Here is a 115,343-nt window from a genome sequence, read left to right as displayed (position 1 = left end):
ACTGTGTAAAAGTGTGAAAAAAGTTTGTGGATATAAAAAACGTGAAAAAACATTTATCCACAAGGAAATATAGATGCTGTGAAAAAGTATGTGAATAGGTTCAAAATGAATATTTGATGAAAATTTCTAGAACCATTGACATTTTCCTAGTTGATTAACTATAATTTATAGGACTGTCTTTAACAGATATTCCTCAGGGAGGTGTCATATAATGAAAAGAACTTACCAACCAAATAAACGTAAGCGCAGCAAAGTACATGGTTTCCGCAGCCGTATGAGCACAGCGAACGGACGTAAAGTGCTAGCAGCTCGTCGTCGTAAAGGAAGAAAAGTATTATCTGCGTAGACCACTGATCGTTCAGTGGTCTTTTTTTCTAATAATAGTGAATTTCCGCTGATGAAATACAGGAGTGTCAATTGATATGAAGAAAAAACATCGTATAAAGAAGAATGATGAATTCCAGGCGGTTTTTCAAAAAGGAAAATCAAATGCGAATCGTCAGTTTGTTGTATACCAATTAGATAAAGAAGAACAGCCAAACTTTCGCATCGGCCTTTCTGTTAGCAAGAAAATAGGAAATGCAGTAGTTCGTAATCGAATTAAGCGCATGGTCCGTCAGGCTATTACAGAGTTAAAAGATGAGATAGATTCTGGAAAAGATTTTGTTATAATAGCAAGGAAGCCTTGTGCAGAGATGACATATGAAGAAGTAAAGAAAAGCTTAATTCATGTCTTTAAACGCTCTGGTATGAAAAGAATAAAAAAGTAGCGTAAGGAAATGAATTACACTATATACATACCGATACAAGGAGGAGTAGGCTTTGAAAAAGAAATTAGGTTTACTAGCCATGGTCGTTGCATTAATGGCGATTGCCACCGGTTGTAGTGAAACGGGTCAGCCGATTACATCGAAAAGTACTGGGATTTGGAATGAATATTTCGTATATCCGCTTTCTCAGTTAATCACGTATTTTGCCGACTTATTTAACAGTAATTACGGTTTAGCAATTGTTATTACAACTCTTATCATTCGTTTTGCATTATTACCATTAATGATTAAACAAACAAAGAGTACAAAGGCAATGCAAGCGTTACAACCAGAAATGGTGAAGTTAAAAGAGAAATATAGTTCTAAAGATCAAGCAACACAGCAAAAACTACAACAAGAAATGATGCAGTTATATCAAAAGAATGGTGTAAATCCATTGGCAGGATGTTTACCGATATTTGTTCAGATGCCTATTTTATTCGCGTTTTATCATGCGATTATGAGAACAACAGCAATTAGTGAACATACATTTTTATGGTTTGATTTAGGACAGGCAGATCCGTTCTATATCTTACCGGTTGTTGCAGCAATTACGACATTTATTCAGCAAAAGCTTGCAATGGCAGGAACAGCTGGTCAAAATCCGCAAATGGCAATGATGCTTTGGCTTATGCCGATTATGATTTTAATCTTTGCAATTAACTTCCCAGCTGCATTATCACTTTACTGGGTTGTTGGTAATATCTTTGGTATTGCTCAAATGTACTTTATCAAAGGGCCAGAGATTAAGGCTAGCAAAGCTGGAGGCTCAAGCAAGTGAGTATAATTACTGCTAAAGGACAAACAGTCGAGCTGGCAGTAGAGGATGCTTTAAGGCAATTAAATACATCAAAAGATCGAGTAGATATAAATATTGTCGATGAGGGTAAAAGAGGGTTCTTAGGTTTATTTGGGAATCGTCCTGCAGTAGTAGAAGTTGTATTGAAGAAAGATCCAATTCAGGAATGTGAAGAATATTTAAGAAATGTTATTCACAATATGGGTGTGGAAGTTGAAATTAGTAAAGTTGTAAAAGGACGCGAGATCGAATTTACAATTTCTGGTGATGATGTAGGAGTTTTAATTGGAAAAAGAGGTAATACATTAAACTCTTTACAGTATTTAACAAAACTTGTTGCAAATCGTAACACGAAGCAGTATATCGGTATTACACTAGATGCTGAAAATTATCGTAGTAAAAGAAAAAGTACGCTAGAATCACTTTCTTATCGATTAGCGAAACAAGTATCTAATACGAAAAAAAGAGTTATTTTAGAACCGATGCCATCTTTTGAACGAAAAATTATTCATCAGGCATTATCAAATCATCAAGGTATCAAAACAACTTCTGAAGGAAATGAACCACATCGGCATGTTGTAATATCTCCTAAATGACCGGTTGCTCAAATGAGTGCCGGTTTTTTTGAGCGAAAAATAGATGTGGATAACTAAAAAACACTAAACTTATCCACTGTGAATAAGTTTAGTGTTTTTTACATGGGGATATAATAAAATGAGTTATTCTTCTTTTGTAGATAGGTTCGTTATGGTATCCTAATAATTTAGTGAAAGAAATAATCATGTTGAAATAGAGATAAATAAGCAAGTGAGGTGAAAGGACATGGAATTTGATACAATTGCTGCGATTTCCACAGCGCTTGGAGAGGGTGCAATTGCCATTGTTCGAGTAAGTGGGGATGATGCGGTTGAGAAAGTTGACCGTATTTTTAAAGGGAAGGATTTAACAGAGGTTCCTTCTCACACTATTCATTATGGTCATATCGTTGATTTAGATACAAATCAAGTTATTGAAGAAGTTATGGTGTCTATTATGCGCGCACCAAGGACTTTTACACGTGAAAATATAGTGGAAATTAACTGTCATGGCGGACTTGTTTCAGTAAATAAAGTATTGCAACTTATTCTAGCGCAAGGAGTACGATTGGCAGAACCGGGCGAATTTACAAAACGTGCTTTTTTAAATGGACGTATCGATTTATCACAAGCAGAAGCTGTTATGGATTTGATTCGAGCAAAAACAGATCGTGCGATGAATGTAGCAATTAATCAAATGGAAGGGCGATTATCTAAATTAATTGGTCTTTTGCGTCAAGAAATATTAGAAACATTAGCTCATGTTGAGGTAAATATAGATTATCCAGAATACGATGATGTAGAAGAGATGACACATAATATTTTAATTGAGAAAGCGACGCATGTTCGTTCGGAAATCGAAAAAATATTAGAAACATCAAAACAAGGGAAAATTTTACGTGAAGGTATTGCTACAGCAATTATCGGTAGACCTAATGTTGGGAAATCATCGTTATTAAATAGTCTTGTTCAGGAGAAAAAAGCAATTGTAACTGATATTGCAGGAACAACTCGTGATGTTATTGAAGAGTACGTTAATGTGCGTGGTGTACCTCTTAAACTTATAGATACAGCCGGTATTCGTGAGACAGAAGATGTTGTTGAACGAATTGGTGTGGAGCGTTCAAAAGAAATGATGAGCCAAGCAGATTTAGTATTAGTTGTTGTCAACTATAGCGAGGCTTTAACAAATGAGGATGAAGATCTATTCCATGCGGTACAAGGAAAAGACTTTATTGTTATTGTGAATAAGACTGATTTACCGCAAGCGATTGATATGGAACGTGTTACAGAGTTAGCCGCGGGAAATCGTGTTATTACAACATCCTTAATTGAGGAACAAGGAATAGATGAACTCGAAAAGGCAATAGCTGATTTATTCTTTGAAGGAACAATCGATTCTGCAGATATGACATATGTTTCTAATGCGAGACATATTGGATTATTAACACAAGCGGGACAAACAATCGGTGATGCAATTGAGGCAATAGAAAATGGTGTACCAATTGATATGGTGCAAATTGATTTAACAAGAACGTGGGAAATACTTGGTGAAATTACTGGTGACACAGTCCATGAAAGCCTAATTGACCAGTTATTCTCTCAATTTTGTTTAGGAAAATAATATAGTGATGTTTTAGAAAGATAGAGATTATTAGGAGGAATAAACAATGGGATACAATGCCGGTTCATACGATGTCATAGTAATCGGTGCAGGTCATGCAGGATGTGAAGCTGGTCTTGCGGCAGCACGAATGGGCTCAAAAACATTAATGTTAACAATTAACTTAGATATGGTAGCATTCATGCCATGTAACCCTTCTGTTGGTGGACCAGCAAAAGGGATTGTTGTTCGTGAAATTGATGCATTAGGCGGAGAAATGGGACGTAATATTGATAAAACTCATATTCAAATGCGTATGCTAAATACAGGTAAGGGGCCAGCTGTACGTGCACTTCGAGCGCAAGCTGATAAATTCTCTTACCAACATGAATTGAAGAAAACAATTGAAGAAACACCAAACTTAACGTTATTCCAAGGAATGGTAGAGCGTTTAATCGTTGAAGATGGTATATGTAAAGGGGTAGTTACACAAGCTGGTGCAGAATATACAGCAAAAACCGTTGTAATTACGACTGGAACATTTTTACGTGGCGAGATTATCATGGGCGACTTAAAATATTCAAGCGGTCCAAATAATCAACAACCGTCTATTACATTATCTGAGCATTTAGAGGAGCTTGGGTTTGATCTAGTTAGATTTAAAACAGGGACACCTCCGCGTGTAAACAGTAATACAATTGACTACAGTAAAACAGAAATTCAACCAGGTGATGATAAGCCACGTTCGTTCTCTTTTGAAACAACGAAATTTATTATGGATCAAATTCCATGTTGGTTGACATATACAAGTACAGAAACACACCGTTTAATAGATGAAAATTTACATCGTTCAGCTATGTATTCTGGTATGATTAAAGGAACAGGCCCTAGATACTGTCCTTCTATTGAAGACAAAGTAGTAAGATTTAATGATAAACCACGTCATCAAATTTTCTTAGAGCCAGAAGGGCGTAATACACAAGAAGTATATGTACAAGGTTTATCCACAAGCCTACCAGAAGATGTACAACGTGACATGCTTAGAACAATTCCAGGCCTAGAAAATGTTGAAATGATGCGCACAGGTTATGCAATTGAATATGATGCGATTGTGCCAACACAACTATGGCCAACACTTGAAACGAAAAAGATTAAAAATTTATATACAGCAGGACAAATTAATGGAACTTCTGGTTACGAAGAGGCGGCAGGACAAGGGCTTATGGCTGGGATTAATGCAGCATGCCGTTCTTTAGGTAAAAAAGAAGTTGTTTTAGGTCGTGAGGATGCTTATATTGGTGTCTTAATTGATGATCTTGTAACGAAAGGTACAAATGAACCATATCGTTTATTAACATCTCGTGCAGAATACCGTCTATTATTACGCCACGATAATGCTGATCTTCGTTTAACTGAAGTTGGTCGTGAAATTGGATTAATTAAAGAAGAGCGCTATGAGCGATTTACAAATAAAAAATTACAAATTGAACAGGAAAAGGAACGTTTAAGCAGCATTATTATTAAACCACGTCCTGAAGTTCAAGAATTAATTCGCAATATTGGTGGAAGTGAATTGAAAGATGGAATACGTGCAAGTGACTTATTACGTCGTCCAGAGATGACATATGAGCATATTCATCTTTTAGTACCAAGTGAAGTAGAATTAAGTGATGAAGTTACAGAACAAGTTGAAATTCAGATTAAGTACGAAGGATACATTGAAAAATCTTTACAGCAAGTAGAGCGTATGAAGAAAATGGAGAGTAAAAAAATACCTGTAGATATTGATTATGATGCGATTTCTAGCCTTGCCTCAGAAGCTAGACAGAAATTGAAAGATGTTCGTCCACTTTCAATGGGGCAGGCTTCACGTATTTCTGGCGTAAATCCAGCGGATATTTCCATTTTACTTGTTTATATAGAACAAGGAAAAATTGCGCGCGTATTGAACCAATAAATAGTAAGGAGATATTGCTAGATGAACATAGAACAATTTCAATCTATGCTAGAAGAGAAGGGAATCCCCCTCTCTTCTAGACAGTTAGAGCAGTTCAAAATCTACTTTGAAACATTAGTAGAGTGGAATGAGAAAATGAACTTAACGGCTATTACAGAAAAAGAAGAAGTATACTTAAAACACTTTTTTGATTCTATTACAGCTGCTTTTTATTATGATTTTTCAAAACCGTTCTCAATTTGTGATGTTGGTGCAGGGGCTGGATTCCCAAGTATTCCTTTAAAAATCTGTTTCCCGCACTTAAAAGTAACAATTGTAGATTCATTGCAAAAACGTATTAATTTCTTAAATCACTTAGCACAAAAGTTAGAATTAAGTGATGTTGCATTTTGTCATGATCGTGCTGAAACATTTGGGAAAAAAGAAGGTGTACGTGAATCATACGATATTGTAATGGCACGTGCAGTTGCACGTCTTTCTGTATTAAGTGAGCTATGTTTACCACTTGTAAAAGTTGGAGGAACATTCATTGCAATGAAAGGTGCAGCAGCAAACGAAGAAATCGAAAATGGTAAGTATGCTTTAGAGGTGCTAGGCGGAGAGTTAAAAGAGATGTCTACGTTCCAATTACCGTTTGAAGAGAGTGAACGTAATATTTTATTAATCGAGAAAAAGCGCAAGACACCAAAGAAATATCCACGCAAACCGGGAACGCCCAATAAATTACCTATTGAAAAATAAATCTTATTAGACGTAAGATTAAATTATATAAATGAAAACGTAAATGTTTCATAGGAAACATTTTATGGAGAATAGTCAATAGGCCTAAAAGGTGGTGGAATATGTATGAAAAATACGTTTTCTCGTTTATTTGGCTTTGGAGATAAAGAGAGCGAATTCGAATTACAAGACGAAAGCCATGAAGAAATAGATAAAAAGGTATATGAAGAAATACAAGAAATTCCGATAGTAAATATTACCCCTAACCGTTATCAACCAAGAACAGTTTTTGATGATGCGCGTATTGATGAGCTAGCATTAACGATTCGTACACATGGACTTATTCAACCGATTGTTGTAAGGCAATATGAGGATGATAAGTACGAGATTATTGCTGGAGAAAGACGCTTTCGCGCAGCAACAAAGTTAGGTTGGGAAAAGGTTCCTGCAATTATAAAGAACTTAAATGATACAGAGACAGCTTCTGTAGCTTTAATTGAAAACTTGCAACGTGAGGAACTAACGGCAATCGAGGAAGCTGTGGCATATCAAAAGCTGATTGAGTTACATAATTTAACACAAGAAGCATTGGCACAACGACTTGGAAAAGGACAATCTACAATCGCAAATAAGTTACGATTGTTAAAGTTGCCTGAAGAAATAAAAAGTGCATTATTAGAGAAAAGCATTACAGAACGTCACGCCCGCGCTCTCATTCCTTTAAAAAATGAGGAATTACAACTGAAGGTTTTACAGGAAATTGTGGAGAAACAACTGAATGTAAAGCAAACAGAAGAACGAATTGCGAAGTTACTAGAGGAAGCAAAACCGAAGCGTAAGGCAAAGCAAAAAGCAGTAAGTCGAGATACGAGGATTGCTATGAATACAATTAGACAATCTTTACAAATGGTTACTGAAAGTGGTTTGAATGTTAATTCTGAGGAAGAAGAATTTGATGAGTACTATCAAATTACAATTAAAATTCCAAAGAAAAAATAATAATGACGTGTTAGAGACCTTATCCTATTGGAGAGGTCTCTTTTACTATATTTTCTTGTTAAATGAAGAAGGAGTTTAGAAATAAATTTTGAAGTTTAATAAAGGACGTAAAAGAAAAAGTTTTATTTCATGTTACAATAAACGTAATTGTTACTAGAATAAGATAGAAAGGTTGAAAGTAGGTGACATCATGGGAAAAATCATTGCTATTGCTAATCAAAAAGGCGGTGTTGGAAAAACCACAACATCTGTTAATTTAGGGGCTGGATTGGCGCAAGTAGGTAAAAAAGTCCTTCTTGTAGATATTGATGCTCAAGGAAATGCAACGACTGGTGTGGGAATTGAAAAATCTGAATTAGATCAATGTATTTACAACGTTCTTGTGGAAGATGCAGATGTTCAAGGGGTTATACAGAAAACCGCAACGGAAAACTTAGATGTTCTACCCGCTACAATTCAATTGGCTGGTGCTGAAATTGAATTGGTACCGACTATTTCCCGGGAAGTACGTTTACAAAGAGCATTACAGCCAGTCCGTGATGAATATGATTATATTATTATCGACTGTCCCCCGTCTTTAGGGTTATTAACGATTAATGCATTAACAGCAGCAGATTCTGTTATTATTCCTGTACAGTGTGAATATTACGCACTAGAAGGGTTAAGTCAGCTATTAAATACAGTTCGACTTGTACAAAAACATTTAAATAAAAATTTAGCAATTCAAGGTGTATTGTTAACGATGTTGGATGCCCGTACAAATTTAGGGATCCAAGTTATAGATGAAGTGAAAAAGTATTTTAGGGATAAAGTATATCGCTCGATTATTCCGCGTAATGTACGCTTGAGCGAGGCTCCAAGTCATGGGAAACCTATTATGCAGTATGACGCTAAATCAAGAGGAGCAGAAGTATATATAGATTTAGCAGAGGAAGTGATTGCAGGTGGCTAAAGGATTAGGAAGAGGAATTAATGTGTTTTTTCCTGATTTAGATGTGAAAGAAGAGGAAACAATTCAGGAGATTCTTGTAACTGAATTAAGGCCGAATCCATATCAACCGCGTAAACACTTTAATAAAGAGGCGATTCAGGAATTAGCAATTTCGATTAAGGAACACGGTATTCTACAACCATTAATTGCTAGGAAGAGTATTAAAGGATATGAAATTGTTGCAGGTGAAAGACGATTTCGTGCTGCAAAAGAGGCTGGTTTAGAAAAAGTACCTGCGGTTGTAAGACAATTAACTGAACAGCAAATGATGGAATTTGCTTTGTTAGAAAACTTACAACGAGAAGATTTAAATCCTATGGAAGAGGCAATGGCATACCAGATGTTAATGAATGAGCTAAATGTAACGCAAGAACAATTAGCGAAACGTCTTGGTAAAAGCAGACCTTACATTGCAAATTATACTAGGTTATTAAGCCTACCTTCTTTCGTACAAGATATGATTGCAAATGGTCAACTTTCAATGGCTCACGGGAGAACTTTACTTACGATAAAAGATGAAGAACAATTGAAGTCCTTATTGAAACGCATTGAAAAAGAAGGATTAAATGTTCGTCAATTAGAGAAAATCGTCCAAGAGATTAATCAACACGTTTCACGTGAAACAAAAAAAGTGAAAAAAGAGCGAAATATATTTTTCGTAGAACGTGAAACGTTCTTAAGAGAAAAGTTTGGCACAGATGTGAAAATTAAAGAGACGAAAAAAGAAAAAGGTAAAATCGAAATTGAATTTTTTAACAAAGAAGATTTAAATCGTATTTTAGAACTATTAGCACAGAAAAATTAAAGAGCAAACCATCTTATTATTTATAGATGGTTTGCTTTTTTTAATGCGGATAATTTTTGATCCGTCTCTTTTATACTTTGTGCGATTACATCAGCCATTTTCATGACTAAACTTAATCTTGTATTTTGAAGAACGAAAAACTCCATAAACCCATTTAGATTGACGATACCGTGTATGTGCAAATCACCAACTGCAGGTAATTTCTTATTCATAGCAGCTCCAGGTTTACTAGGTCCCTTTCCAGTAGTGATTGATCCGATATTTTGGGACTTTCCTAAACATGCATCAACAGCAATTATAAATGCAGTAGGATGTTCTTTCTGTATATTCCGAATTTTCTCTTCTAAATTTAGCGCATGTACTGGCTCATCTAGTGTACCGAATACTTGGAGGTTTTGGATGTCTATTTGTTCAAGTTTTGTACCAACTAACGGGCCGAGTGCGTCACCTGTAGAGCGATCTGTTCCGATACAAACGAGAATGAGTGGTATATTAGTTTTAATAGGAATATGGGTAAGTAAGAAATTACTGATTATCTCAGAGGCTTCTAGATCTTGGTGCATAACGTTTTGAGTTTCTTTCTCAAAAAATGGTAAGCGAAAACTTCCAATATTCATGAAGCACCCATCCTTTTAATAAATTTTCAATATATGTTATATGGTGAGGAAAATGGAAAGTTATAAGTGCGTAATTTTTGCAAAATGTGAATGAAAACGGAAATAATAGTACTAGTATATATATATTCGTTCCATTTTATACCTGGATGTCGGGGATAAAATAGGATTAAAATCATAAAATTTTTTCAGCAATTAGGGGACTTCTGATACAATAATAAGGGTAACTAAAAAGAAATTTTAGCTAGAGAGGTAGAGGTACATGGATTTATTAGCGAAGTGGTTTAATTCTATGAAACAGTATTTATTAGATGCTGATCGTTGGGCTCATATTGGAGTTGCGACATTAAAAATATGTATTATTTTAACAATTGGTGCAGTTGTTGTGCGAATTGCAAGGGCGGTTGTACGAAATGCGTTTCGCATGGGGAGTCGTTCTCCAATTCAAATTTCAGAACGTCGTACAGTTACAGTAGCGAAATTACTTGAAAATATTGTAGCGTACGTTGTTATGTTCATTATGCTAATTGCGATTTTAGGTGTGTTTGATATTAATGCATCAGGTTTATTAGCGGGTGCTGGGGTAATTGGTTTAGCAGTCGGATTTGGTGCTCAAAGTTTAGTGAAAGACGTTATTACAGGTTTATTTATTTTGTTAGAAGATCAGTTTTCAGTTGGCGATTATGTTAAAATCGGTCAATTTGAAGGAGTCGTTTTAGAAATTGGACTTCGTACAACGAAAGTAAAGAGTTGGACAGGTGAAATTCATACTTTACCAAACGGAAGTATTATTCAAGTTACTAACTACTCAGTTAGTAATAGTGTAGCGTTTGTTGATGTATCTATTTCATATGAGGCTGATATTGCGAAAGCAGAGCAGGTTATTGAAGATTTATTAGTAGAGTTACCTTCAAAGTACGAAAAAATGGTAACAACACCTCAATTATTAGGTGTGCAAACGTTAGCTGCATCAGAAGTTATATTACGTGTTATTGCTGAAGTAGAGCCGATGCAACATGCAGTTATTGCAAGAGCACTTCGTAAAGAGATTAAAAATCGTCTTGATTTACATGGAATTGAAATTCCATATCCACGTATGGTTTTATATAATCGTGAAGAATTGGTTAGTGGAAAAGCAATTTAGTATGGAGAGGAGGAGTTTGAAGAGTGGAGCAAAAGGAATATAACTTGTACGATGTTGTGGAAATGAAGAAAGCACATCCGTGTGGCGAGAATCGTTGGAAAATTATTCGTATGGGAATGGATATCCGCATTAAGTGCGAGGGATGTGACCATTCAGTAATGATTACTCGAAGAGAGTTTGATCGTAAGGTAAAAAAAATACTTGTGAAGCACGAAGAATAGAGGGAGAGTAACAGTTACAGTAGGTAACTGTTACTTTTTTTCGTTTGGCGGAAACTTGTCATTTTTTTCGTTACTATCTATAATGATGAAAGATTGAGACATAGGAGTGAAAAATATGGGATTAACGGCTGGGATTGTTGGATTACCTAACGTAGGGAAGTCCACTTTATTTAATGCAATTACACAAGCAGGAGCAGAATCTGCGAACTATCCATTCTGTACAATTGATCCAAACGTAGGGATTGTAGAAGTACCAGATGAGCGTTTAAATAAATTAACGGAATTAGTAGAACCGAAAAAGACTGTTCCGACTGTATTCGAGTTTACTGATATTGCAGGTATCGTAAAAGGTGCTAGTAAAGGTGAAGGTTTAGGAAATAAATTCTTATCTCACATTCGTCAAGTAGATGCAATTTGCCAAGTTGTTCGTTGTTTTGAAGACGAAAATATTACGCACGTTTCAGGGAAAGTAGATCCAATTGATGATATCGAAACAATCAACTTAGAGCTAATTTTAGCGGACTTAGAGTCTGTTGATAAGCGTATCGAGCGTGTTGCGAAATTAGCAAGACAAAAAGATAAAGAAGCTGTATATGAGCATGAAATTTTAGTTCGTTTAAAAGAGGCTTTTGAAGAGGGGAAACCGGCTCGTACTGTTGAATTTACAGAAGAGCAGATGAAGATTGTTAAAGGCCTTCATTTACTTACAACAAAAGAAATGTTATACGTAGCGAACGTAAGTGAAGACGATATTATCGATCCTTCGGAAAATAAATACGTACAAATGGTAAAAGAATTTGCAGAAAATGAAAATTCTCAAGTAATCGTTGTATGTGCAAAAATCGAATCAGAAATCGCTGAATTAGACGAGGAAGAGAAAAAAGTATTCCTTGAGGAACTAGGTATTGAAGAGTCTGGTTTAGATCAATTAATTCGTGCAGCATATGACCTATTAGGACTTGCTACTTACTTCACAGCAGGTGTGCAAGAAGTGCGTGCATGGACGTTTAAACAAGGTATGAAAGCACCACAATGTGCTGGTGTTATTCATACAGACTTTGAGCGTGGATTTATTCGTGCAGAAACAGTTTCTTACGATGACTTAATGACAAACGGTTCTATGACAGCTGCAAAAGAAGCTGGAAAAGTACGTTTAGAAGGAAAAGAGTATATCGTAAAAGATGGAGATGTTATGCACTTCCGTTTTAACGTTTAATTTAATATTTCCTAGGAAAAATAAAGATATGAGCTTGGCGAATATATTATATGTTTGCCAAGTTTTTTATGTATTGGTGAGTTGATTCATATAACTTACTATGATATAATCTAAACTCGTGAGTAATTACTATAAATTAATTGCTCCTTGCCCATTATGGGCCGTTTAGACCAAAAGGAGGTGAAAGTGTAATGAGAAAGTACGAAATTATGTACATCATTCGTCCTGGCGTTGAAGAAGAAGCTCAAAAAGCTTTAGTTGAACGTTTTGCAGGTGTTTTAACAAACAATGGTGCAGAAATCATTAACACGAAAGAGTGGGGTAAGCGTCGTTTAGCTTACGAAATCAACGACTTACGTGAAGGTTTCTACATGATCTTAAACGTGAACTCTAACGCAGAAGCGATTAACGAATTCGACCGTTTAGCTAAGATCAACGAAGACATCCTTCGTCATATCGTTGTTAAAGAAGAAGAAAAATAATTGATATATAAGGGAGAGTGGTTCGATTGATGAATCGTGTTATCCTCGTTGGTCGTTTAACTAAGGACCCTGACTTACGTTACACGCCCAATGGTGTTGCAGTAGCTACTTTTACGTTAGCTGTGAATCGCGCATTTGCGAATCAACAAGGTGAGCGTGAAGCTGACTTTATTAATTGTGTAATATGGCGTAAACAAGCAGAAAACGTAGCAAATTATTTGAAAAAAGGAAGCTTAGCAGGCGTAGATGGACGTCTTCAAACTCGTAATTACGATGGACAAGACGGTAAACGTGTGTATGTAACAGAAGTTCTTGCGGAAAGCGTACAATTTTTAGAGCCGCGTAATGGCGGTGGGGAGCAACGTGGTTCATTCAATCAGCAACCATCAGGAGCTGGTTTCGGTAACCAAAGCTCTAACCCATTTGGTCAATCTAGTAATTCAGGTAACCAAGGTAATCAAGGGAACTCTGGATTTACGAAGAATGACGATCCATTTTCAAATGTAGGTCAACCGATCGACATTTCCGACGACGATTTACCGTTCTAATACAGTAAATTTGTTAGTTTTAACAAAGAATGGAGGGAAATAGACATGGCAGGACGCAAAGGTGGACGTGCGAAACGTCGTAAGGTGTGTTTCTTCACAGCTAACGGCATCACTCGCATTGACTATAAAGATGTTGATTTATTAAAACGTTTCGTTTCTGAGCGTGGTAAAATTTTACCTCGTCGTGTAACAGGGACAAGCGCAAAATACCAACGCAAACTTACAGTTGCAATTAAACGTGCTCGTCAAATGGCACTTTTACCATATGTTGGTGAATAATAGCGTATGAAATGCACAGTAGAGTCGGACTCTACTGTGCATTTTGCTATGCTTTTCTTTTTTGAAAGAGAGGTTAAAATGTGAAACAAACAAAGTTTATTACAGAAGGTGCAGCGTTATTAGCTATATATGTAATTTTATTGCTTATATCTATGTATGTTCCGATTTTGGGTACTGTTGTAACTTTTGCGTTGCCGTTACCATTTATACTATTAACGATAAGGCATAAACTATCTAATGTGCTCATGATTTTTGTAGCGGCACTTTTTGTTACTATTATTGTGAGTCAACCCATGAATTTAGTGAAGACAATTATGTTTGGATTGATAGGGATTGTTTTAGGATATATGTATAAAACAAGAAAAAAGCCAGTAGAAATCTTAATAGCGGGGACGCTTGCATACTTAATTGGTTTTGTACTTATTTATGTTGCGAGTATAAAGTTTTTCAACATAGATATAATGAAGCAAATGCAAAGTATGTTTAGTGAAAGTATGGTGCAAAGTGAAAAGATAGTAAGTGCTACAGGTATGCGGATTAGTAAGGAACAAAAAGAGTTACTTACACAAATGAATGATATATTACAATCGTTATTTCCGAGTATACTTGTTCTAGTTTCAGTATGTTTTTCTTGGATTACAGTGATAATATCAGGTAGTGTTTTGAAAAAGTTAAAACATGACATTATATCTTGGCCTAAATTTAAAGATATACAATTACCAAAGAGTATTGTTTGGTATTACGTTATATTTATTTTGTTAGCAACTTTTATAAAAGTAGAACCAACATCATATTTACATATGGTATTTTCTAACCTATATGTCATATTTGCACTATTGCTTGTACTGCAAGGTCTGACATTCATTTCCTTTTTAGCGTATAGAAAAGGTTTTACTAAAGGGGTTCCTATTATTAGTTTTATTGTATGCATGTTTATTCCGATGCTGTTTCCTCTTGTGACAATCTTAGGTATAATTGACTTAGGGATTTCATTGCGTTCTAAAATAGGGGAATAAAATAATATTCCTTATACTATTTTAATCTGTTTAACTAACTGGAAGGTGAGTTAGTTTTACTTTATAGGAGTTGTATACATGCCTGAATTTGATAAGAAACAGTGGTTTTTATATCCTGTTTATGTATTGGCATTTTTTGTGTTTGTGCTCATTTTAATTCTCTGTTATTTTCATTTAATTATGGGGATAGCTGCTTTTGTCATTTTTTGTATCGTATTCTTTATCGTTATACGATTTGAACTTAATTTTCAAAGGAATTTCGAAAAGCATACGACAGATATGATTACGAGGGTAAAGAAAGTAAGTAATGAAGCATTTAACCAAATGCCGATTGGTATTTTGTTATACAATAAGGATTATGGGATTGATTGGGCAAATCCTTATTTATCTTCATGTCTGGGACAGCATGCATTAGCTGGATGGCACCTTTACGATGTATCAGAAACATTACTTCTTTTCATTAAAGGAGAAACTTCTGATGATATAGTCTCTTTAAATAATCGAAAGTTTCGCGTTTTTGTAAGGAAAGAAGAAAAGTTAATTTATTTCTTTGATGTAACGGAACAAACAGAAATCGAAAAGATGTATGAGGATCAACGCACTGTTTTAGCTGTAATTTATTTGGATAATTATGATGAAGTTACACAAGGATTAGATGATCAATTACGTACGAATATAACAAGTCTTGTGACATCGCGACTAAATGAATGGGCACTTAAGTATGGTGCGTATTTAAAACGTGCATCTTCAGAAAGATTCTTCGTTGTGCTAAATGAAAGTATTCTGACGCAAATGGAGAAAGGGAAATTTAGTATTTTAGATCAGGTGCGTGAAGAAACATCTAAAAGGAATATACCACTTACATTAAGTGTAGGTGTCGGATCAGGTGATTTACCTTTGTCAGAGCTTGGGGCAATGGCTCAATCTGGTTTAGACCTTGCGCTTGGGCGCGGGGGAGACCAAGTAGCTATTAAACAAGCGACAGGTAAAGTTAAGTTCTATGGAGGCAAGACAAATCCGGTTGAAAAGCGTACCCGTGTACGTGCTAGAGTCATTTCGCATGCGTTAAAGGATTTAGTATTAGAAAGTAGTAATGTCATTATCATGGGGCATAGGGCTCCTGATATGGACGCAATTGGTGCTGCGATTGGTATTTTAAAAGTGGCTCAATTAAACGAGCGTAAAGGATATATTGTATTAGATGAAAATGATTCTGATAAGGGAATTAAACGCTTGATGGACAAAGTGAAACAAAATGAGGAATTATGGTCTCACTTTATTACTCCAGAGCAAGCGATGGAATTTGCGAATGATGAGTCATTACTTGTTGTTGTCGATACACATAAACCTTCTATGGTGATGGAACAAAAATTGTTACATAAAATTGAAAATGTAGTAGTTATCGATCATCATCGCCGTGGAGAAGATTTTATTGAAGATCCATTGCTAGTTTATATGGAACCATATGCTTCTTCAACGGCAGAACTGGTTACAGAATTGCTTGAGTATCAACCGAAAAATTTAAAGATGACAATGTTAGAAGCAACGGCATTGTTAGCGGGGATTATTGTCGACACGAAAAGTTTCACATTCCGGACGGGGGCTCGTACGTTTGATGCTGCTTCCTATTTACGCTCACATGGTGCAGATACTGTACTTGTACAAGAACTTTTAAAGGAAGATATGGATCAGTATTTACGGGTTGCAAAAGCTATAAAAAATGCGTACATTTATAAAAATGGAATTGCGATTGCTAAAGTTGATAGTGATGATTACTACGATCAAGTGCTTATTGCGCAATCAGCTGACACGTTATTAACAATGACAGGAATTATTGCATCATTTGTTGTTGCGAAACGTGGCGAGAATCTCATTGGAATTAGCAGCAGGTCTTTAGGTGAAGTGAATGTGCAGCTAATTATGGAAAACTTAGGTGGTGGCGGGCATTTGACGAATGCAGCCACACAAATGAAAAATGTTACAGTAGATGAAGCTGAGGAGAAGCTTCGATTTGTTATTGATGACTATTTACAGGGAGGCACACAATCATGAAAGTAATTTTTCTAAAAGACGTAAAAGGTAAAGGTAAAAAAGGAGAAGTAAAAAACGTACCAGATGGCTATGCAAATAACTTCTTACTAAAACAGGGATTGGCTGCTGAAGCAACAAATAGCAGTATGAAAACTTTAGAAGCTCAAAAGCGTAAAGAAGAAAAAGATGCAGCAGCAGAAGTTGAGAATGCAAAAGAGCTGAAAGAAACATTAGAGAAATTAACTGTAGAAGTAAAAGCGAAATCTGGAGAAGGTGGCCGTTTATTCGGTTCTATTACGAGCAAACAAATCGTAGATGCGATGCAAAAATCACATAAAATTAAACTTGATAAACGTAAATTTGAAATGGATGATGCAATCCGTGCATTAGGCTACACAAATGTAACAGTGAAATTGCATCCGCAAGTAACAGCGACAGTAAAAGTTCATGTTAGTGAACAATAAAAATAAATTAAGCAAGGAGGATTGCGTATGAGTGATGTACTTGCTGATCGTACCCCTCCGCATAATATAGAAGCCGAGCAGGCGGTTTTAGGGGCCATATTAATTGATCAAGATGCGTTAACATCAGCATCAGAGTTATTGGTACCTGACTCATTCTATCGAACGAAACATCAAAAGATTTTTGAGGTAATGCTTGGGTTATCTGATAAAGGAGAACCGATCGATTTAGTAATAATGACATCAGCGATGGCTGATCAAGGATTACTAGAAGAAGTTGGTGGAGTGTCTTATCTAGCAGAGTTAGCAGAAGTTGTTCCAACAGCTGCTAACGTTGAATATTATGCACGTATCATCGCTGAAAAGGCACTTTTACGTCGTTTAATTCGAACAGCGACTCATATTGTGTCGGATGGATACGAGAGAGAAGATGACGTAGACGGCCTTTTAAATGAGGCCGAGAAAAAAATATTAGAAGTATCCCATCAAACGAATGCAAAAGCATTTCAAAATATTAAAGATGTTCTTGTAGATGCTTATGATAAAATTGAACTTTTGCATAATCAAAAAGGTGAAGTTACTGGGATACCAACTGGATTTACTGAATTAGATAAGATGACGGCAGGTTTCCAGCGAAATGATTTAATCATCGTAGCAGCACGTCCGTCAGTAGGGAAAACTGCATTTTCATTAAATATCGCACAAAACGTAGCGACGAAAACGGATGAAAATGTAGCGATTTTTAGTTTGGAGATGGGCTCCGATCAGCTTGTTATGCGTATGCTTTGTGCAGAAGGAAATATCGATGCGCAAAGACTTCGTACCGGGTCATTAACTTCTGATGATTGGGCGAAATTAACAATGGCGATGGGTAGTCTTTCAAATGCCGGTATATATATTGATGATACACCAGGAATTAAGGTAAATGAGATTCGAGCAAAATGTCGTAGACTAAAGCAAGAACAAGGTCTTGGTATGGTTTTAATTGACTACTTACAGCTTATTCAAGGAAGTGGGAAATCAGGTGAGAACCGTCAGCAGGAGGTATCTGAGATTTCTCGTACTTTAAAAGGGATTGCGCGTGAATTGCAAGTGCCTGTTATTGCCTTATCACAGTTATCTCGTGGTGTAGAATCTCGTCAGGATAAACGCCCGATGATGTCTGATATTCGTGAATCTGGTAGTATTGAGCAGGATGCTGATATTGTAGCTTTCCTATATCGTGAAGATTACTATGACCGTGAAACGGAAAATAAAAATACGATTGAAATTATCATTGCAAAACAACGTAATGGTCCGGTAGGTTCAGTAGAGCTTGCGTTTGTTAAAGAATTTAATAAATTCGTTAATTTAGAACGACGCTTTGAGGATGGGGCATAAAGGCAGTATAAAAAAGAAACACATTTCTTATAATAAGATGTGTTTCTTTTTTTATGGGATAAAGATAAGGCTTTCATAAGGTGAAAATATAATTCTTACGAACGAAAATGATTTTTAATAAAAAAATGTTCGCTTTTTGGTTGACTTCTTTTTCGGTTTTGGTACAATTATATTGTTTGAATAGATCGTTTGAAAATTGCGGAGGTGCTTTAATAATGTCTTCAGTAGTAGTTGTAGGAACACAATGGGGCGACGAAGGAAAAGGTAAAATCACTGATTTTCTTTCTGAGCATGCGGAAGTAGTTGCAAGATATCAAGGTGGAAATAACGCGGGACATACAATTGTTTTCGGCGGAGTTAAATATAAGTTACACTTAATTCCATCTGGTATTTTCTATAAAGAGAAAATTTGTGTAATCGGAAATGGCTTAGTAGTAGATCCGAAAGCATTACTTGAAGAGTTAAAATACTTACACGACCGTGGTGTAAGTACTGATAATTTACGTGTAAGTAACCGTGCACACGTTATTTTACCTTATCACTTAAAACAAGATGAGTTAGAAGAGGCTAGTAAAGGTGATAACAAAATCGGTACAACGAAAAAAGGTATCGGTCCTGCATATATGGATAAAGCTGCTCGTATTGGTATCCGTATGGCTGATCTTTTAGACCGTGAAGCATTTAAAGAGAAGCTTGAGCGCAATTTAGTAGAGAAAAATCGTTTGTTTGAAAAAATGTACGATACAGAAGGTTTCAGCGTAGAGGAAATCTTTGAAGAGTACTTCGAATATGGACAACAAATCGCACAATATGTATGCGACACATCTGTTGTATTAAATGATGCACTAGATAACAATCACCGTGTATTATTTGAAGGTGCACAAGGTGTTATGCTTGATATTGACCACGGTACGTACCCGTTCGTTACATCTTCTAACCCGATTGCGGGTGGTGTAACAGTTGGAACTGGAGTTGGCCCTGCGAAAGTTACTCGCGTTGTAGGTGTATGTAAAGCATATACAAGCCGTGTTGGTGACGGTCCATTCCCTACTGAACTTAATGATGAAATTGGTCATCAAATTCGTGAAGTTGGTCGTGAGTACGGAACAACAACTGGTCGTCCGCGCCGCGTAGGTTGGTTCGATAGCGTTGTTGTAAGACATGCGCGTCGTGTTAGTGGTTTAACGGATCTATCATTAAATTCTATCGACGTTCTAACAGATATTCCAACTCTTAAAATTTGTGTTGCTTACAAATACAATGGCGAAGTTATCGATGAAGTTCCAGCAAACTTAAACATTTTAGCGAAATGTGAGCCTGTATATGAAGAGCTTCCAGGTTGGACAGAAGATATTACTGGTGTAAAATCATTAGACGAGCTTCCTGAAAATGCAAGAAAATACGTAGAACGTGTTTCTGAGTTAACAGGAATTCAATTATCTATGTTCTCAGTTGGACCAGATCGTAACCAAACGAATATTGTTCGTAATGTATACGAAGCTTAATTGATATTTTTAGAAAAAACTCATGTCCGCATGAGTTTTTTCTTATCTTTTATAAAAAAATGAAAAAAAGTATTGCGAAGAATACAGAATACATGTTATGATACATTTTGTCGTCACGAAAATATGACGTTGGTGAGTATGAGCCATTAGCTCAGTTGGTAGAGCATCTGACTTTTAATCAGAGGGTCGAAGGTTCGAATCCTTCATGGCTCACCATTTTATTTTTCGTGGCCCGTTGGTCAAGTGGTTAAGACACCGCCCTTTCACGGCGGTAACACGGGTTCGAATCCCGTACGGGTCATGTTTTTTTTATGCTTATTTTTGGTCCCGTGGTGTAGTGGTTAACATGCCTGCCTGTCACGCAGGAGATCGCCGGTTCGACCCCGGTCGGGACCGCCACTTTTGTTTATACCACCATTAGTGGTTTTATATATAGTTTTGGCTCGGTAGCTCAGTCGGTAGAGCAGAGGACTGAAAATCCTCGTGTCGGCGGTTCGATTCCGTCCCGAGCCACTCTCAGGATATTAAGTGGGCCCACTTAATATCCTTTTTATTTATGTAATTTTACAAAACTGAGTAGTTATTTTAAAATAGAACGAGGAGCCTCTAGCAGTTGAAGCTAGAGGTTTTTCTATAGATCGTATAGGATTCCGTGTAAAAGTGGATCATACATGAGTCTATGAGAATAGAGGAGAAAATACTTAAACAAAGGATGCGGTCATATAGGACATACTATGTAAACATCAATATGTTTAGGGATTATTGACCATATTTTTATAAGGAGGAAATAGACGATGATGGGAAAGAAAATTTTAGTAGTTGATGATGAAAAGCCGATTGCAGATATTTTGAAGTTTAACCTAGAAAAAGAAGGTTTTGAAATAGTAATGGCGCATGATGGTGATGAAGCAATTGAAAAAGCTAATGAAGAACAACCAGATATGGTTTTATTAGATATTATGCTACCAGGTAAAGATGGATTAGAGGTTTGCCGTGAAATACGTAAAAGTTCAGAAATGCCGATTATTATGCTTACAGCAAAGGACTCTGAGATTGATAAAGTATTAGGGCTTGAGCTTGGGGCAGATGATTATGTAACGAAGCCATTTAGTACGAGGGAATTACTTGCTCGTGTGAAGGCGAATTTACGCCGTCATCAACAAGGTGGTTCTGCAGAAAAAGATGAAAATACAGAAATGGTTATTGGACCAATTGTTATTAATCCAAATGCATATAGTGTAACGAAGCGCGAGGAAAATATCGAGCTTACACATCGTGAATTTGAGTTGCTACATTATTTAGCGAAACATTTAGGACAAGTTATGACACGCGAACATTTATTACAAACAGTTTGGGGTTATGACTATTTTGGAGATGTGCGCACAGTAGACGTAACAGTACGTCGTTTGCGTGAAAAAATTGAAGATAATCCAAGCCATCCTACTTTAATTGTAACTAGACGTGGAGTAGGGTATTACTTGCGTGACCCAGAGCAGGAATAGTATATGAAGAAAGTTGGTTTTTTTCAATCTATTCATTTAAAATTTGTGCTTATATATATGCTATTAATATTAATAGCGATGCAAGTTATTGGGGTATATTTCGTAAGGGAATTAGAGAAGAGCCTAGTACAAGGTTTTAGGGATTCTTTAACGCAGCAAACAAACTTATTATCATATAACTTGAAACAAGAGTTTAAAAAAAGTTATACAAAAGCAGAAACAGAGTCAACAGATGAAACCATTAAAACTTCTATTCGAAAATTTGCCTCTGATCAAAAAAAAGTTATACAAGAGGTAAGTGTATTTGATTCGCATAGAAAGTTATTGGCTATTTCAGATGAATCAAAGCAGAATAAGGTAAATAGAACATCAACTGATATAGCTGTTCAGCGAGTGTTAGTGCAAAAAAAGCCAGAAGTGAAAATTGAGAAGGATGGTAGTACAGGCCATCGTGTTCAAGTTATGCTTACTCCGATTCTAGATGATAATGGCAAGGATGCGCTTGGTGTTATATACATCGTTGCATCTATGGAAGATGTATATAAACAAATGAAGGATATAAATCAAATTTTTGCTACGGGAACAGTAATTGCCTTATTAGTAACGGCCGTACTTGGGATTTTATTGGCTCAAACAATTACAAGACCAATTTCAGATATGCGGAGACAAGCAATCGAAATGGCAAAAGGAAATTATTCGAGAAAAGTAAAAGTGCATAGCCATGATGAAATTGGACAACTGGCATTATCCTTCAATAATTTATCAAAAAAATTACAACAAGCTCGTTCTTCTACAGAAAGTGAAAGGCGTAAATTATCATCCGTTTTATCACATATGACAGATGGAGTAATTGCTACTGACCGAAAAGGGGATATTATTTTACTAAATGACCCTGCGGAAAAGATGTTAAATGTTTCTCGTGAAACAGCGCTCGATCAATCTGTTTTAGAGGTATTAGGGATACAGGAAGAATTTACACTTGATCATTTATATGAAGAGCCAGATTCTGTGTTATTAGATTTTAGTACGAGAAACGAACCATATATTTTACGGGCTAGTTTCTCTGTTATTCAAAAAGAAACAGGGAAGGCAAATGGTTTAATTGCTGTACTATATGATGTAACAGAGCAGGAGCGTATAGAACGGGAACGCCGTGAGTTTGTGGCGAATGTCTCTCATGAATTAAGGACGCCATTAACGACGATGCGCAGTTATTTAGAGGCACTTACAGATGGAGCGTGGCAGGATCCGAATATTGCACCACAATTTTTAACGGTTACACAAGAAGAAACAGAAAGAATGATTAGACTTGTAAATGCGTTGTTACAGCTATCTAAACTTGATAGTACAGAGCACCGTTTAATGAAAGAATGGGTCGACTTTACTGATTTCTTTAATAATGTTATTGATCGCTTTGAAATGTCTAAAGAGCAAAATGTAAGTTTCAAACGATCTTTCTCTAAGAAGTCTAGGTTTATTGATATGGATACTGACAAAATTACTCAAGTGCTGTATAACATCATTTCTAACGCATTAAAGTATTCACCAGAAGGTGGAACAGTAACATATCGCTTACGTGATCGCGGTGATTTATTAGAAATTAGCGTAAGTGACCAAGGAATGGGTATTCCAAAAGAAAACGTTGATAAAATCTTTGAACGTTTTTATCGCGTAGATAAAGCTCGTTCAAGACAAATGGGTGGTACGGGACTTGGATTAGCAATTGCAAAAGAAATGATCGAGGCACATGGTGGCTCTATTTGGGCGAAGAGTGAAGAAGGAAAAGGGACAACTATTTATTTCACGTTACCGATGGCAGCAGATGAAGAGGACGATTGGGAATGAGTATGGAAAACTTTAAAACAATAGTTTTAATTAACCTAGTTGTAATTAGCCTATTTCTTACTTTTAACCTATGGACGTATGTGCCAGATTCTACATCCATGCAAAACGCGAAATTTGTACAGGGCAATGAAGGAACGAATCAAACTAAAATTTCCGATGTTGTCCGTCCTACTTCTATCATCGTGCATAAAGATAAAAATCATTATGGGAGCAGAAGAGAGGCAGATATAGAATCAATCTATAAGCCTCTGGAAGTAGGGGAACTACATGAATTTAGAGAGATATCAATCACTAAGGGTGATTTCCTGTCCTATGTGCATGGTGAAGGGAAAATTGAACTTGTTTTCCCTACTGATATCCCATTTGATGCAGTTAAATCCATGTTTAACATGAAAGAGAAAAGTACAGATAAGCCTAAACATTTTAATCGTATTCTCCTTGATCCTTCTAGGAGTAAGGATCAAGAAATTAAAATTAACTTTGTTTCTGATGGTGATAACTTAAAAATATATGAGGCAAAATTAAGTGGTGTGTATTTAAAAGATATTGTAAATGCCCAAAATCAATTTATAGTATCAGCAAAGCCCTATTTTGATTATCAAATCAATGATATGAAAAAGTTATTTTTACCAGATGGAACGACAGAGTTAAACAATATAACATATATTTCATCTAATTTAGCAGTTGATACGTTTAAGAATGCTCTGTTTAGTGATCCTCGTTATTTAAGTCCGATTACTGAGATATCGAAAGAAACATTTACAGATGGTATTAGATCCATGGAAATTGAAAACGATCGTCACATGCTAAAGTATAAAAATTCTTCTGTCTTAACTGAGAAAACGATAGATAATTTAATGCTGTTACAAAAAAGCTTTGAATTCGTAAGTGGTCACAGTGGAAGTTTGGATTCATATCGTTTGGACTATATGAATAAAGGAGAGACAGTATTTCGCTTACATGAAGATGGATATTCCGTATTCAATACAGATGGATTAGCTGAATTGAGACAAAAATGGGGATCAGAAGAAGTAATGGAATATGAAAGACCGTTGCTGTCTTTAAATACTAAAGGCATAGAACAAAAAGTTACTCTTCCGTCAGGGCATGTTGTAATAGCATCCCTAGAAAATAATCCAGAGATAAAGAAACAAGTAATTAAGGATATTGGTATTGGATACAAGTTATCACTAGATGGGCAAGTAGTTCGACTACAACCAATTTGGTATGTAAAGCTTGTTGAAGGTGAAACGGGTAAACAGAAAATCTATGAGTGGAGTGAGGGAGGACTAAATGGATTGGGATCGAATTAAAACCATATTTATTGTGACCTTTTTTGTTTTGGATCTCTTTCTCATTTTTCAATTCATTCAAAAGCAAGATAGTAATCAATTGGAGCTTATTGCAGAAACAAAGATAGATCAAGAATTAAAAGCAAACAAAATTACTATAGGGAATATCCCTAAGGAACCGAAAAAAGAGTCATTTATTAGAGCAGAAAATAAAGCCTTTAAAGAAGATGATATACAGTCTTTGAAAAATCAAACGGCGCATATACAAAATATGTACAAGATAGAAAGTAAGCTAAAAGAGCCTTTTTTAAATACGAAATCATTATCAAAAGATAAGTATAATGAATTTTTGAAGAACAATGTATTGGATGGACAAAAGTATGAATTTGGAGCGGTGAAAGACTCTAAAATTTATTTCTTCCAAAAATATAAAGATAAGCCTATTTTCTATAATAATCAGGCGATGATTGTTGTGGAATTAAATGAAAAAAATGAACTTGTTTCATATACGCAGACAATGCTAACTGATTTAAAAGAAATGGGCGAAGGTGAAAAAACGAAAGAGCAAGAAATTATTACGGCTCAAACAGCTTTAGAAAATTTGTATTTAAAAAATAAAATTCATGGAAATACGCATGTTAAAGAAGCACAAATTGGTTATGCCACTCTTACCGCATCTACTTCTAATAACCAAGTACTTGCTCCAACGTGGAATTTAAAAACGGAGCAGAAGCAGGACTTCTTTGTGAATGCAATTGAAGGACAAGTTATGGAATTAGGGGAAAAGGAAAATCAAGTGGTTGATGAACATACTGGAGTGAGAAATAATGGGGTTGCATTTTAGCGTACTTGCAAGTGGAAGTACAGGAAATATGCTATACGTAGGAACCGATGAAAAAAAATTACTAGTCGATGCAGGTTTAAGTGGTAAAGCGACAGAGGCTTTATTTAAACAAGCAGAACTGAATATAAATGATGTATCAGGTATTCTTGTAACACATGAGCATAGTGATCATATTAAAGGGTTAGGTGTATTGGCACGAAAATATGATTTACCCGTTTATGCGAATGAGAAAACATGGAATGCAATGGAACATTTAATAGGAAATATCCCAACTGAGCAAAAATTCATTTTCTCAGTTGGGGATGTGAAAACATTTGGTGATATTGAAGTCGAATCATTTGGAGTTTCTCATGATGCGGCAGAACCGATGTTTTATGCTTTCCATAACAATAATAGGAAATTAGCGGTTATTACAGATACGGGATACGTAAGCGACCGTATGAAGGGCGTTATTAAGGGAGCTAATGCTTTCGTATTTGAAAGTAATCATGATGTGGAAATGCTTCGTATGGGACGTTACCCATGGAGCATTAAACGACGTATTTTAAGCGACGTTGGGCATGTTTGTAATGAGGATGCTGCGTTAGCAATGGCAGATGTAATTACAGATGAGACAAAGCATATTTATTTAGCACATTTAAGCTTAGATAATAATATGAAAGAACTAGCTCGTATGTCGGTATCACAAGTACTAGAGGAAAAAGGATTTGGAGTGGGTGAATCCTTTGAAATTCACGATACAGATCCAAAAATGCCTACAAAAATTCAATACGTATAATTCTTCATTTTAGTAAACAATAAAGGTGAATATAGTTGTTTTCAGGAAGATGGGTGAACAAATATGTCCTTTATTGATGAAGAAAATTATCGTATGAAACGTGCAGGAAAAAAGAAGCATAAAGGTATAGTTCTTTCTAGTATAGCGGGAACAATTGTAGGAGCTTCTTTGTTTGCGTTTGGAGCTCCTTTATTTTCAAATTCTGCTGATACGCTTCCGCAAGCTGAAGCAAGCGGAAGTAATATGGCCGAAGCTCAAGGAATTAAACAGATTAGCTTTGTAGATGCTGTTGATCGTGCATCCGAAGCTGTTGTGGGTGTTATTAACATTCAACGAGATAACTTTTCAGAGGCAGATTCAGAGGCTGGTACAGGATCAGGAGTAATTTATAAAAAGACAAATGGTCAAGCTTATATTGTAACGAATAATCATGTTGTAGCTGGAGCGAATCGTATTGAAGTAAGTCTAAGTGACGGTAAGAAGGTTCCTGGAAAAGTATTAGGAACCGATGTAGTCACAGATTTAGCTGTATTAGAAATAGATGCAAAGCATGTGAAAAAAATAATTGAAATTGGCGATTCTAATACTGTTCGTAGAGGAGAGCCAGTCATTGCGATTGGAAATCCACTTGGACTGCAATTCTCTGGAACTGTTACGCAAGGTATTATTTCAGCTAATGAACGTATTGTCCCTGTAGATTTAGATCAAGATGGACATTATGATTGGCAAGTAGAAGTGTTACAAACAGATGCGGCGATTAACCCGGGGAATAGTGGCGGTGCGCTTGTAAATGCAGCAGGACAATTAATTGGTATTAATTCAATGAAAATTGCTGCAAAAGAAGTAGAAGGAATCGGACTTGCTATTCCAGTGACTAGGGCTGTTCCGATTATGAATGAACTTGAGAAGTATGGAAAAGTAAGAAGACCGTATGTTGGGATTGAACTTAGGTCATTAAATGAAATTCCAAACTATTATTGGTCAAAAACATTACATTTACCAGGTACTGTAACAGAAGGAGTTTGTATTTTGGATGTGAAAAGTCCTTCGCCAGGCGCGGATGCTGGTTTAAGAGAACATGATGTTATTGTGGCAGTAGATGGAAAACCGATTCGCGATATTATTGGATTCCGCACGGCCTTATATGATAAGGAAATTAATGATAAAATGACTCTTACGTTTTATCGTGGTACAAAAAGAGTAACAACAACAGTGAAATTAGGCATTCAAAAGTATTAAAAACAGGAGGGCCTACCTCCTGTTTTCTATTGTAGAAAAGTGAGGTGAAGAAAATGAATTTACCTTGTTGTTTAGAACATGTTGAATTAGCGTTAGATATTATTGTGGATGAGTGTGAAGTTGCACCGGTTATCAACAGTGTGGATAACTCAGAAAAAGAGAAAAAAACATGTGAATTTTGTCAAAATGAGGCGACATATGTTGTATCGAACACAGATTCTCACACAATATGTGGGTAGTGATTGTGGATATGTGGATAAGTTTTGTGGATAACATGTTTGTAAGGTGGAGGATACGTGTGAATATCTCGATTATTTCAATTGGGAAATTAAAAGAAAAATATTTGAAACAAGGTATAGCAGAATACTTAAAACGATTATCAGCATACGCAAAAGTAGAAGTAATTGAATTGTCCGATGAAAAGGCGCCAGAAAATTTAAGTGAAGCAGAAATGTTAATTGTAAAAGAAAAAGAAGGTATACGTATACTGGATAAAATTTCTGATGACACGCATGTAATTGCATTAGCTATAGAAGGAAAGCAAAAATCATCAGAAGAATTTGCGGTAAGTCTAGATCGCCTTGCTACATACGGAAAGAGTAAAGTCGCATTTGTAATCGGTGGATCACTCGGACTAAGTTCAGAAGTGATGAAGCGTTCAAACGAATCACTTTCTTTTTCAAAGATGACGTTACCACACCAATTAATGCGATTAGTGTTGCTTGAGCAAGTGTATAGAGCGTTTCGGATTAATCGTGGAGAACCGTACCATAAGTAAGATATTCTATGTAAAATAAAGGTAAGACACCGATATTATCATATTTATTTTATTATGCCTATAACTGGAGGCTATGTGAATGGTAAGTGATCAGACGAGATATTCTAGGCTCGCGAATATAACAAAAATAATAAATACGAAATTAGAACTACGTGAAGTATTGCAGCGTGTAACAATGGCGATATCAGAGGAGATTGTTAGTTGTGATGCTGTTGGAATTTATTTACCCCAGGAAGATGGGACATTTAGAGGGTTTGCAGGAAAACCAGAGACTATAAATGGCGTAACGCTTGATACTCAGGTAATTGATCCTGAAATAGACTTACTGGCAAAAGAAGTTATTGAAACGAAAAAAACCATCTATATTCCTGATACCTCAAAGGATCATCGACCAGATCCGATACCAGTTGATGCGTTTAAAATTAAGTCCTTATTAGCTCTGCCTATCTCATTTAGGCAAGAGTTATTTGGTCTGGTTTTTTTATTTGATTATGGAATTCCGATGAACTTAACAGATTCAGAAATTCAAAGTGTTGAAGCTTATGTAAATATGGCTGCGGTGGCAATTCAAAACGCCAATAATTTAACACAAAAGGAAAACCTTATTGCTGAGAAGCAGTTGTTACTAAATGTTACACGTGATTTATCAATGTGTTCCTCGATACAGGAGAGTTTTGATAAATGCTTTTTTTACTTAAAACAGATTTTAGAGAGTAAAAATATGGCTGTCCATCTTCTAAATCCGCTAGACAAAACAACGATTAAAACAACGAAATTAAGTAAGGGCTGTGATTGGACAGAAGCGGATTGGACAGAGAAAAGCTATGAAGCCAAGATCCAAGAGGTTCTTCGAACAAAAAATATAGATAGTAAGGATCTATTGATGATTCCATTGGTTTCAATGGGAGAAGTATTAGGGGTAATCGTCGTTGGCAAAGAAGGAAAAGCTCACAATTACGATAATTCTCAAATTCAACTAGCAAAATCTATCGTTGATGCCACAGCCCCTACGTTTTCAAATGTGTTATATATGGATCAACTAGAAAGCATAGTGGAAGAGCGAACGGGAGAGCTAGCTGCTGCTAATGAAAAAGTTACAAGTGTGATTGAATGTATTACGGATGGATTCTTTACTTTAAATAATAAATGGAAATTTACGTACGTAAATAAGTATCAATATTTTCCGCAAAGAAAAACAGCAAAAGATGTATTAGGAAAGAGTATATGGGATGTTTTCCCGAGTGACATCGACACAGTTATGTATAAGGAATTTCATCGTGCGATGTCAGATCGAACTACAGTTCATTTCGAATTTTTTTCTACTGCAGATGAATATTGGCACGAAGTTATTGCATACCCGTATGATGATGGTATTTGTTGTATTTTTAAAAACATAACGGAAAAAAAGAAATATGAACAGGAATTGAAAAGATTATCTAACATTGATTTAATAGGGCAAATGGCAGCAGGTATCAGCCATGAAATTAGAAATCCAATGACAACGGTACTAGGATTTTTGCAGTTATTAAAAGAAGAGAATACCTATGAGAAACATAATAAGTACTTTCATTTAATGATTGAAGAACTTAACCGTGCCAATTCTATTATTACTGAATTTCTCTCAATGGGTAATACAAGGAAATTGGATTTGCAGATGTTAGATTTAAATTCAATTATCCGCGATATTATTCCTTTAATAAAGATTGATACGTATAATCAAAATAAATATATTCAAGTCGATACAAATGACATTCCGGAATTACTTTTAAATCGTAATGAGATACGGCAATTATTAATGAATCTATATCGTAATGGCTTAGAAGCGATGAATACAGGGAAGGTTCTAACCATTAGCACCTACAAGGAAGGTCAAAATTGTGTGGTGCTTGCAGTGCGGGATCAAGGAAAAGGTATCAGGCCTGAAGTATTGGAGAAACTGGGTACGCCATTTTACACGACCAAAGATAATGGAACTGGGTTGGGGTTAGGGTTAGGTGTATGTTATGCTATTGCTGCCCGCCATAATGCAAAAATAGAAATTCAAACAGGGTCGGAGGGCACTACCTTTTTCGTTAAATTTAATTATAAAAATAATAAAAAATAACCTTATTTATATTAGTTACGGTGAACTGTATCATAAATATTGATCCGAAATTAATCATGCCTCGTGTATTAACATGAAGTATTATTGGCTGTATATTGAATAAAAAATATAATCAAGAAAAAAGCACTTATCTTTACAAGATAGAGTGCTTTTTTATACGCATTTTATTATTTTAGATTTAACTGATATGTAATGAAGATGTACAGTAAATATGGGGTATGCAAGTGCCTGGTGAAATCAAGTATACTCAATATAGGAAAAAAGAAGTATTAGATGTACTTAGGGGGGATTAACATATTTAAGGAAGATATGAAAAAAATATTGGTATCATTAATAAAAAATCCATTAGTAATAATCGTATACTGGATTTTTTGTTATGAATTAGCTTTATTATGTATGTATGGGAGAATGAATAATAATATTTATATTTGGTTATTATCTATAGTATTTCTAATACTTATTATTATATTTACTACAATTAAAATTGTGAAAAATAGGGAACGCGAATCATCCAAATTATTAAATGTAAAGGGATGGAAATACATTTCTGTTATAATTCTTATCCTTATAACGTCTTTTTATGGGATAAAAATTTATAAAAGTGCAACGAATTATGGCGGTAAACTAGCATGGTTTATAGAAAGCGTAAAAAACGAAAGATCAGTTAAACTTGAGCGTGATAATATATATAAGTATGGTGTAGAGGGCATTTTTGAAGATATAAATAAGAAATATACTTTGCCAAAGAAGTTATATATGTCGGATGATTTTACTTTGGAATTTAAATCAGATGGAACAATTACATCATTTGATACTTTTCTTTATGGGAAAAATGCTGCTGGAAAAGAGGAAAGCTACTTAATATCTTATAATAAAAATAAATCAAAAGATATTTTTGTAGGATTAAATGGGTATGTTAACGCTGATTATAATGAAGATAAATTAGTAAAACCTTTAATTAAAACAGTTCAAGCCATTCCAGTTAAACAAACTGTAAGTAAGTGGAATGAAGATAAGTATGGGCTGGTCTATTATGGGAAAAGGAACTGGGGTTACAACAGAGAAGGAATTATTAATATTAATAAAGATGGGAAATTAGAGAAGCTTGAAGAAGCAAAGTCCGAAATAATTGGATATACGGTATCTATATTTATCCCTGGAAAAGAGAAAGAGGTAGTACCTGCTAGATATAATTTACTAGGTGACCCAAATTGGAGTAAGGAAAGTAGTTCTAAAAAGAAAAAGAAGGATTTAACTAATAATAATGAGCAATTCTACTTTTCAAAAGAAGTTGGTTATAAACTAGATGTCACAGATAAAGCATTAGGGAGCACCTTTTATTCACTAAGCAAGACAATTGATGGAGGGGAAACATGGGGAGTTATAAATGAAGACCCTTTCAATGAAGCGGTCGGTAGTGCATCAGGAATCATCTTTTTTAATGAAAAGCTCGGATTTTTAAGGGCAGCCAGACCCTCTGGAAATGAAGGGGGGTTATACCGTACAGATGATGGTGGTATAACTTTTAAAAAGTTGAGCTATACAAATTATGAAGTGAAACTAGAAAGTGGACAGGTAATAAATCCGTTTGATTTTCCTAATCTGCCTTATGAGAAGGATGGAGTTTTTAACATGCTAGTAGGGCAAGGAGCAGATGGAGACTACAATGGTAATAGTAGTATACTTTATCAATCAAAAAATCAAGGTGAAACATGGGAGTATGTAAAAGAGGTTAAAGATAATTAATAGTGGGAAAGACCATTGGACAAAAATTACCGATGGTCTTTTAAACATTATTAGATGGTATGTAGATTTCCTAAAATAAGTATGTTTCTATTTCCATAAAAATATGCTGTAATATGAAGAGGAAAAAGTATAAGTAGTTAGAGAAGTGAGGAATTAAAGGTGAAGAAGTTTAAGAAGTTTTACTTGGAGATTACGAGTGTGTGTAATCTTGCGTGTAGCTTTTGTCCGCCGACGGAAAGGCAGAAGCAATTCATTTCTGTAGAGGATTTTTCTAAAAGATTAGACCAAATTAAACCTCACACAGACTACATTTATTTGCACGTGAAGGGTGAGCCGTTGCTCCATCCAAAAATAGATCAACTATTAGACTTAAGCCATGAAAAAGGGTTTAAAGTTAATATTACAACGAACGGAACGTTAATTAATAAGAGAAGGCATAGACTGTTAAATAAGCCTGCGTTAAGACAAATGAATTTTTCACTGCATAGTTTTGATGGACACCCAGGTTCGCAAGATAAAGAGGGCTATGTAAGGAGTATACTTTCCTTCATTAGGGAAGCAACGAGTCAATCAGATTTAATTGTATCGTTAAGGTTATGGAATTTAACTCAGGATAATAAAACAAATGCTGAAATCCAGAAAAATAGAGAGTTATTATCCATAATTGAAAATGAATTTGATCTATCTTATCAAATTGAAGAGAAGCTTACACCAGGAAAAGGTATAAAAATTGCAGAACGTGTCTTTATTAATCAAGACTATGAATTCCAGTGGCCAGCATTACATGAAGAAGAGGATGATGGGAAAGGATTCTGTCATGGACTTCGTAATCAAGCGGGTATTTTAGCGAATGGAACAGTTATTCCTTGCTGTTTAGATGGTGAAGGGATTATTAACCTTGGGAATATTAATAATGATTCATTTTCTAACATTATAGAAGGTGAAAGAGCAACAAATATTGTCGATGGATTTTCGAAAAGAGTTGCAGTTGAAGAGCTTTGCAGGAAATGTGGATATCGCAAAAGGTTTGGAAAATAAATATGAAATAAGCCCTCATAAAGCGAGGGCTTATTTTTTATCCTTGATAAGAATGCTCTAATTCATCAATTAATGAGCCAACGTAAGAAACGGCTTTACGGATTGCATCTGGTTTTGACATATCTACTCCGGCATGTTTCATTAGTTCAAGTGGTTTCATTGTACCACCAGCGCGAAGCACATCTAACCAGCGATCAATAGCAGGTTGTCCTTCCTCTTTAATCATTTGAGCTACTGCAGTAGATGCAGTGAGGCCTGCGGAATATGTGTAAGAATATAGACCCATATAATAATGAGGCTGACGCATCCAAGTTAAGCCCGCACCTTCATCGATTTCTACAGAATCTCCCCAGAATGTCGAAAGGACATTTGTTTTAATTTCAGTTAAAGTTGTAGCTGTAAGGGCCTGTCCTTCTTCTGCTAGAGCATATACTCTACGTTGATATTCACCCTCAAGTAAATGAGTAACAAAGTTGTGATAATATGTGCCGAGTAGTTGTAGAATGACCCATCTGCGCATTCTCTTATCGTCAGTAGTCGCTAGTAAATGCTGAGCTAATAGTAATTCATTCATAGTTGATGGTGCTTCAACAAAGTACATAGATGGGCGTACATTCATAATGCGCTGGTTGTTATTTGCCAAATAAAAATGACCGGCATGTCCAAATTCATGCGCTAATGTGAAGCATCCACGCATCGTATTTTGCCATGTAATTAAAATATAAGGATGAGAGCCGTATGGACTTGAACAAAATGCCCCTGTTGATTTGCCTACGTTATCTGCAAGATCTACCCATCTTTCTTTGAATCCTTTTTCAATTATGGAACTATATTCATCGCCTAATACTTTTAAAGAATCTTGAATGAGCATGCCTGCTTCTTCATAAGTAATAGTTGGATTAAATTCAGGATCTAAAGGTGCATGTAAGTCGCAGAAAAGCATTTGATCGAGTCCTAATACTTTCTTTTTTAAATCTGCAAAACGGCGCATATGAGGTGCTAATTCTTTATAAATAATATCAAGTTGGTTGTTATACATTTCAAGTGGAACTCTTTGTGGTTCTAATAGCATATGGGTAACGGATTCATATTTACGTAAATGAGAAAGTGTTACTTGTTTTTTTACTTCAGTAGCATATGTTGTGGCAATTGTATTTTTATATCGTTTTAGTGTGGAAACAAATGATGAATATGCTTTTCGACGTATATATGTGCTTGAAGAAAATTCATATTTGCTTTCAAATAATGAGAATGAAACAGGAAGTTCGTTTCCTTGTTCGTCTTGTATAGAAGTGAAATCCATATCGGCTAATTTAGTCATGCCGTAAATTTTGTATGGAGAACTATGAACTTCGCCAAGTGCAGCAAGTGCTTCTTCTGTTTCAGGAGAGAGTGTGTGCTGCCTTTTTTGTAGTATTTCTAGTAACGATTTACGGAAAGGTTCAAGTTTTGTTTCTTCGGTTAAATATTTTTCAATTGTTCCTTCTTCAAGTGAGAGAATTTCATTATGGATAAAGGATAGTGCAGTATGTACTTTCGTCCATAAAGCAGAGATTTTGGAAGAGTTCGCTTGAATAACTGGATTTGTACGATCAGTAGATTCTTTTAAATTTGCATATGAGTACAGTTTTGTTAACGTCATTAAAAGCTCTTCTTCTAAAAGTAGGCAATTTAATAAAGTTGTGGAGTTAGTATGTAAACGTCCTTTAAATGTATCAAGTTTCTGTATATCATTTTCTAATACGTTTAATGCGGTATGCCATTCGGCATCAGAATTATACAAATCGGATAAATCCCATGTTAGTTCAGCAGGCACCTCTGCGCGATTAAGGCGATTTTCCATTACATTTTTCAAGTCGTATCTCCTCCTTATTAAGACTATCTAAAAACATGATACTAGAAAATTCAGTAAAATAAAAATATTTTATATTTTTATATATGAAAAAGAAGGACAAGCACTTCTATGCTTGTCCTTCTTTTTAAATTTAAGGATTAATATACTTTATCGCCGTTGAAAATCGAGTTTTTCACGACAACATAATCTACAGTACGAATGGCATCTAATTTTGTTCCACCAGCGTAAGAGATAGAAGATTGAAGATCTTGTTCCATTTCGATTAACGTATCTTCTAAAGAACCTTTATGCTCAACGAACATTTTCTTACCTTCAACGTTTTTCTTCTCACCCTTTTGGAATTCAGAAGCAGAACCGAAGTATTCTTTATAAAGTTTGCCATCTCTTTCAATTGTTTCCCCTGGAGACTCTTCGTGACCAGCGAATAGAGAACCGATCATGACCATAGTTGCCCCAAATCGAATAGATTTAGCTACGTCGCCGTGTGTACGAATACCACCATCAGCGATAATTGGCTTACTTGCAGCTTTCGCACACCAGCGAAGTGCAGCTAGCTGCCAACCACCAGTTCCGAAGCCTGTTTTAATTTTAGTAATACAAACTTTACCAGGTCCAATACCAACTTTTGTTGCATCAGCACCAGCATTTTCTAATTCTCTTACCGCTTCTGGAGTTCCAACGTTTCCAGCGATAACGAAGCTCTCTGGTAAATGTTTTTTAATATGTTGAATCATGTTGATCACAGCATTAGAATGACCGTGTGCGATATCAATCGTGATATATTCAGGTGTAAGTTGCTCAGCAGCTAATTGTTGTACGAATTCATATTCGTCCTCTTTTACACCAACGCTGATAGAAGCGATTAATCCACGTGATTGCATATCTCTAATGAATGAGATTCGTTTCTCTGGTTGGAAACGATGCATGATATAGAAGTAATTGTTTTCAGCTAAATAAGTTGCGATTCTTTCATCAATAATCGTTTGCATATTTGCAGGCACGACAGGTAATTTAAATTTATGTTTTCCTAAAGTGACAGTTGTATCACATTCAGAGCGGCTATTTACAATACATTTTGCAGGAATTAATTGAATATCTTCATAGTCGAATACGTTTTCCATCATTTACACCCCTAAAATACGAATATTTTATTTTTATTAATCAAAAATGTTCGTCCATAGGATAATTTACATTATTTTTATTAAGAAGTCAAAGGATTTCTTAACGTTTTTTGAAAAAGTAGATTTTATATCTAAAAAATAACGTTAAAAACGAATTTAAAATGTATTTTTATTTATATTGTTCGTTTATGGTAAGGGTTGAAAAATTGAGATAATTATAAAAGGTTGTATGTATTCTTTTTATTTTTTGGAGTGGGATGGAGGATACTATAAAAGGGTTAATGCTAACAATACGAGCAAAAGATGTTATCAATTAGTTGAACAATATATGAAATGATAAGGTTTATTTCTATATAAAAAGATGAATCTGGCATGAACCACCTTTTTATGTAAGGTTTCAAGTATAATAAGTAGGGTGATAGTAACGTATACAAAAGATAAAAAAGAAAATAATACATAATAAAATGAGGTTAATATATGAGTAAAAAAAGTTTTTCTGATTATAAATTAAGTAAGGAAATTGTAAGGGCACTTACTGGGTTAGGATATGATCATCCAACAGAAGTACAAGGTGAGGTTATTCCAGTCGCATTACAAAAGAAGGACCTTGTTGTGAAGTCTCAGACTGGAAGTGGAAAAACAGCTTCATTTGGTATTCCACTTTGTGAAATGGTGGAGTGGGAAGAGAATAAACCACAAGCATTAGTTTTAACACCAACGAGAGAGCTTGCGGTGCAGGTAAAAGAAGATATTACAAATATAGGTCGATTCAAAAGGATTAAGGCTGCGGCAGTTTATGGAAAATCTCCATTTGCACGTCAAAAATTAGAATTAAAGCAAAAGACACATATTGTAGTTGGGACTCCTGGTCGTGTGTTGGATCATATTGAAAAGGGTACCCTTTCTTTAGAGTGTTTGAAGTATTTAGTTATTGATGAAGCAGATGAGATGCTAAATATGGGCTTTATCGATCAAGTAGAGGCAATTATTGATGAATTACCTACAAAAAGAATGACAATGTTATTTTCAGCAACACTTCCAGAAGATGTTGAAAAATTATCTCGTACATATATGAATTCACCAATTCATATTGAAATTAAAGCGGCCGGGATTACAACGGATAAAATTGAACATACTCTTTTTGAAGTAAGGGAAGAAGAGAAGCTTTCACTTCTTAAGGATGTAACTATAATTGAAAATCCAGACAGTTGTATTATTTTTTGTCGTACACAAGAAAACGTAGATCATGTATATAGACAGCTAAAACGAGTTAATTATCCTTGTGACAAAATACACGGTGGTATGGTACAGGAAGATCGTTTTGAAGTTATGGATGATTTTAGAAAAGGAAAGTTCCGTTATTTAGTAGCAACAGACGTGGCTGCGAGAGGAATTGATATTGATAATATTACACATGTTATTAATTATGATATTCCACTTGAAAAAGAAAGCTATGTACATCGTACTGGAAGAACGGGACGAGCTGGAAATAGTGGAAAAGCTATTACATTTATAACACCATATGAAAATAGATTTTTAGAAGAGATTGAGGAGTATATTGGTTTTGAAATTCCAAAGGCAATTGGACCTTCAAAAGAAGAAGTTATGAAAGAGAAAGCTGCATTTGAAGAAAAGATACATGCTAAACCAATTATAAAGAAAGATAAAAATGCGGACATAAACAAAGGCATTATGAAGCTGTACTTTAATGGCGGGAAGAAAAAGAAAATTAGAGCGGTAGATTTCGTCGGTACAATTGCTAAAATTAAAGGTGTTACAGCAGAAGATATAGGTATTATTACGATACAAGATAACGTTTCTTACGTTGAAATATTAAATGGAAAAGGACCACTTGTCTTGAAAGTCATGAAGACTACAACGATTAAAGGGAAACAATTAAAAGTTCATGAGGCAATTAAATAAATAAAAAACTATCCACTTTAATAGGTGGATAGTTTTTTATTTATGATTTTTTCAAATCATCAACTAGTTGCTCTGCTAAACGTCTATACATATTACTCATAGTCACGAAGGATGTTAGTAGTAGAAATTTTTCTAGCTTTGTATCTTCTAAGGAAGAAATCTCATTTACTTCTGTAACACGTTTATTTACGTCTTGTTTAAAGCTTTCGACATTGCTTTCAGTAAGAGCAAGATAATTTTTATATACCGCATTTAATTCAAATGAATCATCGTTTAATAAGGAGTCATTTATATTTTCTAATGAACTTTTTATGTCGTTAATGGAGAGAGCTCCTTTTAATTGGTAAATTAGGCTAATTAAAATCATATGCTCTTTTGAATACTTTTTATTTTTGATAGGGATGAATAGTTTTCCTTTTGCGTAATTATTAATCATCGTTTTTGTTAATACTTTTTCATCATCAGTTCTCGTTGTATCTGCATAAGTATTCTCAAATAGTTGGACAACTTGGTCTACATATAAGTCAACATTTGGAATATCCTCAAGTTTAATATTTTTTTCTAAATGTAATGTCTCAAGTAATTCATTTATATTTTCCACGTAGAATCCCTCACTTTTATAACTTAGTGGAACTTAATGTTTAATATATCTTTAAATATGGTATTACGAAACAAATGAATTGTAAATGTTGACCTCAAAAAGAAATGTGTATATAATTACATGTAGTTATTAAAACTACATGTAATTATATGAGGGGTGTTATTATGAATGCTTATGTAAGGGAACCAGTTAACGCATTTACTCACTTAGGTGGAGCGATATTATCATTTATTGCCTTATTAGCCATGCTTGTGAAAGTTTCTATTAAGATGCCATCATTTGCTGCAATTACAGCTGTTATTTTGTTTGGTATTGGAATGATGGTCCTTTATACGTCGTCAGCTGTGTATCATAGTGTTGTGGCCAATGAACGTGTTATTTACTTCTTTAGGAAGCTAGATCATTCTATGATTTTTATATTAATTGCAGGTACATATGCACCCTTTTGCTTAATTACATTAAATTCAGCAAGTGGTTTGCTATTATTTTGTTTAGTCTATGCAACTGCGATTTGTGGTATTGTGTTTAAAATGTTTTGGTTTAATTGTCCAAGATGGTTATCGACAGCAATTTATATTACGATGGGTTGGTTAATTGTTTTGTTCTTTGCACCGTTAGCTGAGAATTTAAGTACAGGAGGTATTGTTTTCTTAGTACTTGGGGGCATTTTTTATACAATTGGTGGATTTATTTATGGCACAAAGCCAAAATGGCTAGAGTTTAAATATATGGGACATCATGAAATTTTTCATGTTTTTGTATTATTAGGTAGTCTTGCGCATTTTCTAAGTGTATATTGTTACGTAATTTGATCAAAAAACGCCACGCGATGTCTGTTATGTGGCGTTTTTTTATTACCTGATTGGAATCGTGTATTGTACAAAATAATCATGGTATAAAATGTAAGTTTCTGTGTTCGCATAATAAACATATGATAAGAAATATGTGATATACTTTGAGAAGTTTATAATGAATGAAATATGGAGGACTATAATTATGGCAATACTTGTAACAGGTGGAGCAGGATATATTGGTAGTCATACATGCGTAGAATTACTAAAAAACGGTTACGAAATTATAGTAGTAGATAATCTTTCGAACAGCTCAGTAGAGTCTATAAATCGAGTGAAAGATATAACAGGAAAACAGTTTACATTTTATAAAGAAGATATTTTAAATCGAGAAGCACTTGATACGATTTTTGAAGAAAATACAATTGAAGCTGTTATTCACTTTGCAGGATTTAAGGCTGTAGGGGAATCAGTAGCAATTCCGTTAACGTATTATCATAACAACATTACAAGCACATTAGTGCTATGTGAAGTGATGCAGAAGCATAATGTGAAGAAGATGATCTTTAGTTCATCTGCAACTGTATATGGTATCCCGGAAACGTCACCGATTACGGAGGAGTTTCCATTAAGTGCAACAAATCCATATGGTCAAACGAAATTAATGATTGAGCAAATTATGCGTGATGTAGCATTTGCAGATGCAGAATGGAGTATCGCATTACTTCGCTATTTCAATCCATTTGGTGCACACGAAAGTGGGCGTATCGGAGAAGATCCAAATGGAATCCCAAATAATTTAATGCCATATGTAACGCAAGTAGCAGTAGGTAAGTTAAAAGAATTAAGTGTATTCGGAAATGACTATCCAACGAAAGATGGAACAGGAGTCCGTGATTACATCCATGTTGTGGACTTAGCAAATGGTCACGTAAAGGCGCTTGAGAAAGTACTGAGTACAACAGGAGTAGATGCTTATAACCTGGGCACAGGCATGGGCTATAGTGTACTAGAGATGGTTGAAGCATTTGAAAAAGTTTCGGGCAAGAAAGTTCCTTATAAAATTACAGAGCGTCGCCCAGGTGATGTGGCAGTATGTTTTGCTGATGCATCGAAAGCAAAGCGTGAATTAGGCTGGGAGGCAATACGCGGATTAGAAGAGATGTGTGCAGATTCTTGGAAATGGCAATCAAATAATAAAAATGGCTATTTAGAAGTTTAATGATGAATAAAAAAATGACCTTTGCATAAAAGCAAGAGGTCATTTTTTATATTCATTTTCTATTAAGTTTATTACCTAACCTAGAAAAGAACGTTCGCTGTTTTATAGGAATATTTGACTGGCGACACGTGTAGGAATCGATATTTTCAATGTCAGTAAAGGTATTGTTATAAATAAGGAAAATTATCGGAAAGGATATAGATGAGGGATCAACTGCCTGTAAAACCCCAACTGATTAAGGCTTTACTTTATGATCAGCCAGCAACACAAGAGCAATTTCAACAAGCATATGTAAATTTATTAAAAGAAATTAAAGGTTTTGATTCAAGCCTATTCCTTATACTAAATTGAGGATTTGAAACAATCAAAAACTGTTAAGGGGTACTATCGCGCTTTAGGTCCGTAATACAATTTTCTCATAAGAAAGAATGTATTACGGACCACCACCTATTACATAATAGGAGGAATTAATGAATTCGAACAAGTTGTTTGTGATATACTGTGTTTCCCTCTTGACTTGTATATGGTGGGAGACTTCGTCCGAAACAATTTGCAATAATATTGGAGTGAGCGGGATAAGAAATACGTATTTCATACAAATCAATAGTCTCATCTAAATTAGCATAAAAGACTGCGAGATGATTGCCTTGTAAAACATATGGGAATTCTACTTCTGTATTTTCACCAATTAATACAGGTAACTTTACAGGATTAGAATAATTAGACCAATCCCACACTTCTATATTTACATAGTGAGCGTAATATGCATCTAAATTTACAATGTTTATGACTGCTGAAATAGTTGCAGGCTCTCTTGTTAACACACCTGTAGAGTGAAAAACAGAATGATTTGGATAATGAAGAGGCATAAATATCAAACCTTTCTTAAAATGATATGATTTTACAATATCTTATGCTAGAAGGTAGTAGAATGAGATAGAGGAATGTATTATTTTATTCATTTTTTATGGGAATTGAAAGCGTATTATTGAAATGTATTCCAACACTTGTATCATCGCTAGAGTCCGTTTATAATCAAGGCATCCTAGTTCATGTTTTGATAGGATTATTTATTATTGAAAGCGTTTTAAGTTCGCTCCTTTTTTGAAGTAGGAGGTCTGACTTATCCGGATGAAAAATTATGTATGTAGTTTTAAATGGGAAGAAAAATAATATAAGTATCACTTTATAGTGTGGGGAGGTTAAAAGTGTGAAAGGTAAAGATTTTCACACGAATATATATGGGTTATGTAGGATTATTACTTTCAGGGGCAGCTTTATTTTTAAATAGTCTTGTTATATTAGGGAAAGCAGAGATGAAAAGTGCGGGTGTTTTTAATTTATTTGTGGGTGCACTACAAATTATTATTCCGTTTTATTTGATCATGATTTCTGACCAAAGCAATTGGACAGTGTATTCATATGCGGCTACTTTCTTATTTGGATTAACCTATTTATATGTAGGTGTTACTTTTATAAAGGGAATGGATAGTAGTGGTCTAGGATGGTTTTGTATTTGGGTAGCAATTATAGCCTTATTCTATATGGTTGTTTCATTTGTTCAATTTCATGATGTTGTTAATGCGTTAACATGGTTTATGTGGGCATTACTTTGGTACTTATTCTTTGTGCTAAATACACAAAAAAAGAATATTAATCAATATCTCGGAAGAATCGCCTTCGTACAATCATGGGTAACATTGACTTTACCTTCACTATTTTATTTTATGGGAGTGTGGGGAGAGGGATTTGTATATGAACTATGGGTTTATGTATCAGTAATTTCTATTTTGTACTTTTGTTATTGTATTTTTAAATATAGAGTCCGTTAATATATTATCTGCATAAAAGCATGGAATCGTTAAACTGATTTCATGCTTTTTTATATAGTAGCCTTTTATAATAAAAGAAGTAGTATTTTATAAATTGCAAAAATGGGGATGATGAAATTGAAGAAAGTGTTGGTGCTAGGAGGAACAAGATTTTTTGGTAAACATTTAGTAGAGTACCTTTTGCAAGCTGGACACGATGTAACAATTGCCACGAGGGGAGTTACTGAAGATTCTTTTGGTAACGCAGTAAAAAGAATAATTGTCGATAGAGAAGATGGAAAACTACTAGAAGAGCGTCTAGAAGGAAAAAGTTATGATATTGTATACGATAATTTATGCTATAGTTCAAATGCAGCGAAAATGGTATGTGAAGTTTTAAAAGGAAAAACGAAGAAGTATATTATGACATCTTCAATGGCTGTCTATGAACCTGCATTAAGCTTGTTAGAAGAGGACTTTAATCCATACGAATATGCAATTACATATGGAGATAGGAATGATTTTAATTATAGTGAAGGAAAGCGATTAGCCGAAGCGGTTTTATTTCAATATGCAACATTCCCAGTCGTTACAGTGCGTTTTCCAGTTGTTATTGGAGAAAATGATTATACGAAAAGGTTACAATTTTACGTTGAATGTGTTGTGAACCAAAAACCTATCGTTGTGGATCATGTAGATGGAACTTTGTCATTTATACATGAAAAAGAGGCAGGAGAGTTTCTAGCTTGGTGCGGAATGGAAAATGTGAAAGGACCAATTAACGCCTGTAGTAACGGGGGAGTTTCTATGGAAGAAATTATTCATTTCATAGAAGAGAAGACGGGAATAAAAGCACTTATCCAGGAAGCTGGGGAAAATATAGCTCCTTATAATGAGGTAACTAACTGTACGTTACATAATGGAAAGGCTCGTGAATTCGGATTTTTGTTCCGAGAGCTGAAAATAGAAATAAAAAATGTTTTAAAACATTATATAAATACAATGAAGTAATCATAAATCCCCCGGTGGCAATCCGGGGGATTCTGGAGGATTTCGACAATACTGATTTTACATTACCAAATTTACCTTATACGTACGACTAATGTTTTTGCGATTGAATTGCTTGTAAATACTTCTCGTTTACTTGGTCCCAGCTTACCGTATGCCACCAGTTGGTAACAAACTCGGGGCGCCGATTTTGATACTTTAAATAATAAGCATGTTCCCATACATCAATTACGAGTAAGGGGATTTTCCCTTCTTGCAAAGGCGTATCTTGATTTGGTGTACTCATAACAGAGAGTTTCTCACCGTCAAGAACAAGCCATCCATAGCCACTTCCAAAACGACTAATAGCTGCTTTGGAAATTTGATCTTTTAAGTTGTCAAAGGTATTGAAATAATAATCAATTACTTTTGCAACGTCTCCATTAGGCTCACCGCCACCTCGTGGGCTCATCACTTCCCAAAAAAGACTATGACAATAGTGACCACCACCGTTATTTCGTACAGCTGTAACAATTTCCTTCGGTAAAGCATCTAAATTACATAGCAATTCTTCTAAAGATTTATTATGTAATTCAGTATAATTTTCTAAAGTAGCATTTAAATTGTTTACGTATGTCGCATGGTGCTTTCCATGATGAATGGAAAGTGTATTGCTATCGATATGTGGCTCTAGTTCATCATAGTCATATGAAAGCTTTGGCAATTGAAATGAAGACACAACATTACCTCCTTTCTATTTAAAAAGTTGCTCTAGGTAAAAATACTTTACCTGAGTCAAAAATACACCCGTTTTTCATATAAGTCAATAGTAAGTTTATTAATTTTCTGAAAAATATTACAATAAAAGTAACACTCTCACTTTCATTTGTGACTCCTATCCTTTTTGCTTATACTGTAAAGTAGCAGGGTTTTGTTGAAATAGAAGGAGATTGTTTATGAGTAAAACGAAACAATTAATAGAGGAAGCAAGTAATTTTATTACGATTTGTTATAAGGAGCTTCATAAAGAACAATTGATAGAAGAACGTATAAAAGAAATTCAAATTGAGGTAGAGAAGACAGGGACATATGAGCATACATTTGAAGAACTTGTTCATGGTTCACGAATGGCATGGCGTAACAGTAATAGATGTATTGGGAGACTATTTTGGAGTAAGATGCACATATTAGATGCGCGCGAAGTAAATGATGAAGAGGGTGTATATAATGCATTAATTCATCATATTAAATATGCAACGAACGACGGGAAAGTTAAACCAACCATTACGATTTTTAAGCAATATCAAGGTGAGGAAAATAATATACGAATTTATAATCACCAATTGATTCGATATGCAGGATATAAAACAGAAATGGGAGTGATTGGTGACTCTCATTCCGCTACATTTACGGACTTTTGTAAGGAGCTTGGCTGGAAAGGAGAAGGTACGAATTTCGATGTATTGCCACTTGTGTTTTCTATAAACGGGAAGGTACCTACATATAAAGAAATTCCGAGAGAAGAAGTAAAAGAAGTGCCGATTGAACACCCAGAATATCCTATTTCATCACTTGGAGCAAAATGGTATGGGGTTCCAATGATTTCAGATATGCGCTTAGAAATTGGTGGTATTTCTTATACAGCTGCTCCGTTCAATGGATGGTATATGGGAACAGAAATTGGGGCGCGCAACTTAGCGGATCATGATCGTTATAATTTACTTCCGGCTGTTGCGGAGATGATGGATTTAGATACATCGAGAAACGGTACTTTATGGAAAGATAAGGCGCTAATCGAGTTGAATATTGCCGTACTACACTCCTTTAAAAAACAAGGAGTTAGTATCGTTGACCACCATACTGCTGCACAACAATTTCAGCAATTTGAGAAGCAAGAAGCTGCTTGTGGTCGAGTTGTAACAGGTAATTGGGTGTGGCTTATTCCACCATTATCTCCAGCTACCACTCACATTTATCATAAACCGTATCCCAATGAAATTTTGAAGCCGAATTTCTTTCATAAATAATATTTAGTGTAGGTTTTTTTGCAAAATATAATTTTTTTTAATTACTGTTATGTAGCAAATGGAAGCCTTTACTCTCGGTTATTTTTGGAAGAGGCTTTTTGAACCAAGGAGTTCCTTATGTTATAATCAAATTTCTGTTTCGAAGACCTTATAGAAATATAAGGTCTTTTGTTTTGCTTTTTTATGTAAGAGAAAGAGATTTTTTCTTTTTAATAAGGGATTTGGCATATTTTTAGGGACAACATAAGTATGTGGGAAGTCGATAAAATGTTATGCATATATAATTATTGTGTTTTGGGTTTAAACAATAAAACATAATAAAGTTGTTTTTTTAGATTGCTGAGGAAGGAGGAAGTATAAATGAGGATGAAGAGTCGAAAAACTGATTGGCCTGTATTTATTATTAGTGGTGGTTCACTTTTATTATTTGTAATTGCAGTTTTTTTGAACAAGGATTATGTAGAGAGTACGATTAATAACAGTTTCGCTTTTTCAATTAAATATTTCGGTGCATTCTGGCAAGTTTTATTATTAGGTACATTTGTTGTTGCAATGTGTATGGCGTTCTCGAAATATGGGAGAGTTAAACTTGGGGGATTAGAAAAACCTGAGATTAGTACGGCAAAATGGCTTGCTATTATTATGTCTACATTACTTGCCGGAGGTGGCGTTTTTTGGGCAGCAGCAGAGCCAATGTACCATTTGATGACGGTGCCACCAATACATGATGGTATATCTGCTGGAACGAAAGAAGCAGTCATGCCTGCTTTAGCACAAAGTTATATGCATTGGGGATTTTTAGCATGGACGATTTTAGGCACAATTAGTGCGGTAGTTATGATGTATGGACATTATCATAAAGGTATGCCGCTAAAACCTCGAACGCTTTTATATCCTATTTTTGGGGAAAAATTAAGAAAGAGCCTGCTTGGAACGATAATTGATGCAGCTGCAATTATTGCAGTAGCTGCAGGTACAATTGGCCCAATTGGATTTTTAGGTTTGCAAGCAAGTTATGGATTACAAGAATTATTTGGAATTTCTGATGTGTTTACTACTCAATTAGCAATTATTGTTTGTGTAGTGGCCGTGTCTACCATATCGGCAGTAACAGGTATTGATAAAGGGATTCAAATTATAAGTAATTTAAATGTTAGATTGGCAATTTTGTTAATGGCATTCATATTACTATTTGGGCCAGGTGGATTTATTATTGATTCGTTTGTTTCTTCGTTTGGATTTTATGTAAGTGAGTTTATACCGATGAGCACATACCGTGGTGATACAAGTTGGTTAGGATCTTGGACAATCTTTTTCTGGGGATGGTTTATTGGATACGGACCAATGATGGCAATTTTAGTGAGTCGAATTTCAAGAGGGAGAACGATTCGAGAAATCATCGTTGCAATTGGAATTATCGCACCTATTATTACAACGTTTTGGTTTACTATATTAGGTGGATCAGGTGTGTTTTATGAGTTAATGAATCCTGGGTCTATCTCGGACGCATTAAGTGAATCTGGTATGCCGGCAGCTATGATTGCAATTACAGGGCAACTGCCACTTTCTAATATTATTGGACCAGCATTTCTTTTATTAACAATTTTATTTGTAGTGACAACAGGAGATTCAATGGCGTATTCCATTTCAATGGCAGTGACTGGAGACGGAGATCCTAGAATTAGTTTGCGAATTTTTTGGTCGCTTATTATGGGAGCAGTTGCAGCAATTCTTTTATATATGGGTGAAGGAAGTATTAATGCGCTACAATCGTTTATCGTAGTGACGGCAGTTCCGGTATCAATTTTGTTATTCCCAATGCTATGGTTAGCGCCTAAAGTTGCAGGAGAATTAGCATTAAAACAAGGTATTGTAAAAGAAGAAGATAAAACTGCATTCTTATTTCAGAAGGCTAGTAAATCAAAATAAATGATAAATAAAAACGTAAAAGAGGAAGCATCTTAAATGAGATGCTTCCTCTTTTACGTTTAATCTAATACTTTTCCCTTTGTTTCTGGTACACATAGTAGCATTGTAATTAACCCGATTGGATAGATGATAAAAATCAGGGACAATGCTCCAAGCAGGTTGCCACCTGTAGCGAGTAAGCCAATAATAACAGGTCCAAATCCAGCTAACCCACGTCCTGTACCGAAAATAAAGTTTTCTGCGGTAGAGCGAGCTTCAGCAGGATAGTTTTCAGCTAAAATTGCCCCAAATCCTCCCATCATTCCATTTGCAAAGAATCCAAGCAATGCACTTCCCCATAATAATAATGTTGAATCTGTGAATAAGAAGAAATAAATGAGACAGTATACTGTACCGCCAATATAATAAATTGCAAAAGTTTTACGACGACCAATTTTATCAGCCAAAATACCAAAGATTGCAATTCCAATTAGCATACCGATGGTAGAAATGAACATCCAGCCACTTGCTTTTGCTAATGTATAGTTATATTTATTTGCTAAAATAGTTGGCATCCATGTGAAGATTCCGTAATATCCGAAGTTCTGGATAAATGACATAATAATAAGACCGATTGTTGTGATTGTTACTTTTTTATTGGCAAATAACTTTCGAAGTGGGAATTTTTTTATATGTTTTAGTTGTTCTGCTTCAGTAGTTGTTAATTTACCTGAAGCTTCTTTTTGCAATAGTTCCTTTTTGTAGCGTTGTTTTTGCTCCCATATTTTCGGTTCACTTAAACTTTTACGTACATAGACAGCTAGTAAAGCTGGAATTAATCCAAATAAGAAAACGGCTCTCCATCCAAAGTACGGGACAATAAATGCTGGAAGGAGTGAAGCAATCAGTACACCAAATTGCCATCCAAGTGCAACAACAGATGTCGCTTTAGCGCGCATTTCTTTAGACCATGTTTCTGTTACAATGGCCATTCCGATTCCGAATTCACCACCAACTCCCATTCCAACTAAAAAGCGAAGAATTAATAATTGCGAGTAGTCTGTTGCGAAATAAATGAGTGCGGTTGCTAGTGAAAACAGTAAGATTGTGAAGGCCATTGTACGAATACGACCGAATAAATCAGCAATAAATCCAAATAAATAAGAACCAATTAACATCCCTATTGTGGTAGCTAATGTTAAGTTTCCACCTTCAACAGGACTTAAGTGAAACTCTTTTAAAATATAGACAAGTACGAAAGATAATAGCAACATATCTAAACCTTCTGCTGCATATCCTAGCGCAGAACCAAATAATGTTTTATACCTTTTCGCTTTCGTCTCCTCTGTTGTTTGTTGTACATCAGTAGTGACGTTCATTATTACTCCTCCTTATTTTCTACAGTCGCTATGGAAGAATAACAAAAGGCCTTCTCACCTGATATGATGAGAAGGCCAAAAAAGCATACGTATCCCCAAAAAAGAACATACGTATATTGTATTCCGACTTCCTTCTCAACCTCACGGGGTTGGGTTAAAGGACTGTATTATATTACTTTATTTTTAGCACTCTTCTATTGGATTGTCAAATAAAGAGGAAGTTATTATGTGTAAAATATTTCAAAAAACATTTCGTTCTTCTTGACGTCGACTTCATTATTTTCCCATAATAAAACTAACTAAATAAAAAGGAATGAATCAAAGATGCTAAATTTAGTACTCATGATGATTGAACGAGTCGGACTTATAGTTATTTTAGGATTTTTACTCTCTCATATTAAAACTTTCAGGCGCCTCCTTCATAAACAGGATGGCTATGTAGATAAGCTTAAGCTTATTTGTATTTTTTCGGTATTTACAATTGTAAGCAATTACACTGGGATTGAAATAGCGGGAAATACAATTATGAATGAAAATTGGTTACAAGGTGTTTCTTCGTCAAGTACAATTGCGAATACGCGTATTATGGGGGTTGGTATTAGCGGCTTACTTGGTGGCCCTATCGTAGGGGTTGGAGTGGGGTTTATTGCTGGTATTCATCGTTATATGCTTGGTGGTACGACAGCGCTAAGCTGTGCAATTTCTTCTATTTTAGCCGGGATTATAACTGGTTATATCGGATATATTTTCAAAAAATATAACCGTACAATTACTCCTAAGTTTTCAGCAGTTTTAAGTGTTTTTATCGTATCTTTAGAAATGCTTATGATTTTATTAATTATAGAGGATGGAATTAGCGTTGTGAAAACAATAGCGATACCCATGATTCTTGTAAATAGTTTTGGAAGTTTTATTTTACTTTCTATGATACAAGCTATTTTGCGTCAGGAGGAGAATGCAAAAGCACTTCAGACTCATAAAGTATTGCGTATTGCTGATAAAACGTTACCGTATTTTCGTCAAGGCTTAACAGAAGAATCGTGTAAGCATGTGGCACAAATTATTCACCGCTTTACAGGAACGGATGCGGTATCTTTAACAGATACAGAGAAAATATTAGCGCACGTTGGATTAGCATCAGATCACCATATTCCTTCACATAGTTTAATAACTGGTTTATCAAAAGAAGTTTTACATACAGGGCAAATAATGAAGGCGAAATCACGTGAGGTTATTAATTGCCAACATGAAGGCTGTCCCTTACAAGCCGCTATTGTTATTCCACTAACTTCACATGGAAATACGATAGGGACATTAAAACTGTATTTCAAAAATTCTAACCAGTTAAGTCGCGTTGAAGAAGAATTAGCAGAAGGGTTAGCAAAAATATTCTCCACGCAGTTAGAGTTAGGCGAAGCTGAGTTGCAAAGTAAATTACTTCAAGATGCGGAGATAAAAGCATTACAAGCGCAAATTAACCCGCACTTTTTATTTAATGCGATTAATACAGTATCAGCTTTATGCCGAACAGATGTAGAAAAAGCAAGGAAGTTATTATTACAGCTTAGCGTGTATTTCCGTTGTAATTTGCAAGGAGCACGTCAGTTATTGATTCCACTAGAACAAGAATTAAACCATGTACAGGCATACTTATCACTAGAACAAGCAAGGTTCCCAAATAAGTATGAGGTAAAGATGTATATTGAGGATGAGCTAAAGACAACTTTAGTACCACCATTTGTTCTTCAACTATTGGTTGAAAATGCATTGCGACATGCTTTTCCGAAGAAGCAACCAGTATGCGAAGTGGAAGTGCATGTTTTTGAAAAAGAGGGTATGGTTCATTTTGAAGTAAAAGATAATGGACAGGGAATTGAGGAAGAACGTTTAGAACAATTAGGAAAGATGGTAGTTTCGTCAAAGAAAGGGACTGGAACTGCTTTATATAATATTAATGAACGTCTTATTGGGTTATTTGGGAAAGAAACGATGCTTCATATCGAAAGTGAATTAAATAAAGGGACGGAGATTACCTTTATTATTCCAAAAAAAGTAGGGGAGGAAGAGCCAGGTGTTAAAAGTATTAGTAGTTGACGATGAAATGTTAGCACGTGATGAACTAAAGTATTTATTAGAGAGAACGAAAGAAGTTGAGATAGTTGGTGAGGCTGATTGTGTGGAAGACGCATTAGAAGAACTAATGCAATGTAGACCAGATATTGTGTTTTTAGATATTCAATTATCCGATGATAACGGATTTGAAATCGCGAATATATTAAAGAAGATGAAAAATCCACCTGCAATTGTATTTGCTACTGCCTATGATCAATATGCGTTGCAAGCATTTGAAGTAGATGCGTTAGACTACATTTTAAAACCATTTGATGAAGAGCGTATTGTGCAAACATTAAAGAAGTATAAAAAACAAAAACAAGCGCAAATAGAAACGAAGCACGAAATAAAGGGGACAGATGTAACAGCAGAGATGCATAAATTAGCATTACCAATTGAAGAATCAATCGTACTTGTGAATATTGAAGATATTATATATGTAGGGCTTGTAGATGGGAAAGTAACAGTAAAAACAATGAGGGAAACATATGTAACACATGATACACTTGTAATTTTAGAGAAGAAGTTACCACAAGCAAGCTTCATGCGCGTCCATCGTAGCTTTATTACGAATATTAATCATATTACTGAAATTCAGCCATGGTTCAATTCTACTTATAATTTAATCATGAAAGAAGGATCGAAAGTACCTGTTAGCCGTACATATGCCAAAGAACTCAAGAAGCTGCTTCGTATTTAAGAAGCAGCTTTTGTATTTCATCCTTTTATATTTGCAACTGATTCTGTATATTTGACGTTCTGATATGTAAACGCTTACTTAGACGTTTATATCCTATACAATAAAGGTACCAAATCGAAAGAGGTGGCCAAAATGAGTACGAAAAAAGTATATAGTTTCTTATCACAAGCATTCATATTCTCAGCTATTATGTTAATTTCTAATATTATTGCAACACATTTACCAATTCCGATGCCTTCATCGGTAATCGGGTTAGTTATTTTATTTAGTCTATTATGTTTAAAAGTTATTAAATTGGAGCAAGTTGAATCACTCGGAACAGCTTTAACAGGTATTATCGGATTCCTGTTCGTCCCATCAGGTATTTCAGTTATTAATTCTCTTGGTGTAATGGGACAATATTTTGTACAAATTGTAACTGTAATTGTTGTAGCAACAGTTATTTTACTCGCTGTAACAGGATTATTTGCACAATTTATTTTAGGAAAAGACGAAAAAGAAACAGAAGATACAAAAGAATTGAAAGTAGTAAATAAAGGACGCAAGCACGGAAAGGTTGCGTAACCATTGCATTTATATATTGTTAGGAGGTAATGAATATGGCAAGCACAATGACTCCATATTTCGGAATCGTCGTTTCATTAATCGCATACGGGATCGGAACATTATTATTCAAGCATTCAAAAGGATTCTTCTTATTTACACCATTATTTGTAGCGATGGTATTAGGGATTGTCTTTCTAAAGGTAGGTAACTTTACATTTGAAGAATATAATACTGGCGGAAAAATGATTAGTTTCTTCTTAGAACCAGCAACAATTGCATTCGCTATCCCACTATACAAACAAGTGGATAAGTTGAAAAAATATTGGTGGCAAATTTTATCGGCTATCGTGGTTGGATCTATTTGCTCAGTAATTGTCGTGTTCATTGTCGCAAAAGCAATCGGTTTAGATACAGCAGTAATGAATTCAATGCTACCACAAGCAGCAACAACAGCAATTGCGTTACCAATCTCAGAAAGTATTGGTGGTATTCCAGCAATTACATCGTTTGCAGTTATTTTCAACGCAGTTATCGTATACGCATTAGGGGCATTATTCTTAAAAACATTTAGAGTTAAGCATCCAATTGCAAAAGGTTTAGCACTTGGAACAGCGGGCCATGCATTAGGAGTTGCAGTAGGAATTGAAATGGGTGAGGTAGAGGCAGCGATGGCAAGCATTGCTGTAACGGTAGTTGGGGTTGTAACAGTAGTTGTCATCCCAATGTTTATGCCGTTCATTGGATAGTAAAACTTACTTAAAAAATAAGAAAAGCAAGCTATTTGTAGGACAGATTTCTACTGATAGCTTGCTTTTTATGTTACAGTAGTGGTAAGACCTATTTAAAAAAATGTAAGTTTCCTTAAATCTTCATTAATACTATGTAGAATACGTTTTGAATTAGGTCATTGTATTGTAAAATAAGAAGTAAGCTACTATATACCTGTTAAGATAGGCATATAATGAGTTTATAAAAATCTTAATATGAATGAATAATTAAAAGTAGAAAAGAGAGAGAAATCTACTTATTAACGTTTTAGTTTATAGGACAGGAGAGAGTATTCGTCGATTATGCAAATAAAAAACCTGTTTCAAAGCAAAGGATTTCAGAGGTTACTCGTATTAGTAATACTTGCTCTCGTGTTATACGGGCTGCAAAGTATGTTGAATTTAATATTAATTACGTTTATTCTCACGTATTTAATGGATCGATTCCAAAAGTTTATTTCCCGCAAATTAGATCATTTCATGCCTATTAATCGAAAAATTATTATAGCATTTCTATATGTAATGTTAATTGGTGGAATTGCTATTACGCTATTTAAATATTTACCAGTATTAACGATACAAATTTCACAATTGATTTACCAATTCAATGTATTTTTAAGAAACCCACCAGATAGTGAACTAATTAAGTATGCAGTTAATGCTGTCAATCATATGGAGCTTTCTAAATATGTAGGACAAGGCGTAGACATTTTGTATAAATCGATTACGAATGTTGGTAAATTTGGCCTTCAAGTTTTACTTTCTTTAATTTTAAGTTTGTTTTTCTTACTAGAAAAATCTCGTATTGTTGGTTTTACTGCAAAGTTTAAAGAAAGCAGGCTTGCAATTTTCTATACTGAAATTGAGTACTTCGGAAAGAAATTTGCACGTTCATTTGGAAAGGTAATCGAAGCGCAATTTTTAATTGCTGTTGTTAACTGTGTTCTTTCAGTTATCGCATTATGGATATTAGGATTCCCGCAATTATTAGGTTTAGCGTTAATGATTTTCTTGCTTGGCTTAATTCCAGTAGCGGGGGTTATCATTTCGTTATTCCCACTTTGTATGATTGCTTACAATATTGGCGGTATTATGTACGTTGTTTATATTTTAGTTATCGTAACAGTTATTCATGCGCTTGAAAGTTACGTATTAAATCCGAAGTTTATGTCGCAAAAAACAAATTTACCGATTTTCTATACTTTTATGGTATTAATCTTTTCAGAACACTTCTTAGGTGTATGGGGACTGATTATCGGTATTCCAATCTTCATTTTCTTACTAGATGTTTTAGACGTGACAAGTGATGAAATGGAGAAGGATGTTGGAACAAAATAAAGTGAAGTAGAGAAAAAGCATCGATGTTCGATGCTTTTTCTTTTATAACATTATGTTTCTTATGCCATACTGTAAGGAGAATATAGAATAGGGGTGAAAGAATGGCTGTAAATGAAAAGGTAGAGTTGGCTACATTTGCTGGAGGGTGTTTTTGGTGTATGGTTTCTCCATTTGAAGAGATGGAGGGAATTATACAGGTTGTTTCAGGTTATACAGGCGGTCATAAAGAGGATCCAACGTATAAAGAAGTGTGCTCGGAAACAACAGGACATTATGAAGCGGTACAAATTACATTTGATGAAAATAAAATGCCGTATGAGGAATTGTTAAATATATATTGGAGACAAATTGATCCGACCGATATTGGGGGACAATTCCATGACCGCGGACAGTCTTATGAAACGGTGATTTTTTATCATAATGAACAACAACATAAAAAAGCAGAAGCCTCAAAAGAAGAGCTTGAGCAGAGTGGGCGCTTTTCGAAACCAATTGCGACAAAAATACTACCAGCAGCTACATTTTATCCAGCTGAGGAATATCACCAAGGATATCATAAGAAAAACACATTCCGCTATGAGTTATATCGTAAAGGCTCAGGACGAGATGCTTTTATTAAGCAACATTGGCCAAAGGATAATGCTCATTTAAAAGAAAAACTCAATGAGATGCAGTTTTATGTAACACAGGAAAATGGTACAGAACCACCATTTCGAAATGAGTATTGGAACCATAAAGAGGAAGGGCTTTATGTAGATATCGTTTCAGGTGAGCCGTTGTTTACTTCTCTAGATAAATTTGATAGTGGATGTGGATGGCCTAGTTTTACAAAACCAGTTATGTCAGCAAGTGTGAAAGAAAAGATGGATGTGAGTTATAATATGACACGTACAGAAGTGAGAAGTAAAGAAGGAGATTCACATCTTGGGCATGTATTTCCAGACGGTCCAGGACCGAATGGGCTTCGTTACTGCATTAATTCCGCAGCTCTTCGATTTATTCCAAAAGAGGAATTAGAAAAAGAAGGCTATGGCGATTTCTTAATCTTATTTGGAAATAAAAAATAACCTCGCAGTTAGCGAGGTTATTTTTTTGCTATTTTGTTTTTTTCTTTTTAAATTTGCTTAATACTTCATAAACGATTGGAACAATAAGAAGTGTTAATAACGTTGAACTTGTTAATCCACCAATTACCGTTACACCAAGCCCTTTAGAAATTAAGCCGCTACCTTCAAATCCTAATGCAAGCGGGATAAGAGCCCCGATTGTTGCAATTGCAGTCATTAGAATAGGACGCAAGCGTGTTGCACCAGCTTCTAATAAAGCTTCACGTGTTGATAAACCTTCATTTTCTTTATGAATAACGCGGTCGATAAGCACGATTGCATTTGTTACAACGATACCGATTAACATAAGCGCCCCAATCATTGCAGATACACTTAATGTTTCACCAGAGATTAATAAGGCAACAAGAGCCCCAATAATTGTGAATGGTAGCGAGAATAAAATTGCGAATGGTGCAAGGGCACCGCCAAATGTAACGACAAGAACGAAGTATACAATGGCAATCGCAGCTAACATCGCTAGGCCAAGTTGCTTGAATGATTCTTGAATATCTTTAGTAACACCGCCCATAGAAACATCTACACCAGAAGGAAGATCCATTTTATCTACTTCTTTTTGGACTGCAGCAGATGCTTTTGAAACGTCATCAGATGTTAATTTGGCACTAACCTCTGCATAAACACGGCCATCTCGGTGTGTTACTGTATTCGATGTTTCACCTTCTTTTACAGTCATAACATCTTTTACAGCTACTTCATTACCAAGTGGTGTTGTAATTTTGCGATTTGTTAAGTCATCGATTGTTTCATAATTTTGTTTTTCAGCTTCTACATATACATTGATATCTTTACCGTCTTTTTTAATTGTTGTCAGAACAGGGCGATCATGTTGATTAGAAAGTCCCATTCCAATTTGAGCAGCAGTTAAGCCCATTTTACTCAGTTTTTCTTGATCTGCGACTAAAGTGTACTCTGCATATGTTTTTGCAATACTAGAATCTATATCTTTTAAGTCTTTATTTTTCTTCATGATATTTTGAATATCTTTTACGACAGGCTTAATGTCTTCTGAGCTATCTCCGTAAACGTATAGTTTAATTTCGTTACTACCGCCACTTGCTCCGAAGTCTTGGTTTTTCCATTCACCTTTTCCAGACATTTTTTGTAAATCTTTCACGACTTGTTCTTTTTCTTTTTCGAAGTTTTTCGTGTCGTTATCATATTGAACGAAGAACATAGCTTGATTTGTTTGACCAGGGCTCATTGGATTCTCTCCACCTAATGAGAACTGAATTGTTTTTACGTCTTTATTATCTTGGAAGTGTTTCTCAGCTTTCGTTGCAATTTTTTCAACGTCTTCTAATGTTTGACCTGGTTCAGGTTTGTATGTTGCGATAATCATTTTTTCTTCTTCAGAAGGTAAGAAACTTACACCGATAACCGGTACAAGTGCGAGACTACCAACTAATAGAAGGACAGCAATACTAGATGTAATAATTTTGTGATTTAAAGCCCATTCAAGTATACGTTTATACCCATTTGCTAATTTGCTTGGTTTCTCTTCATGATGTACCTCTTTTTCCCTCGTGCTTTCTTTCTTAAATAAGGAATGAGCAAGCATTGGTACGATTGTAACAGCCACTAGTAACGATGCTAATAAAGCGAAGACGATGGTTAAGGCGAATGGTAAGAACATTTCACCAATCATACCTTTTACAAGCCCTAGCGGTAAGAATACAGCGATTGTCACAATGGTAGAAGACATAATCGGAATAAACATTTCTTTCGTAGCTTCACGAATTAAATCTCTTCCGCGCAATTTCTCTTCTGATAACGACATACGTCGGTAAATATTTTCAATAACAACAATTGAGTCATCAACAACACGGCCTATAGCAACTGTCATTGCTCCAAGCGTCATAATGTTAAGCGTAATATCCATTTGCTTTATGACTAAAACAGCAATTAATAAAGAAAGTGGTATTGAAACGACAGAGATTAACGTTGTTCGAATATTTCGTAGGAACAGCATAATAATAACAATCGCAAAGATAGCACCGAAAATTGCTTTGCTCAGCATTGTTTCAACTGATTTTTCAATAGGTGCACCTTGGTCGAATGTTGAAATGATCTCTAAATCTTTATATTTTTTCTCAAGATCTTTTACTTTATCTTTTACTGCATTTACAACATCAACTGTATTTGCATCAGAGGCCTTCACAATTTGAATTCCAATTGCTTCTTTTCCATTTGTTCGAGAAATGGATTCTGCTTTCCCAACTTCTTTAATTTCAGCAATTTCGTCTAATGTAACTGTTGGAATTCCGTTCATAGCAGCTGGATTCATTTGCGGCGTTTGTGCACCAGCGCCAGCATTTTGACTACCTTGACCGTTAGGTGATGAAGGTATAGCTGGTATTTTGAGTTCTTTTAATGCTTTAATCGTTGTAATATTGCCATCTACAACAACTGATTTTTCCGTGTCTTTAAACGTGTATAAGCCAAGTGGTAAAGATACATCCGATCCTTTAATTACATTTTTTACAGTATCTTCACTTAGTCCTAGTTCTTTCATTTTATCTTTCTTGAAGACGAGCTGTACTTCATCTACTTGTTGACCTGCAATTTGAACAGATGCAACACCATCAAGTCCTTTTAATCCCGGTACAATATTTTTCTCTACATTTTCAGTTAAGGTAGCTAAAGATTCATTCTTGCTTGCTACGCTTAACGAAATAACAGGAAAAGCATTGAAGTTTACTCGTGAAACTTTAGGGTCTTTAACACCTTCCGGGAGTTTCACATTCGTGAGAACTTCTTTAATTTCTGTTTCTGCTTTTTCCATATTTTTATCAAAATCGTATTCTACTTGAATAGAAGATGCATTTTGAAAAGACGATGAGCTCACAACGTTAACGCCGCTTAAATTTTGTAGTTGTTCTTCCATCGGCTTTGAAACTTTATCAGCTACTTCTTCTGGTGTAGCACCAGGATAGACCGTAGTTACTGTCACAATCGGTGTTGTAATATCAGGAATTGTTTCCAGCTTCATATTGAGTCCAGAGTAGATCCCCGCAATAGTAACAATAATGGTTAGTAGCCAAACTGCGAACTTATTTTTTAACGAGAAATTGATGATTTTGTTCATGTTTGCGCTCCCTTTGTATTGTATTGACCAACTGGTCAGTCTAATACATAATATAACTGACCGTTTGGTCAATCGTCAATAAAAAGAGACGGTATAATACATTTATAATAAGATGCGAGATTAAATTTAGGAGAGAAGATATGAAAGAAAAAGAGCGTTTAATTATAGAAGCGGCTATGAAGTTATTTGCTACTAAGGGTGTAAATGCGACATCAGTGCAGGAAATTGTGACAGCTAGTGGTATATCTAAAGGAGCTTTTTATTTATATTTCAAATCGAAGGATGAGCTTTTATTAGCGACACTTCGATATTATTATGACAAAATCCAAAAGAAAATGCTGGATATTGAGCAAGAGTCTTTATTACCACGTGAAAAATTTGCAAAACAATTACATTGTCAGTTTAATGATATACAAAAGCATAAAGAATTTATTATTATGCATGCGAGAGAAAATGCGATTCCGTTTAATAAAGAAGTGGAAGAATTTATGATGCGGATGAAGTTAGAGTCTCATGCATTTTATCGGAATAGTTTATTATCCATTTATGGTGAAAAGGTTATGCCATATTTACTGGATTTAGTAATTATAGTAGAAGGCATATGCCGTGGGTATTTAGAATTAATTATTTTACAAGCAGCAGAAATTGACTTATCTTATGTCTCTGCTTTTATTTTAAAAAGAGTAGATAATTTAGTAGATGGCTTGGTAGAATCTTCGGAAGAACCTATTTTACACGAAGAAAAGCTTGGAGAATTCCTTTGTAAATCAGAGCTCATTAAGGAACAAGTTAAAGAGCATTTTTTAAAAGAAATTATTGTATTTAAGCGTAATTTAGCTGATCAATTAGAGGATGATGAGTTGCTAGTAACATTAGATGTTTTAGAGGCGGAAATGCGATTGCTTAATCCAAGAATTCCGGTAATTAGAGGTATGTTAGCAAATTTAGAGGCGTATCCGGAATTAAAAGAATTTCGATTACGCCTCATAGGGTACTACAATATAAAAAATTCTTAATAAAAACAAGCAAAAACTCCTTGTCTACACAAGGAGTTTTTGCTTAAAGACTACTTACTATTTTGAGACCATTCTTCTACATCCCAAACCTTTGTGATCCAATCTTCATAGAATTCCGGTTCGTGACATACAAGGAGAATTGTTCCTTTATATGCTTTCATAGCCTTCTTAAGTTCGTCTTTTGCTGTAACATCAAGATGGTTTGTCGGCTCATCAAATAGTAGCCAGTTACTTTCTTCACCCATTAACTTACATAAACGAACTTTTGCTTGTTCTCCACCACTTAATTGACTTAATGGGCGAGAAATATGTTCATTTTTTAATCCGCATTTTGCTAACATCGCACGAATTTGATGCTGGTCTAGGCCAGGGAATGTATTCCATACATCATCAATTGGTGTTATATTATCAGCTTTAACTTCTTGCTCAAAGTATGCAGGCTCTAAGAAGTCACCAAGACTTGTTTTACCGTTTAAAGGTTTAATTTTACCTAAGATTGTTTTTAGTAACGTTGATTTACCAACACCATTACATCCAACAATAGCAATTTTTTCACCACGCTCAATTGTCATTGATAACTTTGGTAGTAGCGGATGTGTATATCCGATTTCTACATTTTCACCTTCAAAGACGAAGCGACTACTTGCACGACTTTCTTTAAATGAGAATTCAGGTTTGATTGCTGTTTCCGGACGATCAATAAGTTCCATGCGATCAAGTTGTTTTTGACGACTCTTTGCACGACCTGTCGTTGAATAACGAGCCTTGTTCTTTGCAATGAAGTCTTCTTGCTTTTTGATAAACTCGCGCTGCTTTTCATAAGCGTTTATATGTTGATTTTTATTGATTTCTGCTAGTTCTAGGAATTTTTCATATGTCGCTGTATAGCGTGTCATTTTTGTGAATTCTAGATGGAAAATAACATCAACACATTTGTTCATAAATTCCGTATCATGAGAAATCAATAAGAATGCATGTGGGTATTCTTTTAAATAAGTTGTTAACCAATGAATATGTTCAACGTCTAAATAGTTAGTAGGTTCATCAAGCAATAACACCTCTGGTTGTTCAAGTAAAAGCTTTGCAAGCAATACTTTTGTACGTTGTCCACCACTTAGTGCTGAAACATCACGATCTAAACCAATAGCATCAATTCCAAGACCACGTGCAGCCTCTTCAATTTTCATATCTAGTAAATAGAAACCACCTGCTTCAAGTGCATCTTGTATTTCTGCCATTTGTTCAAGAAGTTCTTCTAGTTCTTCTGGTGTAGCAGTTCCCATTTTTTCTGTAACTTCATTTAAAGCTGTTTCCTTTTCGAATAACGGTAAAAATGCATCCGCTAGTACATCACGAATTGTACGTCCAGGCGTTAAAACCGTATGCTGATCTAAGTAACCGTAATGTGTGCCTGGTGTCCATTCTACACGACCTTCGTCATGAATAAGCTGACCAGTAATGATATTCATGAATGTTGATTTACCAACACCATTTGCACCAACTAATCCAACGTGCTCACCTGCTAATAATCGCATAGATACATCTTTAAATAATGTACGATCGCCAAATGTATGTCCTAATTTTTCAACTGTTAATAAGCTCATAGTATCCTCCGTCCAACTTGAAATAGTACCTTGAATCATGATACTAAATTCTTTCATATAATGCCATCATTTCAAAATGTATATTTTTTCAAAAAAGGGTTGCATTAATTTTCTGAAAATATATAATGTAATTGAACAGTGGTTAATTAAATGTGTGAGGTATGAAATATGTCGCCAAGGAAAGCAGTTAAACAAGAACTAACAAGAGAAATGATTATGAATGTAGCTAGGGAGCTATTTATAGCACAAGGATATCAACATACTTCAATGCGCAAAATTGCAACAGAACTTGGATATAGCCATGGTTCGATTTATTATCATTTTAAAAACAAAGCAGAGCTATTTTACGCAATGGTAGAACAGGATTTTCAATTATTAAATAAAAAGTTAGATGAAATTTGTAATCAAAAATTATCGAGAGAAGAGCAACTAAGAGCAGTTTTATTCGGTTTTATTGAATTTGGTCTAAGAAATCAGAGTCATTATGAAATTATGTTTTTAATTAAAGATGCCGAATTAAAAGAGTGTTTGGAAAATAGTCCTAATGTTAGCTATGAAAAATTTGCGAAGGTTATTTCTTCTTTATGTGATGGGAAATTAAATGCGATGATAATATGGTCTGTTTTTTTATCATTACATGGATTTGTAGCACATTATTGCAGAAGTGGCCAAACGTTTGAAGAACTACAAGGTTTGGCTAAGGTACATGTAGAGTTTATTTCAAAATCGCTTCTTATGTAAGTGATTTTCTTTTTAATATTAATTGAACAGTGGTTAATTAATTTAGGAGGGGATTTATAATGAAAAAGGCTTTAGTATTAGGTGCTTCTGGTTCAATGGGTTATGCAATTGTAAACGAATTATGTGGCCGAGGGATTCATGTGGTTGCTTTTGCAAGAAATAAGGAGAGATTAGGTGCATTATTTTCTGGGAACAAACATGTAGAAGTTGTAGCCGGCGATGTATTTATAAAAGAGGATATAATGAATGCTGCTAAAGATGTTGATATTATATTTCATGCTGTAAATATTCCGTATTCAGATTGGGAGAAACAGCAAGAGAAATTATTAATAAATATATTAGAGGTATCGAAACATTACGTTATCAAAATAGGAATAGTTGATAATATTTATGCGTATGGAAGGCAAGGGGAAGGGCTTGTAAAAGAAGAGGCTAAAAAGAGACCACACACAAAGAAAGGGAAGATTCGTTTACAACTTGAAGAGTTGGCAAAACAAGCTAATGTACGAATGTTTATTGCTCATTTCCCAGACTTTTATGGTCCAAATGCAGAAAGCACACTTGTTCATCATACATTAAAGGGAATACTTGCAAATAAAATGTCTAGCTTTGTTGGAGATAAAAAGATTGCCCGTGAATATATTTTTACACCAGATGGTGCAAAAGCAATGGTTGAATTAGCTTTACATGATGAGGCCTATGGACAAAATTGGAACATACCAGGTTATGGTGTTATTACAGGTGAGGAAATGATTCAACACATACGGGAATTAACGGGATATACCAAACGAGTAATAACTGTAAAAAGAGGAATGATCCAGTTTATTGGTCTGTTTGATAAGCAGATGAAAGAATTTATGGAAATGCTATACTTGACGGAAAAACCAATTGTATTAAGCGGGGAGAAATATGAGAGGTGTATCGGGGATATACCAAAAACTTCGTATTATAATGGGCTAAAAGAAATGATTATATCTATGCAAAAAAAGGGTGTGTAAATGTTAGTATATAAAAAAGTTACTTCTACCTACAGAAGTAACTTTTTTGTTATGCCTTTTGTTTAACTTCACTAACTTTCTTTTCAGCTACAATAAAATGCGGTCTACGTTTTGTTTCATAATAAATACGACCGATATATTCACCAATAACACCTAGGAATATGAGTTGAATACCGCCAATAAATAGTATAGCGGAAATGAGAGTAAAGTAACCAGGAACTTCCACACCACCAAGGATAATTTGAACGAACGTAGTGATTACATATAAAAGTCCAAAAATGGTTGTTAGTAATCCAAGATATATAGATAGACGTAACGGTTTATTATTGAATGAAATTACACCATCAATTCCGTAATTTAATAATTTCGAGAAGGTCCATTTACTTTCTCCATCAGAACGTAATACATTTTCATATTCAATGATCAATTCGTTATAACCAATCCAAGAGAATAAGCCCTTTGAAAATCGGTTGTACTCACTTAAAGATACTAATGAATCCACTGCTCTTCGACTTAAAAGTCTAAAGTCACCAATACCATCTACTAATTCAATATCTACAAACTTATTCATCACCTTATAGTAAAGGCGAGAGACGAAAGAGCGAACGGGTGAATCACCGGTTCTTGTCCTTTTTGCAATGACTTGGTCGTAGCCGTCGTTATATCCTTCTAACAGTTCTTTTATTAACGTAGGAGGGTGTTGTAAGTCAGCATCCATAATAACAATGGCATCGCCTGTAGCGTATTTTAAACCAGCTAACATTGCAGCTTCTTTTCCGAAGTTTCGACTAAACGATATATAGTGTACCGATGAATCTGAACTAGCTAAATCACGTAAAATATTTAATGTATCATCTTTACTACCATCATTAACAAAAACAAATTCATAATCGGTAGTTAATTTATGAATTTCAAGAGAAGTCTCTGAATAAAAGGCTCGAAGCACCTTTTCTTCATTGTAGCATGGTACAACGATTGAAAGAGTCATTTTTGACACTCCTTGTTTGTAGTGGGTTAAAACAATGTTATGCGTTTTTATATGAAGCTATCCAATTGGATAGCTTCATGATTCATTGATTGCTCATTATTGCTTTTTAAAAGAAAATTTTCGTCGTGCTTTTGGATTTGTGAAAATTAGTAAAGCTACACAAATAATTAGTGAGATGATTGATATAATCATACCTAATTTGAAGTAAGGTGTAACGTAAGTCATTTCGATTACATGTGAGCCTTTTGTAATGGGAACACCGATAAAGGCAGAATTCGCTTTCGTAAATTCCTTTTCTTTTCCATCAACTTTTATAGTCCAACCTTTACTATATGGAACAGATAAATATAGGAGCCCGTCTTTATTTGAGTTGATATCCCCTTTTAAATAATTGTTCTTATAATAAATATTTTCAAGCCTATTTTCAGTTAATTTTTTTGTTTCTTTTTGTACACTTTCATAGTTTACGATATTTGCTTGTAAGTCACCTAATTCATACTCACCTGCCATATCAATAGAGATAGTTAGGTTTTCTGGACGCTCATTGCCTAAATTGTAAACAAATCTTTCTAACGGATACGAGTATGCACCAGCATCGTCACCTTTTCCAATCGTTTTTCCATTAACAGTTGCATTGAATGTACCTGTATTTTTCAATTTTAATTCTATCAGTAGGTCACCAGGCGTATTAGGATAATGGATAGGTACGATCATATTTCCAAAGCCATGAACAATTAGTTTTTTTCCTTCTTTTACCATGTTTTCGAATTTTGCTTTTTCCGTTTTAATAGATACTGCCTTTGATTTAAGGTCTTGTTTATTAAAATGGTTTAATGAAAATTCTTTTGTATTATTAACGACAACAGCATGTAATAATAATTGATCACGCTGAGCGAAGTTTAATTTAGAAAACTCTTCTTCACTTATAGCCGAATCATATACATACCCTAACGGTAAGGCATAGTCATTTTTGTAAATATTATATGGTCCTACTTGCTGTAATAGTTTATATCCATAAGGTACATTCTTTGGATCTGTATCAGCACTTAATACGCGATATTTTATACCTAGCATATTTTCAAGTAGTAGTCGACTATCAGCTTGATAAAACATTGAAGGTGTATCGTACATTTGGAATACGCCATATTTATTTTTCATAAAGTCATGGACATAATAATTAACCAAGCTTTGATACGTACTTACGCCATGATATCCTTGTAGCATTGGTGTGTTATATTCACTATATGGATTAAGAATACGATAAAAGTCTTTATCATTTTCTTGTATGTAGCGAATTGCAGCAATTTCTTCTTTATTATCATAGCCTGGTTCGTGTAACTTTTCAGTTGAAATCTGGCTCTGTCCGTAAACGGTACTAAGTATATTATTCGCATACATATAATTCATAGAAATTGTGCTAACGAGTATGTTCAATACAACTAAAAATTGTATGAAGGGTTTAGAAATATAACGCCATAAACATACTGTAATAACAGAAAGAACGACAGTTCCGAGTAAAATGTTATCAACGTCTTGTAAAGGTTTATCAGTTACATTTATATTTGCTTTTCTATAAAATGCATAAATGAATAATCCAATAGACACTAATAAACTTATTAAATAAGGTAATTTGTAGTCTTTCTTATGAATAATCATCCAATCTAGAATGTATGCAATTGTTTGGGCAATGACAAATACAAATAAATAAAACCATCTAGATTGCATTGCTGAAAAACCATTAAATACAGAATATGTATATGGAAGCATAAACAGAATGAACATGAATAACGTAAAGAATACTTTATTTTTAACGAGTTTATCACGTATAAACATTCCAAATACGATTAAGAATAAAATTAAAGCTGGTAAAGCCAGTTGGTGATTTTCAGCACTATACATGAAGAAAATATTTTCCATTAAATCTTTATAAAATTTATCTTCAAATAATAGTGGTATCTCAAACTTTTTTGATAGTCGATCGGCGCTAAATACGGCATTAACTGATGGGAGGAAGCAAACGGCGGCTAAACCGAGTGATAGTCCGTACAATAAGCCGATTCTAATATAATAAGTTAGAAAAGAGCCAATCGTTTTATTTTGTTGTGTCGCAAAGTATTGGAATAATGCATAAATGAATATGAAAATACTTGTGATAAAAGCAAAATAAAAGTTTGATGCTAACATTAAAGTAGCAGCGATTAGGAAAAGTCCGCGCTTCTTTTCAATAATATATTTATCAAGTCCCCATATTACTAATGGTAAAAATACAATGGCATCAGCCATGAAATCCCATAGTAAAGAGTGGCGGATGAAAGTAATACAGCCACCATATATAATAGCAGCAACAAAAGATGAGAATGCTGTTTTATTATGGTAACGTAAAGAGCCATACATGAATAACATAGCTAAAAAGTTTTTTAAAATACTCATGTATAATTTCACGTCATAAACTTGCTCAAGACTTAGTTTAGGTAGTAACAGTGTAATCCAGAAAAATGGTGATGTGCTGTAATAATAACTAAACTCTCCAAATAAATCTCCACCTAACCCATAATCAAAAGACCAGAAAAGGTTGCCATCTTTAAAGGCATGTTGCAGAAGAAACGTAAAGAAGCCAAATTGGCGTAATGCATCCCCTGTACCAGAAAAGGCTTGATTAGATGTTAAAAAGAAATAATGAAAAGCAAAAGCACACAATAATAATATTGGCATAATTATTATCGTTTTCTTGGAAAAGAACTTATTATTCGGCTTTATGCTCATAAAAATTGATAATCCTCCTTTAAAAGTTGTTATCATGTAGCAACTAGTTTTTAGGTAGCATATAAAAACACACCAATTTTTAAAGGTGTGTTCTTTAGTTTTAACATGAGAAAATATATATTTTTGTTGAAGCATATATATTTTTACAGGCGTTGAAATTCATAGTTTACATGTAATTTAGTATAAGGCATTTTCAGAAAGTAAGTCAATTTGACCTGGAATATATAGAATTTTTTTACTGAAGAAAAATGGTAGTATATAAAAAACAAAAAGCTTTTCCATTTTTAAATAGGAAAAGCTTTTTGTTTTTAAGCATGTTTGCGAATGAGCTTTTGTTTTATAAACCCTAAAACGAACCCACGTATTTGAGGGTCAATTAAAACCCCGATTATACCGTATAGTATACCAGTAAGCGTTAAAGCAACTAATGGTGGTAAGTTGATTAATGCAATTCGGTATATACCGTAACTAATAATAAAGGCTAAGGAATTAAATATAATTCCTTTAACTAATAATTGCATGCCTTTACGAATAAAGAGTGTAAATCCGATTAATAGTGTAATTTCGGTAAGGATAGCTGCGGCAGCTGCCCCCATCATTCCATATTTACTACCTAATACAATATAACCTATGATAGCAACAACTAATCCAATAGTCATTGTTGTTGCGCGTTTCCATTGCTGGCCAATTGTTGTTAAATTGTCGGCTAGTGGATAGTTAATTGATTGTAAAATAACCATAAACGCTAAAATAGCAAGAGCGTCACCAGCGGGAGCGTACTTTTCTCCTAATAAACTAACAATCCAGAAACTTGGATCAGCAATAAAGGGGATAGAAATTCCCATTCCTAAAAAAGACATAAGTTTTAATTCAAAACTTGATAATTTTCTATGTTCTTCAATGTTTTTCTCATTACCAAAAGCAAAAAGCCTTGGATAAAAGGCAGCTGCAATTACTCCCGGTATTTGATATAGTACAGCTGGTATTTTAGATGCAGCACCAAAGAATCCAACTTGATTATATGTTGAAACCTTTTCTAAGATAATAGGCCCCAATTGTGGTAAGAGCATAATGATGATTCCATTGATTGTGAAAATAAGTAGTTGATCTAAAATACCTTTATCCCAACCCTTATGGACTTTCGTATAGCGTATTGTCATTATAAAGGCGATAACACCTGTTACAAGACTAGATACCCCGTACATGGCAGCAACCATCATAAGTGACCATTGGAAAGACATCCCTAGTAATAGGGCAGCAGCAGCTGTTACACCTTGTAGTACAGAAATAATAGCTGTAAATTGCATGCGTTCTGTTACTTGGAAGTAAGCCATCCCAACACCTTGTAAGGTTGCTCCGAACATTGTTGGTAGAACAACCCAATATACCATCGCACGTAAGTAAGCATCGGGATAGAAGAACTGGGCAAAAATAGCGAAAAGTACAGAAATTACGATAGCTAATATTAAACGAATACGTAAATAACTACTTATTAGCACGCTAATATTAGCATCGCTTCTCGTTCCTTCACGCATAAACGTATGTGTCAAACCTGCATCTGTAAAGTAACAAATAACAGCTGAAACTGCTAACGCAGTTGTAAACATACCGTAATCACTTGGAGAAACATATCTTGCAAAGAAAATGGTTGCAATAGCCAGTACAAAACGGACAGTAATGTTTCCTACAAAGAGGTAGGATGCGTTTTTTAGAATTTTATTTGTTTTCATGAGAAAGGACCTTTCTATTCTTTAGGACCGGATTAGCTTGTCCTATTTGTAAATTTGATTTGTTCACAGAAAGAGAGAGTATCGTTATATTTTCAGTTTAAGAAAACAGAAATTTAATTCGGATAAACCAAAGCATTGCATATAGCTTTTTACTACGCTTTCCATTTTTTGAATAGATTTTAAGGCAATATTTCTTGATATCTTTTTTGATTAATTGAACTTGTGATTTATCTAATTGAGAGTTTTCTTTAATATATATACAAGCGTTATTGATGACTGTATAAGGGAATAAATAAGTCTCAAGAATTTCAATAAGTGACTGAGAATCTTTTGTAATGAAATCTTGAGATTTATTATGTACCCAGTCCTTCATACGATTGAATACTTCCAGCTCTTTTGTTGTTTTTAATTCATAATCTTTATATTTAGAAGAAAGATTTCCTTCTGATAAGATTCTATAATATGTTAAGTATTCATCGACATAACATACATTTGTCACACTCATAAGTTTAAATAAAAACTCCAAATCTTCGCCCCAACTACATCCTGGTGTAAAACGAATGTTATGATCCATTACGATGGATCGTTTGAAAATCCAAGTACTTGTTTGAGCAACAACCTGATGTGTTAGGAATGCTTTTGCCATATCGCCTTTAATAAAGTTTGTTGTATGCTCAACCTTCTCGCCTGTTTCTTCGTAGAAATTCATATAACCACAATAGCACGCGTCCATGTTGTTTTTTTGCATACTTTCGACTTGCTTCTCAATTTTAGTTGGATGCCATAAGTCATCACTGTCAAGGAAAGCGACATATTCTCCGCTAGCACTTTCGATACCTGTATTACGAGCTACCGAAACACCTTGGTTTTTTTGATGAACGTATTTTACTTGCCCTGGATATTTTTCGGCAAGGTTTTTCACGATAGAAGGTGATTGATCTTTACTTCCATCATCTACAATTACAATTTCAATGTTTTTATATGTTTGATCTAGTATTGACTGCATCGTTTCTTCAATATATTTTTCCGTGTTATACAGAGGTATGACAACAGAAACAAGTTGCTTTTGTTCCATCATAGAATTTTTATCTCCTCAAGTTTTTTATGTCTTGCACCATATATACAAGCCCTTTGAAAGGGAGAAGATTACAAGAACATCTGTATAAGTTTAACGCATATAAACTTTGTAAATCAACTTTCTATTGTTGTACTTTGTATAAAAAGTATTTATTATAGAACGTATTGTGTTGTAAAAATATAGAAAAATATTTTGAAGATTATGTATCTGAAGGGAGAAGATGAGATGTTAGGGCGATTTACTCGCAAATCTAATATAGTCCTTTTAGGGATTATTATGATTGTCGGGTTTGCACTTCGTTTTGCAACTTTACAAACACATGGTGCAGATCTATCTATAGCTAGCGATGATATAGGTTATCAAAAAACGGCAAATATTTTATTGGAAACAGGGATGTTAACATACCATGAACCAGATAAACCAACGATTCATATTATGCCGGGTTTTCCAGCCTTATTAGCTACTGTATTTTACTTTTTTGGAAATGGCAGTGAAGGTCTTTTTGTAGCCAAATTAATCATTATTCTATTAGGGGTACTTAGTATTTTGCTAACTTATAAGATTGGTACTTATTTATTGAATCCTGCTGCAGGATTAATAGGTGCTTTCTTATTAGCTGTGTATCCTCCAGAGATTGTTATGGAAAATTTAACTTTAACAGAAGGGCCGTTTCTATTCCTTTCATTAGGATTAGTATATTGGAGTTTAAAATTAGCTGATACTCATAAAACGAAACATCTTCTGATTGTATTAATTTTCTATTTTTTAGCACTGTACCTCCGCGTACAAATTGCATTATATCCAATCTTACTATTTGGGTATCTTTTAATGAAACGCTATCCATTCCGGATTATGATGAAGCAGGCGATTATAAGCATAGGAATAGGACTTATCGTACTTGGACCATGGTGGGCCCGCAATTACATTCAATTTGATAAATTTATCCCACTAACTGCTGGGGCAGGGAATCCGTTATTACTTGGAACGTATCAAGGGAAAGGCTACCCAGAAGGTAAGGATATGGGGGAACTTGAAATAGAATTACATGCAAAGTACCCTAATCTTGAAGCACATGAATTTATGGAGTTAGAAGAAAAAATAGCGATTGATAAAATGAAAGAATGGTGGAAAACGGATAAGGGCTCTATGATAGAGAGTTATTTAGTCTTGAAACCAGAAATTCTTTGGAAAAAACCGTATTATTCTATAGAGCATAATATTGAAGTATTCAATGTTTCTGCAAAGGATATGAATGAAATATATAATTTTATTAAGACGATGTTTTTAATATGTACAGTACTCTCATTTATTTTCCTTTTAAAAAGATGGAGAGAGACTACATTTTTATGGTCAATCCTTTTATTGCAAACAGCTTTAACATGTTTTTATGTTGCATATGAACGATATGCATTACCGTTAATACCATTTTTATTTATTATAATTGGAGTCGGTACTGTGGCAACGGTTATGAAAATTAGTAAATTATTAATTAGAAAAAAATAGTTTGAAAGAAAAAACATCTTAATTTTTTTGGAAAATTAAGATGTTTTTTCGTATATATTCATATTTAAATAGGGAACTATTCGTTATCAGTTTCAGTTTGCGTTACGTTTAATTTTTGCTTTAATAACGCATAATCTTGCGTTAATGTTACAAGTTGATGATGTAATTTAGAAATTTTTCTTGTTAAGTCAAAAATTAAGATGAAACAGAATAATAGTCCAAATAAAAATAAAACAGATGGAGGATATTCTACGTGTAATAGTTGTCCAATCCAATTTATAATTTTTTCAGTAGAACTTAAAATTGCCATTGAAACACAAACGAAAATCCATAAAATGGCATATTTAGTTTCTAAAGCTCCACGACGAATGGAATTAATAATTAATAAAAATAATAATAGAATGAAGATAAATGAAAAGGTAATTATAGGCATTTATTATCAACCTTTCACAATTTTTTGCATCAATATAGCAAGACTTACTTTAATCATGTAATATGCAGATTTAAGAGGTGTAATAGAAGATTGTCCCCCTTGGCGCTCTTGCATATTTACCGATATTTCATTAATGCGTAATTTTTTCTTTTTTAAATGAATAAGGACTTCTGGTTCTGGATAATCTTTTGGATAATTATGTGCAAAAATCTTAATTACTTCTCGATTGATAGCACGATACCCAGAAGTTGGATCCATAAAGGTTTGTTTTGTTAGTACTTTCAGTAGAGCAGTAAAATAAAAAATACCAACTCTTCTGGAAATACTACCTTTATAGGCTGTTTTCTCTGTAAAACGTGAACCTAGCACCATATCGCATTGGTCTTCAGCAATAGGTTTTATAATTTTGTACAAGTCATCAGGATTATGTTGCCCATCAGCATCGAACTGAATTGCAATATCATATCCATTCTCATATGCGTATTTATAACCAGTTTGTACAGCTGAGCCAATACCTAGATTATATGGTAAGTTCACAAGGTGAACAGGAAAATCATTTACGATTTGAGCTGTTTTATCATGTGATCCATCATTAATAACGCAAATGCTTAATTCTGTAAAATGCTGTTTTAGTTTTAATAATCTTGTTAATGTATCCGCAATTGCTTCTTCCTCGTTATACGCAGGAATAATAATTAACGTTTTTGGTATTGAAATTGGTACCTCAATAGACATTATCGCACCATCCCTTATATACTTAATTATATTATAGTTATTTTTAAACGAACCTTATCTAATATACCATTAATAGTATAGCAAAATAAAGGAAAAACTGGTGGGTTATTTTAGGAGACAAACAGTAAATAAAAGATAAGAGCTGGAATTTTTTACAATAAAAAATACATGCAAGGATGAAATAAACCTGTGCATGTATGAAGTGAGGTATCATATTATATATTCCATGGCTTACTTAAAGTTAAAACTTCAGCCATCTCTTTACTTTTTAAACGTCCCTTTTTTCGGCTTTCCGCGCGTTCTGAACCGGTTGTGTGTAACCAATGTTCTTCCTGAGTTTCAGGGAGTACTTGTGGTACGGACGAAGGTTTTCCATCTTTTATTGCCACAAATGTAATGAAGCAAGTAGCAGCAATTCTACGCTCGCCTGCTAATAAATTTTCTGCGATTACTTTTACGAAAACTTCCATTGAAGATTTCCCTGTATAACATACAAATGCTTCATAACAAACCGAATCAGCTTGGTGAATTGGAGTTAAAAAATCAACTGAATCAATAGATGCTGTTACGCAATGTTTACGACTATGTCTTGCAGCCGCAATTGAAGCAATACTATCAATTTCTGCTAATAATTTCCCTCCAAAAAGTGTTTGGTGATTATTTAAATCGTTAGGAAAAACACGTGTTGTCTTAATTGCTTTAGATTCTCGCATGAATTTCTTTTCCATATATTCAGCCCCTATAGTCTGTTTTCAATCAGAATAATATGTGTAAGCGGATTACTCATATTAGATATTTAATGAAGTAAAGTGTATTCCAAAAGAGGATTATTTAAACTTCTCTATTTGTATTCATGTAACTGAAAGAAAATTTATTTTATCTAAAATGTAGTGTAAAAGAGGATTCGCTTACATTGCAAGTAAAAAGTAATGACTATGTATTTGTCATAGAATTTCCCTATCAGCCGTGTACCCATTCATGATAGAATCGTTTTGTTATGAATGGAAATAGAGGTGCAATGGACATATGAATCATATACAAACAAATTTTTCATCTTTCTTCAATAAAATTACGATCGGTGCGATGCTCGCATTTTTTGTTTATAGTTGTTGGGCAGCATTTGAGACAAGTAAGCAATTTTTTGGGGGAAGTACAACAAGTGTAACAATCATATTGGCAATTTTCGTCATACTCATTTTGTTAGTGGCATCAATTCTACAATATCGTTTTACAGATAAACAATTTCTTATTTTTCTTATAAGTGTATCTATAGTTGTGAGGCTTAGTATGCTGTTATTTGTAGATGCTCCAATAATTGGTGATATGAAAGTGATGTATGAGTCTGCAAAGCAGATTGCAATTGGTAATAATATAGGGACTGTAACTCATTTGCCTTTTATTATATATGAGTCAGTAATTATTCGTATATTTGGTGATACATTATTCGCTTTACAACTATTTAATGTGTTATTTTGCGCAGGAACCGCATTTTTTATTTATCGTATTGCGGCAATGGTTTTTGGAGAAGAATGCGGTCGTATTGCTTCTATATTTTATGCCCTGTATATTCCAAATATATTCATGAGTTCCGTATTAACTCCTGAGTCACTTGCAATATTTTTATTTTATTTTGCTTGTTACATACTTTTATATAAAGGATTAGATCATCCTTATATGTGGGTGTTTTCAGCGATTTTATTTGCAGTTAGTAATATGATTTTCCCAATGGGATTATTTCTTCCTATTTTTATCACTGTATATGTATTATTAATTGAATTGTTTCAATCAACAACGAAACAAAAAGTGTTACTAAAGATGATAGGGATACTTATTCTATTTTATAGTGCTCATTTTGTTATGAATTATGGAATTAAGGCAATGGGACTGTCACAATATACGATTACGAATGAGGCGTATGTTCAATCTGTCTTAATTGGAAAAACGCAACATGAGGAAAAAATATCGGAAAATCAAAGTGTAACAGAGCATATTGATCAAAAGTTAAAAGAGATTGAGGGAGAAAGATTTAAACTTTTAGAACCGATGATAAATCAGTTTTCAGATGAGGGGATAAATTCTATTCTTTTCAAATGTGAAAAACTGATATATATAGCCGTAACATTGTTTATGACTATAGCCCTATTACACTTCCTTATTAAGAAACAACAAAATGAGGGATATATGTTGTTCTTATTTTTAATTAGTGGCTCCGTATTGTTAAGGCTCTTCCAAGTAGATATGGCATATTACAATGTAATTATGCCGGCATTGTTTATTTTGCAGAGTTTTGGTGTTTATATGAGTTATGTGTATTGTCAAAAAATATTTTTCAGAAAATAAAAAGAATCCATTCTGGATTCTTTTTTTGATGGAAGATGAAATTTAGTAGTCAGTGCAGATGAAAAGTATGCCTGACCTGAATTTTATCCCGCTATTTTCCGGACAGTAAGACCCCCACCTCAAAATTCAGCGAAAGCAAAGAAGTTAGGTGGGGGCCCTGCTGCCCGTAAAAGCCTGATTGGTGAGGGCTAATAATCAGTGGGGATGAACAAAACCCCCACTGATTAAAGTTTCACTTTATCTTATCGATTTAGTTCTAGTTGCAAACTATCGGCTGTTAGAGCCATTTGTGAGGAATCATCTTGAATTCCTTTCATTACTTGTGAAATAGCTTGTAGCTCATGTTCAATTTTCTTATTCTGTTCTTTTGAGTTAGACATATCTTTTACAATTTCTTGGAAATATCGATCTGTTGCCGACATACTATCCGTTCCTTCCGATACGAGAGAGCTAATTTGTTTCACGGAAGACGAGACACGGGTAATTTGTTCATTTGTTTTTTCGACGAGCTTTGTAACGTTAAATATAGATTCTTTCGTTTGCTCTGATAATTTTCGGATTTCACCAGCAACAACAGAAAACCCCTTCCCAAATTCTCCAGCACGTGCAGACTCGATAGCAGCATTTAGTGCGAGTAAATTTGTTTGCTCCGCGATCGATTTAACGATATCTATGATTTCGTTAATTTTATTAGAAATATCGAGAAGTTCATGAGTATCTGTAATAATCGTTTCCATATTCATTTGAATAGATCCCATTCGTTTGTTTTGCTGGTTTAATTGTTCTTTCCCTTTATTCGCTTTTTCTTCAGATGTTGTAGCTAATGATGTACCTGTTTTAGCGATCTCTACAATAGTTTCAGACTTAGCGGTTAGTTTTTGAATAGAAGAGCTTGTCTTTTCAGATACAGCAGCTAGTTCTGTTGCGATATGCGTAATTGTCATAGCAGTTAGTTCTTTTTCTTTCTCATGCTCTTTTTGCATTCTTTCATATTCAGATTCATAAGCTGCAAGAACAAGTTCTTGTTCAAGAGTGAATAATTTATTTATGACATTTATAGAATAGGAAAAATCATCGATTGTTGTTATTTTTGTTTGCAAAATCTTCATGATAGAGCGGAATAATTCTTGATAAGCAGCAGTATACCATTTTCGATGTAAGCCAATTTGTACATGTCTTTTGGCAATCCTAACACGCTGTTCAATAAAATCTTCATGCATATTGCCGCTGAATAATTCTTTAATATGTGTTTTTAAAGTTTGCTTTAGTTTTGAAATAGAGCTGTAACGTTCAATAATAGCAATTAAATTAGGTTGTTTTGTAATGTTGGCATAGAATTTTTCAGTAATCCAATCAATTTCTGCATAAATAAAAGGCTGTAGTACTTTTACAACTTGTAAATCTTCTTTTGAAATGTGTAGCATATCCATTTGAATTTTCAGTTCAGAATTAGTAGGTACATTAAAAGTTATTTGTTGGTCCTTACTTAATTCGATTATACTGGCGTTTGTTTTATTAATATTTTTTTTGAAAACCCCAAGCATCATTCTTCCCCCTGTGTATAAAACGTTTTCAATTTTAAAACTAATATAGAGTAATTATATATGCTTATATATAATTACTCTATATTAGTTCGTAGAATAGTATATAAATTAAGAGAATTCTAGATAGAATTCTCTTAATGGCCTTTATTAATTTTAGCATGTGTTTTAAAGAAAACAGGGAAATGCACATTATATATTACAGTGACGACACGAATAACGAATGTTACTAATAAACAAACATAGAAAGCTAATACGTGCGCCCCCATAGCGTATGTGATTAGGAAGCTAATTGCTCCTAAGATAGAAGCGATTGCGTAAATCTCTTTTCGGAATACGTAAGGGATATCTTGAGCACAAATGTCACGCAAAATACCGCCTCCAATACCTGTAATGACTCCCATTGAAACAACTAGAAATGAGGCGTCAACATGATGTGACATTGCCGCATTTGCACCAATAGCTGTAAAAACGCCTAAGCCAACAGCATCAGAAAGCATAATAACGACTTGAAGCTTATTGATGCGCTCAAAAAACATACAAGTAAATAATGCTGATAATACACTTACGAAAAAGTAAATGGGTTTTACAAATGCGACAGGGGGCAGGTTACCAATCATGATATCACGAATAATACCGCCGCCGAGCGCAGTAGCTACAGCTAAACAAAGGACACCAAATAAATCTAAATCTTTTTTTAAACCAACTAATGTACCAGAAATGGCAGCGGCGATAATGCCAAGAAACGTAAATATATCGATTAATAACATGGCCTTAATCCCTTCCTCTTAAAGATGTTCCAGAGAAAAAATATACACTAAAGTATTGGAAATAACAATTACTTTTCGCTACATGTAGAAAAACGGATAAAATACATAAAGAAAGCGTTTGAAAATGTTTGGAAATTAGCCATAAAGTAATTTGAAAAAGATATGAAAAGATCAATTTTACATTTTTTGATGTTTTATAGTTGGTAAAATGTTACAGTGGTAGGTACGCTGATTATATTTGCATAAAATGATAAAAAAATATGTATATACTGCCAAAAATAAGGGGATGGTTGTTAGATAGCTTTTGTAAAAATGGGGGAGTATAGCTAAAGGACGGTAATTTCTATTACTGATTAATACTTATCCAGGCTAGTTTTAGCTGGAAAAATAGTTCTCGATTTGAATATGAGTTATGTTATAATTGCTAGGTGTGTTTGAACGATAAAAAATTATGATTAAAAGATAATGTTAAGATTTTGTATGGAGGTCTTGGAATGTTAGCAAATCAAGCTAGGGTTAGATTTGAGCATTTTTTGCTCTTTTTTATTATTTTACAGCCTGTTTTAGATTTATTAACGTCTCTTAGCATCACTTTATTAAAATCAAATGCTACCGTTGGAATTTTAGTAAGATTCCTTATTATGGCTGTTGGTGGTATTTACATTTTAATTCAGGCAAAAGAGAAGGAAAATAGAAAGTTTTTAATTTATCTTATATTATTAGCCGGAGTTTTAGGAATAGGATTTATTAATAACAAACTAGTTAAAAATCCTATTGTACTTGGTGAAGAAGTTAAATTCGTTGCGAAAGCATTATATATATATATCATGCTGGGATCATACATTTTAGCTTTAAAATCATTGAAAAAGACAGTTAATATTAGTGATAAGGTTCGAAATAGTATTGTATATTCTACATTAATCATTAACGCAATTATGGTTATTTCTATTTCAACATCTACTGATTTTGGTAGTTATGAATGGATGAAGGTTGGTTCTCGAGGTTGGTTCTATGCAGGGAATGAACTAGGTTCAATCTTAGCTATTATTTTCCCTATTGTGGTACTATATTCTATTCAAAAAACAAAGAGCGTGAAGCACGTTTTATATTGGATTCCATCACTTTTAATGATTTATTCGCTAATTCAAGTTGGTACAAAAGTAGGGATGGGCTCAATTGGTGCTACGTTAGCGGCAGCAATCGGGATTATTTTCCTACAATTATTATTTGATAGAAAAAATCCGAACAAAAAATCTCTTGCGCTTAATGCAGTAATTGCTATTGTCCTATTAGCTGGTGTAGTTGGAACATTTAAACAAACACCATTAGCGCAAAATATGGGTATTCACAATAATTATTTAACAGAGCAAAATGTGGCACAACAAGGTCAAAAAGAACAAGAAATTAAAGAGAAGCTGAAAAAAGAGCAAGAACTTAAAGCAAAAGAAGAAAATCATCATAAAGTTGAAAAGCCAGAAGAAAAGGCGAAGATAGAAGAGGAAGTTAAGAAAGAGCTTGAGAAAGAGCAAAAGAAAGAAAATCAAGAAAATCTTATTTTCAGCGGACGTCAAGTATATGAAGAAAGACATAAGCAGTTCTTTAAAGAAGCGCCAATGACACAAAAATTACTAGGAATGGGCTATGCAGGTAACTTTAAATATAATGAACAAAAGCAGCCAGATCCAAAGCTAATCGAAATGGACTTCCACGATTGGTTTTATGATTTTGGAATTATTGGTTTTGTATTACTAATGATTCCATTTGTTTATTACGGCTTAAGAATCCTGCTAGCATTTATTACAAGGTTTAAAGAGATATTTAATATAAAATATGGAATGATCGCAGCAAGCTTATTGTTAGCATTAGGTATTGCTTATATTGCAGGACATATTTTAACAGCACCAGGAGTTGGGATTTACTTTGTAGTGGTGCTAGCTTATCTAATAGTAGACCTAGAAATTGAATGATAAAAATAAAAGCTAACTTTTGTTAGCTTTTATTTTTTAGTACAGTAAAATAAAAATAGCTGGAAACGTAGCGAGGATTTAAAGGAGGAAAAAACATGAGAATATTGCATATGAATGCAGGAGCAGAAGATGGGGGAGGGAAAACACATATTATTTCACTTCTCGATCAGTTTCCAACTGGTGAAGTAGAATTAGCAGTATTTGAAGATGGAATTGTTGCGAAGGAAGCAAGGGAATTAGGGATAAAAGTCCATGTGTTTTCACAAAAATCGCGCTATGATTTATCCATTTTAAAGAATATAAGTGAATTTATTAATAAAGAAAAATTTGATGTAGTTCATACGCATGGTCCTAGGGCTAATTTCTATGTTTCTTTAATGAAAAAGAAAATAAAGGCAAAATGGGTAACGACTATTCATAGTGATCCATTTCAAGACTTTACTAAACAGGGCTTAAAAGGTTGGATTTTTACGAAATTAAATTTGAAAGCCTTAAAAAATATAGACTTATTTTTCGTTGTAACAAATAGATTGAAAAAAAGCCTGGCAGCATTAGGGATTTCAAATGAAAAGATGCATGTTATTTATAATGGAATTGAATACGATAAGGAAAAAGCAGAAGGCTATAATAAAAAAGAAATGTTCAATATTGATGAAGATGTATTTACGGCAATCCAAGTAGCGCGATTACATCCTGTCAAAGGGCATGAAGTTTTATTCGATGCGTTACAACAAACAAAATTGGAGAAAATTAAAGTATTATTAGTTGGCGATGGCCCATTAGAAGAAAATCTAAAGTCATTAGCTACTGAAAAAGGGATTAACGATAAAGTAGAGTTTTTAGGACATCGTCAAGATGTAAAACAATTATTTGCGTCGTCACATGTAAATTTATTAACTTCCCATAGTGAAGGGTTCCCACTAGTTTTATTAGAAGCGGCAAATCAACGCGTACCATCAATTGTGACTAGGGCTGGAGAAATTGAACCATTAATCGTAGATGAAACTTACGGATGGATTGTGCCAACAGGTGATGGAAAGGCATTAGCATTAGCTTTAGAAGAAGCGTATGATAAGTGGAAAACGGGAGAATTAGCAGCAATGGGAAAACATATTTATGAGCATGCTACTATGAATTTCTCACTTCAAAAACTATATGAAGATACAAAGGAAACATATAAGCAATTAATAGCGAAAAACTTGTAATGATAGAGAGGATAGTTAACTATGGCAGTACAAACAGTTGATATTCTAGGCGTTCCTTTTTCTACAATGACAATGGATGAAACGGTCCAATATTTAAAAGAACAACTAGAAGCGGAGCGAACTCATACGTTTCAGGTAGTAACAGCAAACCCTGAAATTGTTATGTGCGCAAAAAAGGATGAAAAGTTCTATCAAACATTATTGAATACAGATTTAATTACACCTGATGGTATTGGGGTTGTAAAGGCAAGCGGCATGCTTGGTACACCTTTAAAAGAACGTGTAGCAGGTTTTGATTTAATGTGTAATTTACTTGCGAAGTTATCAGAAGATAGTAAACCAGTATCTGTTTTCTTATTAGGTGCAAAGCCGCATGTTGTACAAGCTGCAGCAGATCATTTAACAAAGACATATTCAGCTGTATCCATCGCCGGTACACAAGATGGTTATTTTAAACAAGAAGACGAAGAGAATATTATTTCTCGCATTCAAGAAGCAAAACCAGATTTATTACTTGTTGCACTTGGTTTCCCGAGACAAGAGAACTTTATCCAAAACAATAAGCAGCGTTTAGAAACGAAAATGGCTGTTGGAGTGGGTGGAAGTTTAGACGTATGGGCTGGAGAGGTAAAACGTGCACCAAAATGGATTCAAGCGATTCATTTAGAGTGGTTTTATAGATTATGCAGTAATCCAACACGCTGGCGTCGTCAGTTAGTATTAGCGGAATTTTTAAAAGAAGTAATGCGTTCGAAAAAGTAGCGAAATATCGCTGCTTTTTTTATTTGTTCATTTTTAATAAATTGAAACTTTAATTAGTGAGGCATCCCTACTGATTATTACCCCTCACCGATCGGGATAGACGTTTTACTTTTTGGGAATGATGAAGGAGAATTTTTTACACAAAAGTATTTTACTTATACAATTCACACATGTAAAATGATGTGTAAAGACACCTGTGTGAGGAGGACTTCTAGTGGGCAAGGTAAAAGAAATTTCGAAGCGCAAACTACTTGGTATAGCTGGGCTTGGATGGCTATTTGATGCAATGGATGTTGGAATGCTTTCATTTGTAATGGTAGCCTTGCAAAAGGATTGGGGATTAACGAGCCAGGAAATGGGCTGGATAGGCAGTATTAACTCAATCGGTATGGCAGTAGGAGCGCTTATTTTTGGGATACTATCAGATAAAATAGGCCGAAAATCAGTCTTTATTATTACATTATTATTATTTTCTATCGGTAGTGGTTTAACTGCATTAACGACGACACTCGCGATGTTTCTCGTTTTACGCTTTTTAATTGGTATGGGGCTTGGCGGAGAGCTTCCGGTTGCCTCTACATTAGTATCAGAGAGTGTTGAAGCGCATGAGCGTGGGAAAATTGTTGTGTTATTAGAAAGTTTTTGGGCAGGTGGATGGCTAATTGCAGCCCTTATCTCGTATTTTGTTATTCCGAAATATGGTTGGGAAGTTGCGATGGTATTGAGTGCAGTTCCAGCACTATATGCTTTATATTTAAGGTGGAATTTACCGGATTCCCCAAGGTTTCAAAAAGTTGAAAAAAGACCATCTGTTATTGAAAATATAAAATCAGTTTGGTCTGGGGAATATCGTAAAGCAACAATTATGCTATGGATTCTATGGTTTTGTGTTGTCTTTTCTTATTATGGAATGTTCCTTTGGTTACCGAGTGTAATGGTGCTAAAAGGATTTAGTTTAATAAAAAGTTTCCAATACGTACTTATTATGACATTAGCTCAACTTCCAGGATATTTCACCGCTGCTTGGTTTATTGAACGTCTCGGTCGTAAATTTGTGTTGGTTACGTATTTAATCGGGACAGCTTGCAGTGCCTATTTGTTTGGGGTTGCGGATTCATTAACAGTATTAATTGTGGCAGGTATGTTACTATCCTTCTTTAACTTAGGTGCTTGGGGAGCATTATACGCCTATACACCTGAACAGTATCCGACGGTTATTCGTGGTACTGGTGCAGGAATGGCAGCAGCATTTGGGCGTATTGGTGGTATTCTAGGGCCACTATTAGTGGGGTATTTAGTTGCCTCAGAAGCTTCACTATCACTAATATTTACGATTTTCTGCGGATCAATTTTAATTGGTGTATTCGCTGTAGTAATACTTGGACAGGAAACGAAGCAACGAGAATTAGTATAAAGTGAAATTTTAAACGTAGCCCTGACCGTTTATTATCCTACACTACTCAGCTCTTTCTAGGCAGTTAATGTAGGATAAAGGGGGAGAGGAAACCGAAGTGGTTTCCTTTTTTCTGTTTTTTTAGATAAATAATGGTATAGTAAGAAAAAGGGATTATTTCTTATAAAAGCGAATGTATACAGCAGGACATATGGACAAAGAATTAGGTGGTTGAAGAAATGAAAATTTTACTGATCATGGAAGAGGCAGAAGAGAGAAGAAAGTTAGCTGAAAATTTCACTGAAAATATGAGAAATGTAGAATGTTTTGAAGCAAAGACAGGAACAGAATCTTTATTTATGATGAAAAAACATATACCAGACTTTGTTTTTTTAAGTTCCAAATTACTAGATGGTACTGGTTTTGAATATGCAAGTTTATTACGAGAAATAAATTGCTATACAAAATTTATTTTTGTAGGTGAAAACATAGAAGAATCCATTACAGCTTTTCGTTTCCAAGCATTTTATTATTTATTACGACCATTTCGTGAAGAAGATTTACAATTTCTTTTATATAAAATAGGTAAAGAACAAGGTGAGAAAGCAAAGAGTTATTTGCGGAAACTACCGATAGAAAGCCAAGAGGGTATACGATATATTCTTCCAGAAGATATCGTATATGTAAGTAAAAATAAAGAAAATAAAACTGTTTCAATTTACACAACGAATAATCAGTATATTTCAACATATACACTTCAGGAATTAGAAAATAAGCTAAATGCATATGATTTTTTACGTGTGCATAAAAGCTATTTAATTAATATGTCATATGTAAAAGAACTGAAACCTTATTATAATGGCACGTATAATTTGTATTTAGATAGGTATGATGAGCAACCGATTCCAGTCAGTCGTAATTATGTAAAACGCCTTCGAAATAACATTGAATTATAGTAGGTAATGAGAGTATTTTAACATGATAAACTGAAAATCCTTCATGATAGGGAGGATTCAAGTTAAATATTCAGAAAATTTAGTACAATCTCCACTAAGAAATAGTATTGGGGGAATTGTATGTGAAGACATTGAAATCGATCTTACTTTGGGGCGTTATTACAGCAGTAGGAGCAGGTGCTTTTGGGGTGATAGCTTTATCACAAGGTGAAACCATTAATGCTGTATGGCTCTTAGTAGCTGCTGTATGTGTATATGCAGTTGCTTATCGCTTTTATAGTAGATTTATAGCGAGAAAGGTTTTTAATTTAGATGATAATCGGCAAACACCAGCCCATACATTAAATGATGGGAAAGACTATGTTCCAACAAATAAGTGGGTATTGTTTGGACATCACTTTGCAGCGATTGCTGGGGCGGGACCTTTAGTAGGACCGATTTTAGCAGCACAAATGGGATATTTACCAGGGACCATTTGGATTATTGTTGGGGTAGTTGTTGCGGGGGCTGTCCAAGATTTTGTCATTTTATTTGCTTCGATGAGACGTAATGGTAAATCGTTAGGAGAAATGATTAAGGATGAGATTGGGCCTGTTACAGGACTAATTGCAATGATAGGTATTTTAGGAATTATGATTATTTTATTAGCAGTATTAGCGTTAGTCGTAGTAAAGGCACTGATTGGAAGTCCTTGGGGAATGTTTACGATAGCAGCAACTATTCCTATCGCTATTTTAATGGGAGTTTACATGCGCTATATTAGGCCTGGTCGTGTTGGAGAAGGGTCAGTAATTGGTATTATCCTACTTATTTTATCTCTTATTGGAGGACAGTATGTAGCAGAAAATCCAACACTTGCAAGTATGTTCACATTTAGTGGTGAAACAATTGCTATTATGCTTATTGTATATGGATTTATTGCATCTGCATTACCAGTTTGGATGTTATTAGCACCACGTGATTATTTAAGTACATTTTTAAAAGTTGGAACAATTGTTGGATTGGCGATAGGTATTTTAATTGTAGCACCTGATTTACAAATGCCAGCAGTTTCGCAATTTATTGATGGAACAGGTCCTGTTTTCTCCGGTAATTTATTCCCATTCTTATTTATTACGATTGCCTGTGGTGCAGTCTCTGGATTCCATGCTCTTGTTTCATCAGGTACGACGCCAAAAATGATTGAACAAGAGGGACATGCACAGCCAATTGGTTACGGAGCAATGTTAATGGAGTCGTTTGTAGCTGCGATGGCAATGATTGCAGCTTGTGTATTAACACCAGGAACTTATTTTGCGATTAATAGTCCGGCAGCACTTATTGGTACGGATGTATCGCAGGCAGCTCAAGTTATTTCTTCATGGGGATTTGCTATTACACCAAATGAACTAAAAGAACTTGCTGTAAATGTTGGAGAGCAAACAATTTTATCACGTACAGGTGGCGCACCAACGTTAGCGATAGGTATGGCATATATTTTCTCACAAGTAATAGGTGGAACGGCGATGATGGCATTCTGGTATCATTTTGCTATTCTCTTTGAAGCCCTATTTATTTTAACAACGATTGACGCAGGAACGCGTGTAGGACGATTTATGATTCAAGATATTTTAGGGCATGTATATAAGCCGTTTGCGAAAACAGATTCTACATTAGCGAATGTGATAGCTACAACGTTATGTGTATTAGGATGGGGTTATTTTTTGTACCAAGGGGTAGTAGATCCGCTTGGTGGAATTAATACATTATGGCCACTTTTCGGTATTGCAAATCAAATGTTAGCAGGTATTGCATTATTACTTGGAACGACAATTTTGTTCAAAATGGGGAAAAAGGCATATGTTTGGGTGACACTTATTCCAACTGTTGGATTGCTTATTGTAACGATGACGGCAGGTTACCAAAAGCTATTTCATGAAAACCCTAAAATAGGATTTCTATCTCATGCAAAGGTGTTCCAGGGAGCATTAGATGAGGGGAAAGTGTTAGCACCAGCTAAAAATGTTGCTCAAATGAAGCAAATTATTTTCAATGATTATATTGATGCAGCGCTTTGCGGGATTTTTATGATAGTTGTAATCGCTGTATTAATTTCTGCAATTCGAATTTGGATTCAAGTATTAAGAAATAAGCCGATGCCGCTAAAAGAGGCACCATATATTTCTAGAGATGAAAGTGAGTCGAGGAACTATTATGCTTAAACGACTACGGAAAGTATGGGGGGAAAGAAAACGCTTTATTAGTTTGCTCGTTGGGGTACCAAGTTATGAAGTATATGTGGAGCATATGAAAAAGCATCATCCTGAAGAAGAGGTTGTATGTCAAAAGCAATTTTTTGCTGAGGCACAAGAAGCAAGATTTAATGCAAAGGGTGGAAAAATATCACGCTGTTGTTAATGAAAAAGGGCGAGTTTTCGCCCTTTTTATTTTTTGGCTGTTTCACGTGGAACAGCAAAAAATAAACAAAAAACTTTGGGAATTATAGGGATTTCGTATACAATAAAGTGAGGAAGGGGATAGATGGAAAAGTAGGGAGATTATTTTATGTTAAGGGACTTATTTGTAAATACAACAATTATTCTTTCCTTTATTTTTGTTGGAGGTCAGCTTTTAAGAGATAGGCCGTTAAAAGAAGAGTTTTCTCTTTGGCAGAAATGTGTAGTAGGTATTCTTACTGGAATATTAGGTATATTACTAATGTATTTCGGTGTTCATGTTGGTACCATCCTATTGGATTTGCGCTACTTAGCTGTTATTTTAGCTGTTATAATTGGAGGCCCGATAGCGAGTACTATAGCTGTTAGTATGATTTTAGTAACTAGGTTATTATTTATGGATTATTCATTAGCTTCTCAAGTAGCTTTTTATACAATTATTGCGATAGGAGTAGGTAGTATCTTTATTTCGCGTCTAAATCTCTCTCTAGGAGAAAAGTGGGCATGGTTACATACATATATTTTATCTATTCTAATCCCCTCACTATATATATGGTTAATTAAAGATATTAACATAGTAGGATTATATTTAATTTCTAGTATTATTACAGGCTACATAACATTCATAAGTGCAAATTACGTTTTACAATCCAATGAGTTATTCCAAACGATGAAGCAATACGCAACGGTAGACGCATTGACAGGTCTAGGAAACGTAAGACAGTTTGATTTAGAGATGAATCGTCATATTAGTAATAAGAACATGAAAAATGATTCGCTTTGTTTACTACTTATAGATATTGACCACTTTAAGTATGTAAATGATACGTACGGGCATCCTGCAGGGGACGAAGTGTTAAAACAAGTAGGATGTATTTTACGAGAAACTTCACAATTTCCAGATTTGGCTTTTCGAAAGGGTGGAGAGGAGTTTGCGCTTTTGATACCGAATAAGGGATTAGCTTACGGAATTCGTATGGGCGAGCAAATTCGTATAGCTGTTGAAAGTCACTCATTTCAATTGTTAGATGGAACAAAAATAAAAATTACGGTTTCGGTAGGGGTTTCAGAGTATGAAGGGTCATCAGAGCAATTTATTCAAGCGGCGGATGATGCGTTATACTACTCGAAACGAAATGGTAGAAATAAGGTCAGTTCTGCATCTTAAAGATAAGATGACCAGAAGACATAAAGCTTATAAAAAACACTCACAGAGGCAATGTATGAACCTTGTGAGTGTTTTTATTTATATATTAGACAAGTTCTTTTGATACAACGAATTTACGATATGCACCATGGTGAGTTGGACCTACGTATTCGTTAATTTTGAATGAGTAACGAATAGCAGCTGTGATGAATTCTTTAGCAGTTTTTACTGCTTCTTTCACAGGTTTTCCTTTTGCAAGTTCTGCTGTAATTGCAGCAGAATATGTACAACCTGCACCGTGTGTATTGGTTGTATCGATTTTTTCTGATTCTAGAAGATCGAATGTTTCTCCATCATATAGGACGTCGATTGCAGTTTCCGTACCAAGTTTGCTTCCACCTTTAATTAGTACGTATTTGGCACCTAAAGCGTGGATTTTCTTCGCTGCTTCTTTCATGTCCTCAAGAGAATTAATTTTCACACCGCTTAATTGGTAAGCTTCAAATAAGTTTGGTGTTACAACTAATGCCTTTGGCACAAGAACGTCACGTAAGCAATCGTTCGTTTCAGGATGTAATGCTTCATCTGCACCTTTACATACCATAACAGGGTCAACTACTACATTTTTGAAATTGTGCTTTTCGATTGTTTCTGCAACCATTTCAATAATTTCTACTGATCCAAGCATACCTGTTTTTAAAGCGTCTACGCCAACACCTTCAATTGTTGTTTCTAATTGTGGTTTTAATGTAGAAGCTGGGATTGGAAATACGTTATGTGCCCAACCGTTATGTGGATCCATCGTTACGATTGTTGTAAGAGATGTCATTCCGTATACGCCAAGTTCTTGGAATGTTTTTAAATCTGCTTGTATACCAGCACCGCCACTTGTGTCAGAACCAGCGATAGTAAGTGCTTTATTTAATGTCATTATGAAAGCCCCCTCAAGTGATATAATGAAAACTATGTTTTCACCATTATATCAATGTTACGAATAAGTACAAAGTGAAAAGTAGATGATTTATTTTAAGAGCTATTTAAAATCTTGTATGCAGGAGACTGAGTATGTTTCGAGATAATCGTACAAATGAATTAGTTATATTAAAGGAAATTGCAGAAACATTAAATACATCAAATGATACATATCATGTATTGCAAGCAGTGCTAGAAAAATTGCTCAGTGTAACAGGTTTAACGACAGGCTGGATTTTTCTCGCGGATGAAAATGGGAAGTATACGAAGGTGATCGATTACCAGTTACCAGAGGCACTTACATATGAAAATAAACGCCCGATGTGTGAAGGTGAGTGTTGGTGTTTACGCGGCTTCGTAGATGGGAAATTAGAGAGAGCCGTTAATATTATTGAATGTAAAAGAATTAATAATGCAATTGAATATAATTGGGGAGATACAGAAGGAATTCTTCATCATGCTACGGTTCCTTTAAAGGCTGGAGGAGAGAAATTTGGTGTTTTAAATGTAGCTAGCCCAGGTAAAACACATTTTTCAGAAGAAGAATTAGTATTGCTCCAATCAGTTGCTTTCCAAATCGGTACGGCTTTAAAGCGAACAAAATTATATGAAAATGAAAAGCGAAGAGCACATTATTATGTGAAATTGGAGCGGTTTATTCAAGCTTTAAAAACGATTCATAAGTTTAATGTATTACCTGAAAAAGTGGTAAATCACGTAGGTGAAGTATTTCAGTGGAATCAAGTGGCGTTTTTTATTAGGGAAGAAATAGAGTTATCTTTGCGAGCTTCTTATGGGCAGGAAGAGTTACAAGAGGATGTAAAAGAAGCGGCAAAGAAGGCGTTAGAACAAGGTGAGCTAGCTCTATTAAAACATGTAAATGGAGTTGTTATTGCTACGCCAATACATATTCAAAATCATATATTTGGTGTTTTATGTGTTAGTTTAAATAATGGGGAATTTGATGTTAATACAATAGATATAATTCAAGCGTTATCGAATCACGTTTCATTAATAATAGAGAATCTAAGATTAAACGAACAGCGCCGTGAACTCGTACGAATGGAAGAAAGAAACCGATTAGCAAGGGATTTACATGATTCTGTTTCGCAAAAATTATTTTCATTAACCTTTATGACAAAAGGGGCTGAGGCAGTTTTAAAAGGTCAAAATGAAAAGGTTGACCAATCTTTGCATGAGATGCGTGAATTAGCGCAAGGAGCTTTAAAGGAAATGAGAACATTAATTTGGCAGCTTCGTCCGGCAGGGTTAGAAAAAGGTTTATTACCAGCTTTAAAGCAGTACGGTGAAAACTTGGGACTGAAAATTAGGGAACAAGTTACAGGTGTTCGTGATTTACCGCGTGTAGTAGAGGAAGCGCTATGGAGAATTGGACAAGAAGCTTTAAATAACGTAAGTAAACATGCGAATGTCAGAGAAGCAACGATTTATTTCAAAGTGACAGAGAAGAATGTATCATTAGAAATAGTCGATCAAGGAAAGGGCTTTGTAGAAAAGGATATAAAAGAGAAGAAATCACTCGGCATGACTACGATGCGTGAAAGAGTAGAATTAGTTGGTGGAACAATTAAAATTGTAAGCAGTAAGAAGCGAACGAGCGTAAAAGTAAAAGTACCATTATGATGTGAAAATGAGGGAAGTTTGTGAAAATAAAAGTATTGTTAGTCGATGATCATACAGTCGTTTTAAAAGGATTAGCATTTTTCTTAAGTACACAGGAAGATTTAGCGTTAGTTGGAGAAGCAAATAATGGGAAAGAAGCGTTAGTGAAAGTAGGGGAGACGAATCCAGATGTTGTATTAATGGATTTATATATGCCCGAAATGGATGGTGTCGAGGCGACGGCGTGCATCAAAAAAGAATATCCGAATGTGAAAGTAATTGTATTAACTAGCTTTTCTGATCAGGCGCATGTTTTACCAGCGTTAAGGGCGGGGGCAAGTGGGTATATTTTAAAAGATGTAGAACCAGATCAGCTTGTTGAAGCTATTCGAAGCGCATATAAAGGGAATATTCAATTGCATCCGGATATAGCAAATACTCTTCTCTCTCAAACATTACCTGTGGAAGAAAAGGAAGAAGAACCTTTTCTTCAAGTGGGTGTGCTAACGGCGAGAGAAAATGAAGTGTTGCAACTATTAGCAAAAGGGATGAGCAATAAGGAAATTGCATCTGTTTTAGTTATTACAGAAAAGACAGTTAAGGCACATGTAAGTAGCATTTTAAGTAAATTAAATTTATCCGATCGTACGCAAGCGGCGTTATATGCAGTGAAAAATGGAATTGTATAAGACGAAAGTCGTAAGACCTAGTTCGCCTTTAGAAGGTGGACTTTTTTTATGGAAAAATACGTCTATGTGAGGACGAAATTGTCCTGATATAAAGATAAAATATGTTTGTAAGCAACAAAACAACAATTACAAGGGATACCTTTTTTGAAAGCATATAACAACATAAGAGTGAGTACTAGGAGGAAGAAATAATGGCAACAGTTTTATTCGTTAAAGCAAACAACCGCCCAGCGGAACAAGCAGTTAGTGTAAAATTATATGAGGCATTTTTAGCAAACTATAAAGAAGCACATCCAAATGATACAGTAGTAGAACTTGATTTATATAAAGAAGAATTACCATATGTAGGCGTAGACATGATCAATGGTACATTTAAGGTAGGTAAAGGATTTGATTTAACAGAAGAAGAGGCAAAAGCAGTAGCAGTTGCTGATAAGTATTTAAATCAATTCCTAGAAGCTGATAAAGTTGTTTTCGGCTTCCCATTATGGAACTTAACGATTCCAGCAGTGCTACACACATATATTGATTATTTAAACCGTGCTGGTAAAACGTTCAAATATACGCCAGAGGGTCCAGTTGGCCTAATCGGAGATAAGAAGATTGCATTATTAAATGCACGAGGCGGCGTATATTCAGAAGGTCCAGCAGCTGAGGTAGAAATGGCTGTTAAATATGTAGCAAGTATGATGGGCTTCTTCGGCGCAACAAACATGGAAACAGTAGTTATTGAAGGACATAACCAATTCCCAGATAAAGCAGAAGAAATTATTGCTGCAGGTCTTGAAGAAGCAGCTAAAGTAGCAAGTAAATTTTAATTTAAATTATAATCGTCACTCGAAAAAACAGCATTAACGTTTACATGTTAATGCTGTTTTTTTATATTTTTAGTTCATCAGCAAGTTTTTCTAATGTATTTCGATCTTTTATATAATATGTTCGGCCTTCTTTTCTTAAATAATTTTGTTGGCAAAACTGATTTAATACATATAAAAGATGACGGTAGCTGACATTTAAATATTCCGAGGCCTCGGTATGCTTTTCTATATAACAATTATTTTGCTCTGTTAATAAAATAAAAGCAGCTAATCGATTTTCGAAAGGATAACTATAGTTTTTTGCGTAATTTTCAGTGCGAGTAATTGTCTTTTCTCCAATAAATTTGCATAAGTGCTGTAAAAACGTTGCATCTTGTAATAAAAGTTGCTGACAATTTTTAAGAGGAAGTGCCAGACACATACAATCTTCTAGTACTTCAACGGACTTAGTAATATTTTCTACTCCTATTAATCCTAATTCCCCGATAAAAGATGGTGCTTGAATAAAGTTAATTAATGAAACCTTCCCGTTTTGATGACTCATATATATTTTTGCTTTCCCAGAAATTAAGTAATAGAGATAAGGAAGAGCATTTCCTTCGCTACATATCATCTCTTTCGTTTGAAAAGAATGTAGCTCTACATATGGCAAGACATGAAATGAAAATAGGGTATGGAATTGATGGATTTGCATGTATTGATAAATTTCTTCCTCATTTTTGCTGATTTTCATATTTTCACCCCCATGTATAGTATGAGATATCTCCTATTATCTTTACAAGAAGGAATGATACGATTTATGTAAATTTGTTTTTGTAGAAAAGAGAGTGTGATGAATTTATGAAAAAATATAAAACATTGTTATTTGATGTAGATGATACATTACTAGATTTCCAAAAGGCTGAAAAAGTGGCTTTACGGGTGCTTTTTGAAGAGAAGGGAATTCCTTTAACAGACGAGATAGAGGCTTGTTATAAAAAAATAAATAAAGGTCTTTGGGATGCTTTTGAAAAAGGTGAACTATCACGTAATGAAGTTGTAAATACACGATTTTCTCTGTTGTTTAAAGAGTATGGAGAAGAAGTAGACGGTATATTATTCGAAAATAATTATCGTAGCTACTTAGAAGAAGGAAATCAACTCATGCAAGGTGCGTTTGAATTTATAAAACAAATTCAAGGGGAGTATGAGTTGTATATAGTGACAAATGGTGTTTCTAAGACGCAAGATAAACGTTTGCGTAATGCAGGGTTACATTCATTATTTAAAGATGTTTTTATTTCGGAAGATACAGGTTTTCAAAAGCCGATGAAAGAGTATTTTGATTATGTTTTTGAACGGATTCCTAACTTTGCACCTGAAGAAGGGCTGATTATTGGGGATTCATTAAGTGCCGATATTAAAGGTGGATATGTAGCAGGAATTGATACTTGTTGGTTTAATCCAGAAAGGAAATTAAATGATAGTGGGATTATACCGACATATGAAGTGCATAATTTTGAAGAATTATACGCTCTATTAAAACAGTTTGTTTAATGAAAATAGATGATTGGGGTTTATTTTACATGAATCATTTTTTCTAAAGGTCTTTTTCGAGTTAGTATGGAATATATTTCTTTTGTTTCTTTATATGAAATTGTTAACATTTATTTTAGAACATTCAGAAAAACTGTTTGACATTAGGAAATTATTGCTATAAAATCAACGGTAATTGCATAGTCTTATCAAGAAAAGGTGGAGGGACAGGCCCGATGAAACCTTGGCAACAGCCGTATAACGGAATTGTGCCAAATCCTGCAGGTAGTAATCCTGAGAGATAAGAAAGAGCCTTTAGAGCGTGTTTTCAAACTGCTCCTTTCTTGTTTTCAGGAAAGGGGCAGTTTTTTATTTTGTATAAAAGAAAGGAGAATGAGAGATGGGAGAATCATGGGGAAAAGGAACGATTTGTGTGCAAGGTGGCTATACGCCAAAGAATGGTGAACCACGTGTTTTACCACTTTATCAAAGCACAACGTATAAATACGATACTTCGGATGATTTAGCAGCTCTATTTAACTTAGAGGCAGAAGGATATATTTATACGCGTATTGGAAACCCTACTCTAGCCGCATTTGAGCAGAAGTTATCAGATTTAGAAGGCGGTGTAGGAGCTGTCGCAACGGCTTCTGGGCAAGCAGCTATTATGCTCGCAGTTTTAAATATTTGTAGTAGTGGGGATCATTTACTTTGTTCTTCAACGGTTTACGGGGGAACGTTTAATTTATTTGGAGTGAGTTTGCGTAAGCTGGGCATTGATGTTACGTTCTTTAATCCAAATTTAACAGCAGATGAAATTACGGCACTTGCTAATGACAAGACGAAACTTATCTATGCAGAATCGTTAGGAAATCCAGCGATGAATGTTTTAAATTTTAAAGAATTTTCAGCTGCCGCTAAAGAATTAGAGGTACCTTTTATCGTTGATAATACATTAGCAACTCCTTATTTATGCCAGGCGTTTGAACATGGGGCAAATATTATTGTTCATTCTACGACTAAATATATCGATGGGCATGCGAGCTCCTTAGGCGGTATTGTAATTGACGGTGGAAACTTTGATTGGACAAATGGAAAGTATCCTGAACTTGTTGAACCAGATCCAAGTTATCACGGTGTAAGTTACGTTCAAAACTTTGGTGCAGCAGCGTATATTGTGAAAGCACGTGTTCAGCTATTAAGAGATTATGGAAATTGTATGAGCCCATTCAATGCATATATTAGCAATATTGGCTTAGAGACTTTGCATTTACGAATGGAGCGTCATAGCGAAAATGCTCTTGCAGTTGCTAAGTGGCTTGCTAATCATGAACGTATTGAATGGGTGAATTATCCTGGATTAGATAGCAACGAAAATTACTCGTTAGCACAAACGTATTTGAAAAAAGGTGCTAGTGGTGTTTTAACATTCGGCATTAAGGGCGGATTAGAAGCAGCGAAAGAATTTATCGCAAATGTAAAACTAGCAACTCTCGTAACGCATGTAGCGGATGCACGAACTTGCGTTATACATCCTGCTAGCACAACGCATAGACAATTAAGTGCTGAAGATCAGCGTCTAGCTGGCGTTACATCAGATTTAATTCGTTTATCGGTTGGTATAGAAGATGTTTCTGATATTATTGCAGATTTAGAAGCAGCGCTAGTCGGAGGCAAAGAACATGCCGATCATAATTGATAAAGATTTACCAGCTCGCAAAGTGTTGCAGAAGGAAAATATTTTTGTAATGACGAAGGAGCGAGCAGAAACACAAGATATCCGGGCATTGAAAATTGCTATCTTAAATTTAATGCCTACAAAGCAAGAAACGGAAGCGCAATTACTTCGTTTAATTGGCAACACACCGTTGCAATTAGATGTTCACTTACTTCATATGGAATCACATTTGTCTCGTAATGTAGCGCAGGACCATTTAACGAGTTTCTATAAAACATTTCGTGATATTGAGAATGAGAAATTTGATGGACTTATTATTACAGGAGCACCAGTTGAAACTCTTTCTTTTGAAGAGGTAGATTATTGGGAAGAGCTTAAACGTATTATGGAGTATTCAAAAAAGAATGTAACATCTACGCTTCATATTTGCTGGGGGGCACAGGCTGGCTTGTACTATCATTATGGTGTTCCAAAGTATCCTCTTAAGGAAAAAATGTTCGGTGTATTTGAACATGAAGTCCGTGAGCAACATGTGAAATTGTTACAAGGGTTTGATGAATTGTTTTTTGCCCCGCATTCTCGTCATACAGAAGTACGAGAGAGTGATATTAGAGAGGTGACAGACTTAACATTATTAGCAAATTCTGAGGAAGCGGGTGTTCACCTTGTCATTGGGCAAGAAGGAAGGCAAGTGTTTGCCCTCGGGCATAGTGAATATAGTTGTGATACGTTAAAGCAAGAATACGAACGAGATCGTGACAAGGGATTAAATATTGATGTGCCAAAAAACTATTTTAAACATAATAATCCAGATGAAAAGCCGCTTGTTAGGTGGAGGAGTCATGGGAATTTATTGTTTTCTAATTGGTTGAATTATTACGTGTATCAAGAAACCCCTTATATATTGTAAAGAAAGATTGTGTAACACGTGGCAACGTTTTCCTTGTAAAGATTAACCTTTATTTTTCCGAATGTTCAAAATACATTGTTTTTCAGATTTTTTACTCATATAATTTCATCTAAACACAATTTTTGAGGGGTGGACAGTACTATGAAAGAAATTCAAGTTGGGTTATTAGGTCTTGGGACAGTGGGTAGCGGTGTAGTTCGTATTATTACGGATCATCAAGAAAGACTCATACACCAAGTAGGTTGTCCAGTGAAGGTAACGAAAGTATTAGTGCAAAACATTGAGAAAGAGAGAGAGGTAGAGGTACCTTCTACTCTATTAACACAAGATGCAAATGAAATTTTAGATAATCCAAATATTGATGTTGTCATCGAAGTAATGGGTGGCATTGATGATGCAAAATTATATATTTTACAAGCTTTAAAAAGCGGAAAGCATGTTGTAACTGCAAATAAAGACTTAATGGCATTACATGGAGCTGAATTATTAGCGACAGCAAAAGATAATAAAACTGATCTCTTCTATGAAGCGAGTGTGGCAGGGGGAATTCCAATTCTACGCAGTATTGTAGAAGGACTTTCTTCAGATCTTATTACGAAAGTCATGGGAATTGTAAATGGAACGACAAATTTTATTTTGACGAAAATGTCAGACGAAGGGAGAGCATATAACGACGTGTTAAAAGAAGCCCAACAACTTGGATTTGCAGAAGCAGATCCAACATCAGATGTAGAAGGTTTAGATGCAGCAAGAAAAATGACGATTTTAGCTACTCTCGGTTTCTCTACAAATGTAGAGCTTGGAGATGTGAAAGTAAAGGGAATTACCTCTATTACAGAGGAAGATATTGAATACAGTAAGAGCTTAGGTTATACAATTAAATTAATCGGTCTTGCAAAACGAGATGGTGAAAAATTGGAGGTTACGGTTGAACCAACTTTACTTCCAAATACACATCCTCTTGCGGCAGTACAAAATGAATATAACGCTGTGTATGTGTACGGTGAAGCAGTTGGGGAAACGATGTTTTATGGACCAGGGGCAGGAAGTTTACCGACAGCGACAGCTGTTGTTTCGGATTTAGTTGCTGTAATGCAAAATATTAGATTAGGGGTAACAGGAAATAGTGCTGTAGTCCCACAATATCAAAAAGTATTAAAAGAGCCAGACGAAATTGTCGTGAAAAAGTTTTTAAGACTGCATGTAAAAGACGAAATTGGTGTATTTGCAAAAATTACTTCATTGTTCTCTGAGCGCGGAGTTAGCTTTGAGAAAATTATTCAAATGCCGCTTGAAGAGAAAGGAAAGGCTGAAATTGTAATTGTAACGCATCGTGCGTCTCTTGCTGATTATGATTATATTCTACATACGTTGCAAGGGTATGAAGAAATAGATTGTTTGAAAGCGAACTATCGAATTGAAGGGGATGCTAAGTAGTATCTCTTACCATAAAACAGAAAGAGCCTATTAAGCAGCTTGCTTAATAGGCTCTTTTCTATTTAAAATCTGCGTACCAACTTGAATAAATGCTTGGATAATCCAGCCTGTTGTAAAGGATAAGATGATTGTTCCAAAATAGATGGGTCCATCTAATAAAAAGCTTAACGTTAAAAATAAAAAGGCTAATGAAATCTCTGTTCTTCTAAACGTCCATTTTTTCTTCTCAGCAACGGTTAAAACGAAAGCTTCTTGAGGCGCTGCGCAAAGGTTTGTAGAGACGTAAAGACCAATTCCAGCTCCAACGAATAGATTTCCGCAAATAAGTGTTATATATTTTGGAAGAGAGCGGATAGCGTCCATAATAGTTATAATGGAACCAATCCAATCAACAAAAAGAGAAATAAGAACCATCGTTACAATTGTACCGATTGTAATTTGTTTTTTATTCCAAAAGAGTACGATAAGTGTAAAGGCAAAGTTAATCATGAAAATCCAAAAACCAATACTTATCCCAAAATTTTGATATAGTGCAATAAAGAAGGAATCATAAGGGCTAAGTCCAAAGGAAGTAATTGTCGTCATCATATTAATACCGATGGCAAGAATGAGTAAACCGCCAATGAAAAATATATATTCTAATTTGAATCGAAGCATAGTTGTATATCCTTTCTAAATGTATTTGCTAGGAAAGGATATATTGTGGAAAGCTTACCAGGTCAAGAGAGAATTTTTGTGAGAAGGGGAAAGTGAGATGACAAATATAAGAAAGATTGCTGAACTTGCTGGAGTATCTGTTTCAACTGTTTCACGTGTACTAAATAATCATCCGTACGTAAATGAACAGAAACGAAAAGAAATTTTAGCGATTATAGAAGAATTAAATTACACGCAAAACGTGAATGCAATTCATTTAGTGAAAGGAAAAACGAATGTAATTGGCGTTTTATTGCCACACGTAAATGATCAATATTATAGCGCTATTATCGAGGGGATATCAAAAGAAACGGCAAAGAATAATTATAATATGATGCTTTGCCAGACAAATTATAGCGAAGAAAGAGAACTAGAAATTTTAAATATGTTAAAAATGAAAAAGCTTGATGGGGTTATTATTTGTTCTCGGGCAAATAGTAAGGAGAAGCTTGAAGAATATACGAAATTCGGCCCGATTGTTATGTGTGAAGAAATAGATTCAAAATGCATTTCAAGTGTCCATATTGATTACTACAAAGTATTTTCACGTGGGATGAAAAGCTTAATAGATGCCGGTCATACAAGTATTGGATATTGTATTGGAAGAAGTAATAGCGTTAATAGCCAAAGACGAAAGAAGGCGTATGAAGATTCGCTTCAACAGAGTATCGTAACACCGTTAGAGACCTGGAAATTTGAGGGGTGTTTTACAGTGGAAGATGGACGCAATGTAATTAGAGAATGGGCTCATATGTCAGTAAAACCGACGGCGTTCCTTGTATCTTGTAACCATATTGCAGCGGGGATGGTTACAGAAGCAAACAAACAAGGAATTCGTATTCCAGAGGATATTACGATTATTGGGTGTGATGATCAAGAGGTGGCAGATATATTGGGTATAACGACGATTTCGCATTCTAGTAAAAACGTTGGAGTGAAAGCATTTGAATTATTATATGAAAAGATTAATGAAGAGAAATTAGATGTGAAGCATATAGAGTTATTACCAGAGTTAGTAGATAGAGAAACGACATAATTGAGAAGGTGTGAAAATCGCTTTTCAAAATTTCGTTTGGTATAATTATGGACAATCTATGAGGGCTAAAAGGGGTTTTGATATGAGATCAAAAGTAGTAAAAGTAATTCTACTCATTACAATTGCATCTTTCTGTGTATTTGCATATGGCTTTGTTTCAGGTGTAAATGATGTATTAAATCCGAAAGCTTCAAATTTAATTAAAAAGACCGATGTAGTGGCGAAAGAGAAAAAGAAAACAGGAACGTTACAAATCGTTAGTTTAGGTGATTCATTAACGCGTGGCGTTGGTGATAAAGAAGGAATTGGCTATGTTGGGCGAATGAAAGAGGATTTACAAAAAGATTATAAGCAAAAAATTGCATTAACAAATTTAGCAGTTAGTGGTGCAAAAATGCCCGATTTATTAAAACAAATTGAAAGTAGTGGCGCTCAATATTCAATTAAGCAAGCAGATGTAATCGTGTTAACGATTGGTGGGAATGATTTGTTCCCAGGCTGGGAATCGCTTGGGAAAATAGATTTAGAGACGTATCGTCCTGATACAGAAACATTTCAAAATGAAGCAAAGAAAATTATAGAAGAAATTCGTAAATTAAATACAGATAGTCCGATTTTTTGGCTTGGTTTATACAATCCTTTTGAAGATGTAGAAGATTTAAAAGGGTCTTCAAACATTGTTGTGGACTGGAATGCATCTTTAGAGAAGCTAGCACTAAACGATAAAAATGTGTATATTACACCGACATTTGATTTATTCCAAAACCGTGGAAAAGATTTATTATACTCTGATCATTTTCATCCGAATGAAGTAGGTTATACGTATATGGCAGAACGTTTAGTTCAAAATGTTGTAAGTAAATTAAAACTAGAACAAGGAGGGGTAAAATGACGACGATACTTTCCGTACGAGACTTGAAGAAGGTAATTGGAAAGAAGACTCTTGTAGAGAATATTTCCTTTGATGTAAAGCAAGGAGAAGTGTTCGGGTTCCTAGGACCAAATGGCGCTGGAAAGACGACTACCATTCGAATGTTAGTCGGATTAATTAAGGCAACAGAAGGTACAATTTCTATCGGTGGTTATTCGATTAAGGACAATTTCAGAGAAGCGATGCGTCAAATTGGTAGTATCGTTGAAAACCCAGAGTTGTATACATATTTAACGGGATGGGAAAATTTAAAGCAATTTGCTCGTATGTTAGGTGATATATCAGATGAACGTATTATTGAAATTGCTAAAATGGTTCATTTGGATGAAAGAATTCATGACAAGGTAAAAACGTACTCACTTGGTATGAAACAGCGCCTTGGAATTGCGCAGGCGCTCCTTGGGAATCCTAAATTACTTATATTAGATGAGCCAACGAATGGTTTAGATCCAGCTGGGATTAGAGAACTTAGGGAATTTATACATAAGCTTGTGAAAGAAGAAAATATGAGCGTGTTTATTTCAAGTCACTTGCTAAGTGAAGTGCAAATGATATGCGATCGCGTTGCTATTATTCATAAAGGAAAGATGATAACTGTTGCACCAATTGAAGAATTAATTAAAACAGCAAGTGATCGTGTAGAATGGATTGTTACACCAATTTCTAAGGCGAAAGATATGCTAGAAGCGGCCGAAGCAGTAAGAGAAGTGAGTGTAGAAGGCGAGCGATTATTATGCCGCATGGATATTGCATCTATAAGTAGTTGGAATAAACACTTTGTAGAAAATGAAATAGATGTACATAGCGTTAAGGAGCTTGTATTTACGCTAGAAGATTTATTTATTGAACTCACAAGGGGTGAGCAGCATGCGTGAATTTGCGAATCTAGTTTTAAATGAATCAGAAAAGATTTACCGTAAGAAACGTATTTTTGTTGTCATGCTTATTTTAGCAATCTTGATCCCGCTTTTTGTGTATGCGCAGTATCGTGAAATAGAAACGACACAAAAAAGACTCGGTACAACTGATTGGAAGGTTTCATTGCAACAGCAAATTGTTGATTCTCAGAATCGGTTGAACAATTCTAGATTGCCAGAAGAATGGCGTGATTGGTTAAAGGTAAGAGTTGAGCAACAACAATATTATTTAGATCATGATATTAACCCGATGGCGCCGGGTGCACCGACTTTTGTCAGAGCATTTATTGAACAAGGAATTACATTGTTTATTCCGCTTCTCGTAATGATTGTCGCCATTGATATCGTTTCAGGAGAACGAAGTGATGGGACGATGAAGATGTTACTTACGCGGCCGATCCGGCGCTGGAAAATACTCCTTAGTAAATACGTGACGATGTTATTTTTCATTTCGCTCATACTGTTTCTTGTAGGTTTGTTTGCTTACATATTATCAGGGCTTGTATTTGGGTACTCGGGATGGAATTTACCTGTTTTAACAGGATTCGTCATTGATAAGGAAACGTTAAATACGAACTTTGTGCATCTTATTCCGCAGTGGCAATACATCTTAATGGCTTATGGACTAGCCTGGTTTGTTGCTATTGTTGTCGGAACTATATCATTTATGGTCTCTGTTTTAATTCGTAATACACCAGCTGGTATGGGCGTTATGCTAGCTGCATTAATTGCAGGTGGTATCTTAAGCTCATTCGCAACATCTTGGGAAGGCGCGAAATATATTTTTAGCGTGAATTTATCATTAACGGATTATTTATCAGGAAAATTACCTGCATTACAAGGCTTATCAATGGGATTTTCTTTGATGAATTTAACTGTTTGGGCAGTTGTTTCTCTTATTATTTCGTTCTTAGTATTTACAAAACAGGATATGTTGAATTAATTGGAAAGGAAGTGAAAGCATGAAAAATGTTTTAAAAAATGATTGGGGACCATTATTGGCACCAGAATTCGAGAAAGAGTATTATCTTACTCTATCCAGTTTTTTGACAGAAGAATACAGCGCGCATGTTGTTTATCCGAAGGTAGAAGATATTTTTAACGCTCTTCAGTATACAAGTTATGAAAATACAAAGGTTGTTATTTTAGGACAAGATCCGTATCATGGACCGAATCAAGCGCATGGTTTAAGCTTTTCTGTACAACCTGGTGTTAAAACACCACCATCATTGTTAAACATGTATAAGGAGCTTCGAGATGAATATGGTTATGAAATTCCGAATAACGGTTATTTAGTAAAATGGGCGGAGCAAGGAGTATTACTACTAAATACCGTATTAACAGTTCGTCAAAGTGAAGCAAATTCTCATAAGGGAAAAGGATGGGAGCACTTCACAGATCGTGTGATTCAACTGTTGAATGAACGTGAAAAGCCAGTTATTTTCATATTGTGGGGGCGCCATGCGCAGGCGAAGAAGAAGTTAATTACGAATCCGAATCATCATATTATCGAGTCTGTACATCCAAGTCCATTATCGGCAAGACGTGGTTTCTTTGGTAGTAAGCCATACTCTAAAGTAAATACGATTTTAGCTAATATGGGCGAAAGAGAAATTGATTGGGAAATTCCAAATTTATAAATAGAAAAGGTAGTTAACAGTCGTTAACTACCTTTTTATTATTATTGTTGCTCGTTCTTTAATTTTGCATCTAGTACAAAAGTACCGAATGGGATAACTGATGAAACGAATGCTCCAAGTGCCCATAAAATTGATTTACGGTGCACGATTGTTACTTGAATTACTGCAAAGATGAATAGAATAAATAGAACACCATGAGCCATGCCTGTAATTTTAACAGCTGTTGCAAATCCTGCGAAATATTTCAATGGCATTGCTACAAATAATAGTAATAGGAAAGAAATACCCTCAACTAGTCCAATTGCTCTTAATCGTCCGATTGGTGTAGATAACATAAAGTAGCCTCCTTTAACGTATGCTTGTATATAGTAAATTTGTATTCTTTTTCAAAATAAAATAGTCTATTTTGTTTCATTATATACAAAAAGAAAGTTTACACTACGAGAATAGTGCAAAGTTCAAAATATAGTCACAAAAGCATGAGAATTTAAATAAAAACCTATTTGAAGTATTTGACTTCAAATAGGTTTTGTGAATGAAAATATTAAACAAGTACATCCGTTTTTAAAACGAATTTCTCTACAACTTTTGCAACACCATCGTTCATATTTGTATCTGTTACGTAGTTTGCAATTTCTTTAATATCATCAGGTGCATTGCCCATTGCAACGCCAAGACCAGCAAATTCAATCATTGCTTGGTCGTTATAGCTATCGCCCATTGCGATAACTTCTTCACGCTTAATGCCAAGCTTTTGAATCAGTTTGTTTAAGCTCGTTCCTTTTGTAACACCGGCTTCGGTAAATTCTAAGAAGAATGGTTTCGAACGCATCACGCTTAATTGGCCTTCTAGTTGTTTTTGTAGTTTCTTTTCAACTTCAACAAGGCGTTCAGCTTCTTTATTCATTAATACTTTTACTACAGGCTCTTTAACTGCGGCTTTAAAGTCATCTACTACAACAATTGGCATACCAGTAATATCGCCCTCAATTTCAGTATAAGGATTATTTTCTTCCGTTACGATATCATCGCCCATATAAGTATGAATCCATACATCTTCAGTTTTACTAATTTCAAATAGATTGTGAACGATTTCAGGAGATAGCGTACTACTAAAGATTTCTTCGTTTGTTTTACAGTTAATAATTTTTGCGCCATTAAAAGATAGAATGAAACTGCCGTATTCTTCTAAACGAAGTTCTTTGGCTACATTGCGCATACCAAATGTTGGACGTCCAGAAGCAAGTACAACCTTTATCCCTTGCTCTTGTGCAGTCATTAATGCTTCTTTCGTACGAGGTGAAATAGTATGGTCATCACGTAATAAAGTATCATCTAAATCTAAAACAATCATTTTATAAGTCATATAGAAAATTCCTTTCTTTAATTGAAATCAAAATACATGTTCATGAAAATGTTGAGGAATAATAGTAAGACATCAAACCTCTTTGAAAAGAAGTAGATAAATTATTATGAGTGTGTTGCTCATAATATCGGTTAATAATCATTGGGGATGGATAAAACCCCAATGATTAAAGTTTGATTTTATCGTAACAACTCTAAAGGTAGAGTGCAATAATGGAAGTTTTCCAATTTACGATATTTGTTTTGCTGTGGAACGAGAAAATAGTATTTCTAGCAAGATTGCCATTACAGATCCAAGAACGAGACCGTTACTTAAAAACGATGCTAGAAATGGTGGAAGTGTGGAATATGCTCCTGCTGGAACAAACATAACTCCGACTCCTGTAAAGATTGAAAGACCGGCTACTTTAAATAATCGTTCTTTATCCTGGACAGTTTCGTATTCTCGAAAGGCGAGGCCGATCATGCTTGCGAATACAGGATAAATAGCGGCATAACCAACTGCAACAGGGATTGCTGCAAAGAATGAAGTGATCTTTGGAAATATACTAACGACAATAATAAAGCTTGACCCTAATATAAACGGGAGACGTTTATAAATATTAGTCGTTGCAATAAAACCTGCTGATCCAGAAATAGCGACAGGCCCAATAGCTGAAAACAGGCCGCCTAGCAATTGGTTGATTCCTGTTATAATGCCAGCTTGTTTAAAACGATCTGATGCCGCATTTTTTTCATATTTAGAGACAACCTTTTGAACAACGCGAATACTTGCTAACATATTTGTTAGAAGTAAGAGTGTAACGAAAATAACCGTAATTACCATGTTCCATTCAACACGAGGCATTCCGAAAACAAATAAGGATGGAAAACGGATTATGTCTGTCACTGGTGTTATTGGATTAGATAATCCGAAGTATGCGAATAATATCCAGCCGCATACGATACTGAAAAGAACAGAATATTGTCCAATAATAGGTAGCTTCATGATGAAAAAGGATAGTAAAATAACAATGAGTGAAAGAATAAATACGTTAGGTTGTACTTCTGTATGTTTTCCATCAAGGCCAAACATTCCCTTTAAGAAGGAGCCACTAAGCTGCGCGACAAGAAGAAATAAATATGTTCCAATGACTGTCGGTGTAAAATAGCGAACGAGTTTATCAATAAGTCCAAAAACGCTAAGAATAATACAAATAATACCGCTTAATAAGAAAGCATATTGAAGAACTTTAAGTGTCTCATTGTTTGATCCAAATAATACGACGCCTAAACTTGCGTAAAGGGAGAAAATTCCCCACCAAAGGCCAGCAGGACCTTCTTGAATAGGAAGTTTATGCCCAAATATAGCTTGCAAGAGACCAGCAAAGCCTAGAACAAATAATGTTCTTTGTACGAATGCGATAGCTTCAGCGCCATCAAGACCATAACTAGTTGCGACACTAATTGGTACAATAAGGCTTCCAGCTAAAATAAATAGTGCCCATTGTAAGGCGGAAAGAAATGTCTTCATTATATCAACCTCTTTCATAGATTCCGTTTCTAGTATATACGTATTTTATTTCCACTGGCAAAGATTGTAGATAGAGAAAAGAGTTGAAATACGGTATGAATGCACGTAAGCAATTATGGATAGCAGTTATATGTATGACTTTTGTTGTAATTCTAGGAACGATAGGATTTATGACAATTGAAGAGATTAGTTTGTTTCAAGCATTTTGGATGACGGTGATTACTGTATTGACTGTTGGATACGGAGATGCTGTTCCTGTAACGCAAGCGGGGAAAGTATTTGCGCTCCTTATTATTCCTGTTGGCGTAGGTATTGTTACGTATGCAATTGGGGTAGTGGCAGCTATGATTATTGAAGGGAATTTATTTCATGCAGTGCGGAGGAAGAAGATGGATAAACAAATAGCGCAGTTGAAAAATCATATTATAGTATGTGGTTGCGGTAGAGTGGGGCTTTAAGTTGTACATGAATTGCAAGAAAAGAAAATTCCATTTGTTGTTGTCGATAAAGATGAAAGTGTATTAGAGAAGGGAAAGCTTTTGTATATACATGGAGATGCGACGGAGGATCAAGTTTTACATCATGCTGGAATTTCAAAAGCGGCTGGTTTAGTTGCTATCGTAGCAAATGATGCTGAAAATGTATTTATTACATTAACAGCAAGAGGATTAAACGATGCAATTAAAATTGTGGCGAGATCTGAAAAGCCAGAAACTGAAGAGAAATTAAGGCGTGCGGGTGCAAATAAAGTTATTAATCCATCCAGTATGGCAGGAATTCATATTGCAAAAGGTATTGCGAATCCATTAACAGTTCATTATATTGATACAGTGCTGTATGGGATAGAACAGTCATTTGTCATTGAAGAAATTTTAGTTGGAAAAGATTCAATATTAGTTGGTAAATCGTTACTAGAGAGTGATGTGAGGAATCAGTTTGATGTAACGATATTAGCGATTTTGAGAAATGGGGATATTATACATAATCCAACGGGGCAGGAAAAACTGCAAGAACATGATATGATAATAGTATTTGGTTTAGTAGAGAAGCTGAAGCAATTTGAGAAAGAACTACAAAGTACGAGGTGATAAGGAATGCAAATATCGAGCGATAAGATTTTAAATAAAATGGCGAATGAAATTGCAAAGGCAAAAAGTAGTGAAGGACAAAAATCAAAAGATCATTTATTAGTTGTGCGTGCTTTATGCGATTTACTATTAGATGAACAGGTTGAATCTTCTACGTATAGGGAGCCGCAAATTCAATCGCAAGTAATTGGATCGCAGCCTATAAAGACAGTTCAACCAGTTATGCCAGTTTCTGGAGAACCTGTGTATATTAAAGAAGAAGGTGCAAATGGTAATTCTTTATTTGATTTTTAAGGATTAAATCGTTTGGCTTATATGAAAAAATTGCTTATGATAAAAGTAAAAAAGGGGAATTAAGATGAAAATTTTCTTTTTACTAGGTTGTATTGCAGCGGGGCTATCTGTTGCGTTAGGAGCCTTTGGAGCACACGGTTTAGAAAATAAAATTTCTGCGAAAATGTTAGAAGTTTGGAAAACAGGTGTTACATATCAAATGTTTCATGCAGGTGGACTATTCGTAGTTGCTTTATTGATGGATAAGGTTCAATCATCACTTTTAACTACTGCTGGTTGGCTTATGGTAGCTGGGATTATTATGTTTTCAGGCAGTTTGTATGCATTAAGTACGACAGGTATTAAGTTCTTTGGACCAATTACACCTCTTGGTGGTGTAGCGTTTATTGTAGCATGGATTTTAGTCGGAACTGCAGTTGTAAAAGGTTTATAAAAAAACAAAAGCTGGCATATGCCAGCTTTTTTTATGGTCTTGGAGCATAAGTTGCTTGTTGACTAGGTAAGTACGTAATTTCTTCGGGGAATTCCACATAATCTAAGTAAATCATTAATAGTAAATAACGTTTCCCTGATTGTGGCTCACTAATTACAATATGATCACGACCAGCCGCTTCAATAATACCTGTATACGATTGTGTACCGAGTGAACTACCACGTTCATACGTCATTACAACTGTGGCTTGCTTGCCCTTGTTCAAGCGGAGAATATTTTCAATATACGACTGTTCTAATGGTAACATGCCTTGAGAAACAGCATATTGAGCTTGCGCAGCTTGTTGTTGCATCGCTTGCTGCTGTTGCTGTTGTTGTGGGGTCATTTGTTGCGGTTGTACATAAGTTCCAGATGGTTGATAAAATCCAGTTCCGTAATACGGGTTTTGTTGCTGTGCCATTCAAAAATCCCTCCTTATTATCAATCCTTAATAAACGCTAGGACAATCTTCGCCAGATGGCTGGAAGAAGCAGTGCTTTTTGAAGCGACCAGAGTTTTGTTGATTATACCAAGTTGATGGACAAGGGCCTTCAGGTCTAAAAAACCATAAGGCAAAATTTGCAGGCCAAAAGCGTTGTCCCTGAATCGTTCGCCTTGCTAAAGCAATATCTTGTTCCCTTGCACGTTGATAAAAATATCCTTTTTGCGTTGCCTCAAAACCACCAGGGTTTTGATAAACCATTTGACGTAAATTACGTATTTTTTTAAAATCTAAACAATTTCCGCGGACACGATTTACCCCAACGTTTCCGACCATCAACATCCCCTGTTGACCTTCTCCTTCAGCTTCAGCACGCATCAGTCTAGCTAATAACTTTACATCTTCTTCGTTATACGCGATAACGCCCATTATGTGTCACCTCTCTTTTTGGAATCCCTTGTGGAAAGAGGTTTATCCCGCATTAACGGGCAGTAAGACTCCCACCTTAAAATTGGGCTGGAGCAAAGAAGGTGGGTGGGAGATCAAACTGCCCGTAAAAGCCCGATTGGTTCAACTAATAATCAGTGGGGATGAACAAAACCCCCACTGATTAAAGTTTCACTTTATCTCTAGATGAAGTGTGTAACAATTACTAGTTCATACGTATGAGGAAAAGGACTCAGATATGACAACCAAACGAAGTTTTACATGGAGAGAAGAAAATAAAAAAAGCTAGCGTGAGCTAGCTTTTCATCATTATTAAAATACTTTAGACCATAAGTTTGAGAAGAAATCTCCAATAGAGCGCATTGTTAGCATAAACCAATTTGCTTTTTCAACTTCCCCTGTCGTTTTTGCAGTAGCTTTCATACTTTTACTACCGTCTAAGAAACCATATTTATCAGTTGATTCTAAAGTAATTGAGCCTACTTTGGTATCTTTCTTAACAGGAGCAACTAAATGTCCATCTTCAGCAAGGGATTTATCTAATTCAGTCCCAATTTTATAAGGCTCTTTGCTACCTTTTTTCGCAATTACTGTTATTTCTTTTTCGGGTGCAACAGTTACTTGGTCTTCTTTCCCTTTTACTACAGAGATTGTATTGTTTTTATTAACTTTTAATTTTTGTTTTTCAAAGTTATTAAATCCATATTCGATTAATTCACGAGATTCTGTGAAGCGTTCATCCATTGATTTTGTTTTAATAATAACCGAGATAAGACGAACATCACCACGTTTCGCTGTAATAGTGAACCCATATCCAGCGGTATCAGAACTACCAGTTTTTAAACCGTCCGTTCCATCATAAGAGAAGGCAGCGCCTGGTAACATCCAGTTCCAGTTTTCCATACGAATCGGTTTTGGATGATTGTCTGGGAAGTTTCTAAATCTTTGTTTTGTATCCTCTAGCATTTCTGGATACTTTGTAATAATCGTTTTTGCAAGAATACCCATATCGCGAGCTGACATGGAGTTTTCTCCAGTCGGATCTGTTCCTTCAGGATGTTTTCCTTTTAAGTCAGCATTATTTAACCCGGTAGAGTTTACAAATTTATATTTCTTTAATCCTAGCTTTTTAGCATGTTCATTTGCAAGATTTAAGAAGTTTTTCTCACTTCCTGCAAGAAGTTCTGCTAAAGCGATACTAGATCCATTTGCAGAGAATATAACAATAGAATGATATAATTCTTTTACAGTATATTGACGTCCTTTTTCGAACGGTACATTAGAGAATTCATTATTACGAGAGACTTCATAAGCGTAATCAGAAATATTTACTTTCGTATCCCATGTGATTTTTCCTTCTTTAATTGCTTCTAAAACAGCGTAAACAACAATTAATTTTGACATACTAGCAATAGCTAGCAATTCATCTGGATTTTGCTCGTGAAGTATTTTTCCTGTATCTGCATCAAATAAAAGTGCAGCAGCTGCCTCAATATGTATTTTTTCTTCTGCATGGGATGTTGTTACTCCTAAGGAAGAAATTGACAATAAAAACAATAGTAAAATAGACAAGATTTTTTTCATATAGATTATCACCTTCGCATCGTTATTTAGCATATAGCTCGTATCATTTTAGCATATATTTATATATAAAAAGGTTACAATTTTACAAGAAATTTGAAAAAATGTTGGTTTTTCTTCAAAAATGCAGAAAAAAGGAGATTTTTGAGGATAAATATAGAGAAGAATAAAAAAAGGAACGAATTTCGTTCCTTTTCACCATTTATATGTGTAAAAATTTCTCTACTTTTTCGTCTGGTAAAATGTTTCCAACGAAGAATGTTCCAAACTCACCATAACGAGCACTTACTTCATCGAAGCGCATTTCATATATAAGTTTTTTAAATTGAAGAACATCGTCAGCGAATAATGTTACGCCCCATTCGAAATCGTCGAATCCAACAGATCCTGAAATCACTTGGCGTACTTTACCTGCATATTGACGTCCAATTTTACTATGACTGTACATCATTTTTTTACGCTCTTCCATAGGAAGCATGTACCAGTTGTCATCACCTTGGCGACGCTTATCCATTGGATAGAAGCAAATATGATTTGCTTTCGGCAATTCAGGATATAAGCGAGCTAAAATTTGCGGGTTTTGGTATGGATCCTCATCAGCTGGAAGATAGTTGCTTAATTCAACAACAGATACGTAAGAATATGCAGGAACCATATATTCAGCTAAAGTTGTTTTATTCAATTCTGTCTCAATTTCATTTAACTCTTCCATTGTTGGACGTAAAATCATAAGCATAATATCAGCTTTTTGGCCAACAACTGTATACATTGCGTGACTACCTTTTTTCGCAGTAGCTACTTCGTTCCATTTTTCAACGACATTTAAAAATTCAGACACTGCTTGTCCGCGTTCGTCGCTAGATAATGTTTTCCATGCAGCCCAATCAATAGAACGTAAATCATGTAAACAATACCAGCCATCTAACGTTGTTGTTGCTTCACTCATTCTATTCACCTCAGTTAATGATAGTTTTACACGTTAACTATAGCATATATAGTTTTAAAATAATCTATATAAAACCTTGGCGCATAAAATTGTCACATTTAAGAGTTTAAGTAAGGTGAATTTCCTGGCTGAATTTTATGAAAATATAATCATTTTTATTTTATCTATTTTTTGGGAGCTATAAGTTTAAAATATAGAAGAAAAGCAGTATTCTTAAAGATAGAGTTTTTTAACATATGTAGGAGGGTTTATTCGTGAGCAACTTATTTACAACAGTAAAAGAAAAAGTTCAAGGAAAAGGCATTTCTATCGTACTTCCTGAAGGAACTGATGAAAGAATTTTAGGCGCTGCAGAGCGTTTAGCAAAAGAAGAGTTAGTAAAACCAATCTTAGTTGGTAATAAGGAAGAAATTAGCGCAAAAGCTGCTAGCATGAATTTAACATTAGCAGGCGTTGATATTTATGACCCAGCTACATATGAAGAAATGGATGCAATGGTAGCATCTTTCGTTGAACGCCGTAAAGGTAAAGCAACTGAAGAAGACGCTCGCAAAATCCTTAAAGACGAAAACTACTTCGGTACAATGCTTGTATACATGGGCAAAGCACACGGTTTAGTAAGTGGTGCAGCTCACTCTACAGCTGATACAGTTCGTCCAGCACTTCAAATCATTAAAACAAAACCAGGCGTTACAAAAACTTCTGGCGTATTCATCATGGTACGTGAAGAAGAGAAATATGTATTCGCTGATTGCGCAATTAACATTGCACCAAACAGCCAAGATTTAGCTGAAATTGGTATCGAGAGTGCAAAAACTGCTGAATTATTCGGTATTGACCCACGCGTTGCTATGTTAAGCTTCTCTACAAAAGGTTCTGCGAAATCTCCAGAAACAGAAAAAGTTGTAGAAGCAACTCGCATTGCAAAAGAAATGGCTCCAGAATTAACTTTAGATGGAGAATTCCAATTCGATGCTGCATTCGTACCATCTGTAGCTGAGAAAAAAGCTCCAGGTTCTACAATTCAAGGTGATGCTAACGTATTCGTATTCCCAAGCTTAGAAGCTGGTAATATCGGTTACAAAATCGCTCAACGTTTAGGTAACTTCGAAGCAGTAGGACCAATCTTACAAGGTTTAAACATGCCTGTAAATGACCTATCTCGTGGATGTAACGAAGAAGAAGTGTACAAGTTAGCTTTAATTACAGCAGCTCAAGCACTTTAATTCTATAATGAATTGAAATAAAGACCGTCGCTATTATAGCGACGGTCTTTATTTTTCTAAGCCAAGTGCTTTATTGTTACGATCAATAATCCGTTGTAAATTCGTCTCATATAAAGGTATTTCATCTATTGTTAATTGAGATGGTGTTAACTTTGGAGCGAATTGCTGCAATGTTTTTAAAAGGCGCATCATTAAATCTTGTACTGTAATGGTTTCGCCAAGTAATTCTGAAAGTGAAGCCATCGTACTCGGTACAATTTCAGGATACGTAAAGCGTGTTTCTTCTCCTTGAATGGCTAGGTTATAGAAATCACGAACGAGTGCGGCACGCTCAGAGCCACTTCCTGTAGCACAAAGATAAATTTGGACAGCGACACCCCCGCGAATACGGCGCTGTGAAATGCCAGCGAATTTTTGATCGCGAATACTTAAGTCATAGCTACCAGGACAGTAAGAACCTACAATTTCTTTTGCCTCGATTGTAACATCATAGTCGTGTAACATCTCCTGAATTAAGTGCCACATCGTATCGTATCCAAGATCAATATCAATCCCTTTTTCCGTCTCTTGGAATAAAAGTGATACGTTTAGAACACCTTCATCAAGTACGACTGCAAGTCCACCGGAATTACGAACGATAACATTGAAGTTGTTTTCTTTTAAAAAGGAAATCCCTTCCTCTAAGTGTGGTAGGCGTGAATCTTGAATGCCAAGAACAATTGTATTGTGATGAACCCAAGAACGCATTGTTGCAGCTGATTGACCATTTCCGATACTTGTACATAACGTGTCATCCATTGCGAATGACTGTAATGCATGGAATGTTGGTCCTAAACTAGACTGATCTACAATACGCCACTCTGGCTGAGATAAAATGGAACGGGAATTGCTCATATAACTAACCCCTTATCTTTAAAATGACAATCTCTATTATACCAAAAAAATGAAGAATGGAGTTTTCTCATATATAAAGGGGAGGTTTAGGTGTGAAAGAACAAAAAGGATGCATTACATGCATCCTTTTTATTCTGCAATTTTTTCTAAATTACCGTTTCGATCCATTCGGAAAGATGTTTGAGAACGTTCTTCGTCATCCATGACTGCCAACTTACGAGCTCGGTTCATAATGTTCATAAGTGTTTCGTAATCTTCTTGTACAGTATGAGATTGCTTTTCTAATTTTTCTAGTTTCTTTTCTAGTTCTTCATTTCGAAGGATTTGTGCTTTAATTTCTTGTTTCAATCTCGTATTCTCGTTTTCAAGAGCTGTTACTTTTATATTTGAGGATCCAACTGTTTGTAAGAAATAAATAACATCTTGCATTGTCATAGAGCTTTTTGCAACAGGAACGGTAGATTCTTGATATGGAATAGCCTCTTTATATTGTACAATTGATTCCTCTTGTACGAATTCTTCATAATCAGTTATCGAATCTGAAGCTGGTGGTGTATAAAGTAAACGTTTTTTCGCTTGCTCACCGCTTGCAGCGCGCATTTTATCTTTACGATGTTTTTTTGCTAGTTGAAGAGCTTGTTCATAGCTATAGCGAACGACAGCATTCCAGCGGAAACCACAGGCAGCGGATGTTCGATTTAACTGGTCCCCTACTTCCTCAAATGCATTTAATTGCGTACTTCCTTCTCGAACATGACGAAGTACCGTTTCAGCAAGTAATAAATCATCCTCATCTGTCCAAGCATCTTGTCTTACTTTCATAGATTCAACTCCCTTTCTTTTTATGAACTTCCTATTTTTATAATGGGCAAAAAAATAAACTTTTATACAAAGCTTTTAAAAATATGGTAGATTTCGATGAAAGGTAAAAATTTTCCCATGAATGGTGAGCGCTTCTGTAGGAGAGCATATAAATATGTAGCATTATGTAGAGAATAGGCCCTGTAGGGAAACTTGCAACGAGCTTCAAAGAACGGTAAAATACCATTTAGTGTTTATTTTTAAATGTACTTGAGAAAAGTTTAAAATAGAGGAAGTGTTATATAATGGGAAACGAATTTCGCGTGTGCGATGACTGTCAGGCAACGAACGTTAAAACGTTAGTTCCGAAGTTAAAAAAAGTAGATTCATGTGCAACGATTGAAGTTGGATGTCAGTCTTACTGTGGTCCTGGTCGTAAAAAATCATTCGCATTTGTAAATAACCGTCCAGTTGCGGCTCCAACAGAAGATGAGTTAATCGTAAAAATTGAAGCAAAGTTAAATAAGTAAGAAAAAGAAGAGTGAAAAGATTACTCTTCTTTTTTATGCCCATAGGAGGAACGATTTATTCTGCGAAAGTGCTCTTGTGTGGACGAACGTTTTCTAAAGGATGGATATAACTTTTGTATTAAAGTTCTAATTTATATAAATTTGTATTTCAAAATAATGGTTGACAGTCTTTTAAAGCGATAGGTAGAATAGAAGTGTCTGATTCTGAGAATCATTATCAGGAAAATAACAATTCACCTAATTTTTTTATTACTATTTGAGAATAAATTTCATTTTAATAAATATATGTTGTTGGTTAGGATGGTTGAGGGATGGAAGCGAGCGCAAGCAGTATAGAACAGCAAGAAGAGAATGTTAAAGAGATTAAGAGCAGACCGCTCATTGCTTCTATTATTTTAGTAGCGGGTACAGTTTTGTTAGCTTTAAGCATGGCAGTTTCTATTTCTTTTGGGGCTGCAGATATTAGTTTAAAGACTGTATGGCAAGCTGTATTTCAGTTTGATGGATCTATTACACATCATAACGTAATTCAAGAGCTTCGCATGCCTAGAGCAATAGGGGGCGTAGTTGCAGGTGCCTTTTTAGCGGTATCAGGAGCAATTATGCAAGGCATGACGCGAAATCCACTTGCTTCACCATCGTTAATGGGGATTACAGATGGTGCAGTATTTGGAATTGCAATTATGTATGCATTTTTCCCTAATTCACCTTATTTAATGTTTGTTATTGCATCTTTTATTGGAGCTGCGTTTGGTGCAAGCATTGTATATGGAATTGGGTCTTCTTCACCAGGTGGATTAACACCTGTGAAATTAGCTTTAGCAGGTGCAGCTATTAGTGCTTTATTAGGGGCAATTTCATCTGGAATTGCATTGTATTTTAATCTTGCCCAAGAGGTGAGCATGTGGAATGCAGGCGGAGTTGCTGGAGTGAAATGGCAAAGTATTAATATGTTAGTGCCAATTGGCCTTGTTTGTCTTTTTATCGCAATTATGATGTCGAGATATATTACAATTTTGAGCTTCGGTGAAGAAATTGCGATTGGACTTGGTCAAAATACGACATTAATTAAATTTATCGGAACAGTACTTGTTCTTGTTTTAACGGGTTCCGCAGTTTCCATGGCAGGATCAGTTGGATTTGTTGGTCTTGTAATCCCGCATATGACTCGTTTCCTTGTAGGCTCGGACTATAGATGGGTTATTCCATGTTCTGCGGTCTTAGGCGGGCTGTTAATTGAATGTGCAGATATGTTATCTCGCGTTATTAACCCGCCATTTGAAACGCCAATTGGAGCAATTACAGCGCTAATTGGGGTTCCATTCTTCCTCTACTTAGCACGTAATGAAGGGAGAGGAAAGATGTGAGGACGAGTGTCTTAACAAAGAAGAACATTTCTATATTAACGATTTTAGTAGGACTAATCGTTTCTATATTTCTTATTAGTTTAAATACAGGAACTTTTAAAATACCGCCAATGGACGTATTAAAGTCATTGGTTGGAATAGGGGCTGAAGATCAGTCTGTTATTTTATTTGAATTCCGTATGCCGCGTATGGTGATTGCTATACTAGTCGGATCTGCTTTAGCTATGTCAGGAGCGATTTTGCAAGGTTTATCACGAAATCCGCTTGCTGATCCAGGTATTATAGGTATTAATGCTGGAGCGGGATTAACAGTTGTTATATTCGTCTACTTCTTCTTCGGGAAAGTAGGGACTGGTACATTTTTATCTGTATTCATTCTTCCATTCTTCGCACTAGTTGGAGCGATATTAGCAGCGGTAATTATTTATTTACTAGCATGGAAAGACGGCGTTTCATCGACTCGATTAATACTTGTCGGTATTGCCGTTGCAGCTGGATTTGGAGCTGTTAGTTTAATTTTCTCTATGAAAATGACATCTAACGATTTTCGTTTTGCTACGATTTGGCTGGCGGGAAGTCTGTGGGGTACAGATTGGAAATTCGTATTAAGTGTACTTCCATGGATGGTTATCTTCTTACCGCTTGCTATAAGTAAAGCACACATATTAAATGTAATGAATTTAGGCGACTCTACAGCTGTTGGTCTTGGTTTAAATGTAGAAAAGGAAAGACGTAAATTATTATTTATTGCAGTTTGCTTAGCTGGTGCATCTGTCGCTGTTGCCGGAG

Annotated in this window: 106 protein-coding genes, 4 tRNA genes, 2 pseudogenes and 1 riboswitch (1 of these 113 only partly in view); of the genes and pseudogenes, 81 read left to right on the top strand and 31 right to left on the bottom strand. The window is 35.0% G+C overall.

Going from position 1 to position 115,343, the window contains the following annotated elements:
* Positions 1-211: 211 nt before the first annotated feature.
* From rpmH to spo0J, 10 genes are all read left to right on the top strand, one after another.
* On the top strand, positions 212-346 hold the full coding sequence (gene rpmH / locus JFU02_RS19145; RefSeq protein ID WP_000831901.1) for a 50S ribosomal protein L34: 135 nt from the start codon (positions 212-214) through the stop codon (positions 344-346).
* Positions 347-422: 76 nt separating this feature from the next.
* The gene (gene rnpA / locus JFU02_RS19140) at positions 423-770 is read left to right on the top strand and encodes a ribonuclease P protein component (protein WP_000726621.1); all 348 of its coding nucleotides are present in this window, start codon (positions 423-425) and stop codon (positions 768-770) included.
* Between the two features lie 52 nt (positions 771-822).
* Positions 823-1,590 (top strand): YidC family membrane integrase SpoIIIJ, encoded by a 768-nt coding sequence (gene spoIIIJ / locus JFU02_RS19135; RefSeq protein WP_000727741.1) that lies wholly within the window; start codon positions 823-825, stop codon positions 1,588-1,590.
* Positions 1,587-2,204 (top strand): RNA-binding cell elongation regulator Jag/EloR, encoded by a 618-nt coding sequence (jag, locus tag JFU02_RS19130; protein WP_000022797.1) that lies wholly within the window; start codon positions 1,587-1,589, stop codon positions 2,202-2,204. Before spoIIIJ ends, jag begins: the two co-directional genes overlap by 4 nt.
* Positions 2,205-2,430: 226 nt before the next feature.
* Positions 2,431-3,807: a tRNA uridine-5-carboxymethylaminomethyl(34) synthesis GTPase MnmE gene (gene mnmE / locus JFU02_RS19125; protein ID WP_061667496.1), complete on the top strand. Its 1,377-nt coding sequence runs from the start codon at positions 2,431-2,433 to the stop codon at positions 3,805-3,807.
* A gap of 46 nt (positions 3,808-3,853) precedes the next feature.
* Positions 3,854-5,743, top strand: coding sequence for a tRNA uridine-5-carboxymethylaminomethyl(34) synthesis enzyme MnmG (gene mnmG / locus JFU02_RS19120; RefSeq protein WP_201071492.1), 1,890 nt, complete (start codon positions 3,854-3,856; stop codon positions 5,741-5,743).
* A gap of 21 nt (positions 5,744-5,764) precedes the next feature.
* On the top strand, positions 5,765-6,484 hold the full coding sequence (gene rsmG, locus JFU02_RS19115; RefSeq protein WP_001019617.1) for a 16S rRNA (guanine(527)-N(7))-methyltransferase RsmG: 720 nt from the start codon (positions 5,765-5,767) through the stop codon (positions 6,482-6,484).
* Between the two features lie 105 nt (positions 6,485-6,589).
* Entirely contained in the window at positions 6,590-7,462 is an 873-nt protein-coding gene (gene noc / locus JFU02_RS19110) for a nucleoid occlusion protein (RefSeq protein ID WP_000799016.1), read from the top strand.
* Between the two features lie 190 nt (positions 7,463-7,652).
* A complete protein-coding gene (gene soj / locus JFU02_RS19105; protein WP_000516114.1) occupies positions 7,653-8,414 on the top strand; it encodes a sporulation initiation inhibitor protein Soj in 762 nt (253 codons plus the stop codon).
* A complete protein-coding gene (gene spo0J / locus JFU02_RS19100; protein ID WP_001051832.1) occupies positions 8,407-9,258 on the top strand; it encodes a stage 0 sporulation protein Spo0J in 852 nt (283 codons plus the stop codon). Before soj ends, spo0J begins: the two co-directional genes overlap by 8 nt.
* 20 nt (positions 9,259-9,278) lie before the next feature.
* On the opposite strand, the gene yyaC is transcribed toward spo0J, so the two are convergent.
* Positions 9,279-9,875, bottom strand: a complete 597-nt coding sequence (gene yyaC / locus JFU02_RS19095; protein WP_001020716.1) for a spore protease YyaC — start codon at positions 9,873-9,875, stop codon at positions 9,279-9,281.
* Positions 9,876-10,134: 259 nt separating this feature from the next.
* Between yyaC and JFU02_RS19090 the strand changes: the two genes are divergently transcribed.
* From JFU02_RS19090 to JFU02_RS18965, 26 genes are all read left to right on the top strand, one after another.
* Complete coding sequence (locus tag JFU02_RS19090; protein ID WP_000364814.1) at positions 10,135-11,016, top strand: mechanosensitive ion channel family protein; 882 nt, start codon at positions 10,135-10,137, stop codon at positions 11,014-11,016.
* Positions 11,017-11,039: 23 nt separating this feature from the next.
* Positions 11,040-11,237: a DUF951 domain-containing protein gene (locus tag JFU02_RS19085; protein WP_000435486.1), complete on the top strand. Its 198-nt coding sequence runs from the start codon at positions 11,040-11,042 to the stop codon at positions 11,235-11,237.
* A gap of 115 nt (positions 11,238-11,352) precedes the next feature.
* The gene (ychF, locus tag JFU02_RS19080; protein WP_000524658.1) at positions 11,353-12,453 is read left to right on the top strand and encodes a redox-regulated ATPase YchF; all 1,101 of its coding nucleotides are present in this window, start codon (positions 11,353-11,355) and stop codon (positions 12,451-12,453) included.
* A 191-nt stretch (positions 12,454-12,644) separates the two neighbouring features.
* On the top strand, positions 12,645-12,935 hold the full coding sequence (rpsF, locus tag JFU02_RS19075) for a 30S ribosomal protein S6 (protein WP_001233781.1): 291 nt from the start codon (positions 12,645-12,647) through the stop codon (positions 12,933-12,935).
* A gap of 26 nt (positions 12,936-12,961) precedes the next feature.
* Positions 12,962-13,483, top strand: coding sequence for a single-stranded DNA-binding protein (gene ssb, locus JFU02_RS19070; RefSeq protein ID WP_000981963.1), 522 nt, complete (start codon positions 12,962-12,964; stop codon positions 13,481-13,483).
* 45 nt (positions 13,484-13,528) lie between these two features.
* Positions 13,529-13,762 (top strand): 30S ribosomal protein S18, encoded by a 234-nt coding sequence (gene rpsR / locus JFU02_RS19065; RefSeq protein ID WP_000918873.1) that lies wholly within the window; start codon positions 13,529-13,531, stop codon positions 13,760-13,762.
* 80 nt (positions 13,763-13,842) lie between these two features.
* The gene (locus JFU02_RS19060; protein ID WP_201071489.1) at positions 13,843-14,778 is read left to right on the top strand and encodes a DUF2232 domain-containing protein; all 936 of its coding nucleotides are present in this window, start codon (positions 13,843-13,845) and stop codon (positions 14,776-14,778) included.
* Between the two features lie 78 nt (positions 14,779-14,856).
* Positions 14,857-16,830, top strand: coding sequence for a DHH family phosphoesterase (locus tag JFU02_RS19055; RefSeq protein WP_001113778.1), 1,974 nt, complete (start codon positions 14,857-14,859; stop codon positions 16,828-16,830).
* Positions 16,827-17,273 carry a 50S ribosomal protein L9 gene (rplI, locus tag JFU02_RS19050; RefSeq protein ID WP_000864237.1) on the top strand — a complete coding sequence of 149 codons (447 nt, stop codon included), beginning with the start codon at positions 16,827-16,829 and terminating at the stop codon, positions 17,271-17,273. Before JFU02_RS19055 ends, rplI begins: the two co-directional genes overlap by 4 nt.
* Positions 17,274-17,300: 27 nt before the next feature.
* Positions 17,301-18,650, top strand: a complete 1,350-nt coding sequence (dnaB, locus tag JFU02_RS19045) for a replicative DNA helicase (protein ID WP_001286147.1) — start codon at positions 17,301-17,303, stop codon at positions 18,648-18,650.
* A gap of 215 nt (positions 18,651-18,865) precedes the next feature.
* Positions 18,866-20,155, top strand: a complete 1,290-nt coding sequence (locus JFU02_RS19040; protein WP_000100230.1) for an adenylosuccinate synthase — start codon at positions 18,866-18,868, stop codon at positions 20,153-20,155.
* A gap of 140 nt (positions 20,156-20,295) precedes the next feature.
* A tRNA-Lys gene (locus JFU02_RS19035) sits at positions 20,296-20,371 on the top strand.
* A 13-nt stretch (positions 20,372-20,384) separates the two neighbouring features.
* Positions 20,385-20,456, top strand: a tRNA-Glu gene (locus tag JFU02_RS19030).
* A gap of 22 nt (positions 20,457-20,478) precedes the next feature.
* A tRNA-Asp gene (locus tag JFU02_RS19025) sits at positions 20,479-20,554 on the top strand.
* A 41-nt stretch (positions 20,555-20,595) separates the two neighbouring features.
* Positions 20,596-20,668: transfer RNA gene (locus tag JFU02_RS19020), tRNA-Phe, on the top strand.
* Positions 20,669-20,949: 281 nt separating this feature from the next.
* Positions 20,950-21,657: a cell wall metabolism DNA-binding response regulator WalR gene (walR, locus tag JFU02_RS19015; protein WP_000971868.1), complete on the top strand. Its 708-nt coding sequence runs from the start codon at positions 20,950-20,952 to the stop codon at positions 21,655-21,657.
* 3 nt (positions 21,658-21,660) lie between these two features.
* Complete coding sequence (walK, locus tag JFU02_RS19010) at positions 21,661-23,502, top strand: cell wall metabolism sensor histidine kinase WalK (RefSeq protein WP_000755369.1); 1,842 nt, start codon at positions 21,661-21,663, stop codon at positions 23,500-23,502.
* On the top strand, positions 23,499-24,815 hold the full coding sequence (locus tag JFU02_RS19005) for a YycH family regulatory protein (protein WP_000061570.1): 1,317 nt from the start codon (positions 23,499-23,501) through the stop codon (positions 24,813-24,815). The genes walK and JFU02_RS19005 overlap by 4 nt, the downstream gene beginning before the upstream one ends.
* Complete coding sequence (locus JFU02_RS19000; RefSeq protein WP_000383717.1) at positions 24,796-25,638, top strand: two-component system regulatory protein YycI; 843 nt, start codon at positions 24,796-24,798, stop codon at positions 25,636-25,638. Before JFU02_RS19005 ends, JFU02_RS19000 begins: the two co-directional genes overlap by 20 nt.
* Positions 25,622-26,416 (top strand): MBL fold metallo-hydrolase, encoded by a 795-nt coding sequence (locus tag JFU02_RS18995; RefSeq protein WP_201071486.1) that lies wholly within the window; start codon positions 25,622-25,624, stop codon positions 26,414-26,416. Before JFU02_RS19000 ends, JFU02_RS18995 begins: the two co-directional genes overlap by 17 nt.
* Before the next feature lie 63 nt (positions 26,417-26,479).
* Complete coding sequence (locus tag JFU02_RS18990) at positions 26,480-27,655, top strand: S1C family serine protease (RefSeq protein WP_000008032.1); 1,176 nt, start codon at positions 26,480-26,482, stop codon at positions 27,653-27,655.
* 53 nt (positions 27,656-27,708) lie between these two features.
* Entirely contained in the window at positions 27,709-27,894 is a 186-nt protein-coding gene (locus JFU02_RS18985; RefSeq protein WP_001052833.1) for a CxxH/CxxC protein, read from the top strand.
* A 59-nt stretch (positions 27,895-27,953) separates the two neighbouring features.
* Complete coding sequence (rlmH, locus tag JFU02_RS18980; RefSeq protein ID WP_001027005.1) at positions 27,954-28,433, top strand: 23S rRNA (pseudouridine(1915)-N(3))-methyltransferase RlmH; 480 nt, start codon at positions 27,954-27,956, stop codon at positions 28,431-28,433.
* A 79-nt stretch (positions 28,434-28,512) separates the two neighbouring features.
* A complete protein-coding gene (locus JFU02_RS18975; protein WP_201071483.1) occupies positions 28,513-30,537 on the top strand; it encodes a GAF domain-containing sensor histidine kinase in 2,025 nt (674 codons plus the stop codon).
* A gap of 273 nt (positions 30,538-30,810) precedes the next feature.
* On the top strand, positions 30,811-32,283 hold the full coding sequence (locus JFU02_RS18970) for a WD40/YVTN/BNR-like repeat-containing protein (protein ID WP_201071480.1): 1,473 nt from the start codon (positions 30,811-30,813) through the stop codon (positions 32,281-32,283).
* 159 nt (positions 32,284-32,442) lie between these two features.
* On the top strand, positions 32,443-33,321 hold the full coding sequence (locus JFU02_RS18965) for a radical SAM/SPASM domain-containing protein (protein ID WP_042972880.1): 879 nt from the start codon (positions 32,443-32,445) through the stop codon (positions 33,319-33,321).
* Positions 33,322-33,358: 37 nt separating this feature from the next.
* Here the strand turns inward: JFU02_RS18965 and pepF are convergent, their stop codons facing one another.
* Together pepF and guaC are read right to left on the bottom strand one after the other, a co-directional pair.
* Positions 33,359-35,176, bottom strand: a complete 1,818-nt coding sequence (pepF, locus tag JFU02_RS18960) for an oligoendopeptidase F (RefSeq protein WP_097960309.1) — start codon at positions 35,174-35,176, stop codon at positions 33,359-33,361.
* Between the two features lie 137 nt (positions 35,177-35,313).
* Entirely contained in the window at positions 35,314-36,297 is a 984-nt protein-coding gene (guaC, locus tag JFU02_RS18955) for a GMP reductase (protein WP_000432447.1), read from the bottom strand.
* Positions 36,298-36,774: 477 nt separating this feature from the next.
* Between guaC and dbpA the strand changes: the two genes are divergently transcribed.
* Positions 36,775-38,220: an ATP-dependent RNA helicase DbpA gene (gene dbpA / locus JFU02_RS18950; protein WP_097821105.1), complete on the top strand. Its 1,446-nt coding sequence runs from the start codon at positions 36,775-36,777 to the stop codon at positions 38,218-38,220.
* 40 nt (positions 38,221-38,260) lie between these two features.
* On the opposite strand, the gene JFU02_RS18945 is transcribed toward dbpA, so the two are convergent.
* A complete protein-coding gene (locus JFU02_RS18945; RefSeq protein ID WP_000427876.1) occupies positions 38,261-38,821 on the bottom strand; it encodes a DUF1836 domain-containing protein in 561 nt (186 codons plus the stop codon).
* 164 nt (positions 38,822-38,985) lie between these two features.
* On the opposite strand from JFU02_RS18945, the gene trhA reads away from it, so the two are divergent.
* Entirely contained in the window at positions 38,986-39,633 is a 648-nt protein-coding gene (gene trhA / locus JFU02_RS18940) for a PAQR family membrane homeostasis protein TrhA (protein WP_201071477.1), read from the top strand.
* A 184-nt stretch (positions 39,634-39,817) separates the two neighbouring features.
* Positions 39,818-40,834 carry a UDP-glucose 4-epimerase GalE gene (gene galE / locus JFU02_RS18935; RefSeq protein ID WP_098013600.1) on the top strand — a complete coding sequence of 339 codons (1,017 nt, stop codon included), beginning with the start codon at positions 39,818-39,820 and terminating at the stop codon, positions 40,832-40,834.
* A gap of 467 nt (positions 40,835-41,301) precedes the next feature.
* Here galE and JFU02_RS18930 read toward each other — a convergent pair whose 3' ends face one another.
* Complete coding sequence (locus tag JFU02_RS18930) at positions 41,302-41,703, bottom strand: hypothetical protein (RefSeq protein WP_001128271.1); 402 nt, start codon at positions 41,701-41,703, stop codon at positions 41,302-41,304.
* A 372-nt stretch (positions 41,704-42,075) separates the two neighbouring features.
* Between JFU02_RS18930 and JFU02_RS18925 the strand changes: the two genes are divergently transcribed.
* Positions 42,076-42,666 carry an AmiS/UreI family transporter gene (locus JFU02_RS18925; protein WP_000542567.1) on the top strand — a complete coding sequence of 197 codons (591 nt, stop codon included), beginning with the start codon at positions 42,076-42,078 and terminating at the stop codon, positions 42,664-42,666.
* 102 nt (positions 42,667-42,768) lie between these two features.
* Complete coding sequence (locus JFU02_RS18920) at positions 42,769-43,656, top strand: NAD-dependent epimerase/dehydratase family protein (RefSeq protein WP_061667943.1); 888 nt, start codon at positions 42,769-42,771, stop codon at positions 43,654-43,656.
* Positions 43,657-43,744: 88 nt separating this feature from the next.
* Here the strand turns inward: JFU02_RS18920 and sodA are convergent, their stop codons facing one another.
* On the bottom strand, positions 43,745-44,371 hold the full coding sequence (sodA, locus tag JFU02_RS18915) for a superoxide dismutase [Mn] (protein WP_201071463.1): 627 nt from the start codon (positions 44,369-44,371) through the stop codon (positions 43,745-43,747).
* A 217-nt stretch (positions 44,372-44,588) separates the two neighbouring features.
* On the opposite strand from sodA, the gene JFU02_RS18910 reads away from it, so the two are divergent.
* Both JFU02_RS18910 and JFU02_RS18905 read left to right on the top strand, forming a co-directional pair.
* Positions 44,589-45,659: a nitric oxide synthase oxygenase gene (locus tag JFU02_RS18910; protein ID WP_097821101.1), complete on the top strand. Its 1,071-nt coding sequence runs from the start codon at positions 44,589-44,591 to the stop codon at positions 45,657-45,659.
* Between the two features lie 360 nt (positions 45,660-46,019).
* The gene (locus JFU02_RS18905) at positions 46,020-47,588 is read left to right on the top strand and encodes a BCCT family transporter (protein ID WP_086790789.1); all 1,569 of its coding nucleotides are present in this window, start codon (positions 46,020-46,022) and stop codon (positions 47,586-47,588) included.
* A 59-nt stretch (positions 47,589-47,647) separates the two neighbouring features.
* Here the strand turns inward: JFU02_RS18905 and JFU02_RS18900 are convergent, their stop codons facing one another.
* Entirely contained in the window at positions 47,648-48,946 is a 1,299-nt protein-coding gene (locus JFU02_RS18900) for an MFS transporter (RefSeq protein WP_001103409.1), read from the bottom strand.
* Positions 48,947-49,270: 324 nt separating this feature from the next.
* Between JFU02_RS18900 and lytS the strand changes: the two genes are divergently transcribed.
* The 6 genes from lytS (at position 49,271) to msrB (ending at position 55,476) form a co-directional block, all read left to right on the top strand.
* The gene (lytS, locus tag JFU02_RS18895) at positions 49,271-51,040 is read left to right on the top strand and encodes a two-component system sensor histidine kinase LytS (RefSeq protein ID WP_000933588.1); all 1,770 of its coding nucleotides are present in this window, start codon (positions 49,271-49,273) and stop codon (positions 51,038-51,040) included.
* Complete coding sequence (locus tag JFU02_RS18890) at positions 51,018-51,758, top strand: LytR/AlgR family response regulator transcription factor (RefSeq protein WP_061667940.1); 741 nt, start codon at positions 51,018-51,020, stop codon at positions 51,756-51,758. Before lytS ends, JFU02_RS18890 begins: the two co-directional genes overlap by 23 nt.
* A 132-nt stretch (positions 51,759-51,890) precedes the next feature.
* Positions 51,891-52,322, top strand: coding sequence for an antiholin-like murein hydrolase modulator LrgA (gene lrgA, locus JFU02_RS18885; protein WP_000104903.1), 432 nt, complete (start codon positions 51,891-51,893; stop codon positions 52,320-52,322).
* 35 nt (positions 52,323-52,357) lie between these two features.
* Entirely contained in the window at positions 52,358-53,050 is a 693-nt protein-coding gene (gene lrgB / locus JFU02_RS18880; protein WP_000168869.1) for an antiholin-like protein LrgB, read from the top strand.
* A 324-nt stretch (positions 53,051-53,374) separates the two neighbouring features.
* Complete coding sequence (locus JFU02_RS18875) at positions 53,375-54,409, top strand: AI-2E family transporter (protein WP_001166011.1); 1,035 nt, start codon at positions 53,375-53,377, stop codon at positions 54,407-54,409.
* 101 nt (positions 54,410-54,510) lie between these two features.
* Complete coding sequence (gene msrB, locus JFU02_RS18870) at positions 54,511-55,476, top strand: peptide-methionine (R)-S-oxide reductase MsrB (protein WP_201071460.1); 966 nt, start codon at positions 54,511-54,513, stop codon at positions 55,474-55,476.
* A gap of 28 nt (positions 55,477-55,504) precedes the next feature.
* Here msrB and JFU02_RS18865 read toward each other — a convergent pair whose 3' ends face one another.
* Positions 55,505-58,621, bottom strand: coding sequence for an efflux RND transporter permease subunit (locus tag JFU02_RS18865; RefSeq protein ID WP_201071448.1), 3,117 nt, complete (start codon positions 58,619-58,621; stop codon positions 55,505-55,507).
* Between the two features lie 140 nt (positions 58,622-58,761).
* On the opposite strand from JFU02_RS18865, the gene JFU02_RS18860 reads away from it, so the two are divergent.
* The gene (locus JFU02_RS18860; RefSeq protein WP_000659598.1) at positions 58,762-59,637 is read left to right on the top strand and encodes a TetR/AcrR family transcriptional regulator; all 876 of its coding nucleotides are present in this window, start codon (positions 58,762-58,764) and stop codon (positions 59,635-59,637) included.
* A 50-nt stretch (positions 59,638-59,687) separates the two neighbouring features.
* Here JFU02_RS18860 and JFU02_RS18855 read toward each other — a convergent pair whose 3' ends face one another.
* The gene (locus JFU02_RS18855) at positions 59,688-61,241 is read right to left on the bottom strand and encodes an ABC-F family ATP-binding cassette domain-containing protein (RefSeq protein WP_000055384.1); all 1,554 of its coding nucleotides are present in this window, start codon (positions 61,239-61,241) and stop codon (positions 59,688-59,690) included.
* Between the two features lie 168 nt (positions 61,242-61,409).
* Between JFU02_RS18855 and JFU02_RS18850 the strand changes: the two genes are divergently transcribed.
* Together JFU02_RS18850 and JFU02_RS18845 are read left to right on the top strand one after the other, a co-directional pair.
* The gene (locus tag JFU02_RS18850; RefSeq protein ID WP_061667937.1) at positions 61,410-61,982 is read left to right on the top strand and encodes a TetR/AcrR family transcriptional regulator; all 573 of its coding nucleotides are present in this window, start codon (positions 61,410-61,412) and stop codon (positions 61,980-61,982) included.
* A gap of 59 nt (positions 61,983-62,041) precedes the next feature.
* The gene (locus tag JFU02_RS18845; RefSeq protein ID WP_086790788.1) at positions 62,042-62,980 is read left to right on the top strand and encodes an NAD(P)H-binding protein; all 939 of its coding nucleotides are present in this window, start codon (positions 62,042-62,044) and stop codon (positions 62,978-62,980) included.
* A 49-nt stretch (positions 62,981-63,029) separates the two neighbouring features.
* On the opposite strand, the gene JFU02_RS18840 is transcribed toward JFU02_RS18845, so the two are convergent.
* From JFU02_RS18840 to JFU02_RS18825, 4 genes are all read right to left on the bottom strand, one after another.
* Positions 63,030-63,968 carry a glycosyltransferase family 2 protein gene (locus JFU02_RS18840; protein ID WP_000175828.1) on the bottom strand — a complete coding sequence of 313 codons (939 nt, stop codon included), beginning with the start codon at positions 63,966-63,968 and terminating at the stop codon, positions 63,030-63,032.
* A 96-nt stretch (positions 63,969-64,064) separates the two neighbouring features.
* Positions 64,065-66,731 (bottom strand): YfhO family protein, encoded by a 2,667-nt coding sequence (locus JFU02_RS18835; RefSeq protein WP_098285263.1) that lies wholly within the window; start codon positions 66,729-66,731, stop codon positions 64,065-64,067.
* 308 nt (positions 66,732-67,039) lie between these two features.
* Positions 67,040-68,461, bottom strand: coding sequence for an oligosaccharide flippase family protein (locus tag JFU02_RS18830; protein ID WP_000856134.1), 1,422 nt, complete (start codon positions 68,459-68,461; stop codon positions 67,040-67,042).
* Positions 68,462-68,558: 97 nt separating this feature from the next.
* Positions 68,559-69,539 (bottom strand): glycosyltransferase family 2 protein, encoded by a 981-nt coding sequence (locus JFU02_RS18825; protein WP_098285262.1) that lies wholly within the window; start codon positions 69,537-69,539, stop codon positions 68,559-68,561.
* Between the two features lie 225 nt (positions 69,540-69,764).
* Between JFU02_RS18825 and JFU02_RS18820 the strand changes: the two genes are divergently transcribed.
* Positions 69,765-71,042 (top strand): glycosyltransferase family 39 protein, encoded by a 1,278-nt coding sequence (locus tag JFU02_RS18820; protein ID WP_000901473.1) that lies wholly within the window; start codon positions 69,765-69,767, stop codon positions 71,040-71,042.
* Positions 71,043-71,118: 76 nt separating this feature from the next.
* Here the strand turns inward: JFU02_RS18820 and JFU02_RS18815 are convergent, their stop codons facing one another.
* The 3 genes from JFU02_RS18815 to JFU02_RS18805 form a co-directional block, all read right to left on the bottom strand.
* Entirely contained in the window at positions 71,119-71,475 is a 357-nt protein-coding gene (locus JFU02_RS18815) for a DUF2304 domain-containing protein (RefSeq protein ID WP_001121770.1), read from the bottom strand.
* Between the two features lie 6 nt (positions 71,476-71,481).
* Complete coding sequence (locus JFU02_RS18810; protein ID WP_000021478.1) at positions 71,482-72,210, bottom strand: glycosyltransferase family 2 protein; 729 nt, start codon at positions 72,208-72,210, stop codon at positions 71,482-71,484.
* A gap of 215 nt (positions 72,211-72,425) precedes the next feature.
* Positions 72,426-72,938 carry an acyl-CoA thioesterase gene (locus tag JFU02_RS18805; RefSeq protein WP_000412128.1) on the bottom strand — a complete coding sequence of 171 codons (513 nt, stop codon included), beginning with the start codon at positions 72,936-72,938 and terminating at the stop codon, positions 72,426-72,428.
* A 298-nt stretch (positions 72,939-73,236) separates the two neighbouring features.
* On the opposite strand from JFU02_RS18805, the gene JFU02_RS18800 reads away from it, so the two are divergent.
* Positions 73,237-74,550: an ArnT family glycosyltransferase gene (locus JFU02_RS18800; RefSeq protein WP_098379707.1), complete on the top strand. Its 1,314-nt coding sequence runs from the start codon at positions 73,237-73,239 to the stop codon at positions 74,548-74,550.
* A gap of 242 nt (positions 74,551-74,792) precedes the next feature.
* Here JFU02_RS18800 and JFU02_RS32795 read toward each other — a convergent pair whose 3' ends face one another.
* The 3 genes and pseudogenes from JFU02_RS32795 to JFU02_RS18790 all read right to left on the bottom strand — a co-directional run bounded on the left by JFU02_RS32795 (position 74,793) and on the right by JFU02_RS18790 (position 76,861).
* On the bottom strand, positions 74,793-75,494 hold the full coding sequence (locus tag JFU02_RS32795; protein WP_390227533.1) for a methyl-accepting chemotaxis protein: 702 nt from the start codon (positions 75,492-75,494) through the stop codon (positions 74,793-74,795).
* Positions 75,495-75,548: 54 nt separating this feature from the next.
* Positions 75,549-76,094: pseudogene (locus JFU02_RS32790) on the bottom strand (protoglobin family protein); the annotation flags it as partial.
* A gap of 134 nt (positions 76,095-76,228) precedes the next feature.
* Positions 76,229-76,861, bottom strand: a complete 633-nt coding sequence (locus tag JFU02_RS18790; protein WP_000924377.1) for a trimeric intracellular cation channel family protein — start codon at positions 76,859-76,861, stop codon at positions 76,229-76,231.
* A 494-nt stretch (positions 76,862-77,355) separates the two neighbouring features.
* Between JFU02_RS18790 and JFU02_RS18785 the strand changes: the two genes are divergently transcribed.
* The 8 genes from JFU02_RS18785 (at position 77,356) to JFU02_RS18750 (ending at position 86,747) form a co-directional block, all read left to right on the top strand.
* Positions 77,356-78,828 carry an O-antigen ligase family protein gene (locus JFU02_RS18785; protein ID WP_000880754.1) on the top strand — a complete coding sequence of 491 codons (1,473 nt, stop codon included), beginning with the start codon at positions 77,356-77,358 and terminating at the stop codon, positions 78,826-78,828.
* Positions 78,829-78,923: 95 nt separating this feature from the next.
* Complete coding sequence (locus tag JFU02_RS18780) at positions 78,924-80,033, top strand: glycosyltransferase family 4 protein (RefSeq protein ID WP_001221220.1); 1,110 nt, start codon at positions 78,924-78,926, stop codon at positions 80,031-80,033.
* Between the two features lie 21 nt (positions 80,034-80,054).
* Positions 80,055-80,795 carry a WecB/TagA/CpsF family glycosyltransferase gene (locus tag JFU02_RS18775; RefSeq protein WP_000290752.1) on the top strand — a complete coding sequence of 247 codons (741 nt, stop codon included), beginning with the start codon at positions 80,055-80,057 and terminating at the stop codon, positions 80,793-80,795.
* A gap of 214 nt (positions 80,796-81,009) precedes the next feature.
* Positions 81,010-82,209: an MFS transporter gene (locus tag JFU02_RS18770; protein ID WP_000521104.1), complete on the top strand. Its 1,200-nt coding sequence runs from the start codon at positions 81,010-81,012 to the stop codon at positions 82,207-82,209.
* Between the two features lie 218 nt (positions 82,210-82,427).
* Positions 82,428-83,144 (top strand): LytR/AlgR family response regulator transcription factor, encoded by a 717-nt coding sequence (locus JFU02_RS18765; protein WP_000698260.1) that lies wholly within the window; start codon positions 82,428-82,430, stop codon positions 83,142-83,144.
* 122 nt (positions 83,145-83,266) lie between these two features.
* On the top strand, positions 83,267-85,345 hold the full coding sequence (gene cstA / locus JFU02_RS18760) for a carbon starvation protein CstA (protein WP_000854307.1): 2,079 nt from the start codon (positions 83,267-83,269) through the stop codon (positions 85,343-85,345).
* A complete protein-coding gene (locus JFU02_RS18755; RefSeq protein WP_000919819.1) occupies positions 85,338-85,541 on the top strand; it encodes a YbdD/YjiX family protein in 204 nt (67 codons plus the stop codon). The genes cstA and JFU02_RS18755 overlap by 8 nt, the downstream gene beginning before the upstream one ends.
* Positions 85,542-85,688: 147 nt before the next feature.
* Positions 85,689-86,747 (top strand): GGDEF domain-containing protein, encoded by a 1,059-nt coding sequence (locus JFU02_RS18750; RefSeq protein ID WP_000942922.1) that lies wholly within the window; start codon positions 85,689-85,691, stop codon positions 86,745-86,747.
* An 85-nt stretch (positions 86,748-86,832) separates the two neighbouring features.
* Here JFU02_RS18750 and pdxK read toward each other — a convergent pair whose 3' ends face one another.
* Complete coding sequence (gene pdxK / locus JFU02_RS18745; RefSeq protein ID WP_000174252.1) at positions 86,833-87,657, bottom strand: pyridoxine/pyridoxal/pyridoxamine kinase; 825 nt, start codon at positions 87,655-87,657, stop codon at positions 86,833-86,835.
* Between the two features lie 134 nt (positions 87,658-87,791).
* On the opposite strand from pdxK, the gene JFU02_RS18740 reads away from it, so the two are divergent.
* The 3 genes from JFU02_RS18740 to JFU02_RS18730 all read left to right on the top strand — a co-directional run bounded on the left by JFU02_RS18740 (position 87,792) and on the right by JFU02_RS18730 (position 90,828).
* Complete coding sequence (locus tag JFU02_RS18740) at positions 87,792-89,342, top strand: GAF domain-containing sensor histidine kinase (RefSeq protein WP_000488151.1); 1,551 nt, start codon at positions 87,792-87,794, stop codon at positions 89,340-89,342.
* A gap of 20 nt (positions 89,343-89,362) precedes the next feature.
* Complete coding sequence (locus JFU02_RS18735) at positions 89,363-90,010, top strand: response regulator (protein ID WP_000695793.1); 648 nt, start codon at positions 89,363-89,365, stop codon at positions 90,008-90,010.
* A gap of 191 nt (positions 90,011-90,201) precedes the next feature.
* Positions 90,202-90,828 (top strand): FMN-dependent NADH-azoreductase, encoded by a 627-nt coding sequence (locus JFU02_RS18730; protein WP_000246735.1) that lies wholly within the window; start codon positions 90,202-90,204, stop codon positions 90,826-90,828.
* A gap of 61 nt (positions 90,829-90,889) precedes the next feature.
* Here the strand turns inward: JFU02_RS18730 and JFU02_RS18725 are convergent, their stop codons facing one another.
* Entirely contained in the window at positions 90,890-91,561 is a 672-nt protein-coding gene (locus tag JFU02_RS18725) for a transcriptional regulator YeiL (RefSeq protein WP_098285260.1), read from the bottom strand.
* A gap of 107 nt (positions 91,562-91,668) precedes the next feature.
* Here JFU02_RS18725 and JFU02_RS18720 point away from each other — a divergent pair, with 107 nt between their 5' ends.
* The 4 genes from JFU02_RS18720 (at position 91,669) to JFU02_RS18705 (ending at position 96,368) form a co-directional block, all read left to right on the top strand.
* Complete coding sequence (locus tag JFU02_RS18720; protein WP_201071442.1) at positions 91,669-92,364, top strand: YjjG family noncanonical pyrimidine nucleotidase; 696 nt, start codon at positions 91,669-91,671, stop codon at positions 92,362-92,364.
* 182 nt (positions 92,365-92,546) lie between these two features.
* Positions 92,547-92,651, top strand: a riboswitch (SAM riboswitch).
* Between the two features lie 92 nt (positions 92,652-92,743).
* The gene (locus JFU02_RS18715) at positions 92,744-94,042 is read left to right on the top strand and encodes a bifunctional O-acetylhomoserine aminocarboxypropyltransferase/cysteine synthase (protein WP_098285259.1); all 1,299 of its coding nucleotides are present in this window, start codon (positions 92,744-92,746) and stop codon (positions 94,040-94,042) included.
* Positions 94,026-94,931 carry a homoserine O-acetyltransferase MetA gene (gene metA / locus JFU02_RS18710; RefSeq protein ID WP_001121547.1) on the top strand — a complete coding sequence of 302 codons (906 nt, stop codon included), beginning with the start codon at positions 94,026-94,028 and terminating at the stop codon, positions 94,929-94,931. Before JFU02_RS18715 ends, metA begins: the two co-directional genes overlap by 17 nt.
* Before the next feature lie 141 nt (positions 94,932-95,072).
* Positions 95,073-96,368: a homoserine dehydrogenase gene (locus JFU02_RS18705; RefSeq protein WP_086407121.1), complete on the top strand. Its 1,296-nt coding sequence runs from the start codon at positions 95,073-95,075 to the stop codon at positions 96,366-96,368.
* Between the two features lie 30 nt (positions 96,369-96,398).
* Here JFU02_RS18705 and JFU02_RS18700 read toward each other — a convergent pair whose 3' ends face one another.
* Entirely contained in the window at positions 96,399-97,025 is a 627-nt protein-coding gene (locus JFU02_RS18700; RefSeq protein ID WP_000943409.1) for a YczE/YyaS/YitT family protein, read from the bottom strand.
* A gap of 97 nt (positions 97,026-97,122) precedes the next feature.
* Between JFU02_RS18700 and JFU02_RS18695 the strand changes: the two genes are divergently transcribed.
* The 5 genes from JFU02_RS18695 to JFU02_RS18675 are packed head-to-tail and all read left to right on the top strand — an operon-like array spanning position 97,123 to position 101,588.
* Complete coding sequence (locus tag JFU02_RS18695; protein ID WP_000181961.1) at positions 97,123-98,100, top strand: LacI family DNA-binding transcriptional regulator; 978 nt, start codon at positions 97,123-97,125, stop codon at positions 98,098-98,100.
* A gap of 10 nt (positions 98,101-98,110) precedes the next feature.
* Positions 98,111-98,992 (top strand): SGNH/GDSL hydrolase family protein, encoded by an 882-nt coding sequence (locus JFU02_RS18690; protein WP_116365991.1) that lies wholly within the window; start codon positions 98,111-98,113, stop codon positions 98,990-98,992.
* Complete coding sequence (locus JFU02_RS18685) at positions 98,989-99,906, top strand: ABC transporter ATP-binding protein (RefSeq protein ID WP_000207711.1); 918 nt, start codon at positions 98,989-98,991, stop codon at positions 99,904-99,906. The genes JFU02_RS18690 and JFU02_RS18685 overlap by 4 nt, the downstream gene beginning before the upstream one ends.
* Positions 99,899-100,891: an ABC transporter permease subunit gene (locus JFU02_RS18680; protein ID WP_001206475.1), complete on the top strand. Its 993-nt coding sequence runs from the start codon at positions 99,899-99,901 to the stop codon at positions 100,889-100,891. Before JFU02_RS18685 ends, JFU02_RS18680 begins: the two co-directional genes overlap by 8 nt.
* 19 nt (positions 100,892-100,910) lie before the next feature.
* Complete coding sequence (locus tag JFU02_RS18675; RefSeq protein ID WP_201071426.1) at positions 100,911-101,588, top strand: uracil-DNA glycosylase; 678 nt, start codon at positions 100,911-100,913, stop codon at positions 101,586-101,588.
* A gap of 41 nt (positions 101,589-101,629) precedes the next feature.
* On the opposite strand, the gene JFU02_RS18670 is transcribed toward JFU02_RS18675, so the two are convergent.
* The 3 genes from JFU02_RS18670 to JFU02_RS18660 form a co-directional block, all read right to left on the bottom strand.
* Positions 101,630-101,923: a DUF3817 domain-containing protein gene (locus tag JFU02_RS18670; RefSeq protein WP_000953396.1), complete on the bottom strand. Its 294-nt coding sequence runs from the start codon at positions 101,921-101,923 to the stop codon at positions 101,630-101,632.
* Between the two features lie 209 nt (positions 101,924-102,132).
* Positions 102,133-102,954 (bottom strand): Cof-type HAD-IIB family hydrolase, encoded by an 822-nt coding sequence (locus tag JFU02_RS18665; RefSeq protein WP_000221363.1) that lies wholly within the window; start codon positions 102,952-102,954, stop codon positions 102,133-102,135.
* 228 nt (positions 102,955-103,182) lie between these two features.
* On the bottom strand, positions 103,183-104,466 hold the full coding sequence (locus tag JFU02_RS18660) for a purine/pyrimidine permease (protein WP_000847025.1): 1,284 nt from the start codon (positions 104,464-104,466) through the stop codon (positions 103,183-103,185).
* Between the two features lie 95 nt (positions 104,467-104,561).
* Here JFU02_RS18660 and JFU02_RS18655 point away from each other — a divergent pair.
* The 3 genes and pseudogenes from JFU02_RS18655 to JFU02_RS18645 all read left to right on the top strand — a co-directional run bounded on the left by JFU02_RS18655 (position 104,562) and on the right by JFU02_RS18645 (position 106,281).
* A pseudogene (locus JFU02_RS18655) lies at positions 104,562-105,554 on the top strand (potassium channel family protein).
* A gap of 6 nt (positions 105,555-105,560) precedes the next feature.
* Complete coding sequence (locus JFU02_RS18650) at positions 105,561-105,848, top strand: YwdI family protein (RefSeq protein ID WP_001167339.1); 288 nt, start codon at positions 105,561-105,563, stop codon at positions 105,846-105,848.
* Positions 105,849-105,912: 64 nt separating this feature from the next.
* Positions 105,913-106,281, top strand: a complete 369-nt coding sequence (locus JFU02_RS18645) for a DUF423 domain-containing protein (RefSeq protein ID WP_000688315.1) — start codon at positions 105,913-105,915, stop codon at positions 106,279-106,281.
* Between the two features lie 31 nt (positions 106,282-106,312).
* Here JFU02_RS18645 and gerQ read toward each other — a convergent pair whose 3' ends face one another.
* The 4 genes from gerQ to hemQ form a co-directional block, all read right to left on the bottom strand.
* Positions 106,313-106,741 (bottom strand): spore coat protein GerQ, encoded by a 429-nt coding sequence (gerQ, locus tag JFU02_RS18640; RefSeq protein WP_000068648.1) that lies wholly within the window; start codon positions 106,739-106,741, stop codon positions 106,313-106,315.
* 27 nt (positions 106,742-106,768) lie between these two features.
* Entirely contained in the window at positions 106,769-107,191 is a 423-nt protein-coding gene (gene cwlJ, locus JFU02_RS18635) for a cell wall hydrolase CwlJ (RefSeq protein WP_000538161.1), read from the bottom strand.
* Positions 107,192-107,521: 330 nt separating this feature from the next.
* Positions 107,522-108,793, bottom strand: a complete 1,272-nt coding sequence (locus tag JFU02_RS18630; protein ID WP_098222277.1) for a serine hydrolase — start codon at positions 108,791-108,793, stop codon at positions 107,522-107,524.
* 199 nt (positions 108,794-108,992) lie between these two features.
* Positions 108,993-109,736, bottom strand: coding sequence for a hydrogen peroxide-dependent heme synthase (gene hemQ / locus JFU02_RS18625; protein ID WP_001287595.1), 744 nt, complete (start codon positions 109,734-109,736; stop codon positions 108,993-108,995).
* A 254-nt stretch (positions 109,737-109,990) separates the two neighbouring features.
* Between hemQ and pta the strand changes: the two genes are divergently transcribed.
* The gene (pta, locus tag JFU02_RS18620) at positions 109,991-110,962 is read left to right on the top strand and encodes a phosphate acetyltransferase (RefSeq protein WP_000067216.1); all 972 of its coding nucleotides are present in this window, start codon (positions 109,991-109,993) and stop codon (positions 110,960-110,962) included.
* Positions 110,963-111,010: 48 nt separating this feature from the next.
* Here pta and lipL read toward each other — a convergent pair whose 3' ends face one another.
* On the bottom strand, positions 111,011-111,856 hold the full coding sequence (lipL, locus tag JFU02_RS18615) for an octanoyl-[GcvH]:protein N-octanoyltransferase (protein ID WP_000071955.1): 846 nt from the start codon (positions 111,854-111,856) through the stop codon (positions 111,011-111,013).
* 129 nt (positions 111,857-111,985) lie between these two features.
* Positions 111,986-112,678 (bottom strand): RsfA family transcriptional regulator, encoded by a 693-nt coding sequence (locus JFU02_RS18610; protein WP_000868355.1) that lies wholly within the window; start codon positions 112,676-112,678, stop codon positions 111,986-111,988.
* A 284-nt stretch (positions 112,679-112,962) separates the two neighbouring features.
* Between JFU02_RS18610 and JFU02_RS18605 the strand changes: the two genes are divergently transcribed.
* The 3 genes from JFU02_RS18605 to JFU02_RS18595 form a co-directional block, all read left to right on the top strand.
* Positions 112,963-113,187: a YuzB family protein gene (locus JFU02_RS18605; protein WP_000526079.1), complete on the top strand. Its 225-nt coding sequence runs from the start codon at positions 112,963-112,965 to the stop codon at positions 113,185-113,187.
* Positions 113,188-113,498: 311 nt separating this feature from the next.
* A complete protein-coding gene (locus JFU02_RS18600; protein ID WP_000388296.1) occupies positions 113,499-114,554 on the top strand; it encodes a FecCD family ABC transporter permease in 1,056 nt (351 codons plus the stop codon).
* Positions 114,551-115,343: the 5' portion of a FecCD family ABC transporter permease gene (locus tag JFU02_RS18595; RefSeq protein ID WP_001260753.1), read on the top strand. 224 nt of this gene lie beyond the right edge of the window; 793 of the gene's 1,017 nt are visible here — the first part of the coding sequence; it begins with the start codon at positions 114,551-114,553; its stop codon lies off the right edge, out of view. Before JFU02_RS18600 ends, JFU02_RS18595 begins: the two co-directional genes overlap by 4 nt.

Origin of the sequence: Bacillus sp. TH13, assembly GCF_016651175.1 — a bacterium.
GTDB classification, from domain to species: domain Bacteria; phylum Bacillota; class Bacilli; order Bacillales; family Bacillaceae_G; genus Bacillus_A; species Bacillus_A thuringiensis_S.
Note: the sequence above shows the minus strand (reverse complement) of the source record. Positions and strands in the feature narration are given on the sequence as shown.

Coding starts and splice junctions, on each gene's coding strand:
- rpmH (WP_000831901.1), top strand. CDS start 212: ATGAAAAGAACTTACCAACCAAATAAACGTAAGCGCAGCAAAGTACAT.
- rnpA (WP_000726621.1), top strand. CDS start 423: ATGAAGAAAAAACATCGTATAAAGAAGAATGATGAATTCCAGGCGGTT.
- mnmE (WP_061667496.1), top strand. CDS start 2,431: ATGGAATTTGATACAATTGCTGCGATTTCCACAGCGCTTGGAGAGGGT.
- mnmG (WP_201071492.1), top strand. CDS start 3,854: ATGGGATACAATGCCGGTTCATACGATGTCATAGTAATCGGTGCAGGT.
- rsmG (WP_001019617.1), top strand. CDS start 5,765: ATGAACATAGAACAATTTCAATCTATGCTAGAAGAGAAGGGAATCCCC.
- noc (WP_000799016.1), top strand. CDS start 6,590: ATGAAAAATACGTTTTCTCGTTTATTTGGCTTTGGAGATAAAGAGAGC.
- soj (WP_000516114.1), top strand. CDS start 7,653: ATGGGAAAAATCATTGCTATTGCTAATCAAAAAGGCGGTGTTGGAAAA.
- yyaC (WP_001020716.1), bottom strand. CDS start 9,875: ATGAATATTGGAAGTTTTCGCTTACCATTTTTTGAGAAAGAAACTCAA.
- JFU02_RS19090 (WP_000364814.1), top strand. CDS start 10,135: ATGGATTTATTAGCGAAGTGGTTTAATTCTATGAAACAGTATTTATTA.
- ychF (WP_000524658.1), top strand. CDS start 11,353: ATGGGATTAACGGCTGGGATTGTTGGATTACCTAACGTAGGGAAGTCC.
- rpsF (WP_001233781.1), top strand. CDS start 12,645: ATGAGAAAGTACGAAATTATGTACATCATTCGTCCTGGCGTTGAAGAA.
- rpsR (WP_000918873.1), top strand. CDS start 13,529: ATGGCAGGACGCAAAGGTGGACGTGCGAAACGTCGTAAGGTGTGTTTC.
- JFU02_RS19055 (WP_001113778.1), top strand. CDS start 14,857: ATGCCTGAATTTGATAAGAAACAGTGGTTTTTATATCCTGTTTATGTA.
- rplI (WP_000864237.1), top strand. CDS start 16,827: ATGAAAGTAATTTTTCTAAAAGACGTAAAAGGTAAAGGTAAAAAAGGA.
- dnaB (WP_001286147.1), top strand. CDS start 17,301: ATGAGTGATGTACTTGCTGATCGTACCCCTCCGCATAATATAGAAGCC.
- JFU02_RS19040 (WP_000100230.1), top strand. CDS start 18,866: ATGTCTTCAGTAGTAGTTGTAGGAACACAATGGGGCGACGAAGGAAAA.
- walR (WP_000971868.1), top strand. CDS start 20,950: ATGATGGGAAAGAAAATTTTAGTAGTTGATGATGAAAAGCCGATTGCA.
- walK (WP_000755369.1), top strand. CDS start 21,661: ATGAAGAAAGTTGGTTTTTTTCAATCTATTCATTTAAAATTTGTGCTT.
- JFU02_RS19005 (WP_000061570.1), top strand. CDS start 23,499: ATGAGTATGGAAAACTTTAAAACAATAGTTTTAATTAACCTAGTTGTA.
- JFU02_RS19000 (WP_000383717.1), top strand. CDS start 24,796: ATGGATTGGGATCGAATTAAAACCATATTTATTGTGACCTTTTTTGTT.
- JFU02_RS18995 (WP_201071486.1), top strand. CDS start 25,622: ATGGGGTTGCATTTTAGCGTACTTGCAAGTGGAAGTACAGGAAATATG.
- JFU02_RS18990 (WP_000008032.1), top strand. CDS start 26,480: ATGTCCTTTATTGATGAAGAAAATTATCGTATGAAACGTGCAGGAAAA.
- JFU02_RS18985 (WP_001052833.1), top strand. CDS start 27,709: ATGAATTTACCTTGTTGTTTAGAACATGTTGAATTAGCGTTAGATATT.
- JFU02_RS18975 (WP_201071483.1), top strand. CDS start 28,513: ATGGTAAGTGATCAGACGAGATATTCTAGGCTCGCGAATATAACAAAA.
- JFU02_RS18970 (WP_201071480.1), top strand. CDS start 30,811: ATGTACTTAGGGGGGATTAACATATTTAAGGAAGATATGAAAAAAATA.
- guaC (WP_000432447.1), bottom strand. CDS start 36,297: ATGGAAAACGTATTCGACTATGAAGATATTCAATTAATTCCTGCAAAA.
- dbpA (WP_097821105.1), top strand. CDS start 36,775: ATGAGTAAAAAAAGTTTTTCTGATTATAAATTAAGTAAGGAAATTGTA.
- trhA (WP_201071477.1), top strand. CDS start 38,986: ATGAATGCTTATGTAAGGGAACCAGTTAACGCATTTACTCACTTAGGT.
- galE (WP_098013600.1), top strand. CDS start 39,818: ATGGCAATACTTGTAACAGGTGGAGCAGGATATATTGGTAGTCATACA.
- JFU02_RS18930 (WP_001128271.1), bottom strand. CDS start 41,703: ATGCCTCTTCATTATCCAAATCATTCTGTTTTTCACTCTACAGGTGTG.
- JFU02_RS18925 (WP_000542567.1), top strand. CDS start 42,076: ATGGGTTATGTAGGATTATTACTTTCAGGGGCAGCTTTATTTTTAAAT.
- JFU02_RS18920 (WP_061667943.1), top strand. CDS start 42,769: ATGGGGATGATGAAATTGAAGAAAGTGTTGGTGCTAGGAGGAACAAGA.
- JFU02_RS18910 (WP_097821101.1), top strand. CDS start 44,589: ATGAGTAAAACGAAACAATTAATAGAGGAAGCAAGTAATTTTATTACG.
- JFU02_RS18905 (WP_086790789.1), top strand. CDS start 46,020: ATGAGGATGAAGAGTCGAAAAACTGATTGGCCTGTATTTATTATTAGT.
- JFU02_RS18900 (WP_001103409.1), bottom strand. CDS start 48,946: ATGAACGTCACTACTGATGTACAACAAACAACAGAGGAGACGAAAGCG.
- lytS (WP_000933588.1), top strand. CDS start 49,271: ATGCTAAATTTAGTACTCATGATGATTGAACGAGTCGGACTTATAGTT.
- lrgA (WP_000104903.1), top strand. CDS start 51,891: ATGAGTACGAAAAAAGTATATAGTTTCTTATCACAAGCATTCATATTC.
- lrgB (WP_000168869.1), top strand. CDS start 52,358: ATGGCAAGCACAATGACTCCATATTTCGGAATCGTCGTTTCATTAATC.
- JFU02_RS18875 (WP_001166011.1), top strand. CDS start 53,375: ATGCAAATAAAAAACCTGTTTCAAAGCAAAGGATTTCAGAGGTTACTC.
- msrB (WP_201071460.1), top strand. CDS start 54,511: ATGGCTGTAAATGAAAAGGTAGAGTTGGCTACATTTGCTGGAGGGTGT.
- JFU02_RS18865 (WP_201071448.1), bottom strand. CDS start 58,621: ATGAACAAAATCATCAATTTCTCGTTAAAAAATAAGTTCGCAGTTTGG.
- JFU02_RS18860 (WP_000659598.1), top strand. CDS start 58,762: ATGAAAGAAAAAGAGCGTTTAATTATAGAAGCGGCTATGAAGTTATTT.
- JFU02_RS18855 (WP_000055384.1), bottom strand. CDS start 61,241: ATGAGCTTATTAACAGTTGAAAAATTAGGACATACATTTGGCGATCGT.
- JFU02_RS18850 (WP_061667937.1), top strand. CDS start 61,410: ATGTCGCCAAGGAAAGCAGTTAAACAAGAACTAACAAGAGAAATGATT.
- JFU02_RS18845 (WP_086790788.1), top strand. CDS start 62,042: ATGAAAAAGGCTTTAGTATTAGGTGCTTCTGGTTCAATGGGTTATGCA.
- JFU02_RS18840 (WP_000175828.1), bottom strand. CDS start 63,968: ATGACTCTTTCAATCGTTGTACCATGCTACAATGAAGAAAAGGTGCTT.
- JFU02_RS18835 (WP_098285263.1), bottom strand. CDS start 66,731: ATGAGCATAAAGCCGAATAATAAGTTCTTTTCCAAGAAAACGATAATA.
- JFU02_RS18830 (WP_000856134.1), bottom strand. CDS start 68,461: ATGAAAACAAATAAAATTCTAAAAAACGCATCCTACCTCTTTGTAGGA.
- JFU02_RS18825 (WP_098285262.1), bottom strand. CDS start 69,539: ATGATGGAACAAAAGCAACTTGTTTCTGTTGTCATACCTCTGTATAAC.
- JFU02_RS18820 (WP_000901473.1), top strand. CDS start 69,765: ATGTTAGGGCGATTTACTCGCAAATCTAATATAGTCCTTTTAGGGATT.
- JFU02_RS18815 (WP_001121770.1), bottom strand. CDS start 71,475: ATGCCTATAATTACCTTTTCATTTATCTTCATTCTATTATTATTTTTA.
- JFU02_RS18810 (WP_000021478.1), bottom strand. CDS start 72,210: ATGTCTATTGAGGTACCAATTTCAATACCAAAAACGTTAATTATTATT.
- JFU02_RS18805 (WP_000412128.1), bottom strand. CDS start 72,938: ATGGAAAAGAAATTCATGCGAGAATCTAAAGCAATTAAGACAACACGT.
- JFU02_RS18800 (WP_098379707.1), top strand. CDS start 73,237: ATGAATCATATACAAACAAATTTTTCATCTTTCTTCAATAAAATTACG.
- JFU02_RS32795 (WP_390227533.1), bottom strand. CDS start 75,494: ATGACAATTACGCATATCGCAACAGAACTAGCTGCTGTATCTGAAAAG.
- JFU02_RS18790 (WP_000924377.1), bottom strand. CDS start 76,861: ATGTTATTAATCGATATATTTACGTTTCTTGGCATTATCGCCGCTGCC.
- JFU02_RS18785 (WP_000880754.1), top strand. CDS start 77,356: ATGTTAGCAAATCAAGCTAGGGTTAGATTTGAGCATTTTTTGCTCTTT.
- JFU02_RS18780 (WP_001221220.1), top strand. CDS start 78,924: ATGAGAATATTGCATATGAATGCAGGAGCAGAAGATGGGGGAGGGAAA.
- JFU02_RS18775 (WP_000290752.1), top strand. CDS start 80,055: ATGGCAGTACAAACAGTTGATATTCTAGGCGTTCCTTTTTCTACAATG.
- JFU02_RS18765 (WP_000698260.1), top strand. CDS start 82,428: ATGAAAATTTTACTGATCATGGAAGAGGCAGAAGAGAGAAGAAAGTTA.
- JFU02_RS18755 (WP_000919819.1), top strand. CDS start 85,338: ATGCTTAAACGACTACGGAAAGTATGGGGGGAAAGAAAACGCTTTATT.
- JFU02_RS18750 (WP_000942922.1), top strand. CDS start 85,689: ATGTTAAGGGACTTATTTGTAAATACAACAATTATTCTTTCCTTTATT.
- pdxK (WP_000174252.1), bottom strand. CDS start 87,657: ATGACATTAAATAAAGCACTTACTATCGCTGGTTCTGACACAAGTGGC.
- JFU02_RS18740 (WP_000488151.1), top strand. CDS start 87,792: ATGTTTCGAGATAATCGTACAAATGAATTAGTTATATTAAAGGAAATT.
- JFU02_RS18730 (WP_000246735.1), top strand. CDS start 90,202: ATGGCAACAGTTTTATTCGTTAAAGCAAACAACCGCCCAGCGGAACAA.
- JFU02_RS18725 (WP_098285260.1), bottom strand. CDS start 91,561: ATGAAAATCAGCAAAAATGAGGAAGAAATTTATCAATACATGCAAATC.
- JFU02_RS18720 (WP_201071442.1), top strand. CDS start 91,669: ATGAAAAAATATAAAACATTGTTATTTGATGTAGATGATACATTACTA.
- JFU02_RS18715 (WP_098285259.1), top strand. CDS start 92,744: ATGGGAGAATCATGGGGAAAAGGAACGATTTGTGTGCAAGGTGGCTAT.
- metA (WP_001121547.1), top strand. CDS start 94,026: ATGCCGATCATAATTGATAAAGATTTACCAGCTCGCAAAGTGTTGCAG.
- JFU02_RS18705 (WP_086407121.1), top strand. CDS start 95,073: ATGAAAGAAATTCAAGTTGGGTTATTAGGTCTTGGGACAGTGGGTAGC.
- JFU02_RS18700 (WP_000943409.1), bottom strand. CDS start 97,025: ATGCTTCGATTCAAATTAGAATATATATTTTTCATTGGCGGTTTACTC.
- JFU02_RS18695 (WP_000181961.1), top strand. CDS start 97,123: ATGACAAATATAAGAAAGATTGCTGAACTTGCTGGAGTATCTGTTTCA.
- JFU02_RS18685 (WP_000207711.1), top strand. CDS start 98,989: ATGACGACGATACTTTCCGTACGAGACTTGAAGAAGGTAATTGGAAAG.
- JFU02_RS18680 (WP_001206475.1), top strand. CDS start 99,899: ATGCGTGAATTTGCGAATCTAGTTTTAAATGAATCAGAAAAGATTTAC.
- JFU02_RS18675 (WP_201071426.1), top strand. CDS start 100,911: ATGAAAAATGTTTTAAAAAATGATTGGGGACCATTATTGGCACCAGAA.
- JFU02_RS18670 (WP_000953396.1), bottom strand. CDS start 101,923: ATGTTATCTACACCAATCGGACGATTAAGAGCAATTGGACTAGTTGAG.
- JFU02_RS18665 (WP_000221363.1), bottom strand. CDS start 102,954: ATGACTTATAAAATGATTGTTTTAGATTTAGATGATACTTTATTACGT.
- JFU02_RS18660 (WP_000847025.1), bottom strand. CDS start 104,466: ATGAAGACATTTCTTTCCGCCTTACAATGGGCACTATTTATTTTAGCT.
- JFU02_RS18650 (WP_001167339.1), top strand. CDS start 105,561: ATGCAAATATCGAGCGATAAGATTTTAAATAAAATGGCGAATGAAATT.
- JFU02_RS18645 (WP_000688315.1), top strand. CDS start 105,913: ATGAAAATTTTCTTTTTACTAGGTTGTATTGCAGCGGGGCTATCTGTT.
- gerQ (WP_000068648.1), bottom strand. CDS start 106,741: ATGGCACAGCAACAAAACCCGTATTACGGAACTGGATTTTATCAACCA.
- cwlJ (WP_000538161.1), bottom strand. CDS start 107,191: ATGGGCGTTATCGCGTATAACGAAGAAGATGTAAAGTTATTAGCTAGA.
- JFU02_RS18630 (WP_098222277.1), bottom strand. CDS start 108,793: ATGAAAAAAATCTTGTCTATTTTACTATTGTTTTTATTGTCAATTTCT.
- hemQ (WP_001287595.1), bottom strand. CDS start 109,736: ATGAGTGAAGCAACAACAACGTTAGATGGCTGGTATTGTTTACATGAT.
- lipL (WP_000071955.1), bottom strand. CDS start 111,856: ATGAGCAATTCCCGTTCCATTTTATCTCAGCCAGAGTGGCGTATTGTA.
- JFU02_RS18610 (WP_000868355.1), bottom strand. CDS start 112,678: ATGAAAGTAAGACAAGATGCTTGGACAGATGAGGATGATTTATTACTT.
- JFU02_RS18605 (WP_000526079.1), top strand. CDS start 112,963: ATGGGAAACGAATTTCGCGTGTGCGATGACTGTCAGGCAACGAACGTT.
- JFU02_RS18600 (WP_000388296.1), top strand. CDS start 113,499: ATGGAAGCGAGCGCAAGCAGTATAGAACAGCAAGAAGAGAATGTTAAA.